The organism is Streptomyces sp. NPDC001108 (genome assembly GCF_053598535.1).
The window spans coordinates 168,418-283,760 of record NZ_JBSFKL010000009.1; the positions used below are offsets into that span (position 1 = coordinate 168,418).

Annotated in this window: 91 protein-coding genes, 4 tRNA genes and 1 pseudogene (2 of these 96 only partly in view); 48 read left to right on the top strand and 48 right to left on the bottom strand. The window is 73.1% G+C overall.

Going from position 1 to position 115,343, the window contains the following annotated elements:
* Positions 1-557, top strand: partial view of a fumarylacetoacetate hydrolase family protein gene (locus tag ACWC97_RS21355; RefSeq protein ID WP_352273776.1) — the 3' portion only. The gene continues 301 nt to the left of window position 1, outside the view; only the last 557 of its 858 coding nucleotides appear in the window; its start codon lies beyond the left edge, outside the window; its stop codon occupies positions 555-557.
* Between the two features lie 30 nt (positions 558-587).
* Here the strand turns inward: ACWC97_RS21355 and ACWC97_RS21360 are convergent, their stop codons facing one another.
* Entirely contained in the window at positions 588-1,769 is a 1,182-nt protein-coding gene (locus tag ACWC97_RS21360) for a Gfo/Idh/MocA family oxidoreductase (RefSeq protein WP_450650892.1), read from the bottom strand.
* Positions 1,770-1,991: 222 nt separating this feature from the next.
* Here ACWC97_RS21360 and ACWC97_RS21365 point away from each other — a divergent pair, with 222 nt between their 5' ends.
* From ACWC97_RS21365 to ACWC97_RS21410, 10 genes are all read left to right on the top strand, one after another.
* Positions 1,992-3,227, top strand: a complete 1,236-nt coding sequence (locus tag ACWC97_RS21365; protein ID WP_450650894.1) for a hypothetical protein — start codon at positions 1,992-1,994, stop codon at positions 3,225-3,227.
* A 100-nt stretch (positions 3,228-3,327) separates the two neighbouring features.
* On the top strand, positions 3,328-4,098 hold the full coding sequence (locus tag ACWC97_RS21370) for a GntR family transcriptional regulator (protein ID WP_352273778.1): 771 nt from the start codon (positions 3,328-3,330) through the stop codon (positions 4,096-4,098).
* 135 nt (positions 4,099-4,233) lie between these two features.
* Positions 4,234-5,358, top strand: a complete 1,125-nt coding sequence (locus tag ACWC97_RS21375) for a TIGR03364 family FAD-dependent oxidoreductase (protein WP_450650896.1) — start codon at positions 4,234-4,236, stop codon at positions 5,356-5,358.
* Positions 5,359-5,362: 4 nt separating this feature from the next.
* On the top strand, positions 5,363-6,106 hold the full coding sequence (locus tag ACWC97_RS21380) for a phosphonatase-like hydrolase (protein ID WP_450650898.1): 744 nt from the start codon (positions 5,363-5,365) through the stop codon (positions 6,104-6,106).
* On the top strand, positions 6,103-7,203 hold the full coding sequence (locus tag ACWC97_RS21385) for an ABC transporter ATP-binding protein (protein ID WP_352273781.1): 1,101 nt from the start codon (positions 6,103-6,105) through the stop codon (positions 7,201-7,203). Before ACWC97_RS21380 ends, ACWC97_RS21385 begins: the two co-directional genes overlap by 4 nt.
* A complete protein-coding gene (locus ACWC97_RS21390) occupies positions 7,196-8,107 on the top strand; it encodes a 2-aminoethylphosphonate ABC transporter permease subunit (protein WP_450650900.1) in 912 nt (303 codons plus the stop codon). The genes ACWC97_RS21385 and ACWC97_RS21390 overlap by 8 nt, the downstream gene beginning before the upstream one ends.
* Positions 8,094-8,891, top strand: coding sequence for an ABC transporter permease (locus ACWC97_RS21395; protein WP_450650902.1), 798 nt, complete (start codon positions 8,094-8,096; stop codon positions 8,889-8,891). The genes ACWC97_RS21390 and ACWC97_RS21395 overlap by 14 nt, the downstream gene beginning before the upstream one ends.
* A 99-nt stretch (positions 8,892-8,990) precedes the next feature.
* The gene (locus ACWC97_RS21400) at positions 8,991-10,052 is read left to right on the top strand and encodes a 2-aminoethylphosphonate ABC transporter substrate-binding protein (RefSeq protein ID WP_450650904.1); all 1,062 of its coding nucleotides are present in this window, start codon (positions 8,991-8,993) and stop codon (positions 10,050-10,052) included.
* 111 nt (positions 10,053-10,163) lie between these two features.
* Entirely contained in the window at positions 10,164-10,952 is a 789-nt protein-coding gene (locus ACWC97_RS21405) for an HAD-IIA family hydrolase (RefSeq protein WP_352273785.1), read from the top strand.
* Between the two features lie 124 nt (positions 10,953-11,076).
* Complete coding sequence (locus tag ACWC97_RS21410) at positions 11,077-11,676, top strand: hypothetical protein (protein WP_450650906.1); 600 nt, start codon at positions 11,077-11,079, stop codon at positions 11,674-11,676.
* Positions 11,677-11,961: 285 nt separating this feature from the next.
* Here the strand turns inward: ACWC97_RS21410 and ACWC97_RS21415 are convergent, their stop codons facing one another.
* Together ACWC97_RS21415 and ACWC97_RS21420 are read right to left on the bottom strand one after the other, a co-directional pair.
* Positions 11,962-12,744: a DUF3800 domain-containing protein gene (locus ACWC97_RS21415; RefSeq protein WP_352273787.1), complete on the bottom strand. Its 783-nt coding sequence runs from the start codon at positions 12,742-12,744 to the stop codon at positions 11,962-11,964.
* Between the two features lie 330 nt (positions 12,745-13,074).
* Positions 13,075-13,148 (bottom strand) — tRNA-Lys (locus tag ACWC97_RS21420).
* A 185-nt stretch (positions 13,149-13,333) separates the two neighbouring features.
* Between ACWC97_RS21420 and ACWC97_RS21425 the strand changes: the two genes are divergently transcribed.
* From ACWC97_RS21425 to ACWC97_RS21440, 4 genes are all read left to right on the top strand, one after another.
* Positions 13,334-14,647: a peptidoglycan-binding protein gene (locus tag ACWC97_RS21425; RefSeq protein WP_450650908.1), complete on the top strand. Its 1,314-nt coding sequence runs from the start codon at positions 13,334-13,336 to the stop codon at positions 14,645-14,647.
* A 97-nt stretch (positions 14,648-14,744) separates the two neighbouring features.
* On the top strand, positions 14,745-16,859 hold the full coding sequence (locus tag ACWC97_RS21430; protein ID WP_450650910.1) for an SPFH domain-containing protein: 2,115 nt from the start codon (positions 14,745-14,747) through the stop codon (positions 16,857-16,859).
* 159 nt (positions 16,860-17,018) lie between these two features.
* A complete protein-coding gene (locus ACWC97_RS21435) occupies positions 17,019-17,609 on the top strand; it encodes a lytic polysaccharide monooxygenase auxiliary activity family 9 protein (RefSeq protein ID WP_352273790.1) in 591 nt (196 codons plus the stop codon).
* A 26-nt stretch (positions 17,610-17,635) separates the two neighbouring features.
* Positions 17,636-19,345, top strand: coding sequence for an AMP-binding protein (locus tag ACWC97_RS21440; protein ID WP_450650912.1), 1,710 nt, complete (start codon positions 17,636-17,638; stop codon positions 19,343-19,345).
* Here the strand turns inward: ACWC97_RS21440 and ACWC97_RS21445 are convergent.
* From ACWC97_RS21445 to ACWC97_RS21455, 3 genes are all read right to left on the bottom strand, one after another.
* Complete coding sequence (locus tag ACWC97_RS21445; RefSeq protein WP_450650914.1) at positions 19,342-20,889, bottom strand: MFS transporter; 1,548 nt, start codon at positions 20,887-20,889, stop codon at positions 19,342-19,344. The genes ACWC97_RS21440 and ACWC97_RS21445 overlap by 4 nt on opposite strands.
* A gap of 177 nt (positions 20,890-21,066) precedes the next feature.
* Positions 21,067-21,140 (bottom strand) — tRNA-Lys (locus ACWC97_RS21450).
* Between the two features lie 69 nt (positions 21,141-21,209).
* Positions 21,210-22,163 (bottom strand): D-2-hydroxyacid dehydrogenase, encoded by a 954-nt coding sequence (locus tag ACWC97_RS21455; RefSeq protein ID WP_450650915.1) that lies wholly within the window; start codon positions 22,161-22,163, stop codon positions 21,210-21,212.
* A 196-nt stretch (positions 22,164-22,359) separates the two neighbouring features.
* On the opposite strand from ACWC97_RS21455, the gene ACWC97_RS21460 reads away from it, so the two are divergent.
* Positions 22,360-23,157 carry a maleate cis-trans isomerase family protein gene (locus ACWC97_RS21460; protein WP_450650917.1) on the top strand — a complete coding sequence of 266 codons (798 nt, stop codon included), beginning with the start codon at positions 22,360-22,362 and terminating at the stop codon, positions 23,155-23,157.
* A gap of 62 nt (positions 23,158-23,219) precedes the next feature.
* A complete protein-coding gene (locus ACWC97_RS21465) occupies positions 23,220-24,392 on the top strand; it encodes an LLM class flavin-dependent oxidoreductase (protein WP_450650918.1) in 1,173 nt (390 codons plus the stop codon).
* Positions 24,393-24,428: 36 nt separating this feature from the next.
* Here the strand turns inward: ACWC97_RS21465 and ACWC97_RS21470 are convergent, their stop codons facing one another.
* On the bottom strand, positions 24,429-26,315 hold the full coding sequence (locus ACWC97_RS21470) for a putative bifunctional diguanylate cyclase/phosphodiesterase (protein ID WP_352273797.1): 1,887 nt from the start codon (positions 26,313-26,315) through the stop codon (positions 24,429-24,431).
* Positions 26,316-26,770: 455 nt separating this feature from the next.
* Between ACWC97_RS21470 and ACWC97_RS21475 the strand changes: the two genes are divergently transcribed.
* Complete coding sequence (locus ACWC97_RS21475; RefSeq protein ID WP_450650921.1) at positions 26,771-27,964, top strand: M6 family metalloprotease domain-containing protein; 1,194 nt, start codon at positions 26,771-26,773, stop codon at positions 27,962-27,964.
* Positions 27,965-28,048: 84 nt separating this feature from the next.
* Here ACWC97_RS21475 and ACWC97_RS21480 read toward each other — a convergent pair.
* The 3 genes from ACWC97_RS21480 to ACWC97_RS21490 all read right to left on the bottom strand — a co-directional run bounded on the left by ACWC97_RS21480 (position 28,049) and on the right by ACWC97_RS21490 (position 29,311).
* A tRNA-Lys gene (locus tag ACWC97_RS21480) sits at positions 28,049-28,122 on the bottom strand.
* Positions 28,113-28,796 (bottom strand): hypothetical protein, encoded by a 684-nt coding sequence (locus ACWC97_RS21485; RefSeq protein WP_352273799.1) that lies wholly within the window; start codon positions 28,794-28,796, stop codon positions 28,113-28,115. Before ACWC97_RS21485 ends, ACWC97_RS21480 begins: the two co-directional genes overlap by 10 nt.
* A 173-nt stretch (positions 28,797-28,969) precedes the next feature.
* Positions 28,970-29,311: a hypothetical protein gene (locus ACWC97_RS21490; RefSeq protein ID WP_352273800.1), complete on the bottom strand. Its 342-nt coding sequence runs from the start codon at positions 29,309-29,311 to the stop codon at positions 28,970-28,972.
* A gap of 233 nt (positions 29,312-29,544) precedes the next feature.
* Here ACWC97_RS21490 and ACWC97_RS21495 point away from each other — a divergent pair, with 233 nt between their 5' ends.
* A complete protein-coding gene (locus ACWC97_RS21495) occupies positions 29,545-30,243 on the top strand; it encodes a DUF6232 family protein (RefSeq protein ID WP_450650923.1) in 699 nt (232 codons plus the stop codon).
* Positions 30,240-30,584: a hypothetical protein gene (locus tag ACWC97_RS21500; protein WP_352273802.1), complete on the top strand. Its 345-nt coding sequence runs from the start codon at positions 30,240-30,242 to the stop codon at positions 30,582-30,584. The genes ACWC97_RS21495 and ACWC97_RS21500 overlap by 4 nt, the downstream gene beginning before the upstream one ends.
* A gap of 24 nt (positions 30,585-30,608) precedes the next feature.
* Here the strand turns inward: ACWC97_RS21500 and ACWC97_RS21505 are convergent, their stop codons facing one another.
* Complete coding sequence (locus tag ACWC97_RS21505; protein WP_450650925.1) at positions 30,609-31,502, bottom strand: NADP-dependent oxidoreductase; 894 nt, start codon at positions 31,500-31,502, stop codon at positions 30,609-30,611.
* A 69-nt stretch (positions 31,503-31,571) separates the two neighbouring features.
* Between ACWC97_RS21505 and ACWC97_RS21510 the strand changes: the two genes are divergently transcribed.
* Positions 31,572-32,177 (top strand): TetR/AcrR family transcriptional regulator, encoded by a 606-nt coding sequence (locus ACWC97_RS21510; protein ID WP_352273804.1) that lies wholly within the window; start codon positions 31,572-31,574, stop codon positions 32,175-32,177.
* A 71-nt stretch (positions 32,178-32,248) separates the two neighbouring features.
* Here ACWC97_RS21510 and ACWC97_RS21515 read toward each other — a convergent pair whose 3' ends face one another.
* The 7 genes and pseudogenes from ACWC97_RS21515 to ACWC97_RS21545 form a co-directional block, all read right to left on the bottom strand.
* Positions 32,249-32,446 carry a hypothetical protein gene (locus ACWC97_RS21515; RefSeq protein ID WP_450650927.1) on the bottom strand — a complete coding sequence of 66 codons (198 nt, stop codon included), beginning with the start codon at positions 32,444-32,446 and terminating at the stop codon, positions 32,249-32,251.
* 111 nt (positions 32,447-32,557) lie between these two features.
* A complete protein-coding gene (locus tag ACWC97_RS21520; RefSeq protein WP_450650929.1) occupies positions 32,558-33,025 on the bottom strand; it encodes a hypothetical protein in 468 nt (155 codons plus the stop codon).
* Positions 33,026-33,106: 81 nt separating this feature from the next.
* A complete protein-coding gene (locus tag ACWC97_RS21525; protein ID WP_392279463.1) occupies positions 33,107-33,340 on the bottom strand; it encodes a DUF397 domain-containing protein in 234 nt (77 codons plus the stop codon).
* 78 nt (positions 33,341-33,418) lie between these two features.
* Complete coding sequence (locus ACWC97_RS21530) at positions 33,419-34,249, bottom strand: helix-turn-helix domain-containing protein (RefSeq protein ID WP_450650931.1); 831 nt, start codon at positions 34,247-34,249, stop codon at positions 33,419-33,421.
* Positions 34,246-34,776, bottom strand: a complete 531-nt coding sequence (locus ACWC97_RS21535) for a DUF6879 family protein (protein WP_450650933.1) — start codon at positions 34,774-34,776, stop codon at positions 34,246-34,248. The genes ACWC97_RS21530 and ACWC97_RS21535 overlap by 4 nt, the downstream gene beginning before the upstream one ends.
* A complete protein-coding gene (locus ACWC97_RS21540; RefSeq protein WP_450650935.1) occupies positions 34,760-34,966 on the bottom strand; it encodes a hypothetical protein in 207 nt (68 codons plus the stop codon). Before ACWC97_RS21540 ends, ACWC97_RS21535 begins: the two co-directional genes overlap by 17 nt.
* Before the next feature lie 150 nt (positions 34,967-35,116).
* A pseudogene (locus ACWC97_RS21545) lies at positions 35,117-35,239 on the bottom strand (DUF6879 family protein); the annotation flags it as partial.
* 390 nt (positions 35,240-35,629) lie between these two features.
* Between ACWC97_RS21545 and ACWC97_RS21550 the strand changes: the two are divergent.
* Entirely contained in the window at positions 35,630-35,959 is a 330-nt protein-coding gene (locus ACWC97_RS21550) for a MarR family winged helix-turn-helix transcriptional regulator (RefSeq protein ID WP_352273806.1), read from the top strand.
* Between the two features lie 156 nt (positions 35,960-36,115).
* Here the strand turns inward: ACWC97_RS21550 and ACWC97_RS21555 are convergent, their stop codons facing one another.
* From ACWC97_RS21555 to ACWC97_RS21590, 8 genes are all read right to left on the bottom strand, one after another.
* Complete coding sequence (locus tag ACWC97_RS21555; protein ID WP_352273807.1) at positions 36,116-37,033, bottom strand: hypothetical protein; 918 nt, start codon at positions 37,031-37,033, stop codon at positions 36,116-36,118.
* A 96-nt stretch (positions 37,034-37,129) separates the two neighbouring features.
* Entirely contained in the window at positions 37,130-37,681 is a 552-nt protein-coding gene (locus ACWC97_RS21560; RefSeq protein ID WP_100454268.1) for a carboxymuconolactone decarboxylase family protein, read from the bottom strand.
* Positions 37,682-37,729: 48 nt separating this feature from the next.
* Complete coding sequence (locus ACWC97_RS21565; RefSeq protein ID WP_450650938.1) at positions 37,730-45,727, bottom strand: hybrid non-ribosomal peptide synthetase/type I polyketide synthase; 7,998 nt, start codon at positions 45,725-45,727, stop codon at positions 37,730-37,732.
* Positions 45,724-48,966 (bottom strand): type I polyketide synthase, encoded by a 3,243-nt coding sequence (locus ACWC97_RS21570; RefSeq protein ID WP_450650940.1) that lies wholly within the window; start codon positions 48,964-48,966, stop codon positions 45,724-45,726. Before ACWC97_RS21570 ends, ACWC97_RS21565 begins: the two co-directional genes overlap by 4 nt.
* Positions 48,963-54,140, bottom strand: a complete 5,178-nt coding sequence (locus ACWC97_RS21575) for an acyltransferase domain-containing protein (protein WP_450650942.1) — start codon at positions 54,138-54,140, stop codon at positions 48,963-48,965. Before ACWC97_RS21575 ends, ACWC97_RS21570 begins: the two co-directional genes overlap by 4 nt.
* Positions 54,141-54,731: 591 nt before the next feature.
* Entirely contained in the window at positions 54,732-56,066 is a 1,335-nt protein-coding gene (locus ACWC97_RS21580) for an AAA domain-containing protein (RefSeq protein ID WP_392279470.1), read from the bottom strand.
* Positions 56,063-57,655, bottom strand: coding sequence for a hypothetical protein (locus ACWC97_RS21585; RefSeq protein ID WP_352273812.1), 1,593 nt, complete (start codon positions 57,653-57,655; stop codon positions 56,063-56,065). Before ACWC97_RS21585 ends, ACWC97_RS21580 begins: the two co-directional genes overlap by 4 nt.
* A 1,062-nt stretch (positions 57,656-58,717) precedes the next feature.
* Complete coding sequence (locus tag ACWC97_RS21590) at positions 58,718-59,707, bottom strand: phosphatase PAP2 family protein (protein ID WP_385210377.1); 990 nt, start codon at positions 59,705-59,707, stop codon at positions 58,718-58,720.
* 348 nt (positions 59,708-60,055) lie between these two features.
* Between ACWC97_RS21590 and ACWC97_RS21595 the strand changes: the two genes are divergently transcribed.
* Positions 60,056-60,652 (top strand): histidine phosphatase family protein, encoded by a 597-nt coding sequence (locus ACWC97_RS21595; RefSeq protein ID WP_450650944.1) that lies wholly within the window; start codon positions 60,056-60,058, stop codon positions 60,650-60,652.
* Positions 60,653-60,702: 50 nt separating this feature from the next.
* Here the strand turns inward: ACWC97_RS21595 and ACWC97_RS21600 are convergent, their stop codons facing one another.
* The gene (locus tag ACWC97_RS21600) at positions 60,703-62,046 is read right to left on the bottom strand and encodes a tetratricopeptide repeat protein (protein WP_352273814.1); all 1,344 of its coding nucleotides are present in this window, start codon (positions 62,044-62,046) and stop codon (positions 60,703-60,705) included.
* A 268-nt stretch (positions 62,047-62,314) separates the two neighbouring features.
* On the opposite strand from ACWC97_RS21600, the gene ACWC97_RS21605 reads away from it, so the two are divergent.
* Positions 62,315-62,776, top strand: a complete 462-nt coding sequence (locus tag ACWC97_RS21605) for a hypothetical protein (RefSeq protein WP_385210380.1) — start codon at positions 62,315-62,317, stop codon at positions 62,774-62,776.
* Positions 62,777-62,885: 109 nt separating this feature from the next.
* Positions 62,886-63,824 carry a spermidine synthase gene (locus tag ACWC97_RS21610; protein ID WP_352273816.1) on the top strand — a complete coding sequence of 313 codons (939 nt, stop codon included), beginning with the start codon at positions 62,886-62,888 and terminating at the stop codon, positions 63,822-63,824.
* Between the two features lie 104 nt (positions 63,825-63,928).
* On the opposite strand, the gene leuA is transcribed toward ACWC97_RS21610, so the two are convergent.
* Positions 63,929-65,695: a 2-isopropylmalate synthase gene (gene leuA, locus ACWC97_RS21615; protein WP_450651067.1), complete on the bottom strand. Its 1,767-nt coding sequence runs from the start codon at positions 65,693-65,695 to the stop codon at positions 63,929-63,931.
* A 256-nt stretch (positions 65,696-65,951) separates the two neighbouring features.
* Here leuA and ACWC97_RS21620 point away from each other — a divergent pair, with 256 nt between their 5' ends.
* The 6 genes from ACWC97_RS21620 to ACWC97_RS21645 all read left to right on the top strand — a co-directional run bounded on the left by ACWC97_RS21620 (position 65,952) and on the right by ACWC97_RS21645 (position 73,573).
* Positions 65,952-66,644: a FadR/GntR family transcriptional regulator gene (locus ACWC97_RS21620; protein WP_352273817.1), complete on the top strand. Its 693-nt coding sequence runs from the start codon at positions 65,952-65,954 to the stop codon at positions 66,642-66,644.
* Between the two features lie 599 nt (positions 66,645-67,243).
* Positions 67,244-68,575, top strand: a complete 1,332-nt coding sequence (locus ACWC97_RS21625; RefSeq protein ID WP_352273818.1) for an ABC transporter substrate-binding protein — start codon at positions 67,244-67,246, stop codon at positions 68,573-68,575.
* A gap of 141 nt (positions 68,576-68,716) precedes the next feature.
* The gene (locus ACWC97_RS21630; protein ID WP_352273819.1) at positions 68,717-69,715 is read left to right on the top strand and encodes a carbohydrate ABC transporter permease; all 999 of its coding nucleotides are present in this window, start codon (positions 68,717-68,719) and stop codon (positions 69,713-69,715) included.
* A 15-nt stretch (positions 69,716-69,730) separates the two neighbouring features.
* Positions 69,731-70,666: a carbohydrate ABC transporter permease gene (locus ACWC97_RS21635; RefSeq protein ID WP_352273820.1), complete on the top strand. Its 936-nt coding sequence runs from the start codon at positions 69,731-69,733 to the stop codon at positions 70,664-70,666.
* Positions 70,667-70,865: 199 nt separating this feature from the next.
* Entirely contained in the window at positions 70,866-72,344 is a 1,479-nt protein-coding gene (locus tag ACWC97_RS21640) for a GH1 family beta-glucosidase (protein WP_352273821.1), read from the top strand.
* Positions 72,345-72,541: 197 nt separating this feature from the next.
* A complete protein-coding gene (locus tag ACWC97_RS21645; protein WP_450650948.1) occupies positions 72,542-73,573 on the top strand; it encodes a LacI family DNA-binding transcriptional regulator in 1,032 nt (343 codons plus the stop codon).
* 159 nt (positions 73,574-73,732) lie between these two features.
* Here ACWC97_RS21645 and ACWC97_RS21650 read toward each other — a convergent pair whose 3' ends face one another.
* The 4 genes from ACWC97_RS21650 to ACWC97_RS21665 form a co-directional block, all read right to left on the bottom strand.
* Positions 73,733-74,266, bottom strand: a complete 534-nt coding sequence (locus ACWC97_RS21650; RefSeq protein WP_450650950.1) for a TerD family protein — start codon at positions 74,264-74,266, stop codon at positions 73,733-73,735.
* A gap of 607 nt (positions 74,267-74,873) precedes the next feature.
* Positions 74,874-74,946 (bottom strand) — tRNA-His (locus ACWC97_RS21655).
* Between the two features lie 214 nt (positions 74,947-75,160).
* Positions 75,161-75,763, bottom strand: coding sequence for an oligoribonuclease (gene orn / locus ACWC97_RS21660; protein WP_352273824.1), 603 nt, complete (start codon positions 75,761-75,763; stop codon positions 75,161-75,163).
* A 9-nt stretch (positions 75,764-75,772) separates the two neighbouring features.
* Complete coding sequence (locus tag ACWC97_RS21665; protein ID WP_352273825.1) at positions 75,773-76,984, bottom strand: helix-turn-helix domain-containing protein; 1,212 nt, start codon at positions 76,982-76,984, stop codon at positions 75,773-75,775.
* A 969-nt stretch (positions 76,985-77,953) separates the two neighbouring features.
* Between ACWC97_RS21665 and ACWC97_RS21670 the strand changes: the two genes are divergently transcribed.
* On the top strand, positions 77,954-78,475 hold the full coding sequence (locus tag ACWC97_RS21670) for a universal stress protein (protein WP_352273826.1): 522 nt from the start codon (positions 77,954-77,956) through the stop codon (positions 78,473-78,475).
* A 169-nt stretch (positions 78,476-78,644) separates the two neighbouring features.
* Here ACWC97_RS21670 and glmS read toward each other — a convergent pair whose 3' ends face one another.
* The 4 genes from glmS to ACWC97_RS21690 form a co-directional block, all read right to left on the bottom strand.
* Positions 78,645-80,474: a glutamine--fructose-6-phosphate transaminase (isomerizing) gene (glmS, locus tag ACWC97_RS21675; RefSeq protein WP_352273827.1), complete on the bottom strand. Its 1,830-nt coding sequence runs from the start codon at positions 80,472-80,474 to the stop codon at positions 78,645-78,647.
* 80 nt (positions 80,475-80,554) lie between these two features.
* The gene (locus tag ACWC97_RS21680) at positions 80,555-80,830 is read right to left on the bottom strand and encodes a hypothetical protein (protein WP_352273828.1); all 276 of its coding nucleotides are present in this window, start codon (positions 80,828-80,830) and stop codon (positions 80,555-80,557) included.
* 108 nt (positions 80,831-80,938) lie between these two features.
* Positions 80,939-81,862: a DUF4429 domain-containing protein gene (locus ACWC97_RS21685; RefSeq protein WP_450650953.1), complete on the bottom strand. Its 924-nt coding sequence runs from the start codon at positions 81,860-81,862 to the stop codon at positions 80,939-80,941.
* Between the two features lie 33 nt (positions 81,863-81,895).
* Positions 81,896-82,237: a winged helix-turn-helix transcriptional regulator gene (locus tag ACWC97_RS21690; protein WP_450650955.1), complete on the bottom strand. Its 342-nt coding sequence runs from the start codon at positions 82,235-82,237 to the stop codon at positions 81,896-81,898.
* A gap of 97 nt (positions 82,238-82,334) precedes the next feature.
* Between ACWC97_RS21690 and ACWC97_RS21695 the strand changes: the two genes are divergently transcribed.
* Positions 82,335-83,252 carry an NAD(P)-dependent oxidoreductase gene (locus ACWC97_RS21695; RefSeq protein ID WP_352273831.1) on the top strand — a complete coding sequence of 306 codons (918 nt, stop codon included), beginning with the start codon at positions 82,335-82,337 and terminating at the stop codon, positions 83,250-83,252.
* Between the two features lie 19 nt (positions 83,253-83,271).
* Here the strand turns inward: ACWC97_RS21695 and ACWC97_RS21700 are convergent, their stop codons facing one another.
* The 3 genes from ACWC97_RS21700 to ACWC97_RS21710 all read right to left on the bottom strand — a co-directional run bounded on the left by ACWC97_RS21700 (position 83,272) and on the right by ACWC97_RS21710 (position 84,791).
* Positions 83,272-83,631 (bottom strand): hypothetical protein, encoded by a 360-nt coding sequence (locus ACWC97_RS21700; RefSeq protein WP_352273832.1) that lies wholly within the window; start codon positions 83,629-83,631, stop codon positions 83,272-83,274.
* The gene (locus ACWC97_RS21705; protein WP_352273833.1) at positions 83,628-84,269 is read right to left on the bottom strand and encodes a GNAT family N-acetyltransferase; all 642 of its coding nucleotides are present in this window, start codon (positions 84,267-84,269) and stop codon (positions 83,628-83,630) included. The genes ACWC97_RS21700 and ACWC97_RS21705 overlap by 4 nt, the downstream gene beginning before the upstream one ends.
* Before the next feature lie 66 nt (positions 84,270-84,335).
* The gene (locus ACWC97_RS21710) at positions 84,336-84,791 is read right to left on the bottom strand and encodes a MarR family winged helix-turn-helix transcriptional regulator (protein ID WP_450650958.1); all 456 of its coding nucleotides are present in this window, start codon (positions 84,789-84,791) and stop codon (positions 84,336-84,338) included.
* A gap of 192 nt (positions 84,792-84,983) precedes the next feature.
* Between ACWC97_RS21710 and ACWC97_RS21715 the strand changes: the two genes are divergently transcribed.
* The 3 genes from ACWC97_RS21715 to ACWC97_RS21725 all read left to right on the top strand — a co-directional run bounded on the left by ACWC97_RS21715 (position 84,984) and on the right by ACWC97_RS21725 (position 88,029).
* Entirely contained in the window at positions 84,984-86,426 is a 1,443-nt protein-coding gene (locus ACWC97_RS21715; RefSeq protein ID WP_352273835.1) for an MFS transporter, read from the top strand.
* A gap of 126 nt (positions 86,427-86,552) precedes the next feature.
* Positions 86,553-87,320, top strand: a complete 768-nt coding sequence (locus ACWC97_RS21720) for a hypothetical protein (protein WP_450650960.1) — start codon at positions 86,553-86,555, stop codon at positions 87,318-87,320.
* A 262-nt stretch (positions 87,321-87,582) separates the two neighbouring features.
* Positions 87,583-88,029 carry an RICIN domain-containing protein gene (locus tag ACWC97_RS21725; protein ID WP_352273838.1) on the top strand — a complete coding sequence of 149 codons (447 nt, stop codon included), beginning with the start codon at positions 87,583-87,585 and terminating at the stop codon, positions 88,027-88,029.
* Between the two features lie 86 nt (positions 88,030-88,115).
* Here ACWC97_RS21725 and ACWC97_RS21730 read toward each other — a convergent pair whose 3' ends face one another.
* The 4 genes from ACWC97_RS21730 to ACWC97_RS21745 are packed head-to-tail and all read right to left on the bottom strand — an operon-like array spanning position 88,116 to position 94,002.
* Positions 88,116-89,282 (bottom strand): acyl-CoA dehydrogenase family protein, encoded by a 1,167-nt coding sequence (locus ACWC97_RS21730; RefSeq protein WP_450650962.1) that lies wholly within the window; start codon positions 89,280-89,282, stop codon positions 88,116-88,118.
* Between the two features lie 37 nt (positions 89,283-89,319).
* Positions 89,320-90,264, bottom strand: a complete 945-nt coding sequence (locus tag ACWC97_RS21735; RefSeq protein WP_450650964.1) for a hydroxymethylglutaryl-CoA lyase — start codon at positions 90,262-90,264, stop codon at positions 89,320-89,322.
* On the bottom strand, positions 90,261-92,387 hold the full coding sequence (locus tag ACWC97_RS21740) for an acetyl/propionyl/methylcrotonyl-CoA carboxylase subunit alpha (RefSeq protein WP_450650966.1): 2,127 nt from the start codon (positions 92,385-92,387) through the stop codon (positions 90,261-90,263). Before ACWC97_RS21740 ends, ACWC97_RS21735 begins: the two co-directional genes overlap by 4 nt.
* Positions 92,388-92,394: 7 nt before the next feature.
* Positions 92,395-94,002 (bottom strand): carboxyl transferase domain-containing protein, encoded by a 1,608-nt coding sequence (locus ACWC97_RS21745; RefSeq protein ID WP_352273841.1) that lies wholly within the window; start codon positions 94,000-94,002, stop codon positions 92,395-92,397.
* Positions 94,003-94,143: 141 nt separating this feature from the next.
* Between ACWC97_RS21745 and ACWC97_RS21750 the strand changes: the two genes are divergently transcribed.
* From ACWC97_RS21750 to ACWC97_RS21770, 5 genes are all read left to right on the top strand, one after another.
* The gene (locus ACWC97_RS21750) at positions 94,144-94,752 is read left to right on the top strand and encodes an SACE_7040 family transcriptional regulator (protein WP_352273842.1); all 609 of its coding nucleotides are present in this window, start codon (positions 94,144-94,146) and stop codon (positions 94,750-94,752) included.
* Between the two features lie 177 nt (positions 94,753-94,929).
* Positions 94,930-96,465 (top strand): glycosyltransferase, encoded by a 1,536-nt coding sequence (locus ACWC97_RS21755; RefSeq protein ID WP_450650969.1) that lies wholly within the window; start codon positions 94,930-94,932, stop codon positions 96,463-96,465.
* Positions 96,462-97,979 carry a DUF6056 family protein gene (locus ACWC97_RS21760; protein ID WP_450650971.1) on the top strand — a complete coding sequence of 506 codons (1,518 nt, stop codon included), beginning with the start codon at positions 96,462-96,464 and terminating at the stop codon, positions 97,977-97,979. The genes ACWC97_RS21755 and ACWC97_RS21760 overlap by 4 nt, the downstream gene beginning before the upstream one ends.
* A gap of 15 nt (positions 97,980-97,994) precedes the next feature.
* Positions 97,995-98,780 carry a phosphatase gene (locus tag ACWC97_RS21765; RefSeq protein WP_352273845.1) on the top strand — a complete coding sequence of 262 codons (786 nt, stop codon included), beginning with the start codon at positions 97,995-97,997 and terminating at the stop codon, positions 98,778-98,780.
* A 273-nt stretch (positions 98,781-99,053) separates the two neighbouring features.
* On the top strand, positions 99,054-100,685 hold the full coding sequence (locus ACWC97_RS21770; protein WP_450650973.1) for an NACHT domain-containing protein: 1,632 nt from the start codon (positions 99,054-99,056) through the stop codon (positions 100,683-100,685).
* 15 nt (positions 100,686-100,700) lie between these two features.
* On the opposite strand, the gene ACWC97_RS21775 is transcribed toward ACWC97_RS21770, so the two are convergent.
* The 4 genes from ACWC97_RS21775 to ACWC97_RS21790 form a co-directional block, all read right to left on the bottom strand.
* The gene (locus tag ACWC97_RS21775) at positions 100,701-101,576 is read right to left on the bottom strand and encodes an acyl-CoA thioesterase (RefSeq protein WP_352273847.1); all 876 of its coding nucleotides are present in this window, start codon (positions 101,574-101,576) and stop codon (positions 100,701-100,703) included.
* A 20-nt stretch (positions 101,577-101,596) separates the two neighbouring features.
* On the bottom strand, positions 101,597-102,754 hold the full coding sequence (locus ACWC97_RS21780; protein ID WP_352273848.1) for an acyl-CoA dehydrogenase family protein: 1,158 nt from the start codon (positions 102,752-102,754) through the stop codon (positions 101,597-101,599).
* Between the two features lie 160 nt (positions 102,755-102,914).
* Positions 102,915-103,331 (bottom strand): peptidase inhibitor family I36 protein, encoded by a 417-nt coding sequence (locus ACWC97_RS21785; RefSeq protein ID WP_450650976.1) that lies wholly within the window; start codon positions 103,329-103,331, stop codon positions 102,915-102,917.
* Between the two features lie 210 nt (positions 103,332-103,541).
* Entirely contained in the window at positions 103,542-103,937 is a 396-nt protein-coding gene (locus ACWC97_RS21790) for an HvfA family oxazolone/thioamide-modified RiPP metallophore (protein WP_450650977.1), read from the bottom strand.
* Here ACWC97_RS21790 and ACWC97_RS21795 point away from each other — a divergent pair.
* The 4 genes from ACWC97_RS21795 to ACWC97_RS21810 all read left to right on the top strand — a co-directional run bounded on the left by ACWC97_RS21795 (position 103,936) and on the right by ACWC97_RS21810 (position 108,958).
* Entirely contained in the window at positions 103,936-104,787 is an 852-nt protein-coding gene (locus ACWC97_RS21795) for a thiopeptide-type bacteriocin biosynthesis protein (RefSeq protein WP_352273850.1), read from the top strand. The genes ACWC97_RS21790 and ACWC97_RS21795 overlap by 2 nt on opposite strands.
* A gap of 1 nt (position 104,788) precedes the next feature.
* On the top strand, positions 104,789-107,512 hold the full coding sequence (locus tag ACWC97_RS21800) for a lantibiotic dehydratase (protein WP_450650979.1): 2,724 nt from the start codon (positions 104,789-104,791) through the stop codon (positions 107,510-107,512).
* On the top strand, positions 107,476-107,640 hold the full coding sequence (locus tag ACWC97_RS21805) for a hypothetical protein (RefSeq protein WP_352273852.1): 165 nt from the start codon (positions 107,476-107,478) through the stop codon (positions 107,638-107,640). The genes ACWC97_RS21800 and ACWC97_RS21805 overlap by 37 nt, the downstream gene beginning before the upstream one ends.
* A gap of 127 nt (positions 107,641-107,767) precedes the next feature.
* The gene (locus ACWC97_RS21810) at positions 107,768-108,958 is read left to right on the top strand and encodes a lanthionine synthetase LanC family protein (RefSeq protein ID WP_352273853.1); all 1,191 of its coding nucleotides are present in this window, start codon (positions 107,768-107,770) and stop codon (positions 108,956-108,958) included.
* A 39-nt stretch (positions 108,959-108,997) separates the two neighbouring features.
* Here ACWC97_RS21810 and ACWC97_RS21815 read toward each other — a convergent pair whose 3' ends face one another.
* Positions 108,998-110,497, bottom strand: a complete 1,500-nt coding sequence (locus tag ACWC97_RS21815; protein WP_450650981.1) for a PucR family transcriptional regulator ligand-binding domain-containing protein — start codon at positions 110,495-110,497, stop codon at positions 108,998-109,000.
* Positions 110,498-110,651: 154 nt separating this feature from the next.
* Between ACWC97_RS21815 and speB the strand changes: the two genes are divergently transcribed.
* The 3 genes from speB to ACWC97_RS21830 form a co-directional block, all read left to right on the top strand.
* Positions 110,652-111,620: an agmatinase gene (gene speB / locus ACWC97_RS21820; protein WP_352273855.1), complete on the top strand. Its 969-nt coding sequence runs from the start codon at positions 110,652-110,654 to the stop codon at positions 111,618-111,620.
* 186 nt (positions 111,621-111,806) lie between these two features.
* Positions 111,807-112,784 (top strand): serine hydrolase, encoded by a 978-nt coding sequence (locus tag ACWC97_RS21825; protein WP_450650983.1) that lies wholly within the window; start codon positions 111,807-111,809, stop codon positions 112,782-112,784.
* Positions 112,785-112,887: 103 nt separating this feature from the next.
* A protein-coding gene (locus ACWC97_RS21830) for an ABC transporter ATP-binding protein (RefSeq protein WP_450650985.1) crosses the window boundary here: on the top strand, positions 112,888-115,343 show its 5' portion. Its footprint extends 1,315 nt past the window's final position; 2,456 of the gene's 3,771 nt are visible here — the first part of the coding sequence; the start codon lies at positions 112,888-112,890; its stop codon lies beyond the right edge, outside the window.

Sequence of the window (115,343 nt, forward strand, 5' to 3'; positions counted from 1 at the left end):
TCTTCAAGGCGCCGGACACCGTCGTCGGACCCGAGGACACGGTGCTGGTGCCGCGCGGCAGCGTGAAGACCGACTGGGAGGTCGAGCTGGCGGTCGTCATCGGGCGCACGGCCCGGTACCTGGACTCCGCCGAGGAGGGGCTCGCGCACGTCGCCGGGTACGCGGTCGCGCACGACGTCTCCGAGCGCGAGTTCCAGATCGAGCGCGGCGGCACCTGGGACAAGGGCAAGAACTGCGAGACGTTCAACCCGCTGGGCCCGTGGCTGGTGACGGCGGACGAGGTCCCCGACCCGCAGGCGCTGTCGCTGAGGCTCTGGGTCAACGGCGAGCTGAAGCAGGACGGCACCACCGCCGACCAGATCTTCCCGGTGGGCGAGGTGGTCCGCTACCTGAGCCACTTCATGACGCTGTACCCGGGCGACGTGATCAACACCGGAACCCCGGCCGGCGTCGCGCTCGGGCAGCCCGAGCCCAAGCCGTACCTGCGGGCCGGGGACGTGGTGGAGCTGGAGATCGCCGGTCTCGGACGCCAGCGCCAGCAGCTCAAGGACGCGTAGGCGCCGGGGGCGCGCCCCCGGCACCCCGACTCAGGCGCCGGAAAGATCGGAGGCGTGCGGGGGCGTGGCGTGCGGCAGACGTACGGCCACGCCCTCGCGGGCCGACCGGCGGGCGGCCTTCAGGACGTCCAGCGCCGCCGCGGCCTGGAGGGCGGTCACCGGGTTCGGGCCCCGGCCGCGGAGCGCGTCGGCGACGGCCGCGTAGTACGCCGGGTAGTCGCCCGGCAGGGTGCGGACCGGGGTGCCGCCGCCGGTGGACGGGGACTCGCCCGAGCCGATCCGGCCCCACCGCTCCTCGGGCTCCTCGCCCCAGGGGCGGCCCGGTGCCGGGCGCAGGCCGGCGCGCAGGTCGGCCTCCTGCGGGTCGAGGCCGTACTTCACGTACCCGGCGCTCCGGCCGAGCACCCGGAAGCGCGGGCCGAGCTGGGCCGTCGTGGCGCTCACGTACAGGTGCGAGCGGACCCCGTTCGCATGGGTGAGCGCGAGAAAGGTGTCGTCGTCGGCGGCGGCCCCGGGGCGGCGCACATCGGCCTCCGCGTACACCAGCACGGCCGGCCCGAACAGGGTGAGCGCCTGGTCGACGACATGGCTGCCCAGGTCGTACAGCAGCCCTCCGATCTCCTCGGGATCGCCCGACTCGCGCCAGCCGCCCTTGGGCCGGGGACGCCACCGCTCGAAACGGGACTCGAAGCGCTGCACCTCGCCCAGCGCCCCGTCCGCGAGCAGCCCGGCGAGGGTGCGGAAGTCGTTGTCCCAGCGGCGGTTCTGGAAGACCGAGAGCAGCAGCCCGCGCTCGTCCGCCAGGGCCGCGAGCCCCCGCGCCCCGGCCGCCGTCCCGGCGATCGGCTTGTCCACCACGACCGGCAGCCCGGCCTCCAGGGCGGCCGTCGCGAGCGGGACGTGGGTCCGGTTCGGCGAGGCGATCACGATCAGATCGGGGGCCTCGGAGGTGCCCGCGCGCTCCCACAGCTCCTGCGGCGAGGCGGCGAACCGCACCCCGGGGTGCTCCGCGCGGGCCGCCGCCCGACGCTCCTCGTTCCGGGTGACGACGGTGTCGAGGACGAGGCCGTCGGTCGCGACGATCAGCGGGGCGTGGAAGACCGACCCCGCCAGGCCGAAGCCGACGAGCCCGACGCGCAGCGGGGCGTCGGACGGTCCGGGGTGCCGGTGGGGGGCGTCGGCGGTCTCGCCGCTACTCGCGTGGGCAGTCATGCCGCCACTCAAGCAACAGGCTCTTCCTTGTACAAGCGGGGTGCGAGCGGCGTACGGGCGGGGCGCGGGCGGCACGCGATCGGCGTACGCGCGGCGGGCAATCGGCGTACGGGCGGCATGTCGGCACCGCCCCTCGCGCGCGCGGGTGGCAGCGTCGGCCGGACCCGGTGAACTCCGGCGCACGGGGTGAGCCGACCGTTCCGCGCCCAGCGAAGGACCCCGATGGCCCCCACCCCGCCCCCCGAGAAACCCGCCGAGAAACCCGTCGGCACACCCGTCGGTACGCCCCCGGACACCCCCACCGCGCCCCCCACCCCGCCGCGCCTCGCGCCGTACGCGACCGCCGCCCCCACCTCCGTACCGGTGACCACGGCCGCGTCCATCCCGGTCATCGCCGCCCCCGCGCACCCCCCCTCGCCCCCGCACCCGGCAGCTCCCGGGCGGACGAGGCACGGTTTCGCGCTCGGGCTGGCCGTGGCGAGCGTCGTCCCGGCGGTCGTCCTCGGCGGCACGTCCGTCGCGCCCGCCTCGGCCGCCCGCTCCACCACCGCCGCACCCACGCCCGGTTCCTCCACCGCCCCGGCCCCGGCCCCCGACCCGGCCCCGGGACCGGGCGCCGTCCCCACCCCCGGGCCCCCGGCGGCCTGCGGGAACCCGGCGGCGAAGGACTTCCCCCTCACCACCCGCATCCACGGCGGCCCGACCACCTACGCCTCCGGCGGCGGGTACGGCACCTGGTTCCTGGACCTGACCAACACCACCACCGAACCCTGCCGGGCCGTCCACCCCGTGCTCGTCCTCACCGACGAGGGCCGCAGGCTCACCTCCGACCAGATCCAGCTCCAGTTCTCCGAGCCGGCCCGCCCCGACACGGAGCACCGCGTCCGCTGGGAGACCACCGACCAGGACGAGCACATCGGGGTCTTCGGCGGCACCGGGGACGACACCTTCGCCGGTTTCACCGTCCCGGCGGGCGGCACCGTCACCGTCCGGGTCCGGATGGCGTTCACCTCCGACACCAGCCCCGGCCGGATCACCGCCAACGCCGCCGTCGTCCAGCGGCAGCGCGTCGCGGGCAAGGACGACGGGGCCTGGATCGGCGAGTCCCACGACTACCCCTTCACCGTCGTCGACGACAGCGGCGACGGGACCGAGCGGGACACCGGGGGAACCGCGGAACCCCCGGCGGCGACGGAGACGACCGGACCCGACGACCCCGCGACCGCCGAATCCGTACCGGACGGCCCCCGCACACCCTCGCCCGCCGCCGACCCCGGCGATCCCGATCCGGGCGACCCCGACGCCGACGACCCCGACGCGGACGACCCCGACCTCCCCCGACTCGCCGAGACCGGCACCGACCCGCTCACGGCCCCCGCCCTGGCCGCCACCGGGCTGCTGATCGCCGGCGGCGCGATGGTGGTCACGGCCCGGCGGCTGCGCCGCGACACGAACTGACGGCCCCGGGGGCGCCCCGGCACCGCTCCCGCAACTCCCCGCTCGCCCGCACGTCCCCGGATGTTCACCGGTGTTCATATGGGTCTGCCACGATCGGCCGGTGGACTACCCGAACGACCAGGCACCTGGCGCACCCATCCGCTCCGGCATCCCGGAGCACGGCCGCATTCCCAAGTACTACGCGGTCAAGGCCCGTATCTCCGCACTCATAGGGGAGTTGGGCGAGGGCGGCATGCTGCCCACCGAGCGCGATCTCGCCGAGCGCCACGAGGTCTCGCGCGAGACGGTGCGTCAGGCGCTGCGCGAACTCCTGCTGGAGGGGCGGCTCGCCCGGCAGGGGCGGGGCACCGTCGTGGCCGGCCCCAAGCTGGAACAGCCTCTCTCGCTGGCGAGTTACACCGAGGGCGTGCGCCGCCAGGGCCGCACCCCGGGCCGTACCCTCATCGGCCTGGAGCGGTTCCCCTGCCCCGAGGCGCTGGCCGGGGACATCGGAGTGGTCCGGGGCGAGCCGGTCTGGCACCTGGAGCGGGTGCTGCTCGCCGACGACGACCGGGTCGGCCTGGAGAGCACCTACGTCCCGGTCGCCCGCATTCCGCACCTGGACACGGAGTTCGACCCCGACTCGTCCTTCTACGCCTACCTCCGCGACCGGCTCGGGATCTCCTTCGGCGACGGCGACGAGCGGATCGAGACCGTGCTCGCGACGCCCCGCGAGGCGCTGCTCATCGGCACCCCGCCCGCGCTGCCCATGCTGCTGCTCCACCGCGTCTCGCGCGACACCGCCGGCCGGCCGCTGGAGCGCGTACGGACCCTCTACCGGGGCGACCGCTTCTCCTTCACCGCCCACCTGGGCCCGCAGGACGGCCGCTGACCGACCGCTCCCCGGTGCGCCCACCCGGGTTGATAACGGAAAGGTAACGGGTCTAGGCCAAGCTTGGGGCCCAGTTCACCGTCCCGTTGCCGTACGGATCCGAACGGGTCACCCGCCCCGAGGAGCGTAACCGCCGTGAGAGTCATCGTCGTAGGAGCCGGCGTGGTGGGAACCATGCACGCCTGGCACGCAGTGAACCGCGGCCACGAGGTCGTACAGATCGAGCGCGAGAGCGAGGCACGCGGGGCATCGCTCCGCAATTTCGGACAGATATGGGTCAGCGGCCGGGCCGGTGGCGAGGAGCTGGAGACCGCGCTGCGCGCCCGTGAGCTCTGGGAGTCCATCGGGGAGCGGGTCCCCGGGCTCGGCTTCCGGGCCTGCGGTTCGCTCACCCCGGTCCGCACCGGGCTGGAGACCGCCGTCGCCGAGGCGGCCGTCGCCCGGCCCGACGCGGAGGCCCGCGGCTACAAGCTGCTGACCGCCGACGAGGCCCGCGCGATCAACCCCGCGCTGCGCGGCGAGTTCGCCGCCGCCCTGTGGTGCGGGCGGGACGCCGCGGTCGAGCCGCGCACCGCCCAGCGGGTCCTGAAGCAGGAGCTGCTGAAGTCGGGCCGGTACACCTTCCTCGGCGGCCGCGAGGTCCGCGAGGTGGTCGGTACCGCCTCCGTCCGCGACGACCACGGCGACGTCCACACCGGCGACGCGGTGATCCTGGCCACCGGTGCCTGGCTCGGCGGGCTCGTCCGCGAACTGGCCGGCCCCGACCTGCCGGTGCGCCGCGTCCGCCTCCAGATGATGCAGACCGACCCGCTGGGCGAGCCGCTCACCACCTCCGTCGCCGACCCCGACAGCTTCCGCTACTACCCGGCGTACCGGGGTGAGGCGCTCGACGCGCTCAACGCCGGCCAGGCCCAGGCGCCCACCGCCGCCGAGCACCGGATGCAGCTGCTGATGGTGCAGCGGAGCGACGGCGGGCTGACCATCGGCGACACCCACGAGTACGAGCACCCCTTCGCCTTCGACACCGTCGAGGAGCCGTACGAGCACCTCACCGCGGTCGTCGAGTCCTTCCTCGGCCGCCCGCTGCCGAGGATCCGCCACCGGTGGGCCGGGGTCTACGCCCAGTGCACCGACACCAGCCGGGTCGTCCACCGCCAGCAGGTGCGGGACGGCGTCTGGCTGGTCACCGGGCCGGGCGGCCGGGGCATGACCTGCTCGCCCGCCATCGCCGAAACGACCGCCGACGAACTGGGCTGGTGACGACATGACCCCGCAGAACCCCACGACCCCGCAGAAACCCGTGGCCCCGCGGCGGACCGCGACCCCCCTCGACCTGATCGTGCTCGACATGGCCGGCACCACCGTCGCCGACGGCGGGCTCGTCGAGCAGGCGTTCTCGGTGGCCGCCGAGCGCCTCGGCGTCGAACCCGGCTCCGCCGACCACGCCGGGAAGCTGGACTACGTACGCGCCACCATGGGCGAGTCAAAGATCTCCGTCTTCCGCCACCTCTTCGGCGACGAACAGCGCGCCCAGCAGGCCAACACCGCCTTCGAGGCGGCCTACGGCGAGCTGGTCGACGGGGGCAGGATCGCCCCGGTCCCCGGCGCCCGCGACGCCATCGAGCGGCTCAAGGACGAGGGCCGCACCGTGGTCCTGTCCACCGGCTTCGCCCGGGTCACCCAGGACGCCATCCTGGCCGCGCTCGGCTGGCAGGACCTGGTCGACCTGACCCTCTGCCCGGCCGACGCGGGCGGCCGCGGCCGCCCCTACCCGGACATGGTGCTCGCCGCCTTCCTGCGCACCGGTGCCGTCGACGGCGTCCAGCAGGTCGTGGTCGCCGGCGACACCTCGTACGACATGCTCAGCGGGGTCCGCTCCGGTGCCGGGATCGTCGCCGGGGTGCTCACCGGCGCCCACGACAAGGACCAGCTGAGCCGCAACGGCGCCACGCACGTCCTCGGTTCCGTCGCCGAGCTGCCCGACCTGATCGCGCGGGCCGAGGCATGACCGGCGGAGAGCGGTCCGTCCGCAGCGGAATCAGGTTCGACCGGGTCAGCGTCGTGTACGGCGGCAACACCGTCCTCGACCGGCTCGACCTGACCGTCGAACCCGGCGAGGTCATGGCCCTGCTCGGCCCGTCCGGCTCGGGCAAGACCACCGCCCTGCGCGCCGTCGCCGGATTCGTCCGGCCCGCCTCGGGCCGGGTCTACCTCGGCGACCGCGACGTCACCGCCCTGCCGCCGCACAAACGCGGCATCGGCATGGTCGTCCAGCAGTACGCCCTCTTCCCGCACATGCGGGTCCAGGACAACGTCGCCTTCGGACTCAAGGCACGCAAGGCCGCCGCGTCCGAGATCCCCGAGCGGGTCGCCGAGGCCCTCGACATGGTCGGCATGGCCGCCTACGCCACGCGCTTCCCGCGCGAGCTCTCCGGCGGCCAGCAGCAGCGCGTCGCCATCGCCCGCGCGCTCGCCATCCGGCCCGGGGTGCTGCTGCTCGACGAACCGCTCTCCGCCCTCGACGCCCAGCTCCGCTCCGGAATGCTCGCCGAACTGGCGCGACTGCACCGGGAGTTGCCGGACGTCTCCATCCTGTACGTCACCCACGACCAGGTCGAGGCGCTCACCCTCGCCGACCGGATCGCGGTCATGGACAAGGCGCGGCTCCAGGACTGCGGCACCCCGCAGGACCTCTACCGCCGCCCGCGCACCGAGTTCACCGCCTCCTTCGTCGGCAACGCCAACCTGCTGCCGGTCACCGTCGCCGAGGCGGCCGACACCGTCGGCTTCGCCGGGCGTGCCCTCTCCGTGCCGACCGGCGAGGCCGCCCGGGGAGCCACCGCCACCCTCTGCGTCCGCCCCCACCTGGTCGGGCTCGGCGAGGGGCCCAACGCGCTCGCCGGAACGATCGCCGAGGTCCAGTGGCGCGGCTCCACCCACCGCCTCTACGTCGACGTCGACGGCCACCGCGTCAAGGCCGACGTCAAGGAGCTCCGCGAGACCCCGGCCCTCGGCGACCGGGTCACCCTGCACTTCGCGGCCGAGGACGCGGTGCTGCTGCCCGCCGGCACGGCCCCGGGAACCGGGGGAGGAGCCGATGGCTAGCGCGGCCCCCGCCCTCGTGGCGGACACGGCCACGACCGGGACGGAGCCGTCCGGCCACCCGCGGGCCCCGGCCCGCGAGCCCCGCCGCGTACCGAGCTTCGTCTGGGCGCTGCCGCCCGTCGCGGTCCTCGCCGTGGTCTTCCTCTACCCGCTGGCCCTGGTCGTCCAGCAGTCCGTCCGCCCCGACGAGGGCGGCACCTCGCTCGCCCCGTACGGCGAGGTCTTCGCCTCCGAGTCGTTCCGTTCGGCGCTGACCACCACGGTCTGGCTGGCGGTCGGCGCCACGGTCGGCTGCCTGGTGCTGGGCTTCGTCCTGGCCATGATCATCTCGTTCGTGCCGTTCCCCGGCGGCCGGGCCGTCGCCAAGTTCATCGACGTCTTCCTCTCCTTCCCGTCCTTCCTGATCACGCTCGCCCTGCTGTTCATCTACGGCAGCGTCGGCATGGCCAACGGGCTGTGGACGGACGTCACCGGGGCGGCCGGCGGCCCCTTCGACTTCCTCACCACCCCGTGGGGCGTCCTGCTCGCCGAGATCACCTACTTCACGCCCTTCGTGATGCGCCCGCTGCTCGCCGCGTTCTCCCAACTCGACACCGCGCAGCTGGAAGTGGCCTCCTCGCTGGGGGCCGGGCCCGGCCGGACCGTGCGGCGGGTGATCCTCCCCGAGGCGCTGCCCGCGCTCGCCGCCGGCGGCAGCCTGGTCCTGGTGATGTGCCTCAACGAGTTCGGCATCGTGCTCTTCACCGGCGCCAAGGGCGTCACGACCCTGCCGATGCTCGTCTACGGCAAGGCGATCCTGGAGTCCGACTACCCGGCGGCCTGCGTCGTCGCCGTCGTCAACATCGCGATCTCCGTCGGCCTCTACAGCCTGTATCGGATGGTGAGCCGCCGTGTTGGTGCATAGCCGTACCGGGAAGTGGGCCACCTGGGCCGTCTTCTTCCTCCTCTTCGTGCCGCTGTTCGCGGTGCCGCTGCTGGTCATCCTCGCCGCGTCCTTCACCACCAACTGGTCCGGCGCCTTCCCCTCCGGGCCGACCACCAAGCACTACGCGGCGGCCACCGGGGGCGACTCCCTCCAGGCCCTGACCACCAGCCTGATCACCGCCGTCAGCGCCAGCCTGCTGGCCCTGACCGTGGGTTCCTGGGCCGCGCTGGCCGCCGCCTCGCTGCGCAGGCGCGGCAAGCGGTTCCTCGACGCGCTGTTCATGCTGCCGGTCGCGGTGCCGTCGGTGGTCGTCGGCCTTGCCGTGCTCGTCGCGTTCAGCCGGCCGCCGATGCTCCTCAACGGCACGCGCTGGATCGTGATCCTGGCGCACACCATTCTTGTCACGGCGTTCGCCTATTCGTCGGTTTCGGCGGCAATAGTGCGTCTCGACCCGATGTACGAACAGGCGGCGGCCAGCCTCGGCGCCCGCCCCGGTTACGTCCTGTGGCGCATCAGGCTGCCGCTCCTGCTGCCGTCGCTCACGGCGGCGGCGGGGCTCTGCTTCGCGCTGTCCATGGGCGAGCTGAGCGCCACGATGATGCTCTACCCGCCGGACTGGACACCGCTCCCGGTGCAGATCTTCGCGGCCACCGACCGTGGCTCGCTGTTCACCGGAGCGGCCGTCGCCGTGGTCCTGATGGGCACGACGCTGCTGGTGCTGCTCGGAGTCTCCCGCATCCGCACCAGGGCCTCGTACCGCTGATCCGCTTCCGCCGGTCCTCCGGCGTCCCCCGCAACGACCTCGGACCCCCGTAACGACTCCGGCCGGCTTCCGGCCGACATCCAGGAGATACGACCCGCCATGCGCAAGAACCACCTCAAGCCCATCGCCGCCGTCACCGGTGCCCTCGCCCTGGCCGCCACCCTCTCCGCCTGCGGCGGCTCCTCCGCCGCCTCCGACGAGAAGGTCGTCACCGTCTACAGCGCCGACGGCCTCAAGGGCGAGAACGGCGACGGCTGGTACGACAAGGTCTTCAAGGACTTCGAGAAGAAGACCGGCATCAAGGTCAAGTACGTGGAGGGCGGCTCCGGCGAGATGGTGCAGCGTGCCGTCCGCGAGAAGTCCAACACCCAGGCGGACGTCCTGGTCACCCTGCCGCCGTTCATCCAGCAGGCCGACGCCAAGGGGCTGCTGGCCGCGTACGCGCCGAAGGGCGCCGACCAGGTCGACGGCGCCGACAAGGCGTCCGACGCCAAGTGGACATCGGTCGTCAACAACTACTTCGGCTTCATCTACAACAAGAAGGAACTGAAGAAGGCGCCGGGCACTTGGGAGGCGCTCCTCGACGGCACGTTCAAGAACAAGATCCAGTACTCCACCCCCGGGGTCGCCGGCGACGGCACGGCCGTCCTCATCAAGGCCATGCACGACTTCGGCGGCAAGGAGCCGGCGATGGAGTACCTGAAGAAGCTCCAGACCAACAACGTCGGCCCGTCCGCCTCCACCGGCAAGCTGGCCCCCAAGGTCGACAAGGGCGAGCTGTTCGCCGCCAACGGCGACGTCCAGATGAACTTCGCGCAGTCCAAGGACATGCCCAACCTCGGCCTCTGGTTCCCCGCGAAGCAGGGCGGCAGGCCCACCACCTTCGCCCTGCCCTACGCGGCCGGCCTGGTGAACAAGGCCCCGCACACCGAGAACGGCAAGAAGCTCCTCGACTTCATGCTCTCCGAGCAGGCCCAGAAGGACGTCAGCGCGGTCGGCGGCGGCTTCTCCGCCCGCAAGGACGTCGAGGCCACCGACGCCAACGCCATCGAGCTGGCCAAGCTGATGGACGGCGTCGAGATCTTCGAGCCCGACTGGTCGGACATCGGCACCAACCTGGACGACTACGTCGGCGCCTGGAAGTCCGCCACCGGAAGCTGACCGGCCGACCCGGGGCCCGACGGGCCCACGCTCTAAAATCGGGGGCGTCGGCGCTGCACAACGCGGTGCCGCCGGCGTCCCCGCACACGGCGTACGGCAGGAGTCCCGCACATGGCAGAGCGCAAGCCGATCTCATCCTGGCTCACCGACATGGACGGAGTCCTGATCCACGAAGGCACCCCGATTCCCGGGGCGGACGCCTTCATCAAGCGGCTGCGCGAATCGGGCCTCCCCTTCCTCGTCCTCACCAACAACTCCATCTACACCGCCCGCGACCTGCACGCCCGCCTCAAGCGCATGGGCCTGGACGTGCCGGTGGAGAACATCTGGACCTCCGCGCTGGCCACCGCCAAGTTCCTGGACGACCAGCGCCCCGGCGGCACGGCGTACGTCATCGGCGAGGCCGGGCTCACCACCGCCCTGCACGACATCGGGTACGTCCTCACCGACCACGAACCCGACTACGTGGTCCTCGGCGAGACCCGCACGTACAGCTTCGAGGCGCTCACCAAGGCGATCCGGCTGATCAACGGCGGGGCCAGGTTCATCTGCACCAACCCCGACGAGACCGGCCCGTCCGCCGAGGGCCCGCTGCCCGCCACCGGCTCCGTCGCCGCCCTCATCACCAAGGCCACCGGCAAGGAGCCGTACTTCGCGGGCAAGCCCAACCCGCTGATGATGCGGACCGGGCTCAACGCGATCGGCGCCCACTCCGAGACCAGCGCCATGATCGGCGACCGGATGGACACCGACGTGCTGGCCGGTCTGGAGGCGGGGATGCAGACCTTCCTCGTCCTGACCGGGCTCACCACGGTCGCCGACATCGACAAGTACCCGTTCCGGCCGTCCAAGGTCGTCGACTCGATCGCCGACCTCGTCGACCTGGTCGAAACGCCCTGACCGAAACGCCCTGACCGAGACGGCCTGACCGAGACGGCCCGAGGCGCCCCCGGCACCCCGGCGCCGCGTTCCTGCGGATGCGGAACGCGCCGGGACGCGTGAACCTGCTCGAAGGAGGTTCACGATGCGCTTCACGCTCCTCACGTTCTGTGCCGCCGCGGTGGTCACGGCGACCCTGGCGCCCGCCGCCACCGCACTGGCCGAATCCGGGCCCGCCCCGGGGATCTCGCTCACGGCGAGTCCGCGCTCCGTCGGGGCGGGCGGTGAGGTGGAGCTGAGGCTGACGGGCTGCGCGGGCCGCACGGCCACCGGCCGGTCCGACGCCTTCGTCGCCCCGGCGGGCTTCGCCCCCGGCCCGGACGGGGGGCTGGTCGCCCGGACCCGGATCAGCTCGGACGCCCGGCCCGGCGACCACCCTGTCCGGGTCACCTGCGCGGCCGGTACGGACGGCAAAGGCAGCCAGGACACCACGGGCACCATGGGCAGCGCCGGACCCATGGGCACCACCGGTACCGGCACGGTCGCCGTGATCGACCGGGGCCGGGCCACCCCGCTCGCCCCGGTCGCCGCGGGCGGCGGTGTGGCCCTGTTCGCCACCGGGGACGGCCGCCAGGAGGGCCCCGGCACCGCGCAGGCGGTCACCGGGCTGGTCCTGGCCGCCGTCACGGCCGTCGCCGTGATGCTCCGCGGCACCCGCCGCCGGGGCCGCCGCTCCCCGGACTGACCCGAGCGCGTCCCGCCCCGGCGCCGAGGACGAACTCACCCGAACGGACGGCACCGGCCGAGAAGACCGCAGGTCACCGCGACGGCCGATGATCCCCGAACCTGTCGCCGTCCCTTTCGGCCGCTGTTTCTTCCTTCTTTTCGGCTGTTTCGCCGGTTTCTTCCGTTGCTTTCGCGGGCTGCTCCTGGCATTCTTGAATCTCGCAAGGTCCCATGCGTTCGATTGAGGATGCTCAAGGGATCTTGCTCTCGTGGGCCCCCGGTTTTCGCCGGGGGTTTCTGCGTTCTAGGGCGTGTTCCGAAAGCTCCGTGTGTCGTTCCCCGCCCAGACGATGCCATCGGTTCCGTGACCGGGAAGCCAGTGGTCGGCCAGGCGCCGGTACGCCTTCGACATGGCGCCCACCGGATCTATCCGCGGCCAGATCTCGGGCCTCCGGAGAGCCAGGTGGTGGAAGGCCGCGTATCCGACCAGGTCGGCGGCCTGGATGAACTGGCTGTACTTGCTGTCCTGCATGATCGGGTCCTCCAGCACCCGGCGGGAGGCCAGCGGGAGCCCGCGATGGGCGTCGCGGTAGGGCTTGGCGTTGCGGATGGCCTGTTCCCACGAGGCCCGGGCGTCCTCGGGGGTCAGTGCGGTCGTGTCGGGAGGGCCGGACAGGCCGTCGAACATGATCATGACTCTGGTGTCCTGGCCGAGGGCCCATGCCTCCAGGTGGTTCACGAAGGACTGGTACACCTCCGCCACCTGCGTGGTGCGGCCGACCACGGTGAGCACGCGAAGACTCGCGCAGCGCGTGAGCTGCTTGATCATGAGGTCGTGGGCGGCGATACGCGCGGAACGGCCGAATCTCTTGTTCTGCTCCGGGGTCGCGCAGGGTCGGCCGCGCCCCTTCACCAGCCGGTTGGCATGGAGTTCGGTGTTCTTCGGGACGCCCCACTCCTCCTCCAGCTTGCGCCGCCCCTCCAGCCAGTGGTGCAGCAGGTCGTTCCATCCCTCTTCCGGGACGAGGAGGCCGGTCAGGGTGCGGCCTTGGTCGGCCCCGGAGTCGTCGGCGTAGCAGAAGTACACGAGCGGAATATATGGCTGTGGGATCGGCCGGGGGAAGCCGCTTCCACCCGGCTGTCCGGCCGGTCGGGGAGCGCCGGGCGGGGCGCGTGACGGTCGGGCGTGAGTGCGATTCGCACCCCTCTTGCGGAGGGCGCGCAGGGCGGCGTATGAAAATCCGCTTCGCGCCTCTGGGTAACCGTTCGGTGACTGTGCGCCGTCCATCCGGGTAATGATTCAGGAGGGCGTCATCGAGGGCGCCCCCCGGGGTGGGAGGCCGGCGAGGGGCTGGGGTGCGGGCGCATGGATGCGCGAAAGCCCCCTCATGCTCGATGAGGGGGCTTCGGCTCTGCGTGCGCCGCCAGGGACTCGAACCCCGGACCCGCTGATTAAGAGTCAGCTGCTCTAACCAACTGAGCTAGCGGCGCCTGCTGACCTGGAGAACTCTACCCGAAGCCGGAGGGTGCTCCGGACCACCCGGCGTCCGTTCGCGGCCTGTCGGATGGTCGTTTTTTCTCTTCCGTCCGTCAAAATGTCCTATGTCAGGAGAGTTGAGGAACCGGCGCCCGAGCGGGCGTTCCCGGAAGATCTTGACCAGTGCGGAGGGGATCGCATGACTGTGCCGGCATTCGAGGAGTACGAGCCCGCCGCCGACTGCGCCTGCCCGGGGTGCGCCGCACGGCGGCGGGCCGCCGCCCGCGCCCTGCCCGTGCGGTACGGGGGTCATCCGGCCGCCCACGGCGCCCGCCGCGCCCTGGTGCTGGCCGCCGCGGCCGGGGTGGTGCTGAGCAGCGGTGTCGCCGAGGCGGCGGGTCTCACGGGCCCGGTGGCCGGCGCGGCCGGGTCCGCCCGCGCCGAGCAGGGCGGGGACAGCCCGCAGGGCGGGCCCGGACCGCTGCGGGGCGCCGGGGCGGCCGGACCGCCCTCCACCACGACCACCACGCCCAAGCTGCGCCCCACCACCCGCGAGGCCATCATCCAGCGGGCGCGGCGGTGGGTCACCGCCCAGGTCCCGTACAGCCTCTCCGGGTACTGGACCGACGGCTACCGGCGGGACTGCTCGGGCTATGTGTCGATGGCCTGGGACCTGCCCGGCAACGAGTGGACCGGCAGTCTCGCCGCGTTCGGCACCCGGATCCCCCGGGCGCAGCTCCAGCCCGGCGACATCCTGCTCTTCCACAATCCGGCCGACCCCACGAAGGGCTCGCACGTCACGATCTTCGGCGGCTGGACCGACTCCTCGCACCGCCACTACACGGCGTACGAGCAGACGAAGCCGCACACCCGCCGGGTGACGGCGCCGATGGCGTACTGGTCCCACTCCGGCAGCTACGTCGCGTACCGCTACCGGGGGCTGACCGGGGGCAGTGCGGCCGGTGCGGTGTCGAGGGCCTATCCCGGCACCGGGAGGTTCGGGCCCGGCGCCCGCAACGCCCATGTCACCGAGCTCGGCCGGATGCTGATCGCGCGGGGCGGCAAGCGCTTCTACCGGGTGGGGGCCGGCCCGTCCTGGGGCGAGTCGGACCGGCGCGCGACGCAGGCGTTCCAGCGGGCCCAGGGGTGGAAGGGGCGGGACGCGGACGGCATCCCCGGACCGGGCACCTGGCGGCTGCTGGTGAACGGCACGGGCCGCGACATCCCCGCCGCGGGAGGCGGTTCCGGCGGCGGAGACCACACGTCGAACCAGGATTCGAAGTACCCCGGGCGGGGCTATTTCCGGTCCGGACAGAGCAACAGCCATGTCGAGCGGCTCGGCAAACAGTTGGTGAAGAAGGGATTCGGTAAGTACTACACGTCAGGTCCCGGTCCCCGGTGGACCGAGGCCGACCGGCGCAATGTCGAGGCCTTCCAGCGCGCACAGGGCTGGCGGGGTGCGGCGGCCGACGGCTACCCCGGGCCGGAGACCTGGCGGCGGCTCTTCGGCTGAACACGGTTCCTCGGCCGGGCGCCGCTCTTCGGCCGGGCGCGACCCCTCGGCCGAACACGACTCTTCGGGTGACACGACGGACATGACGGAGGCGGGTATGCGATCCACGGTGTCGGGCAGCTCCGGAACCCCGGAGGACGGAAGGCCGGGCGAGGGCGACCGGGCGCCGGTCCCACCGCCCTCCCCGGACCGGGCGGCGCCGCCCGGCTGGGAGCCGCCGGGGTGGGAGCCGTACGACCGGGAGGGGCCCGGCCGGGAAGCTCCCGAGTGGGAGGTGACGGGGCGGACGCTGTCCGGTCGGGAGGTGTCCGAGTGGGAGGTGCCCGGTCGGGACGTGCCCGAGTGGGAGGTGACGGGGCAGGCGGTGTCGGGCGGCCGGGAGGTGCCCGAGTGGGAGGAGCCCGGCCGGGCGGTGTCCGGGCGGGGCGTTCCCCAGCGGGATGAGCCCGGCCGGGACGCGCCGGTGTGGGACGCGCCCGGGTGGGAGCCGTCCGGGCGCGGGGCCCCCCGGTGGGAGCCGCCCGGCCGCGGGGCCTTCGGGCGGGAGGCCGCCGAGTGGGAGCCCGCCGGGTGGGAGAGCACCACGTCGTCCGGGGGCGCCGCATCCGGGGGCGCCTCGTCCGGGGTCGCTTCGGACCGGCCCGCCTCGTTCGGGGCCGCTCCGAACGATGCCGTTCCGGACGCGGTTGTTCCGGACCGGGCCGCCACTGCCCCGGCTGCCCCTGATCCGGCCGTCCCCGATCCGCTTCCGCTTCCGCTTTCGGAACCGGCTCCGGAGCCGTTCCGGGGCGCCGACCCGGAACGGGTCGTCGACCTCGTACTGGACCTGGACCAGGGCGACACCCCGGAGGCCGGGTTCGGTACGACCTCGGCCTCCGTCTCGGTTCCGGCGCTCCCGGCCGCCGAGTGCCGGCCGCTGGTGCCGCTCCCCGCCGACCCCACGGACCAGGAGGTCGGCACCCCGCCCGGGCCCCGGCACAGCCCGGCCCGGGAGGCGGTCTTCGACTCCCTGCCGGTGTCCGGCGGCGAGGCGCCCGCGCCCGTGGCCGCCGCCGAGCCGCTCCGGGCGGCCGGGCGGCACCAGGCGGTCATCGCCTCCGGGCGCACCTCGACCATCCCGGTCCACCTGCTCTTCCGCGAGGACGCCGCCGACGCGGCCCGCGCCGGATCCCGTACCGCCCCGTCCGAGGGCCCGTCCGCCGACGGCCCCTGGTGGGGCGGCGGCGAGCCGCCCCGGCCGGACGCACACAGACCGCCTCTGCCGAGAGGTCCGCAGGTCAGGCCCTCCACCCGGCCCGCCCCGGCCGGTGATCCCTGCCTCGCCGAACGGCCGGGGCCCGCGATCCCCGGCTGGCTGGCCCTGTTCACCGCCCTGACCGGGGCGACCGGTGCCGGCGCGGTGCTCTGGTGGAACGGCACCCTGCCCGCCGGGGCGCTCGTCCGGTTCGGACTCGCACCGCGCCCCGACCACGGCGTCGGCCTCGGCGCCTGGGCGGCGCTCGCCGCGCTGGCCTCGCTGGTGCTCTTCGCGCTCGGCGGTCTGAGCCGGGGCCGGGTGGGCCACGCCTGGGTGCTGACCCTGTTCGGCGACTACCGGGGGAGCGTACGGCGGACCGGGCTGATGTGGATCAGCCCGCTGCTGCTGCGCCGCCGCATCGACGTACGGCTGCGGCACTGGCGCAGCGAACCGCTCCCCGCCGTCGACGCCAACGGCACCGCGCTGCGCGTCGTCGTCCTCGTGGTGTGGCGGATCGACGACACCGCGCGGGCGGCGCTCGGGGTCGCCGACCACGAGGCGTACCTGCGCGAGCAGGTCGAGGCGGCGATGGCCCGGGTCCTCTCCCAGCTGCCCGCCGACGCCTTCCACGAGGACACCCACACCCTGCGCAACGCGGAGGCGGTCGGCGACGCGCTGACCCGGCTGCTGAAGGCGGACTGCGAGCCGGTCGGCATCGAGGTCTACTCCGCGCAGCCGACCGGGATCGAGTACGCGCCCGAGGTCGCCGCCGCGATGCAGCGCCGCCGGATCGCCGCCCTCGACGCCAAGCACCGCGACAGTGTCCTGACCTCGGTGGTGGACGCGGTCGACGACACCGTCAACCGGCTCACCGCACGCGGCATCGTGGAGCTGGACGACTACGAACGGAAGTCCCTCGTCAAGGACTTGACGGTGGCCTTCTACACCGGCCGCAACGGCCGGGAGGGGACCTGAGGCGCGTCGGACCGTATCCGGACCGGTAACCGGAATCCACCGTCGATTGGTCTGGACATGTTCATGTCCCGTCCATAACCTAAGACTTGGTCTAGACCGCAGGAAACGCGCGCAGCACGGCTCATGGAACCTCCCCCCGTTCTGAAGGAGCGACAGCACATGCGTAAAAAGGCGAGTGTGGCCCTGGTGGGCCTGGCCGTCGCGGGCGTTTCGATGTTCGCGACCAGCAGCGCCAGCAGTCACGGTTACACCGACAACCCCATCAGCCGCCAGAAGCTCTGTGCCAACGGCACAGTGACCGGTTGCGGCAACATCCAGTGGGAGCCGCAGAGCGTCGAGGGCCCCAAGGGGTTCCCGGCGGCGGGTCCGGCCGACGGGAAGATCTGTTCCGGCGGTCACGGCGAGTTCGCCCAGCTCGACGACCCGCGCGGCGGCAACTGGCCCGCCACCCAGGTCAGCGGCGGCCAGGGCTTCCAGTTCCGCTGGCAGTTCACGGCGCGCCACGCCACCACGGACTTCCGTTACTACATCACCAAGGACGGCTGGGACCCCACCAAGCCGCTCACCAGGGCCTCCCTGGAGCCCCAGCCCTTCATGACGGTGCCGTACGGCGGCAAGCAGCCCCCGGCGACCCTCACCCAGCAGGGCACCATCCCCACCCAGAAGTCCGGGAAGCACATCATCCTGAGCGTCTGGAACATCGCCGACACGGCCAACGCGTTCTACGCCTGCTCCGATGTTCAGTTCTGACGCATAGTCAGTTACCGTGCGGCGCCATGGGGAGCGCAGGCACCGTGGCGGAGCTCGTACAGCGCCAATGGGGCGACCACCGGCCCGGACTGAGGTACGAGGACACCGTCCTCACCCATCACCAGGTCGCCTCGGGCGCTGCCGCTCGGGCCGCGCTCCTGGCGGATCTGCTGCCGGCGGGCGGCGAACCGCACGTGGGGGTGCTGCTGGACAACAACCCCGAGTTTCCTCTCTGGTTGAGCGCGGCGGCCCTGGCCGGGGCCGCCGTCGCCGGGATCAACCCCACCCGGCGCGGCGCCGAACTGGCCCGCGACATCCTGCACACCGACTGCCGGATCCTGATCACCGAGCGCACCCATCTGCCGCTCCTCGCCGGGCTGGACCTCCCGGGCGTCCGCGTCCTGGTGACCGGCACCGAGGCGTACGCCGAACTCCTCGCCCCGTACGCCGGAGCCGAACCCGCCGCCGTCACCCGGCCGGGCACCGGTCCGGGGACCCGGATGCTGCTCTACTTCACCTCCGGCTCCACCGGCGCGCCCAAGGCCGCGATCTGCACCCAGGGGCGGCTGGCGGCCGCCGGTGCCTCGCTGGCCGGCCACTTCCGGGTCCGGCGCGAGGACGTCCACTACGTCTGCATGCCGATGTTCCACGGCAACGCGGTGATCGCCGACTGGGCCCCCGCGCTGGCCGGCGGGGCCGCCGTCGCGCTGCGCCGCCGCTTCTCCGCCTCCGGCTTCCTCGACGACGTACGCGCCCACGGGGCCACGTACTTCACCTATGTCGGCCGTGCCGTGCAGTACCTGCTCGCCACCCCCGAGCGGCCGGACGACCGGGAGCACCGGCTCCGGCTCGGCTTCGGCACGGAGGCCGGGGCGGTGGACGCGGCCCGGTTCCGGGAGCGGTTCGGGGTGCGGCTGGTCGAGGGGTACGGCTCCTCCGAGGGCGGGGCGGCGATCCAGCGGACCCCGGACACCCCGCCACGGGCGGTCGGGAGGGCGGCCGCGCGCGACGACCTCGCCGTGGTCGATCCGGAGACGGGCCGGGAGCGGGCCGCCGCCGTCTTCGACGGGGCTGGCCGGCTGGTCAACGGGGCTGAGGCGATAGGGGAGTTGGTCAACCGGGGCCGCACCCCCTTCGAGGGCTACTGGCGCAACCCGGCGGCCGACGCGGAACGGGTGCGCGGCGGCTGGTACTGGACCGGGGACCTCTTCTTCCGGGACGCCGAGGGCTTCTACTACTTCGCGGGCCGCACCGACGACCGGCTCCGGGTGGACAGCGAGAACCTGGCCGCCGCGATGATCGAGAACATCCTGGCCCGGTGGCCGGACGCGGTGGCGGCGGCGGTGTACGCGGTGCCGGACCCGGCCGCCGGGGACCAGGTGATGGCAGCGCTGGCGCTGCGGGCGGGGACCGGTTTCGACCCGGCCGCCTTCGCCCGGTTCCTGGCGGACCAGCCGGACCTGGGGACGAAGATGGCCCCCGCCTTCGTACGGATCGTGCCCGCGATGCCGGTGACGGCGACCAACAAGGTGCACCGGGCGGCCCTGCGCCAGGAGGGGTTCTGGTGCGGTGACCCGGTCTGGCACCGGGGCCCGGACGGGGCGTACGCCCCGCTCACCGGGGAGGGGCTGTCGGCGCTGGCGGCCGCGTACACCGCGCACGGCACGCCGGTGCCGGCCGGACTCGACCAGCGAGCCCGACCGGCACTGGAGCACGGCCCGGACGACAGGTCCTAACCCACCGGCGCGGCCTCCGGAGCGCCTTCCCGCCCCGCCTCCCGCTCGCCGGACCGCGCCGCCCGGCGCAGTACCGTCGCGGCCAGCACCGCGCCCGCCAGCAGCAGCACGGAACCGGCCACCGAGGCGCTGTGCATGCTGTGGACGAAGGCTTCCCGTCCGGCCGCGATCAGCGAACCGTCGCCCGTGGCCACCGCCCCCGCCAGGGTTTTGCGGGCGATCTCCGGGGCCGAGCCCGGCATGTCCGCCGTGTAGATCGCGGTGGACACCGCCCCCAGCAGGGCCATCCCCATCGCGCCGCCGAACTCCTGCCCGGTCTCCAGCAGCGAGGCCGCCGAACTCGCCTTCTCCGGCGGGGCGGTGGACAGCGCGAGGTCCGAGACCAGCGCCATCACGGTGACGATGCCACTGCTCATCACGGCGCAGCCCACCAGCAGCAGCCACAGCGTGTCCGTACCGGTCAGGGCGAGGAGGGCGAAGCCCGCGGCGGCGACGACGAAGCCGGCGCAGACCACCCGGGCCCGCCCGGCCCGCTGGGAGACCGCGGTGGCGGTGGGTGCCGCGGCACCCACCGCCAGCGACGGCGCCAGGCTCCACAGCGCCGCCTCCAACGTGCCCATGCCGAGCACCGACTGGAGGTACTGCGTGGTGAAGAACGAGGAACCCATCATCGCGAACGCGGCCATCGCGTTCAGCCCGATCCCGGCCGAGAAGTTGCGGTCGCGGAAGAGTTCCCGGCTGATCATCGCGTCGCGCCGGACCCGCTGGCGGCGGACGAAGAACCAGCCGACGACCAGCCCGGCGGCGGCGATCAGGGTGTTGCGCGGGTCGAAGCCGTGGGCGGCCGTCTCCTTGACGCCGTAGATGACCGGCAGCACCGAGCCCAGCGACAGCGGCACGCTCAGCAGGTCGAAGCGGCCGGGGTTCGGGTCCTTGAACTCCGGGACCAGCAACGGCACCAGGACGAGCAGCAGCAGCATCGCCGGCACATTGATCAGGAATACCGAGCCCCACCAGAAGTGCTGGAGCATCACCCCGCTGAGCACCGAGCCGAGCGCGACCCCGCCCGCCATCGCCCCCGACCAGATCCCCACGGCGCGGGTGCGCTGCTGCTCGTCGCGGAACATGTTGCGGACCAGTCCCATGGTCGACGGCATCAGCGTCGCCCCGCCGATCCCGAGCAGCGCGCGGGCGGCGATCAGCATCTCCGGACTGTCGGCGTAGGCGGCACCGGCCGACGCGGTCCCGAACGCCACCGCCCCCAGGAGCAGCAGCTTGCGGCGGCCGATCCGGTCGCCGAGCGAGCCCATCGTGATGAGCAGCCCGGCCAGGGCGAAGGCGTACACATCGAAGATCCAGAGCTGCTGGGTGGCGCTGGGGGCGAGGTCCCGGTCGATGGACGGGATCGCGAAGAAGAGGACGGAGATGTCCATCGAGACGAGGAGGAGGGGAAGCATGAGGACCACGAAAGCGGTCCATTCCCGACGTCCCGCGAGGGGACCCTGTGCGGCGGTGGTGCGCGTCGTGCTCGTGGCGTTCGGCATGACCAGCAATGTACGAGCGTATAAAACGCTTGTCTAGTACGGCTGTTTAAAACGCTTGTACATTTTCTCGGGCAGGGGTGTGCGGCGGGGTGCGCGACGGGCTGGGAGGGGGGGTGGGCAGCGCACAACGCACTGGGCGGTTCACGTGTGTACGTGAACCGCCCAGTGCGTTGTCTGTGCGCCGCCAGGGACTCGAACCCCGGACCCGCTGATTAAGAGTCAGCTGCTCTAACCAACTGAGCTAGCGGCGCCTGCTGACTTGAAAATCATACCTGGTCCGGAAGGGTGCCGATGCCACCCGGGCAAAGAGGTGCTTACCGTCATGTTTCGGGCGTCGGGATGTAGCCGCGCCGCTTGTCCACCACGTTCGGCAGGGGGCGCCCGCCCGCCCAGAGGTCGAACATCGTCACGAACTGCTCGCTCAGCCGGTCCTGCCGGCCCGCCGTGTCCCCGCTCATGTGCGGGGACACGATCAGATCCGGTACGTCCCACAGCGGGTTCCCGGGCTCCAGCGGCTCCCGCTCGAACACGTCGAGCGCCGCACCGGCGATCCACCGCCTGCGCAGCGCCTCGGCCAGATCCTCCTCGACGACCAGCGGGCCGCGCCCCACGTTCACGAAGCGGGCCGAGGGCTGCATCAGCCCGAAGAAGCGGGCGTCGAACATGCCGCGGGTCGCGTCGGTGAGCGGGGCGGCGGCGATCACCCAGTCGGACAGCGAGGTCAGCCGGTCCAGATCCCCGATGCCGTGCACGGTGCGCCGCGCGGTCCGCCCCACCAGTGCCACCTTCACACCCAGCCCCATCAGCAGCCGGGTGATCTCCCGCCCGATCGGGCCCGCGCCGACGACGACCGCCCGGCTGCCGGCGAGCCGGACGGTGTCGCGATGGCGCCACTGCCGCCGCCGCTGGAGGTCCAGGGTGCCGGGCAGGTCCTTGGCGAACGCCAGCAGCAGCCCGGTGACGTACTCGGCGACCGGCCGTTCGAAGATGCCGCGGGCGTTGGTCAGCACGGTGTCGGAGGCGGCCAGCTCCGGGCAGAGCAGCCGGTCCACCCCCGCGCTCGCGGTGTGCACCCAGGCCGGGCGCTTCCCGTCGCCGGGCCAGGCGTCCCGTACCGCGTCGGAGGTGACGTCCCACACCAGCAGCACGTCGGCGGTGGGGAGCAGGGCGGGGAGCCCGGCCCCGTCCGTGTGCCGGACACGGGCCCGGCCGGTCAGCCGGCCCAGGCGCGGCGAGGGGGCGGTGTCCAGGACGAGCACGGTGGGCTCCGGCATGAGAGTCGCTCGCTCCGCTGCGTCCGGGGGTGCGGGACGCCCACGCTCGCAGCCGTCCCGCCGCCCGTCAACAGGGCATCGGAGGATTCACCGCATATGGGGGAATACTGGGAAGGAACGGGCGGCGACAGAGCGCCCGGCCGCAGGAAGGCCAGACGTACGCGGGAGAGCCGTACGCGCGTAGGAGGGCGGACAGGTGGACACGACGACCATCGGAATCCTCTACCCGAACCACTTCGCCCAGGACGACTACCCCAGGATGGAGATCCTGCTCGACGCCGTCCGGCTGGTGGTGCACCACACCGAGGTGGCGGACGACTCCTACCGCGCCGAGGCGCTGCTGCGGACCGGTGAGCCCGACCGGCTGGCCGCCGGGGTGACGGACCTCCAGCGCGCCGGTGCCGAGTGCGTCGTGTGGGCGAGCGGCGCCGGGAGCTTCCTGTACGGGTGGGAGGGCGCCCACGAACAGGCCGCCGCCCTGGCCCGCGCGGTCGGCGTCTCCGCCTCCAGCACGCCTCTCGGCCTGGTCCACGCGGTACGGGAGCTGGGCGCCGAGCGGGTCGCCGTCGCCTCCACCTACTCCGAGGAGGTCACCGCCGCGTTCGTCGAATTCCTGCGCGCCGCGGACATCGGGACGGCCGGGACCACCGCCGCCGCCCTCGGCTCCGCCGCCGAGGCCGCCGCCTGGGACCTCGACCGGGTGAAGGAGCTGGCCGCCGCGGCGGACCGGCCCGAGGCGGACGTGGTGCTGCTGCCCGACACCGCGCTGCACACCGCCGGACACGAGGAAGAGCTGGAGACCCTCCTCGGCAAGCCCGTCCTCACCGGCAACCAGGTCACCGTCCGCGAAGGGCTGCGCCTGGCCGACCGCCGCGCCTGGTCCCCCCGGCTGGGCAGGCTCTTCGGCCGCCGGGAGGCGCCGCCCGCCCCGGTGGCCGTCTGGGGCGAGGGCCGGGCCCGCGCGCACAGCGGACGGGGCGCCCACCGGGAATAACCGGAGACAACCTCCCGTTATGTCCCTCCGGAAGTCGAAGCACCACCGGAGAGGGCCAGGAAGTGGACGAGATTCGAGGCGACGGGCACCGGGGCGACGAGCGCCGCGACACGGGCACCCACGACACGGGCACCCATGGCGCGCGCATCCACGACACGGGCATCCACGGCACGGCGGAGGGAACGGCCCCCGTACCGCTCTCCGTGCTGGACCTGGTGACCGTCGGCAAGGGCCGCACCGCCACCCAGGCCCTGCGCACCGGCGTGGAGCTGGCCCGGCTCGCCGAGCGCCGCGGCTTCCACCGCTACTGGGTCGCCGAGCACCACTCGATGCCCGGTGTCGCGTCCTCCTCGCCGGCCGTCATCCTGGCCCACCTCGCCGCGCACACCGAGCGCATCAGGCTCGGCTCCGGCGGCGTGATGCTGCCCAACCACGCCCCGCTCGTCATCGCCGAGCAGTTCGGCACGCTGGAGGCCATGGCCCCCGGCCGCGTCGACCTCGGCCTCGGCCGGGCCCCCGGCACCGACGGCGCAACGGCCGCCGCCCTGCGCCGCAGCGACCGGCTCAACGAGGGGGCCGACGACTTCCCGCAGCAACTCGTCGAGCTGACCCGGTTCCTGGACGACGACTTCCCCGACGGGCACCCGTACGCGCGGATCCACGCCGTCCCCGGCCCGGTCCAGGCCACGTCCGACGGCGGCGTCCAGTCCCCGGGCCGCCCGCCGCTCTGGCTGCTCGGCTCGTCCGGGTTCAGTGCCCGGCTGGCCGGGATGCTGGGGCTGCCGTTCGCGTTCGCGCACCACTTCTCGGCGCAGAACACGATTCCGGCGCTCGACCTGTACCGGGAGTCCTTCCGGCCCTCCGCGGTGCTCGACGCCCCGTACGCGCTGATCGGCGTCGCCGCCCTGGCCGCCGACGACGAGCGCGAGGCCCGCCGCCAGGTCCTCTCGGGCGCCCTGTCCATGGTCCGGCTGCGCACCGGCCGCCCCGGCCTGGTCCCCACGCCCGACGAGGCGGAGGCGTACGACTACACGCCGATGGAGCGCGAGTTCGTCGACGGCTGGCTCACCAACATCGTGCACGGCACCGCCGACCAGGTCCGCACCGGTCTGGACGACCTGGCCAAGCGGACCGGCGCCGACGAGCTGATGATCACCGCCAACGCCCACGGCGGCGAGGCCCGGCTGCGCAGCTACGAGCTGATCGCCGACGCGTACGGCCTCCCGACGGCCTGACCCCGCCGGTCGCGTCCGAGCCGCCCGCCCGCGCCCTCAGCCCCGTAACGGGCCCGCGCCGATCAGTTCGGCGATCCGTTCCGGGGCCACCGCGCGCGAGTAGAGCCACCCCTGCCCGGTGTCGCAGCCGATCCGGCGCAGCCGCTCGGCCTGCCCCGCCGTCTCCACGCACTCGGCGGTGACGGTCAGGCCCAGCCGGTGGGCCAGCTGCACCATCGCCTCGACGATCGTCTCGTCGGCCGGGCTCGGGTGCGCGCCGTCGTCGTAGCGGAATCCGCGGACGAAGGAGCCGTCCAGCTTCAGCACCGAGACCGGCAGCCGGCTCAGATAGGCGAGGTTGGAGTAGCCGGTGCCGAAGTCGTCGATGGCGATCCGCACCCCCATGTCGCTGAGCGCCTGGAGCGCCTGGATCGGGCGGCCCGCCGAGCCCATCACCGCGGACTCGGTCAGCTCCAGCTGGAGCAGCGAGGGGTCGAGCCCGGTCTCGGCGAGGATCTCCGCGACATCGGTGACCAGGTCGGAGTCCCAGACCTGGCGCACGGCCACGTTGACGCTGATGAAGAGCGGCGGATCGGTGGGGTGCTCCAGCTGCCAGCGCCGCGCCTGACGGCAGGCGGACTGGAGCACCCACCGTCCGAGCTGGACGATCGAGCCGTCCTCCTCGGCGATCGCGACGAACCGATTCGGCGAGAGCAGCCCGAACTGCGGATGGTTCCAGCGCACCAGCGCCTCCACCCCCCGCAGCACCCCGTCCGCCATGCCGACCAGTGGCTGGTACTCGATGGTGAACTCGCCGCGCTCCACCGCCGGCCGCAGCGTGGAGGCGAGCGTCTGGCGGGTCATCCGGTGGGCGTTGCGCTCCGGGTCGAAGACCGTCCAGCGGGACCTGCCGTCCGCCTTCGCCCAGTACAGCGTGGTGTCGGCGGCCTGCATCAGACCGGTGGCCGAGGTACCCGCGACCGGCCGTTCCACCACCCCGATCGAGGCGGAGACCGAGATCCGCTGCCCGGCCAGGTCGAAGGGGCGCTGGAGGGCGGCCAGCACCGCGCGGGCCAGGTCGGTGAGCTGCCGCGTACCGGTGGAGTCCTCGACCAGGATCGCGAACTCGTCGCCGCCGAGCCGTGCGACGAGACGGGCGCCGCCGCCCCGGCGCGGGCCGGCCTGGGCGGCGCACTCGGTGAGCCGGGCGGCGACGGCGGCCAGCAGCCGGTCGCCGGTGCGGTGGCCCATCGTGTCGTTGACGGCCTTGAACCCGTCCAGGTCCAGATAGCAGAGCCCGATCCGGGGCTCCCCGGAGCCGTCGCCCGCCGGGGCCCCGTCCGCCGTGGTCTCCAGGGCGGCCGAGAGCCGTTCGAAGAAGAGCGTCCGGTTGGGCAGCCGGGTCACCGGGTCGTGCATCTGGAGGTGGCGCAGCCGCTTCTGGAGCTCGCGCCGGTCGCTGACGTCCGCGACGGAGAGCAGCACCCGCCCCGCCCCTTCGCACCCGTCCCGCCCCGCCCGGCCGTCGCACTCGGGCATCGGTACGACGGTGACCTCGGCCCACAGCGCGCGCCCGTCGGGGTGCCTGAGCCGGTGCGTACGCCGGAAGCGCGTCCGCCGCCCGTGCAGCACCTCGCGGTACGCGTGCCAGGTGCGGCCGTCCGCCGCGAGGTCGAGGAGGTCGGCGGCGGACTGGCTGGTCAGCGCGGCGGCGGGCAGGCCGAGGAGGTCGCCGAGGGCCTCGTTGGCGGTGACGACCAGGCCCTCGTGGTCGACGACGGCCATCGGGAGCGTGGCGGCCAGGAAGGCGGCCCGGTAGCCGTGCGGCTCGGAACCCCTGGCCGCGGAGGGCGGCCACGGAACGTGACGATCCGAGACCGTCCGTCCTGCGGAGCACCGAGGTGTGCCCGCCGCGGACCCGGCCCCTTCGGAGGTTCCGCTCACCGTTCGCTCCCGCCGTGCAGTTCTGTTCTGAACAGGTGTGGCCGGACTGGCCCGCCGCGCGGGGTGCCTGGTTCGGAGGCGGTGTCCACGCGGGAAAGCCTGGTGAAGCATAGAGCTTGGTGCGTCGGCCGTTCCAGCGTCCGACCTTTGCACGCCCCGCGTACGCCCCGCACGCGCCCTTCACGCAAGGTTCCGTTTTGCCCGTAACCGATCACTTGGGAACGTTCACCTTCTCCCACGATGCGTCATTGATCGAATGTGACGTTCTGTGAGGGTCAGGGGCGCGGTCGGTCCCTGACTCGACTGGTGCAGCCCAACAGGCCGAAACGCCGCCCCCGCCCCAGGGTGGGTGGGGTCACCGCGTTTTGTACCCGGAGGTACCGGAGGTAGCCGTGCCGCGTCCGCAGGGATCCGCGGGAGGGGAGCGGTCCCGGCTGCGCGCGACGGGAGCCGCCGTGACCTCCCTGCTGGCGCTCGCCGCCACCTCCCTCGTCGCCGGGCCCGCCGTCGCCGCCACCGCCGGTCCCGGACCCTGTGCCCTGCCCCGCACCGGGGCACACCACTCGCTCGGCGTCGACGGCTGGAACAGTGCCTATCCCCGCCCCGACCGCCCGCTCGACGCGGTCATGATCTTCCTGTCCTTCCCGGACCACCGACCGGCCATCGCGCCCGACCGGCTCGCCGCCGACCACTTCCCCGCCACCACCCGGTTCTTCCAGCGCGCCTCGTACGGGAAGTTCACGCTGCGCGCGCACCCGCTGCGGCAGTGGATCAGGATGCCCAGGGCCTCCGACCAGTACGGCATACACCGGGACTGGGACGACGAGGGGCGCGGAACCTACCTGCGCGACGCCGTGGCCGCCGCCGATCCGGTGGTCGACTTCTCCCGGTACGACATCGTCTACCTGGTCGCCGACCCGGACGCCCCCGGCGTCGACTCCGACGCCACCAAGGTCGTCAACTTCGACCGGCCGCTGCGCGCCGACGGCACCGACATCCGCCGCGTCGTCACCGTCTTCGAGCAGCACCCGCCGGACCACAACGTGCTGGCCCACGAGACCGGACACGTCTTCGACCTGCCGGACCTCTACCACCGGCCGTCCGACGGCAAGGGCGACTGGGACACCCACGTCGGCGACTGGGACGTCATGGGCAGCCAGTTCGGACTCGCGCCGGACCTCTTCGGCTGGCACAAGTGGAAGCTCGGCTGGTTGGACCGCCGCCAGGTGGCCTGCGTCCAGAGCGACCGCGACCTCACCCTGGTGCCGATGGCCGCCGAGCCCGGCCCCGGCACCTCCCTCGGCACCCGGCTCGCGGTGATCAGGACCGGCGAGAACACCGCCGTCGCCATCGAGGCCCGCGGCGCCACCGGCAACGACACCACCACCTGCACCGAGGGCGTCCTGCTCTACCGGGTGCGCAACGAGACCCCGTCCGGCGGCGGCCCGGTCCAGGTCATCGACACCCACCCCCGCACCGACGCCTGCTGGGACCGCTCGGTCTACGCCCCGCTCGCCGACGCCCCGCTGCGCGCCGGCGAGACGTACACCCTCCCCGAGGGGCACGCCCGGATCGAGGTCGCGGGCCGGACCGCGTCCGGCGCCTGGACGATCCACATCACCACCGGCATCCCCACCACGAACCCCTGAGGCCCCGGGGCCGGGAAGAGCGCCCTGGACACGGACCCCAAAACGAAGAAGCCCCCCGCTTCCGCGAGGGGCTTCTTCCGTCTGTGCGCCGCCAGGGACTCGAACCCCGGACCCGCTGATTAAGAGTCAGCTGCTCTAACCAACTGAGCTAGCGGCGCCTGCTGACGTCGTAGACATTAGCATCCGGATCCGCAGGAGGAAAAATCGAATCCCGGACCGCCGACGGGGGCGCTGACCTGGCCACCCGTACACAGGCCCACAGCAGCACGTCGGGGCCGGGCAGCCACGGGGTACGGGTGTCCGGCGCGACCACCCAGCGCGGGCCGGACGCGGTCGGGGAGCAGGCCAGGGGAGGGACGGTCACCGCGTCCCCGGTGCCGTGGCAGAGCAGCGGAGGCACCCGCCCCTCACCGCCGCCCTCCGCACCGGCACAACCGCCCCACTCCTCCCAGTCGAGCAGCGAGGGCAGCCGCTGGGCGGTACCGGGCGAGGCGAAGAGCAGCATCCGCCCCCGGTGCGTGGCCACCGGCCCGGAACCGGGGCCGTCCGACCACAGGTGCTCCAGCATCCGGCGCCCGAAGAGCGTGGGCACGTTCACCACGTCGAAGGCCGAGCCGCACGGCAGCACCCCGGGCAGGGCCGGGTGCTGCTCCCACTGCGCCAGCGTGCTGCGCGGATACGCGGAGGCGCCGGCGAGCCAGGCGGCACCGGCCGCCGTGACGTGCTCCGTCCGGGCCGCCGTCTGGTCGCGCGGAACGGCGAAGAGCTCGGTGCGGTGGTGGTGGGCGTCGCTGGGGTGCAGGGGCGTGTGTTCCGGGAGCCATGCGGTCATGCCGACATATCTACCGGGGGTGATCGGACGCGTTCCGAGAGTTGCGGGAAACCGGGACAGTTCGGGGGAGGAGGGAGTATCTTGCGCTCGGGCATATGCCAGAGGGGCTGCCCGACGTCAGAACCGGCCGGTGCGCGACGGGCCCGTGCGCGGCCCCCGAGCTGCTGCGACGGTCAGGGCGTGGTGCCGCGCAGCAGGCTCCTGCCGAACTCGACCATCTTCTTGGCATAGTCCTCGGTCCACTGCGCGCGCTCCGCGATGTCCCCGGTCGTGAGCCGGTCGAACCGGCGCGGATCGGCGAGCTGCGCGGCGGCGATCGCCTGGAACTCGACCGCGCGGTCGGTCGCGGCCCGGAACGCCAGGGTCAGCTCGGTGGCGCGGGACAGCAGCTCCCGGGGGTCCTCCATGGACTCCAGGTCGAAGAAGTGCTCGGGGTCGGCGACCGCCTCCGACGGCTCGAAGAGCAGGGGCGCGGGGCGCATCCGCTGCTGCCCGTTCCGCTCGGCTTCTGACATGTGAGGCTGCCTCCTTGGATCGCCGGACCGTCCCGATGCCACCCTCCATTGTCCAACGCCCCGCAAGCCCCCTTCCGTCGTACCGCGCCGGTCGCCGGACCGTGCCGATCGCCGGGGCGCGCTCCGCCGGGCTCGCTAAATGGCCGGAAAGGGCCGGTACTGCGGAGACGCGCGCCGCTACCCTTCAGCTCCCGGTGAGGGACGTCACATGCTTTGGGGGGTCGGCAAACGTCATGGAAGAGCCCGAGAAACCGGCGGCGGAGCCGCCGCTGCGCCCACCGCCGATGCCGTCCCGGCAGCCGGACGGGCAACCCCGGCACACCGGCGACGCCGACCGGCCCTGGCACAACCGGATGCCTCCCCTTCCCCCGCCGACGGTCCCCCCGCACCTGGGCGGCAGCGTCGAGCTGCGGGTCGGCAAGCGGCTGCTGTGGGTCGGTGGCGCGGCCTACCCGCTGCGGAACATCACCCGCGTCTACACCTTCCTGCTCACCCCGAAGCGGGCCGAGGCGACCGTGCGCTTCTTCAAGCGGCTCGCGCTCATCCTCGCCGTGGCGTTCGGTCTGCTCATCGTCAGCGGGATCTCCCGCTTCGGTTCCGACGAGGCGTCGGACGGGATCGCCGGCCTCGTCCCGATCGGCGGCCTCATCGCGTTCGTCTTCGCCGCCTCCGAGCTGGTGATGGTCCTCACGGCCCGCGCCCACTGGGTCATGGCCATCGAGACGTCCGGTCTGTCGACCGCGTTGGTGACCAGCCGGGACATCCCCCACCTCAACGAACTCGTCGGCCATGTCGTGAAGGCGATCGAGGACCCCGCCATCGAGTTCCAGGTGAAGGTCGACACTCTGATGATCAACCCGAAGAACTACCAGTTCGGCGACAACGTCAACATGTACGGCGGCTCGGGCAACAGCGGAATGGTGAAACAGTGAGCGGCGATACCTTCCACATCGCGGGCGACAACGTCAACGTGCACGGAACCGGCAACATCGGCATCGTGAAGAACGCCGCCCCGGCCCCCGCCGCACCGGAACTCCAGGCAGCGCTGGCCGACTTGACCATCATGCTCCGAGAGCTGCGCGAGACGGTTCCGCCCGAGGACGCACGGACGCTCGACGGTTCCCTCGGGGACCTGGCCCCCGACGCCGCGGTCCAGCCGCAGACCCGCGTCAACGCCCTCACGGCGATCGCGGGCATCGTCGCGACCGCCGGGGCGCTGCGCGAGCCGATCGAGAACGCGATCAACGGAATCCGCCAGCTCCTCGGCGTGTAGCGGAGATACGAGCGCGGCTGGTCTTCAGACAACCAGGACCCGCCGTCCGCGTGTGTGACCGGCCTGGCTGTCGATGTGCGCCGCCGCGGCCTCGGCGAGTGTGTAGGACTTCTCGACCGGGATGTGGAGCCTTCCCCGCGAGATGAGGCCGACGGCTTCGGCGAGCGCTTCCGGCACGCTCCCGGCCACGCCGGAGAATCGGACACCGAGCTCCGGCGCACCGAGATCGGCGATGGAGACCACCTTCCGCGGGTCCCCGGTCAGTTCGACGAGCTCGCGGATCACGCCCGAGCCGGCCAGGTCGAGGGCGGTGTCGACGGGGCCGAGCCGCCGCACCCGCTCGACCCAGCCCTCGCCGTATGTCGTGGCGAGGGCGCCCAGGCTGCGCAGATAGTCCTGGTTCGCCGACCCGGCGGTCCCGATCGTCGTGATGCCGCGGTCGCGGGCGATCTGCAGCACCGCTGATCCGACTCCGCCGGACGCGCCGCTGACCAGCAGCGTCTGCCCGGACCGCACACCGACCTCGCGGATGACGCGCAGCGCGGTCTCCACCACGGAGGGGTAGCCGGCCGCCTCTTCGAACGTCAGGCCCTCGGGCATACGGGCCCAGGCCGACAGCACGGCGAACTCGGCATACGTGCTCGCGCCTTCGCCGAACACGCGGTCACCGACGTCGACCCCTTCGACGCCTTCACCGACCTCGTCCACCACCCCGGCGGCGTCCAGCCCGACCCCGGCGGGCAACTCGATCGGATGGGCCCCCAGGACCTGGCCCTCACGGAGCCTCCAGTCGACGGGGTTCACGCCTGCCGCCCGTACGGCGATGCGTATCCGGCCGGGGCCCGCGTGGGGCTCCTCGGCATCCATGAGTTGCAGAACGTCCGGACCGCCGAACTCGGCGAAGCTCACCTTCTTCATGGGCCGAACATAACACTAACCGTTAGGGTTTTGAACCTGTTATGGATTTGCACCTGATAGCGTGAGGGTATGACCGTGCCGACCGGACGCCGTGAGCGCAAGAAGGCCGCGACCCGCCAGAAGATCGCTGACGCAGCCCTGCGGCTCTTCCTGGAGCACGGGTACGACGCGGTGGGCATCCGTGACGTGGCCGCCGAGGCCGACGTGGCCGTCACCACGCTCTTCTCCCACTTCGCCTCGAAAGAGGCCCTGGTCTTCGAGCAGGACGAAGACTTCGAGCAGCGCCTCACGCGGGCGGTCACCGACCGGGCGCCGCACGAGCCGCTCGTCCCCGCGCTGCGCCGCGAGATCCAGGCCCTGGTGCGACACTGCACGGCGGACGGCGCCGCCCCGATCTGGCGCATGATCGACGCATCACCCACCCTGCGGGAGTACGAAGAGTCGATGCGGCTGCGCCACGCGGAGTCGCTGGCGACGGCCATCGCCGCCGATCCCGACCTGTCGGGGACCCCAACGGCCTGCCGGGCGATCGCGAGGTTCGTGATCGACGCCTATGCGCTGGCCCGTGAGGCGGCCGATCCGCAGGCCGCGGTGGGCGAGATCTTTCAGATGATCGAGGCGGCCTGGGCCGTCACCTGTCCCTCCGGAACCTCCACCGGCACGGCCGGACCGTAGTCAGGACTCGACCGTGCCCCGCGCCGTTTCGCCGAACCCTTTCGGCGGTGGGAGGTGTCACGCGGGCGGCGTCACCCCCAACAGGCCGACGCGGTGTAGCCCGCGTAGTTGTCGTTGTAGACGTAGAACCAACCGTTGCCGTTCGATGTCCCGCAGGCGGTGTACCGGCTGCCCAGGATGATGCTGTTCTGGCCACAGGCCCACGTCTGCCCCTTCAGGGCGGTGGTCACCAGAGCGGCGGTGGGGCTGGTGCTGGTGCGGATGGCCACGTTCTCCGCCGCTGTCGCCTTGCCGTCGTTGCAGGCCGTGTTGGACCGGACCCGGGTCGAGCCGTCCGTCGCACCGGCGACTCCCGGAAGGGCGAGGCCGACGATGCTCGGCTACGGGGTGGGGCAGGTCAGCTCAGCGTTCGCCCCGTTCGGAGTGCAGGTGACCACGGCCAGGGACAGGAACGCGGGGCGTTCCAGGTAGAAGCCGTGCGACACATCGGCGCCCGAGCGGAGCTGTTCGGCGGCGGCGCATACCAGCCGGGCCAGTCTCGCGGTGTCCCGGTCCGTCTCCGCCGCGAAGCGGAAGGCGTACGCGGCCAGCCGCTCGCCGAGCCAGGATGCGGCCTCCTTTGCTTCGTCCCAGGTGCCGCGCACCAGGGAAGGTGGCTTGACCAGCCAGTACGCGGTCTCCAACGGCGGCAGATCGGACGCCGGGAATTCCGTGGCCACCTCGCGGTACCGGTGGGCCAGTTCCGGTCTGCTCCCGGCGGGGGGTGGTTCGGGGTGGGGCGGCCGCCGTAATGCTTCCTGGTCGAAGCGTTCTTTCGGGCCGGTCCACAGGTATCCGTGGTGGTGCATGAGTCGTTCCGTTCCAGGTGGCGCCGGCCGAGCGTGGACCCGGCCGACGCGGGGAGCGGTGGAGAGTCGGGGACTCGGAGATCAGGCGCCCAGGCCGAAGCGCGCCGGGTCAATACCTGCCGCGTCCAACTCCTCCGTGGTGAACCGTAACGGCTGCACGCCGGGTCGTTTGCTGTCGCCGAGTGCCCAGGCACCACTGCCGATACGGGCCAGAGTCACGCACGACTCACCATCCGGGTGCGTGCTGCCTCCGCATGCCCGGGCGAACGAGGCCCCACTGATGTCGAGCGCGTACAGGTCACTTCCATCCAGCATTGCTGCACCTTCCCGCGCGATTGGCAGCGGCCACGACTGGCCGCTGCCGCCCATTTTCCGCAGGGGGCGGGGGTGCTTCTAGCCGGTTTCCTGTTGCCTCAAGAACTCGTCGCGGATACCCGACACGAATGCTCGCATTTCTTCACCCACGAGGGCCACGCGCGCGAACCCGTCGAACCTTTTTTCGTACAGCTCAACGTCTCTGGCTTCACTGGTCGTTACCTCGGCATGTGGAATCTCGACAATGGCAAGGCTGCTGTCGAAGAGGACGAAAGAGGAGCTGGGGAGGTCGGTCATCGGTGCCGACAGGGGGATGACTCCGATGCTCACATGGGGAATTCTCGACATGGTGACGAGTTTGTCGAGTTGCGTCGCCATCATGGCGGGTGGGACGATCTGCCACCTGATTACGGACTCGGTGACCAAGAATCGGAAGACGCGACTGGTGTCGTAGAGCAATTCCTGGCGGAGGAGACGGGCTCCCATCATTTTCTCCAGGGCGCCATCCGTGTAGCAGTGTCTTCCGAGTACTGCACGGGCGTACTCCGGAGTCTGGAGCAGGCCGGGAATGCAGGCGGGTTGGAAGATTCGCATGAGGTGTGTCTGGGCCTCTACGGCTCCGATTTCGTCCTGATGCTTGTGAAGCCCCGTACGACGGTATACCCGCCATGCTGTGGCTTCGGTGGCCGCTCTGCGTGCCGCTTCGGTCAGCCTGGCCTTGACCTCGTCGGAGACTTCCAAGGCCGTGAGAATGCGTTCCACATCGATGAGGCTCGGTGAGAGCGCCTCGTTCTCGATCTTACTGAGCTTGCTCGGAGACATGACGGCGCTGCGGGCGACTGCTTTGGCCTGCTTTCCGCTGGCTTCTCGCAGTTCCCGCAGTGCCCGACCGATACTGATGTTGTTCACGCCGGGTCGTGCCGCTCCCACCAGTCGCGGAAGGGGATGGCGGCGGCGAGGGCCGTGTCCCGACGCGTCAGCCACTCCTGCGCTTGATGCTCCGGAACCGAATCCGCCCCGAGGAAGCCTCCGGCGTTGTCGTACCGCATGGTGATGACTGTGCGTTCATCGAAGGCCCAGAAATCTGGCACGCCCTCCAAGGGGTTCGGGCGATCGGTGGTGTCGAGGATGAAGAACTCTTCCCCGACTTCTTGGTTCCGGACGTAGCCCCAGCCGAGTTCGAATCGCAGATACTCGGTCAATGGGCGGCTCAGGACATGAACCCGATACATGCGCTTGCCGGCTTGCGTGGCGTCTCGCACCGTTGTGACCCAGCCAGAGGTCTTGAAACTCTCCGGCTGTGACTTTCCGGCCAGGAATGCTTCATAGGCATCCACGCCGCCCGATTTGCCGTAGTCGTCCAGGGTTTCGAGTCGAAATGCTTCCCGCTGAAACTCCTTGAAGAGCCTTTCGAATTCCTCAGGTGAGATGTTCACGGGCCACCCTCAACAGCAAGGGCATAGGGACACGGACAGCGGTTTCGTTGTTCGGTAACCGCATGGTGGCGAGTGCTTCCGCATCGTCCACCTTGAAGCCCTGCACCAAGACGTTCTCCGTGTCCTCCACGGCCCACACCGTCGGACACGGCCCCTCGTCGCGCTCGCTCGCAAGCTGATTGAGCTTCATCGGCAATCTTCCTTCGCGCGGGGTGGTGACTCACTCGATCCTCGTGGCGCCGCGACGGCCAGGTCAAGGTGCTCTGGATGAGGGAACGGGAAACCGCGTGACCCGCCCTCGCCCGTGCGTTCGGGCCCGGACCACCCCAGCCGCTCGGGTTCAAAGGCCAAGTGCCTTCACGTACTCCTCGAAGGGAACGGACTGCGAAACCGCGATCTGCTGGTACTCGATGAACGGAGAGACATCGTCCTCGAATGCCTCGCGACTGATCTGCCGCCCATCCGGCCTCGGGCCGTCCCGAGCCGACGTTGTCGGTCCCAGGGGGGCGTCGGCCAGGGGCGGGGTGGCAGGGCAGCGGCTCATTTGTTCGGGCGGAGGCGAAATGTTACGTAGTGGATACAAGTTCGATATTGGTCGGCCGGATGGAACCCTGGGGGCAAGATTCTGTGATCGTTCCGGGTGGGGTTGCGTATCGGGCTTCCAGGAGCTGATACAGTTTTACTTTAAATAAAGTGATCGCACGTATATGCGGGTCCTCTTATGTCTTCGCACCGCCCCGGGAATGCGCTTCCCTTTCTTCTTCTCCAGGCTTTCCGCACGCTGATCGACGAGCTGCATGTACGCCTCGCCGAGGCCGGGCACCCCGATCTGCGGCCGGCCCATGGGTTCGCCATGCAAATGATCAGGCAGGGCGGGAGCATCTCCGACCTCGGGCGGCGGCTGGGGGTGTCCAAGCAGGCTGCTCACAAGACGGTCGGCGGGCTGGAGCAGCTGGGGTATGTCCGGCGGACCCCGAGCGCCAGGGACCAGCGCCAGGTCGACGTCGTCCTCACGGAACGCGGGATGGAGGCGCTCATGCTGTCCGGCGAGATCCTCAACGAGTTGCGCGAGGAGTGGGCCGAGACCGTGGGCGGGCCCGAGATGACCCTGGTCGAGGACACGTTGGCCCGGGTCGCCCGGCCCGGCGGGATCGAGCGGGTCATGGGCTGGCTGGGGGCCTGACCGTCGCGGCCCCGCGACGGCCGGGCCCGCGGGAAGCGGTGGGAAAGCGTGGTGCCCGTGCGGCTCACGGTCGGTGAGCCGCACGGGCACGGTGGGACGGGCCCGGCGTCAGGGTGCTGGCGCGCGGGCCGGGGTCCGATGGGGACACATCGGAGGTCAGGACCCGCTGGGGGCCGTGCGCTGCACGAAGTTCTCCATGGTGAACGTGACGTCACCGGCGGAGTTGTAGCGGGTGCACATCTGGGTCGGGTAGTAGCCGGACAGCTCCACCTCCGGCGCCTGGGTGATCGGCTGGCACACCTTGGTGGGCTTGGTCGCGACGACCCAGTCCTTGTTGACGACCGGCTCCCAGTAGGTGACGTGGCCGTCGTAGACGCCGTAGGCGAACGCCTGGGTGAACGGATCCCCGTTGGCCGGAGCCGCGTTGGGGTTCACGATGTGGTTGCCCATGCGGCCGGCGGCGCCCGGCATGCCCCAGCCCGCGGGCATGAACTGCGCCGGGACCGGCTTCATCGCGGTGGCCTCGTCATCGCAGTTGATGACGAGGTTGCACGGCCCGGTCCGGATCTTGTTCCGCTCCGTGAAATCCTGGATGAAGAAGTGGAAGTCGAAGTGCGGCTTGTCGAAGACATGGGTCGGGCCGTGGCCGTTGCGCTGCCAGTTGAACATCAGCCACTTGAACGGAAGCCCCGGGAGCTTGGGGAACCACAGGTTCCGCTCGTGGCCGCTCGCGCAGTCCGTCTCCAGGTTGATGCCGTCGCCGTCCTTGTCGAAACAGGTCTGGCCGTCATGGGTCGGCGTCGTCGGCAGTGTGTTCACGGCCGCCGCGTCGATCTTGACCGCCAGGACCTTCGGACGGTTCGAGGCGTCGGTGGCGTACAGGGTCTGGACGAAACCGTCGCCCAGGGAGACCTGGTTGAACAGCTTGAGCGCCGGAAGGTCGGCCTCCGCCGCTACCACCGCGGAGTCCGAGGCGTTCATCGCCGAGACCACCGGCGCGAGCCCGATCATCGTGGTGACACCGAACGCGAGGCCCACCAGCGACCAGCGCACACGGCTTGCGGATATCTTCATCGGTTGATTTCTCCCCCCTTGGTTCCTACCTGTGGTCGGTGCGCGCGGGTCACGCCGCGCGCACCTCAGTGCCTCAGTGCCTCAGAGCCCGGAGACTCAGTGCTCCGAGTGCCACTCGAAGGCCTTGAAGGGCTCGTCGAGCGGGGCCTCGGTCATACGGTTCGCGTACGTCGAGATGGTGTAGACGCCCAGGCCGAGGACGACCTCCAGCGCGTTGCGGCGGGTGTAGCCGGCGGAGAGGAACGCCTCCATCGTCTCCGGCTCCACGTACCCGTGGCCCTCCATGACGGCGAGGGTGAAGACGCGCATCGCCTCCAGCTTCGCGTCGTCCAGGGGCTTGCGGGCGCGCAGCGCCTCGATGAGGGCCGGCTCCGCCTTCGAGCGGGTCAGCATGGAGGAGTGCATGGCCACGCAGTAGTGGCACTCCACCTTGGTGGCCATGGTGAGGATGAAGACCTCACGCTCCATCTGGCTCAGGCTCGTCTTGTTGAACAGCCCGTTGCCGGTCATGAAGGCTTCCAGCAGCTCCGGCGACTCGGCCATCAGCGCCACCGGCGCGGGCAGGAACCCGAAACCCTTGGCGGTGTTCTCGACGATCGGGCGGGACTGCTCGGGGGCCGAGGCGGCGTCGTGACGGGTGAAAGACATGGTGACTTCCTTTTCTGAGGGGTGTGAAGCGAGCGACGGGGTTGTCGCTCAGTGGTCTTCTGCGTCCCAGCTCGCACGCACCACCGAGGCGAACCTCTCGATACGGTCGGGCTGGAGCACGGAGTAGTGGTCTCCGCCGAGGGTGTGGACGGCGACCAGGTCCTTGAGGTGGCCGGCCCACGCCGACGTCACGTCCTGGGACGCCCCGTCGGCGGCGCGGACCAGTACCGCGGGAACACGGTAGGTGCCGGGCCGATGGGCCGACAGGGCGCGGGAGTTGGCGGTGAAGCGGGCCAGCAGCGCGCCGATCGTCTCGTCGTCGGTGTCCGGCCCGAGCAGCCCGCCGAGGCGCAGCCGCTCGGTCAGTACGGCGGCCGGGTCCTCCTCCGCCGCCAGGTCGTGCCCGGCCAGCGGGTCGGGGGCACCGGCGATGTGCGCGACGTCCCGGGCGAACCAGGCCAGCAGCTCGGCGTGGGACACCTCGCCGTGGTCCTCGTCGGGATGCTCCATCAGGTCGAGCGCGACGACCGGTGCCACGGCGAAGCCGCGTTCCGCCAGCCGCTCGGCGACCTCCAGCGCGAGGACCCCGCCCATCGACCAGCCGGCGATCCGTACCTCCGGGCCCGTGGCGTCGTCGGCGATCGCGTCGGCGTACAGATCCGCGAGCTCACCGAGACCGAACGAGGAGGCCAGGCCGTCGGGGACCTGGACGCCGGTCACCGGCATGCCGAGGAGCTGCGCCAGGCCGCGGTAGCAGACGACGTCGCCGCCCACCGGGTGGATCCAGTACGAGGTGGGGCCGGTCCCTTCGGAGCGGATCGGCACCAGCGTCGTGCGCCGCGCCCGCCCGTCGCGGACCGCCCCGGCCATGGCGGCGACCGTGGAGTGGGTGAACAGCACCGACAGCGGGAGCGTCGTTCCCAGGGCGGCCCTGATCCGGGACACCAGCTGCACACCGAGCAGGGAGTTCCCGCCGAGCGCGAAGAAGTCGTCGTCCCGGCCGGCGGGGGCGTTCGGGAGGAGCTGGGCCCACAGCTCGGCCACCGCCCGCTCGGTCCCGTCCCGCGGCGGCTCGGCCGAGGCACGGGGCGCCGACGCCCGGCAGACCTCCTCCAGGACACGGCGGTCCACCTTGCCGTTGGCGGTGATCGGCACGGCGTCCAGCTCCACCAGCCGGCTGGGAACCATGTACGCGGGCAGCTGCGCGCGCAACGCCGCGGTGAGCGCGTCGAGATCCGCCCCCGGGGTCTCCGGGACGACGGCGGCCACCAGGGTCCTGGACTCCATGGACCCGCCGATCGCCGCGGCGACCGCCGCGCGGACGCCGGGCATCGCGCCCAGCGCGCTCTCGATCTCGCCCAGCTCGATCCGGTACCCCTGGATCTTGACCTGGCCGTCCTGGCGGCCGAGGAACTCCAGGTTGCCGTCGGGCAGGTACCGGCTCAGGTCCCCGGTGCGGTAGAGCCGCCCGTGCGGGGTGTCCACGAAGCTCGCCGCGGTCCGGTCGGGATCGGCCAGATAGCCGCGGGCCAGACCGTCACCGGCGATGTACAGGTCTCCCGGAACCCAGGTGGGCCGGTGCCGCAACTGCTCGTCCAGCACCAGGAAGGACTGGTTCCGCAGCGGCTTCCCGTACGGGATCGACGACCACGACGGGTCCACGGCTTCGACCGGGTACGCGATCGACCAGATGCTGGCCTCGGTGGCGCCGCCCAGCGAGTGGACCCGTGCGCCGGGGGCGCACCGGCGCGCCCGGTCGGGCAGCCGGGTGGGTATCCAGTCACCGCTGAGCATGATCGTGCGCAGCGAGCCGACCGTGGCGTCCCGGCCCTCCAGGTGGTCGACCAGCATCTGGAGCAGGGCGGGCACCGAGTTCCAGACCGTGATGCCGTGCTCGTCCACCAGCTCCGCCCACGCCTGCGGGTCGCGCTGCTGATCCGGTGTGGGCAGCACCAGCGTGCCGCCCGCCGCCAGGATGCCGAAGACGTCGAAGACCGACAGGTCGAAGTTGAGCGCCGAGAGCCCCAACGCCCGGTCCGCGGGCCCGATCCCGTACCGCTCGCCGACGTCCTGGAGCGTTCCCAGGGCGGCGCGGTGCTCGATCACCACGCCCTTGGGCTGACCGGTGGAGCCGGAGGTGAAGATGACGTAGGCGATGTCGTCCGGTTCGGCCGTCACCAGGGGGAGTCCACCGTCGGCCGTACCGTCCGGGGCCGTCTCCGTGACGTCCAGCACCGGGCCCTCGTCGAGCCACGGGTGCGCCGCGCGGACCCCGGGGTCCGTGACGGTCAGCACCGCGCCCGACAGCTCCAGCGTCCGGCGGGCCCGCTCGGGCGGCAGGTCCGCGGCGACGGGCACATACGCCTTGCCGGCCTTCAGCACCGCGAGGACGGCCACGACCTGGTCGATCCCCTTGGGCAGCATGACCGCCACCAGCTCCTCGGAACCGGAACCGGTACGGGCCGCGATACGGCGGGCCAGCTCATGGGCGCGCCGGTCGAGCCCGGCGTAGTCGAGAGACTCCTCGCCGCACACCACGGCGACCGCGTCCGGACATCGCTCGGCGGCCCGTTCGAAGCCGTGGTGGAGCAGCCCGGTGGGGCGCTCCCCGGCGGTGGCGTTGGCCTCGCGGCGCGGTGCGAGCTCCTGCTCGCCCAGCTCGATCTCCGGCGCGTCGGCCCACGCCCGCTCGTCGTCGCAGAGCCGCTCGATGAGGCCGCGGTAGCTCGCGAACATGGACGCGACCATGGGCTCGGGGAGCAGTTGGCGTACGTAGTCCCAGTTCAGGCGCAGCCCGCTGGCGTCCTCGATCACCTGGTGGTCCAGCCACACCTGGGGCGTCCGGATGAACGAGGACACCTCGTGGCCGTCGCCGGTCAGGGCGATCAGGTGGTCGGTCAGCGCACTGGACGCGTGGCCCTCGTCCGAGGAGAAGTTGAGCGTGCTGGCGTAGACCACGGGTGCGCGGCCCGCCTTGGCGGAACCGTGCAGCGTGGACAGCTCGCGCAGGACCTGCACCCCGCTGAACGCGCTGTGCTCCAGGTCGCGCCAGAGCTGGCCCTGCAACTGCTTGGCACGGGCCGCGAAGTCGGCCGTGCCCCGGGTGTCCACCTCCAGCAGGGTGGTGGTGGAGAAGTTGCCCAGCACCGAACGCACCTCGGGGTGGACCGGCCTGCGGTTGAAGAACAGCAGCGTCAGCGTGAAGTGCGGGTTCGCCGACCAGCGGGCGATGGTCTCGGCGTACGCGGCGGCGACGGCCGCCGAGGGGGTGACCCCCGCGGCGCTCGCGCGGGCCTTGAACCGCTCCCAGCGCTCCGGCGGGATCGTCCCGCTGAGATGGGCGAACTCCGGCCGCCCGATCGCGGCCGGGTCGGCGGTCAGCGGCAGTTCCGGCGCCGGGGGCAGGGCGGCGATCCGGTCCGTCCAGTACGCCCGTGCCTCGGCGTACGCCGGCTCGGACTCCAGGGCCCGGATGTGCCCGACGTAGTCCCGGAAGGTCAGTTCGAGCGGGGCGAGCTCCTGCCCGTGGTACGACTGCGCCAGCTCGGCGAAGAGGAGCGCCGTGCTCCAGGCGTCGATGATGAGGGCGTCGATGCCGACGTGGAGGCGGCTCACCCCGCCGGGCAGCTCCGTGACGGCCAGGTGGAACAGCGGCCACACGGTCGGGTCGAAGACCTGCGAGGACAACGTCCCCGACCGTTCGGCCAGTTCGTCCGCCAGCCGCTGCTCCGGCACCGAGGTGAGGTCCAGGCGGTCGACGCGGTAGCGCCCTACCTCCGCCTCCGGGAGGATCCGCTGCCGGCCGTCGTCGGTCATCACCGCGCGCAGCATGTCGTGCCGGGCCACGGCCGCGTCGACGGCCGCCTCGAACCGGGCGACGTCCAGCCCGCGCAGATCGGTCTCGATGAAGAAGAAGGTCGAGACACCGCCGAGCTCGATCCCCTCCGACCGGCCGACGAGATACGCCTGCTGAAGGTCGGTCAGTTCGAACGGCTCGTACCGGGCGGCGGGGTCGACGGCCAGCTCACGGCCGGGCGCACCGGCCGGGGCCGTCTCGTCGGCCCGGGGCACCGGTACCGGCCGGTGGGCGGCGGGGGAGTGCTCCCCGACGTAGGCGGCCAGCTCGGTGAGGCTCGCCCCGTCCAGGAACACGGCGAGCGGGATCGACACGTCGCCGAGGGCCGCGACGGCGTCCTTGATCTCCAGCGCCATCAGCGAGTCCAGCCCGAGGTTCTGCAACGGCTCGTCCCGGGGGATGCTGTCCGGGTCGGTGCGCAGCGACCGGGCGCACGCCCGGGTCACCACCGTCAGCGGGTCCAGCGCCTCCTCCCGCGCGGCCGGACGCGCGGACGGCTCGGGAGCCGTCACCGGCTGCCACGCCTGCGCGTCCACGGCCCCGGCGTCCGCCCCGGCGCCGGTCCGCCCGTGGGACGGGGCCTGGGCGAGCGTCACGCCGGACACCGACACCCAGCAGGCACCGGCCTCGTCGAGCAGGTGGACATCGGCCACCAGGGTGCGCGCGTCGGCCGCGCCCTCGCGCAGCCGCAGCCGTACCTGGAGCGGACCGGAGGGCAGCCCGGGGCGTACCGCGAACGCGTCGATCCCCACCACCATGAAGGCGGTGTCCGACGCGCCACGGGCGGTCAGGGGCGCGAAGAGCGCCTGGAACATCGCGTCGGTCAGACCGGGCGGCACCACGTACCGGCCGGCCTCCTCCGGGGTGGCGGGCCGGATCCGGGCCCAGGCGTGGTCGCGGTCGAAGGCGACCTCCTCCAGCCACTTGGCGCCGTCGCCCAGGTACAGGCCGCGGGACCACATCTGCCGGTAGAACTCGCCGCCGGTCATCCGGTGCGGAAGGGCAGTGGCCGGATCGGCGGGGGCCGCCGGGGCCGCCCCGCCACCGGAGACGCGGCCTCGGCAGTGCAGGTGCCAGGCCAGGGCCGGGTCGCCCGGGTCGGACCGGTAGGCGAAGCCCAGCGTCCCGTCCGGCGCGGGCTCCAGGGTGAGCGACACCGTGGGGCGGTGCTCCCTGTCGTACCCGAGGCGCCGCAGCACCGTGACGTTCTCCAGCCGGACGGTGTCCCGCCGCCCGACCGCGCGGGCCGCCTGCACGGCGGCCTCCAGGAAGAAGCCCACGTTGACGATGGGCTCGCCGTCGATCACGCAGTCGGCGAGGGCGGGGTCGTCGGCGCTGTCCAGCGTCGTCAGGAAGGCCGCGCCGGAACCGGGGGCCGGTACGCGCGTCCCGAGCAGGGAGCCGGAGCCGCCCGGCAGGACGGCGGCGGGCTCCCGCCGGGCCACGCCGACATGGGCCCCGCGGCTCGGCTCGTACCAGTGCCGGGACCGCTGGAACGGGTATGTCGGGGCGTCGGCCGGCGCGGCGGACCGGCCGGACCACAGCTGGAGCCAGTCGATGTCGAGCCCGGCGGTGTACGCCTCGGCCACCGCGGTGGCGACGGTCTCGTGGTCGGCGCGGCCCGGCCGCAGGGACGCGCCCCACAGCCCCGCGCGCTGCTCCTCGGGGACGAACCTGCGGGCCGCCGCGACGAGCGTCGGGGCCGGTCCCAGCTCCAGGACGTGGTCGACCCCGCTCTCCATGAGCGTCGTCATCGCACCGTGGAAGTCGACCTGCTGGAGCGCGTGCTCCCGCAGATAGGCCGCGTTCCACTCCCCGGGGCCCACCGGCCGCGCCGTCAGCGTCGACACCAGCGGAACGGCGGGGGCGGCGAAGGAGAGGGCGGACAGTTCGCGCTCGAAGGCGTCGAGCATCGGCCGCATGAGTGGCGAGTGGAAGGCCCGGCCGCTCGGCAGCGACTTGCCGCGCAGCCCGCGCGCGGCGGCCCGGTCCAGTACGCCGCGCACGTCCTCGGGGTGGCCCGAGACCACCACGTGCTCCGGCCCGTTGACGGCGGCCACCCCGACGCGGTCCGGGTCCTCGATCAGCTCGCGCACGGCCGCCACGGGCGCGAAGACCGCCGCCATCGCACCCGGCCCGGTCAGCTCCGCCATCAGTCGGCCACGGGCGGCGGCCACGGCGAGCGCGTCCCCGATGTCCAGGATTCCGGCGACGGCGGCCGCGGCGATCTCACCGACGCTGTGCCCGACGACGACATCGGGCTCGATGCCCAGCGAGCGCCACATCCGCGCCAGCGACCACTCCAGCGCCACCAGCGCCGGCTGGGTGTAGCGGGTGTCGTGCACCGCCGGGTCGTCGGCGGCGAACATGACGTCCAGCAGCGGACGGTCCAGCAGACCGTCGACCAGGTCGGCGCAGTGCTGGAGGCTGCTGCGGAAGACGGGCGAGGACGCGAAGAGACCGGCCCCCATGCGGGGGTACTGCGACCCCTGCCCGGTGAACAGGAACGCGGTCCGGCCGCGCGACCGGGACACCGTGCCGAGCGGCCCGGACTCCCCGTCGACCAGCCGCCGCAGCTCGGCGCGCATCTCCGGCGCGGTCCCGGCGACGGCGGCGTACCGGACGGGCCAGTGGTCCCGGGCCGCGCCGGCCGTGTAGGCCAGGTCCGCCAGCGCCGTGCCCGCCGCCGGGGTCCCGTCGTCCTCGCCGAGCCGCGCCAGGTACTTCCGGCCCAGTTCGAGGACACCGTCCGCGGTACGGGCCGAGAGCGGCAGCACGCAGGTGCCGGGGGCGTCCCGCGGGGCGTCGTCCGCCTCCCGGGGCGGGGCCTCCTCGACGATGACGTGTGCGTTGGTGCCGCTGGCGCCGAACGAGCTGACGCCCGCGCGCCGGACCCGTTCGCCCGCGGGCCAGGGCCGGCCCTCGACCGGTACGGCGAGCTTGAGCCGGTCCAGGTCGATCTCGGGGTTGACCTGCGACAGCCCGGGATGGGGCGGGATCCGGCCGTGGCCCAGGCTGAGCAGGACCTTGATGAGACCGGTGACACCGGCCGCCGGTTCGAGGTGGCCGAGGTTGGTCTTCACCGACCCCACGAGCAGCGGGGTGGTACGGGACGGCGGGCACAGCACGTCCGCCAGCGCACCCGCCTCGATCGGGTCGCCGAGCGCCGTGCCGGTGCCGTGCGCCTCGACGTAGTCGATGTCCTCGGCGGCCAGCCCGGCCGCGGACAGGGCGGTGCGTATGACGTCCCGCTGCGCCTTGGCGTTGGGCACGGTGATGCCGCTGGCCCGGCCGTCCTGGCCCACCGCGCTGCCGCGGACGACCCCGAGGATCCGGTCCCCGTCGACCCGCGCGTCCGACAGTCGCTTGAGGACGACGACACCGCACCCCTCGGACCGCACATAGCCGTTGGCGGCGGCGTCGAAGGTCTTGCACCGGGCGTCCGGCGAGAGCATGTTCGCCTTGTTGAGCACGGTGTACCACTCCGGCGAGAGCAGCACGTTGACGCCACCGGCCAGCGCCATGTCGGCGTCCCGGCTCCGCAGCGCCTGCACGGCGAGGTGGACGGCGACCAGCGACGAGGAGCACGCGGTGTCCACGGACAGACTGGGGCCGTGCACGCCGAGCCAGTAGGCGATCCGGCCGGCCGCGAACGTCGACGCGTTGCCGGTGAGCGCGTACGCCTCCAGCTCCTCGGGCGCCACATGGGTGAGCAGCGACTGCATGTAGTCGTTGTTGGTCACGCCGACATAGACGCCGACCTTGTCGCCCTTGAGGGAGGCGGGCCTGGCACCGGCGTTCTCCAGCGCCTCCCAGGCGACCTCCAGCAGCAGCCGCTGCTGCGGGTCGATGTAGCGCGCCTCGCGCGGGGAGATCCCGAAGAACCCGGCGTCGAAGCTGTCCACCGACTCCAGGAAGCCGCCCGAGGGCACCCCTTCCGGGAACCCGCCGGGCACGTCGTCCAGCCGGGCGGGCGGGTACGGTCCCACCGCGTTCCGGCCCTCGGCCAGCAGTTCCCACAGCGCGGCGGTGTCGTCGGCCCCGCCCGGCATCCGCGCGCCCATGCCGACGACGGCGATCGGTTCGGTGGTCTCGGCCCGCAGCGCGTCCCGTTCGCTGGTCAGGGACTTGATGCGGTCCAGCGCCGAGCTCAGCAGCTCACGCGCGTGTTCGGGTATCTGGGTGGTCATGCGTGTCCCCCGGGCGTCGGCTGGTACGACCGCTCGATCTCGGCTTCGAGCGCGTTGATGAGTTCGTCGTCGGCGAGCGCGGCCGGTGCCGAGGGCGGCGGCTCGACGGGGCCGGGCCCGGCCGGTGCGGTGCCGGGGGCCTCGCCGGACGGTTCTTCCGGGCAGACCGAGGCCACGAGGAACGCGGCCAGCTCCGACGTCGTCGGGTACTCGAACATCACCCGGGTGGGCAGGGGGAGTCCGAAGGTCCGGGCCAGGTCGTTCTTGACCCGGGTGGCGAGCATGGAGTCCATGCCGAGGGCGAAGAACCCGGCGTCCAGGTCGAGTTGGTCCGGATCCAGTCCCAAGGTGCCCGCGACGGCGGCGATGACGGCCGAGACCGCCTCCCGCCGGGTCCACTCCGTGGCCGTCGGCGCCGGGGCGGCAGCGGCGGTGGAGGTGGTGGCGGTGGGGGCGTCGGCGGCGGATGCCGGACCGGCCGCCCAGGGGTTGCCCCACCGGTCCTCGGTGAACCAGGAGCGCGTCCGGGCGAAGGGGTGCGACGGCAGCGGCACCATGGGCACCACCGGGTCCGCCGGGCCGTCGCCCCGGTGCGGCCAGGGGCCGCGCCGCCGGTGGGTGTACATGAACCCGAAGTTCCGCTGCACGGCGATGTCGTCGGCGAGGTCGCGGTGGAGCGTCCAGGTCGCCGCGGCTGGACCGTCGGCCTCCGCGCACAGCCCTTCGAGCGCGTCGACGAGCGTCGGATGGGGAGACATCTCGATGAAGGTGTCGTGTCCCTCGGCGAGCAGCGCCTCGACCCCCTGGGTGAAACGGACGGTCTCGCGCATGTTGGCGTACCAGTAGTCCGGCGCGGGGGCCGAGGTGAGGGGCGCGCCCGTCACCGTGGACACCATCGTCACCTGCGGGGCCGAGGACCGGATCCCGTCGAGCGCTTCCAGCAGCCCGGTGCGCAGCCCGTCGATCTGGGGGCTGTGCGAGGCGACGTCCACGGCGACGAACTTGCTGAACACGTTCTCGGCCGCGAGCCCGGCGGCGACCCGCTCCAACGACGCACCCGCCCCGGACAGCACGGTGGAGTGCGGCGAGTTGATCACCGCCACGCAGATGTCGTCGTACCCCTCGCACAGCCGGCGGGCCCGCTCGTGGCCGACGCCCACGACGAGCATCCGGCCCTGCCCGGCGATACGGGCCAGCAGTCGCGAGCGCTCGCAGATCACCCGCACGGCGTCCGGCAGCGGCAGGGCACCGGCGACGTACGCCGCCGCGACCTCGCCCATGCTGTGCCCGATGACCGCGTCCGGGACCACCCCGGCCGCGCGCCACATCGCGGCCAGCCCGACCGCGATCGTGAACAGCGCGGGCTGGACGAACTCGGTGGGCAGCCGCCCCTGGTCGCCCTCGGCGATCAGTTCGAGCACGCTGCGGCCCAGCACCGGGCGCATGGCCAGGTCGACCTCGCGGGTGGCCCCGGCGAACGCGGGGTCGGTGGCCTGGAGCCGGGCCGTCATGCCGATCCAGTGCGGCCCCTGGCCCGGGAAGACGAAGACCGTACGGCCTGTCGCCCTGGCCGGTCCGGTCACCCCGGCCGGACCGGGGCCGCCCGCGGCCGCCTCGCGCAGCAGCGCGACGAGCTCCGCCGGTGAGGCTCCGGAGACCGACAGCCGGCTGGTCAGCACGGTCCTGCGGTGGTCGGCCGCCCGGACGACGTCCCGGACGTACGCCGGGTCGGCGCCGTCCAGCAGATCGGCGTACCGGCCCGCGAGCCGGGCCAGGGCGGTCGGCGTGGCGGCCGAGATCCGCAGGGTCAGCGGTACCTCGCCGGCCCCGGCCGATTCGGGCCCGGCGTCCGGAAGGTGCCCGTCGACCGGCCCCAGGATCACGTGCGCGTTGGTCCCGCCCGCTCCGAACGCGGAGACGGCGGCGAGCCGCCGCCCGTCCTCCGCCTCCCAGGCGCGGGCCCGGTCGTGCGGCAGCTCCAGCCGTACGCCGTCCAGTTGGAGGTGCGGGTTGACCTTCTTCAGGTGCAGCGACGGGTAGACGGTCCGGTGGTGCACGGAGAGGGCCGCCTTCACCAGCCCGGCGATCCCCGCCGCGGCCTCCAGATGACCCATGTTGGTCTTCAAGGACCCCAGGTGGCAGGCCGGGCCGGAGGCCGTGCCGTAGACCTGGGCGAGCGCCTCGACCTCGATCGGGTCGCCGAGGCTGGTGCCCGTGCCGTGCGCCTCCACGAGGCTCACCTGCGAGGGTTCGGCCCCGGCGTTCCTCAGCGCGGACGTGATGCACTCCCGCTGGGCGCGCCCGCTGGGGGCGGTGAGCCCGTTGGTCCGGCCGTCCTGGTTGACCGCCGAGCCGCGAATGGTCGCGTAGATCCGGTCGCGGTCGCCGATCGCGTCGGAGAGCCGCTTCAGGACGACGGCGACCACGCCCTCGCCGCGCACATAGCCGTCGGCGGCGGCGTCGAAGGTCTTGCACCGACCGTCCGGGGAGAGCGGCAGCCCCTTGGAGTGGGCGACCGTACTGGCCGGGGACAGCAGGAGGTTCACCCCGGCCGCGACCGCCGAGTCGCACTCGCCGGAGCGCAGCGCCTGGACGGCCAGGTGCACCGCGACCAGGGAGGACGAACAGGCCGTGTCGACGGAGAGGCTGGGGCCGCGCAGGTCGAGCTGGTAGCTCAGCCGGTTGGCGATGATGCAGTTGGTGCCGCCGACCACGGTGTACAGGTCGACGGTCTCCGGCCGGGCCAGCTGCATGGTGAGGTAGTCGGTGGAGTTGGCGCCGACGTAGACACCGGTCCCCGAACCGGCCAGCCGGCCGGCGGGCATCCCGGCGTCCTCGAACGCTTCCCAGGCGACCTCCAGCAGAAGGCGCTGCTGGGGATCGACATGGGCGGCCTCGCGCGGCGAGATCCCGAAGAACGCCGCGTCGAAGGTGTCCACGTCGTCGATGAGCCCGGCGTGCCGCATGTGGGTGCGTCCGACCGCCTCGGGGTCGGGGTCGTAGAAGGCGCCGTGGTCCCAGCGGTCCGACCCGATCTCGCGGATCGCGTCGACCCCGGCGGCCAGCGACTCGTGCAGGGCGCCGGGCGTGGTGATGCCGCCGGGCAGCCGGACGCCGAGGCCGACGATCGCGATGGGTTCCCGCCGCGCCCGGGTCAGCTCCTCGACCCGGGCCCGGAGGCCCCTGACGGCCGTCAGGGCGGTGCTCAGTGCTATGTCGGACTCGCCCTGCTCCGTCATATCTCCCCCATGAGTTCTTCCAGTTCCGCCAGTTCCCGGCGGAGGGCGTCGAGATCGTTCCCGTCGGGGGACGCTTCCCCGGCGGCGGGCTCCCGGCCCGCGGTAACCGGCCGCTCGGCGGCGCCCGGCCGGTGCGCCGTACGGTCCGCCCCGGCCTCCACGGCCTCCTCCAGCCGGGCGGTGAGCTCGGCGGCGAGGGCGTCGACGGTGGGGTAGTTCCACACCACGGTCGAGGACAGCACCGTCCCGAGCAGGCGCTCCAGGCGGTTGCGGAGCTCCAGCCCCATGATCGAGTTGAGCCCGAGGCTGTGGAACGGCTCGGCCGGGTCCACCTCGGCGGTCGTGAGGCCCGCGATCTCGCCCACGGCCTCCTGCACCACCCGGGCCGTCCGCGCGAGCCGCTCCGCGGGTGACAGCGCCGCCAGTTCGTCCCGCAGCGCCGGCGCGGCCCCGTCGGCCGGGCCGGACCGCGCGATCGGGATCAGGCGGATCTCGACCCCCCGGATGCGTACGGCCACCCGGTCACCGCTGATCAGGTCGACGTCCGCGAGTCGGGTGTCCGGGCCCGGGCCGGTGGTGATGGTCGCCACCGCCCGCGGATCGGCACCCACCCCGGACAGCACGGACACCTCGCGGACCACGGTGGTGAGCAGGGACCGGTCGGCCCCCACGGCACCCGGACCGGTCAGCAGGGGCGCCGCGGCGACCTGGAGGGCCGCGTCCAGCAGCCGGGGGTCGACCGGGAGCCGGGCGTCGGCGTGGCGCGGGTTCCACTCGATCCCGGCGCTCGCGCCGTCCTCCCCGGCGTCGAGAAGGCGTATGCGGCGGTACTGCGGGCCGAAGTCCAGCCCCCGCGCGCCGAACTCCGCGTACAGCTCGTCGGCCGGGGTCCCGTCACCGGCGGGCCGGGCGGGGAGCGGTTCGCCGGTGGTGGCCCGTTCGACCGTGGCGGTCCCGACGCGCACCCACGTCCCGCCCTCCCCGCCGAAGAACTCGACCCGGGACGTCCCGGCGTCGGTCCACACGGTGGTCTGGAGCGCCGTGTCCTCGCCGGGCACCTCCAGGGACGCCGTCAGCACGAGGTCGCGCACGGAGACCGGACCGTCCGCCGGCCCGGGACCGGCGACCTGGAGCGCGGCGGCCGCGAAGGCGGCGGCGGGCACCATGGCCCGGCCGCCGACGACATGGTCCTCCAGCGACCACGTCGACGGGCTCAGCCGGCCGGCGTACACGGACAGCGCGGGATCGTGCGGAACCTGCGTACGGACCCCGAGCGGATCGCCGCTCGCGCGGCCGACGGTGCCGGTCAGGACCGGTGAGGAGACCCGCTGCCACGGATAGGGCAGGGGCAGCGGCGCGGGGTGGCCCGCGGGGTTCAGCGCGGCCCGGTCGACCGGCACACCGGCGTCGTGGAGCCGGCCGAGCGCGGCCAGCAGCGTCGGCCACTCCGGCTGCTCCTTGCGGAGCACCGGGACGACGAGCGGGTCCCGGCCCGCGCCCGTCTCCTCGACGGCCGGGCTGAGCACCGCGTGCGGGCTGATCTCGACGAAGCAGGAGAACCCGTCGTCCAGCAACAGGCCCACGGCGTCCGCGAACAGCACGGGGTCGCGGAGGTTCCGGGCCCAGTAGCCGGCGTCCATCTCCGCCCCGTCGGCGACCCGGCCCAGGACGGTCGAGTACAGCGGCAGTGTCGAGGAGACCGGGGAGACGTCCGCGACGGCCTCGATCAGCGCGGGGAGGATCGGGTCCATCTGCGGGCTGTGCGAGGCGACCTGGACCCGGACGGGCCGGTTGAAGACCCCCCGTCCGGTGAGTTCGCCCGCCGTCCGCTCGATGTCGGCGGCGGCCCCGGACAGCACGGTCGACCGGGCCGAGTTGCTGACCGCCACCGATATGGAGGGCGTGCCGGCGCAGACGGCCTCGGCCTCGGCGAGCGTCAGCTCGGTGGCCAGCATCGCCCCCGTCCCGCTGAGGCCGTCCATCAGCCGGGACCGGCGGCCGATGACCGCCGCCGCGTCGTGCAGCGACAGGGCACCGGCGATGTGCGCGGCCGCCGCCTCGCCCATGCTGTGGCCGACCACCGCGTGCGGGGCGACACCGTAGTGCTCCAACGTCCGGGCCAGCGCCACCTGCACGGCGAACAGCAGCGGCTGGGCGGTCGCGACGTTGGTGAACGCCTCGTCGTCGCCGCCGTCGAGCAGCAGCGGCAGGACCCGCGCGCCGCACGCCTCGCGCACCGCCGCGTCGCACCGCCGCAACTCCCGGGCGAACACCGCGTCGCGGGCGTACAGATCGCGGCCCATGCCCAGCCACTGCCCGCCCTGGCCCGGGAAGACGAAGACGACGCGGGGGGCCGTACCGGCGGCGGCCGACGCGCCCGCACCGTCGAGGGCGTCCGCGTGCTCGGCCAGCCGGGCCACCGCCCCGTCCCGGTCGCCCGCGACGAAACTCGCCCGGTACGGAAGGGTTGCCAGGCCCTCCAGCACGGGGGCGACGGCGGCGGGCGTGCCCTCCGCGGGCCACCACCGCGCGACCTCCCGGCAACGCTGCGCCAACGCCGCCGGGGTGTGCGCGCTCAGGGTCAGCAGCGCCTCCCGGGGCGGCGGCGCGGCCGCCGCGCACACGGCGGCGACCCCCTCCGGGCCGTGGCCGGAGCGCGAGTACGCCGGAACGACCGGCACCCGTTCGCCGTACGTCTCGTGCAGGGCGCTGCCCAGGATGGGGTGGGCGTTGATCTCGACCAGGGCGTCCGGGGCGCTCAGCAGCGGGTGCGCCAGCGCGCCGGCGAAGTCCACCGGTTCGCGCAGGGCCTTCGCGAAGTACCCGGCGGTGAAGTCCCCGGCGGCCATGATCCGGCCGTCCAGCGCCGACACCATCGGGAGCGCGGGCGGGTACTGGTCGATCTCCCCGAGTGCCTCGACCAGATCGTCGCGGACCTCGTCGATGTCCGGGCCGTGCGCGGCGAGCCCCACGTTGATCCGGCTGGCCCGGTGGCCCTCCTCGGAGAGGACCGAGACCAGCTCGTCCAGCTCGTGGACCCGGCCCGACAGGTTGGTCGAACGCGCCGAGCTGAGCCCGGCGACCGCGATCCCCGGCCGGCTCGCGAGGTACGGGGCCAGCTCCTCGCGGGAGAGCGCCACCACGGCCATACCGCCGCCCCGGCCGGTCAGCCGCTGCTGCGCCGCCGCGTAGTGGGCCACGATCCGGCCGCCCTCGTACGCGGTGAGCGCCTCGACCACGACCGCCCCGGCGATCTCGCCGAGCGAATGGCCGACGACCACGGCGGGCCGGATGCCGCGGGCCGCCAGGCTCCGGGCCAGGCCGACCTGGACCGCGTAGACCGCGGGCTGCGCCACGGCCACGCCGTACGGTTCGAGGTCGGTACCGGAGGCGATGAGCTCCAGGAGCGAGAGGCCGAGCACCGTCTCCGCGCCGAGCGAGCACGCGGTGACCGCGGCCCGGAACTCCGGATCGGAGCGCAGGAGTTCGCGTCCCATCCCAGCCCACTGCCCGCCGAACGGCGAGAAGACGAAGGCCGGTCCACGGCCGGTGCCGTCGGCCGCACCGGCCGCCGCACCGGCTTCACCGGCCGCACCGGCCGTTTCGACGGGGGCTTCCCGGTCCGGTGTGCCCGGGCGGTGGTACGGCCCGACCACGACGTGCGCGTTGGTCCCGCCCCAGCCGAAGCTGCTGACCCCGCCGAGGAAGGGCTCGTCGGACGGCAGCCGCACGGGCGCGAGGGGCAGGGCGAGGTTGAGCGCGTCCAGGTCGATGTGCGGGTTGGTCCCGCCGGACAGGACGCACGGCGGGACGACACCGTGACGCATGACCAGGGCGGCCTTGACCAGCCCCGCCACCCCCGCGGCGCCTTCGAGATGGCCGATGTTGGCCTTGAGCGTGCCGAGGTGGACCGGGGCGGTGGCACCCCGGACCGCGGCGGCCAGCGCCGATGCCTCGATCGGATCGCCCAGCGCGGTCCCGGTGCCGTGCGTCTCGACGAACCGCACCTCGGCGGGGTCGGTCCCGCCCCGGGCGTGCGCGTCCCTGATGACGGCCTGCTGCGCGACGGGACTGGGCGCGGTCAGCCCGTTGGTGTGCCCGTCGTTGTTGACCGCCGTCCCACGGAGCAGGCACCAGATGTGGTCGCCGTCCCGCTCCGCGTCGGAGAGGCGCTTGAGGACCAGGGCCGCGGCACCCTCGCCACGGCCGAAGCCGTCCGCCAGGTCGCCGAACGCCTTGCTGCGCCCGTCGGGGGCCAGTCCCCCGAAGGCGGTGAGGTCGTCCATGGTGGCCGCCGACTGGAGGAGGTTGACCCCGCCGACGACGGCGGCGTCGATCTCGCCCAGCCGCAGCGCCTGGGCGGCCATGTGCACGGCCACCAGGGAGGACGAGCAGGCGGAGTCCAGCGTGACCGACGGCCCGCGCAGGTCGTACAGGTAGGAGATCCGGTTCGCGACCATCGACAGGCTCGAACCCGTCGCCGTGTGCATCGTGTGCCGCCCCGGCCTCGACGCCGCGCCGTGCTCGTTCCAGATGCTTCCGACGTACACCCCGGTCGCACTGCCCCGCAGCCCCGTCCGGGGCAGCGACGACGCCTCGACTGCCTCCCAGCACACCTCCAGGAAGAGCCGCTGCACCGGATCGAGCGCCGCGGCCTCCCGGGGCGAGAGGTGGAAGAACCGGTGGTCGAACTCGTCGAGCCGCTGGCTGAGATAGCCCGCGTCCGGCATCGCCTCCCGGGCGTCCGGGAACCGCCCCTCCGGGGGCGGGCCGATCGCGTCCTTGCCGGCGAGGACCAGCTCCCACAGCTGCGCGACGGAGTCGGCACCCGGCAGCCGTGCCGCCATCGACACGATCGCCAGGGGCTCAGCCGGTCGCGCCTCGGCGGTCCGTCGGCCCTCCGGCGCGTCGGCGCCGTCCTCCGCGGCGACCACCGCGGCGGCGAACCCGTTCACCGTCGGGGAGGCCCACAGCGTGGCGACGGGGACGTCACGGCCGAGGCGCACCGCCAGACGGCTGACCATCGCCACGGCGGCCTGCGAGGTGAGGCCGAGCGAGAAGAAGGTCGCTTCCCGGTCCAACTGCTCGACGGGGAGGGACAGTTCGGCGCAGAGATGCGCGGCGAGCCAGTCGGCGACGGCCGCCGTGTCCCGTTCGGCCGGAGTGCCGGTCATGCGCACCGCCCGGTGCGAGGCCGGATTGTTTCGATGCCGGAAGTGGGTAGATCCGCAAGCGGATCGGCGGTACATCGGTACGGCAGCCCGGAAGACATGCTGGAGAACCCCCCGAATCCCCTAATGATCGTCAACGAGGTTGACGATATCAAAGGGGTCGGCGTCCGGGAGAGGAAAATGTTCGTACCAACCGGTATTTAAGGGGGAGTTGGCGTGCTGTTATCGGTGACGGAGTCCCGCATTCCGTACGGTGCGGGGCTGTGACCTGGAGAGATGGTGCCCGCACCGAGCGTCGGGCCACCGGGGCCGCGCCCCGGAACGAGTTCTTCAAGAGCCGGGCGGTGGCGCGATGACGCCCGGCGGTATCCGGTCATCCGCCGCCCCGCGCCGCCGCCCGCTTCCCTCGCCCCGGGGCCGGACGGGCTCACCGGGTCCGAGCGCCGCTCCGGCCACTCCGGTGGGGCCTGGGCCCGACGACGCTACGGAGAACGTCACCCCTCGCCCACCGGGAACCCGCATCCTTCCGAACCGGCACGAACGGCCCCGGGGACTTCTGAACGGCCTGGCGTCATCGAGGAATTGATCCCCGGATCACGGCCGCCAGGACACCCGGTGCTCCGCGAGCCGGGCCAGGACCGCGTGGTTGGCCTCCCAGCCGTCCGGGAACTTGACCGTGACGCCCAGCTGGACCGGCTCGGTGGAGGGGTGCTCGTCCAGCAGCTCCGCGACGCCCGCGCGGCAGACCACGACGCAGGCGTGGCGGTGGCGGGAGGCCAGGACACAGAGGCGGCCCGTCTCCAGGTGGAAGGCCGTCGCGTCCGGGCGGCCGGACAGGGGGTGCAGCACCACCGTCACGTCGAACTCGCGGCCCTGGAGCCGGTTGGCCGTGTCGACCGCGACGCCGCTCACCCCCAGCTCCGCCAGGGCCGCCCGCACCGCCGCCGCCTGGTCGCGGTGGGCGGTGCCGACGGCGATCCGGTCCGCCGTCACCGGCACCGGGTCCGGGGCGCGCTCGCTCGTCGCCAGCCCGCCCCGGTCCAGGAGTCGGCGGACCACCAGGGCGACCGCCCGGACCGCCTCCGGGTCCGTGCGCGGGGTGTGCCGGGCCGGCAGCTCCAGCAGGCCCCAGCCCGACTCCGCCGCCTCGTCCAGCACCCGGTCCGGGGCCGAGCCGTCCGACGCCGAGGCGAACGACAGCCGCCGGTCGCCGTGGTCCGTCCCGCTGCGGAACGGGGTGTACGGGTAGAACGCGTCCGACACCAGCGGTGCCGCCGAGGCGGGCAGCCGCCAGGACACCGGCAGCCGGTGCTGCGGCAGCCGGGGGTTGTGCGCCAGCAGCGTGGAGACCGCGCTCGCCGACGGGTCGTACGACAGCCCCGCCCACTGGTCCGCGCCCACGATCGAGAACGGGTCCAGCTGCCCCGGGTCGCCGACGAACAGCGCCCGCTCGAAGAGCCCCGCGACGGCCAGCAACGCGTCCGACCGCATCTGGTACGCCTCGTCGACGATCGCGTGGCCCCACGGCTCGACGTTCTTCACATGGGCCCACTTGGCGGCCGTGGAGATCACCACGTCGAGCCCGGCGAGATCGGCCGCCTTCGCCGACTTCCGTACGTTGTCCAGCCCGTCCAGCACCTTGTCGTACGGGTCGGAGTCGCTGCTGTGCAGCCGGCCCACCGGCAGCTCCGGCTCCTTCTCCGCCAGCCGCACCACCAGGTCGTCCACCTGGGCGTTGGTCTGCGCGACCACCATCAGCTGCCGCCCGGCCGCCGCCAGCTCCAGCGCGGCCCGCACCACCAGCGTCGACTTGCCCGCGCCCGGCGGGGAGTCCACCACGATGCCGCGCTCCCTCCCGCCCAGGGTGTCGGCGAGGATCGCCTCCGTCGCCCGCGCGGCCCGGGTCCCCGGGTCGAGAACGTCCGTCACAGCAGGTCCTCCGTGGTCACCGGGTCGGGAAGCTCGCTCTGCCCGGGGGCGCCCGGCGGACCGCCGTGCGTCCAGGGCGTGTCCTCCGGGTCGGGCAGCTTCGGGCCGCCGCGCTGCTCGTGCTCGAAGAGCGTCCAGGCGATCCGGTCACCCGGCCCCGGCACCGAACCGGGGGCCGGCTCCTTGCCCCGGCCCATCCGGTCCAGCACCCGCAGCACCAGGCCGCCGTCGTCGTCGTACGCCACGAACTCGGCGGTCTGCGCCCGGCCGTCCAGCGAGCGGTACACCCGGGTGCGCTCACCCAGATGCGGCTGCTCGTCCGTACGGACCGTGAGCAGCGGGCGCGGGGCGGGGCGCTTGGACTCGCTGTACGCCATCACCACCTCCGTCACCTCCGCCACGAACGCCTCACCGGCCAGCCGCCGCCCGGCCAGCACCAGCGGATCGTCCAGCGCCTCCTGGGCCTCCAACTGGGCCTGCGCCGTCTCCCGCGCGGCCAGCTTCTGCGCCGCCGTCACCGCGTCGTCCCGGCGGGGCTGCGGCGGCTCGCCCGAGCGCACCCGGTCCCGGTGCCCGGTGAACGACCAGCGGTCCCGCGTCCACCGCTCCTCGGCCCGGGGCCCCTCGGGCAGCTCCCGCAGCACGTCCAGCGCCCGCCACACCGCGTCCCAGGTCGGCCGCGTCACGTGGTCGAGCAGCGCCCGGATCTCCCGCTCGGCGGTGGTCAGCCCACCCAGCAGGGCATCGGCCGCCAGGCCGTCCTCGGCCGCGGCGAGCGACGTACGCGCCCGGTCGTACCGCTCGATGGCGGGCGCCAGCAGCCGGTTGTCGAACGCCGGGTCCGTGGCCGGACCGGCCGGCGGGCACAACAGCTGCCCCTCGCCGTCCCGCCCCAGCTCCGCCCGGTACGCCGCCGCCGCGCCCGACTCGCCCGCCGGCGGGTCGATCCAGGCCAGCAGCGCGCCCAGGTGCTGGTCCTCCAGGCTGCTCTGCCCGGTCGCCCAGTGCCGGTTCAGCAGATCCGTCGCGGCCAGCAGCAACGAGGAGCCGGGCACCCGGGCCCGCTCCCCGTAGTGCGTCAGCCAGCGGCCCAGCAACGGCACCCGGGCGGGCGCCGGGTACGGCGCGTCCGGATCGTCCTCCGCGGTACGCCGGAACCGCATCGAACGGCCCAGCAGCCGGACGTACTCGATGCCCGCCCGGCTCGGCACGATGAGCTGCGGCGCGTCCACGCACAGCTCGACCTCGACCTTGGCCCGCTTCCCCGTCTCCGGGTCGGTCTCGTTCCGCTCGGCGGGCTCGACCACGTCCTCGTACGAGCCGATGTGCGGCAGCACCGCCTCGGCCAGCTCGGCGAGGAAGGCGAACCGCAGATCCCGGTCGCGCGGCTGCGCCACCGTGAGCAGCCGGGGCGCCTCCCGGTCCGTGCCGACGAGAGCCCCCAGCGGGGCGCCCGCCTCGCCCGCCGTGGTCAACGGGACCAGGACCAGCGGCCGGTCGGTGAGGTGGCGGTGGCGGACCGTGGCCAGCGGCCGCGCCCGGCCGCTCTCCACCGCCTCCAGCCGGGCGAGGGTGCCGATCAGCGACATGCCGCACCGCCCGCCAGCGCCTCGGCCCGCAACGCCGCCGCCCGGCGCAGCGCGGCGACCGTCGGGTCCGCCGGATCGCCCTCCTTGCCGGAGGCGGCCGCCAGCACCTCGCCCACCGTGGTCAGCCCGCCCAGCTCCCCGCGCACGCTCCGCCCCAGCGCCTCCACCGCACCGGCCGCCCGCGCCTTCGCCCGGCAGTGGAAGGCCAGCTCGCAGGCGGCCAGGCACTCCGGGGCGTAGGCCGCGTCGACCGATTCCACCGCCGCGTCCAACCGCTCCCGGGGGCACGCCGGATCGAAGGTGGTGCCCTCGGGCAGGGCCGCCGCGATGTCCTCGATCCGGGCCAGCCGGCCGAGCTGGCGGCGGGTGACCGCGCGCTGCTTGCGCACGTCCACCACCGAGGCGGTCGGCAGGTTGGAGAAGTCCTTCGGGCAGACCAGCAGCACCCGGTGGTCCACCTCGGCGCCCTCGATCCGCTCCGCGACCCGCTCCAGCGCCAGCACGTAGACGGCGGACTGCCGGGCCGCCGCACCGACCTTCGCCGCGTCGGCCGAGCCGTCGATCATCGGGAACGACTTGATCTCGACGACCGTCCACGTCCCGTCCGGGCGCACCGCCACCGCGTCCGGCTCCAGATAGGCGGGGGAGCCCGCCACCTCCAGCGCCAGCATCGGATGGTCCAGCAGCGCCCAGCCGCCCGCCTCCGTCGCCTCCCGCAGCGCCAGCGCGGTACGGGCCGCGCGGCCCTCGGGGCCCGCCGCCGACAGGTCCGGCACCGCGACCTCGCGCGGCGGCTCGCCGCCGGGGCCGAGCCGCTCGTGCAGCAGCCGGATCAGCTCCGCGCCGCCGTCTGCCTTGACCTTGGCCTCGAAGGCGTTGCCCCGGACGAAGGCGAACTGCGACTGGCCGAACGGCGCCGGTGAGCCGAGCGCCGCCGCCAGCGCGGCCTTGTCGACCCCGGCCCCGTCCAGCAGGGCGCGGCGGCGGCAGCCGGGGTTGGCGGCGAGGGCGGCCAGCGCGCGGGCGTCCAGCGGACGCGGCGGGACGGCCGGTCCGCGCAGCTCAGCGAGTTGCCGCCGGAGCGCCGTCGCCGGACGCTCCTGTCCCCGCCGGGGTGGTGGAACCGGGCCGGGAGGTGCCGCCGGTCGCGGCGACGACGGCGTCTGCGGAGGTGGTTCGCTGGCCAGGGATGCGCTCACCCGCCGAAGTCTCGCACCCGGCACTGACATTCGCGGATTCCGCACCGGCGGCCGGGGCCTCCGTCTTCGGGGCGAGCCCCGGGAACCGTACGGAGAACCGCTCCGCGATCCGGTCCGCGAGCCGCATCAGCGGCCGGGCCAGCAGCGCCCCGACCCCCATCACGGCGGCGCCCGCCACCGCGTCGAGGAAGTAGTGGTTGGCCGTGCCCATCACCACGAGCACGGTGATCACGGGGTAGGCGACGCCCGCGGCCCGGACGTAGGGGTTCCTGCTGTGGCGCCAGAGCAGGATGCCGCACCAGATCGCCCAGCCGACGTGCAGGCTCGGCATCGCCGCGTACTGGTTGGTCATGCCGCCCATGCCGCGCGGGGCGCTGGCCTCGTTGCCCCACCAGCCGTACGAGCTGTACTGGGCCATGGTGTCGACGAAGCCGTGCCGGGCCTCCAGCAGCCGGGGCGGGCAGGTCGGCAGCAGCGTGAAGCCGATCAGGCCGAGCATCGTGGAGGTCATCAGCCAGGCGCGGGCCCTGCGGTAGATCTCCTGGCGGCGGCGGAAGAGCCAGACCAGCACGACGGGTGTGACGAGGTAGTGCAGGGACGCGTACGCGAAGTCGGCGGGTATGCCTATGGAGGGGCGGGCGGTGAACAGCCGGTTCAGCGGATGCTCGAAGTTGATGTGGAGCGTCTGCTCCAGCCGCAGGATCGCCAGGCCGTGGTCGACGGCGGTCGACACGTCGCCACGCGCCACCAGACGACCCGCCGAGTAGGCTCCGTACACCAGGGCCAGCAGCGGCAGCTCGGTCCACCAACGGGGCCGCGGGCGCGGCGCGGGCGCGGTGCTGGCATCCTGCATCCGGTAGCTCTCCATCATGATTTCATGCGACCGACGACGGGCGTTCAACCGTACGGTGCGGTGCGTCAGCGGTTCCCCCGGGGTCCGTATGGGCCCGGTGCGTGCGGATTCCTCCGCGCAGTGGGACGTCGCACCGGCCCGTGAGGTTGCCTCCCGATCATGTGCGGGATGATGGTACGACCGGATGATCCGTGTCGTCCCGGTTCCGGACCACCGGCTTTCCGGTTCGGCCAGTTCCAGCAGGTCGGGCAGATCCGGTCGGCCCCGGACCTCGGCGCGGTCGGCACGGATCCCGGGACAGACCTCATCAGTACAGACTTCGGCACAGTCAGCACAGGGAGAGCCGTCATGGCACCGCGTATCCTGCTCGCCCGGCACGGCCAGACGGAATGGTCCGTCAACGGCAACCACACCGGCAGGACGGACATCCCGCTGCTCGACTCCGGCCGGGCGGGCGCGAAGCTCCTCGGCGAGCGGCTGCGGCGGGCGCCGTGGAACGGGCTGCCGGACGTGGAGGTGCGCACCAGCCCGCTGCTGCGGGCCAGCGAGACCTGCGAGATCGCCGGCTTCGGCGACCGGGCCGAGCCGTGGGACGCGCTCCTGGAGTGGGACTACGGCGCCTACGAGGGGATGACCCCGGCCGAGATCAAGGCGATCCGGCCGGACTGGTTCATCTGGCGCGACGGGGTGCCGGACGGGGAGACCAGGGCCGAGCTCTCCGCCCGCGCCGACGAGATCGTGGCATGGGCCCGCTCGGCCGACCGCGACGTACTGGTATTCGCCCACGGCCACATCCTGCGGGCCCTGGGCGCGCGCTGGCTCGGCGAGGACCTGTCGTTCGGGGCGCGCGTCCGGCTCGACCCGACCTCGCTCTCCGTACTGGGCTGGGCCTACGGCGCCCCGGCGATCCACCGCTGGAACGACACCGGACACCTGGAGGGCTGAACGCCACCCTGCCGGGAATCCGGGCCGGGCGCCGCTCCCGGGGGCGGCCCCTACGCCGGGGCCACCGCCTCGTACCGGTCCAGGAACTCCCGCACCTCGGCCGTGGCCCGCTGCGGCCGGAGCGCCTCCACCGCCGCCGCGAGCATCCCCCGGATCCGGGTGGACCGGACGTTCTCCAGCAGGTCGAGCACCTGGTGGCCGGTGGCCGCCGCCTCCTCGGCCCGGCCCGCGCGGGCCAGGTCCCAGGTCAGTTCGGTGCGGTACAGGGCCAGGTTCCGGGTGAAGTGCGGGTCCTGGAGCCGGGTGGCGCGCCGGGCGTGCCGGGCCGCCCGCGACCAGTCGCCCAGCGCCGACCAGCACTGCGCCTCCAGCATCTCCAGCTCCGCCTCCCGGAAGAAGCTCATCCACTCCGGGTCGGAGTCGCCCGGCCCCCGGCCGAAGGCGGTCAGCGCCCGGCCGATGGCCCGCTCGCACCCCGTACGGTCACCGAGCCCGGCCCGGCCGCCCGCCTCCCGCAGCGCCAGCAGCGCCTGGAGCCGGTGCGAGCCCAGCGGCTGCGCCACCCGCTGCCCGGCCTCCGCCGCGCGCACCGCCTCGCGGTGCCGCCCGATGTCCCGGGCCAGGAAGGACGTGTTGCAGAACGCGTGCGCCTCCAGCGCCGGATCACCGGAGACCCGCGCCGTGGCCAGCGCCTCCGCGTAGTGCGAGCGGGCGTCCTCCCACCGGCCCGAGTCGTGGGCCAGCCAGCCCACCGAGATGGCCAGCTCGCCCGCTCCGGCGTGCAGCCGGTCGGCGGTGGAGCGCCGGGCGCTGGGCCCGGCGTCCAGCAGGGCGTACGCCATCCGCAGGGGGCGGGAGGCCTTGCGGTACAGGCCGTCGGCGCCGTGCCGGTCGTCGAGCAGCCGGATCTGCCGCACCGCCTTCTCGACGGCGCTCACCTCTCTCTCGCCGACCCGGCGGGGGTGGGGGAGCGAGGCCTCGGCGGCGGACGCGCCGTTGAGACTCAGGCCCAGGGTTGCGGCCAAGGTGGTGCCGCTCGTCATGAATACGCGACGCAGCACGTCGCTCTCCTCGTCGGGGTTGCTGGGGGGAGTGGGGGGTGGTGGGGAGGGGGCGGTGGACCGCGCCGCCCGGCCGCGCACGGATTCGCGCGGTGAGAAGCCCAGATCCACCAGGGTCGTGCCGGGGAACATGTGCAGGAAGACCCGTTCGTACGCGTAGTTGGGGCAGCGGATCTCGCCGGACTCCACGCGACCGATGTACCGGGCGTCGCACGCGACCTGCTCGCCGATCTCACGAGCCGACCTGCGTACGGCGGCAGCGAACTCCCCGGCGGAACGCTGTCCGCGCAGCCGCCGGAAGGCGAGGTTGGGCACTGCCCCTGACGACACCATGCGCGGGACCTCTCTTCTGCAGCACCTCTGCAGCCGGGCCCAAAGCGTCCGGTGTCCCGGCGGATGACCCGACGGAGCTAGAACGTACCGGGAGTTGTGGATCTCCACACACGACGTTTCTTGACAAAGAGGGCATTACGGGCGGGATCCGCCATGAACTGCCACCCTTTGCGGCGGCGTGCCACCGTAGCCCTTGACGCGGTCGGCGCGTTGGTCCATGTGACCACGGCATCCGGCTCCGCCCGGCGATGAGAGGAGAGGTCCCTTGTTGCATCTCGGCACGGAGACCGAACCACCGACCACTGCGACGACCCCGGCCGCCGCCGACCCCCCGGCGTCCGCCGCGCTCCCCGAGGAGTACGGCGCCATGCCCGACGAGTACGGCGCGGTCCCCTGCGATCTGGTGACCGTCCCGGCCCGGCAGGGGCTGGAGGCCGTGGACATCCTGCGCCGCGAGGCCGAGCAGCGGGTCGGCCCCGTCCTGCACGACGGCGCCTGCGACACCCTCGGGTTCCTGGTGCCGCCGGGCACCGCCGACGCGTGGGACGTACCCGGCAGCGCCTGCACCCGGACCGCCGGACGGGGGCTGCGGATCCCGGCCGAGCCGCCCGTCCTCGGCAGCGGCTGGCTGCTGCCCGAGGCCGACGCCCCGGTCACCGACCCGGCGGACCTGCGGGTCGCGCTCGACCGGGCGGCCCGGCTCATCGAGGCCGCCGACAGCTGTCGCTGACCGCCCGCCCCGCCCATGCGCCCATAATTGAGCGGGTGGGCGGGTCCTTCCGCCACGGCCGGTCCCGTACCGGCCCGGAACGAAGAGCAGTGAGCGGGCACGAGCAGCGGTGGCACGTCGAGGTACGTCGTCGGACGGGGGCGCGGGCGCCCGCAAGCGGTCCGACCGGAAGACCGGGAAGGCCGGCGGCGCGGCCGGTGGCCGGGGCGGGCGCGGGACGGAGCCCGTCGCCGAACCGGTGGACGGCGGCCTCGCCGAACTCGTACCCGACCGGGAGCGGCCCCGGGCCTGGACGCTGACGCTGGACGGGGCCCCGCAGTCCCATGTGGACCTCGACGACCCGACGTTCCTGTCCTTCGAGTACCAGCGCAGGATCGGCCATGTCGTCGACCTCCTCGCCCCGCCCGGACAGCCGCTGCACGTCGTCCACCTGGGCGGCGGGGCCTTCACGCTCGCCCGCTACATCGCCGCGACCCGGCCCCGCTCCACCCAGCAGATCGTCGAGGTGGACGCCGCCCTCGTCCAGTTGGTGCGCCGGGAACTCCCGCTGGACCCGCAGGCCAGGATCCGGGTCCGGGCCACCGACGCCCGCGCCGGCCTCGGGAAGATCCAGGACGGCTGGGCGGACCTGGTCATCGCCGACGTCTTCAGCGGGGCCCGCACCCCCGCCCATCTCACCAGCACCGAATTCCTCGCCGAGGTCCGCCGCGTCCTGAAGCCCGGCGGGAGCTACGTCGCCAACCTCGCCGACGGGCCCCCGCTGGCCCATCTGCGCGGCCAGATCGCCACCGCCGCCACGGTCTTCCCGGAACTCGCGCTCGCCGCCGACCCGGCCGTGTGGCGCGGCAAGCGCTTCGGCAACGCCGTACTGCTCGCCTCCGACCTGCCGCCGAGGCTCGCGGAGCTGACCCGCAAGGTGGCCACCGACCCGCACCCCGGCCGCGTCGAACACGGGCGGGCCCTGGCCGATTTCACCGGCGGCGCCGCACCCGTCCACGACGCCGCCGCCCGCCCCTCCCCGGCGCCGCCGCCCACCGCCTTCGGCTGAGCGCGGAGCCGGAGCCGGAGCCAGGGGTCGGGGGCCGGGGGCCGGGGGCCGGGTCCGGGGCGGCTGTGCCCGGCGTCGGGTCACGCCCTACGCCGGGTGACGCCCTACGCCGGGCGGTCGAACGCCCCCTCCGCCCGGTTCACCGCCGACAGCACCGCCAGGATCGAGGCGGTGAGGACCGAGGTGTCCCGCCCCGCACCCCAGCACCGCCGGCCGCCCACCCGGCACTCCGCGTACGCCATCGCCGGGCTGCCCCGGCCGGCGCCCGTCGCGTGCTCCGTGAAGTCGAGGACGTCCACTTCGATGCCGGCGGCGGCCAGCGCGCGGGTGAACGCGGAGACCGGGCCGTTGCCCGTGCCCTCGTAGTCGCCCTCCCGGTCGTCCACCCGCAGGGTGCAGACGAACCGGTGCTCGCCCGCCGGATTCCGGTCCGTCGACCAGGAGGTCAGCGCCACCTGCCCGTCCCGCCCCGGCCGCAGGTACGCCGCCTCGAACAGCTCCCACAGATCCTTAGCGGTGGCCTCCCGGCCGCTGTCGTCGGTCGCGTTCTGCACCGTACGGGAGAAGTCCGCGCGCAGCCGGGGCGGCAGGTCCACCCCGTGGACGCTGCGCAGCAGATGGGCGATACCGCCCTTCCCCGACTGGCTGTTGACCCGGATGACCGCCTCGTACGTGCGCCCCACGTCCGCCGGGTCGATCGGCAGGTACGGCACCGACCACGGCTCGTCGGACCCGTCCGCCAGCCGGGCGAGCCCCTTGCTGATGGCGTCCTGGTGGGTGCCGGAGAAGGCGGTGTACACCAGGTCGCCGCCGTAGGGGTGGCGCGGCGGCACCGGCAGCCGGTTGCAGTACTCCACCGTGCGGCGGATCTCGTCGATGTCGGAGAAGTCGATCATCGGATCGACGCCCTGGGCGTGCAGGTTGAGGGCCAGGTTGACCAGGTCCACGTTGCCGGTGCGCTCCCCGTTGCCGAACAGACAGCCCTCCACCCGCTGCGCCCCCGCCAGAACGGCGAGTTCGGCGCACGCGGTGCCGGTGCCCCGGTCGTTGTGCGGGTGGACGGAGAGGATCACCGAGTCCCGCCGGTCCAGATGGCGGTGCATGTACTCGATCTGGTCGGCGTACACGTTCGGCGTCGCGATCTCCACCGTGGCGGGCAGGTTGTGGATCACCGGCCGGTCCGGTGAGGCGTCCCACAGCGCGGTGAGGCCGTTGCAGATCTCCAGGACGAAGTCCGGCTCGGTGAGTACGAAGACCTCGGGGGAGAACTCGAACCGGATGTCCGTGCCGGGCCGCGCCCGCGCCAGCCGTTCCATCAGCCGGGCGGACTCCATGACCACGGAGAGCAGTTCGGCCCGGTCGCGGCCGAGCACCACCTCGCGCCAGACCGGCGCGGTCGGGATGTACAGATGGACGACCGCCCGCGCCAGCCCCGCGACGGACTCGAAGGTCCGCTCGATCAGCTCCGCCCTGGCCGGGGTGAAGACGACCACGGTCACGTCGTCCGGTACCGCGCCGGTGTCGGCCAGGTGGCGGACGAAGTCGAAGTCGGTGCGGCTCGCGGACGGGTAGCCGACCTCGATCTCCTTGAACCCCATCGCCACCAGCAGGTCGAACATCAGGCGCTTGCGCGGGGTGTCCATCGGCTCGGCCAGTGCCTGGTTGCCGTCGCGCAGGTCCACCGGCACCCAGAGCGGGGCGCGTTCGATGCGGGCCTGCGGCCAGGTGCGGCCGGTCAGCGGGACCGCCACCCGCTCGAAGGCGGAGCGGTAGCGGTGGGAGGGCATGGAGCCGGCGCGCTGCGGGTTCCAGCGCGGGGCGTCGGCGGGCACGGGCCCGCGCGGGGTGCAGATCGTGGGGAAGCCGTGCATCGGTGACGGTCGGTCGGACGCGGTGCCGGGTACGGGGCCGGGCGTGGTGTCGGACGCGGAGCCGGGCATGGGGTCGGACATGAGGACGGTCTCTTCTCGCATCGCCGGAGGCGACCGGCACAGCACGGCGACCCGCGGCGGGGTGCCGGTCGCTTCAGGCCCCGCCGCGGCAGCCGAGAAGAAGGAGACCGCTGAGCGTCATGCCGGTACAGTAGCCACGAACCAAGTCCTCAGACAACCTGACAGGTGAACCCCGGTGTCCTCCCTCGGTCCGCTCCGCCCCAGCCCCCTGGTCGAACAGGCCACGCACCATCTGCGCGAACAGATCACCGAGGGGCACTGGCCGGTCGGCACCCGTATCCCCGGGGAGACCACCCTGGCCAGGACGCTCGGTGTGGGCCGCTCCACGGTCCGCGAGGCGGTGCGCACCCTGGCCACGCTCGGGCTGCTCCAGTCCCGGCAGGGCGCGGGCGTCTTCGTCATCGCCGACCGGCCGACGGAGGACTGGCCGACCCGGCTGCGCCGCGCCGCGGTCACGGACGTCTACGAGGTCCGCATGCTGATCGAGGTCCAGGCGGCCCGGCTCGCCGCCCGCCGCCGCACGGACGAGGACCTGACCGCCCTGGACGAGGCGCTGGCCGCGCGCCGGGCGGCGGGGGCCGCGGGGGACGCGGAGTTCGTCGACGCGGACATCGCGCTGCACCGGGCGGTGGTGGCCGCCGCGCACAACCCCGTACTGACCGACGTCTTCGGCGAGTTCGCACCCGCGCTGCGCCAGGGGCTGATCGACCTCGTGGAGCTCTTCGGCCTCCGCCGCGAGGACCCGGGCCACGGCGACGCCACCCATGACGCGCTGGTACGGGCGGTCGTCGCCGGGGACGCGGAGGCGGCGGGCCGTGCCGCGCAGACCGAACTCGAATCCACCCTGGCCCGGCTGCGGGAGGCGTAGGCGGAGGGCGGACGGCTTCGAGGCGTCCCGGGCGCGCGCGACTCCGGGGCTTCGGGTCCGCGGTGCTTCGGGGCCCGCAATCCCCTTCGGGCCGGCTCCCCGCGTCGGAGCCGCCGGCTCCACGCCGCCTTCGAAGCCTCGAACGGGGAAGGCGGGCGAGCCGCCCCCGTCCGCCCCGCCAGGCCGTACCCCGTTCACCTTCCGGCGGGCGGCCCCTCCGGGCGGGCCGGCCGGCGCCCGCTCCGGCCCGGACGCGCCCCGTCGCGGCGCCCATCCCCGTACCGTCCCCCGGCAACCCGTCCTGACCTGCGTGTTCCCGTCGAGGGGGCGAAGTCGCCCGGCCTGTATACGGATCGCGGCAAGACCCGGGCGGGACACGGTCCCATGACTTACCGGACACACTCGGGCAACGGAAGCGTCTTCAACTCTTGACACCCACCCCTTCAAGGCAGGAACCTTCCGACATCGACGCGTGGGAGCGCTCCCACGTCGGACGGGTCCCCCACCGCCCGCTCCCGTTCCCGCCGCCGGCCGTGCCGCGCGACCGGAACACCGAGCCCCACCCCCGGCACGTCCCACCCGGAACAAGGAGTAGTGGAATGCGCATCACCCGCACCGTCGCCGGTCCGAGCCGCAGAGCCGCGGTTCTGGCCACCACGGGCCTGACGGTCTCGGCCCTGCTGCTGACGGGCTGCAGCAGCGACTCGGACACGTCGGGCAGCAAGGGGCCCGACAAGGACGGGAACGTCACGCTGACGATCGCCGACTTCGGACAGTTCGGCTACAAGGAGGCCGGGCTCTTCGCCAAGTACCACGAACTCCACCCGAACGTCACGATCAAGGAAGACGTCACCGCCGACGAGAAGGTCTACTACCCCAAGCTGCTCCAGCAGCTGAACTCGGGCAGCGGGCTCGCCGACATCCAGGGCATCGAGGTCGGCCGGATCAAGGAGATCGTCGACACCAAGGCGGACTCCTTCGCCGACCTGAGCAAGGTCATCGACGTCAACGAGTGGGTCTCGTGGAAGGCGAAGCAGGCCACCGCCGCCAACGGCGCGGTGATCGGCGCCGGGACCGACATCGGTCCGATGTCGCTCTGCTACAACGCCGACCTGTTCAAGAAGGCCGGGCTGCCGACCGACCGCGAGGAGGTCGCCAAGCGGATCGCGGGCGGCTGGGAGGACTACCTCAAGCTGGGCGAGGAGTACAAGAAGAAGGCGCCCGCGGGCACGTACTTCATGGACTCCGCCAGCGCCATGTTCAACGCGGTGGTCAGCTCCAACGCCGAGCAGTACTACGACAAGAGCGGCAAGCCGGTCTACAAGGAGAGCCCCAGCGTCCAGCAGGGCTGGAAGCTCGCCTCCGAGGTCGCCGCGAAGAAGCTCTCCCAGGGGCTCGCCCAGTTCGACACCAACACCTGGGTCCCCGCCCTGCGCAAGGGCACCGTCGCCACCGTGACCTGCCCCGCGTGGATGGCCGGACAGATCTCCGTCAACGCCGGTGAGGGCAACAAGGGCAAGTGGGACATCACCACCGCGCCCGGCGCCACCGCCGCCAACTGGGGCGGCTCCTTCCTCGCCGTGCCCAAGTCGGGCAAGAACGTCGAGGAGGCCGGCAAGCTCGTGAAGTGGCTGACCGCCCCCGAGCAGCAGGCCGCCGTCTTCAAGGCGATCGGGGTCTTCCCGTCCAACAAGGGCGCCTACGAACTGCCCGACGTGAAGAACGCGAAGCTCCCGTACTTCAACGACGCCCCGATCGGGCAGATCTACGCCGACGAGGCCAAGACCATCCCCGAGGCGGTGCTCGGCCCGAAGGACGCCACCATCAAGGACACCATCTCCACCCAGATCACCAACATGGAGCAGCGGGGCACCGACCCCGACAAGGCGTGGAAGGCCGCGACCGACGCGATCGACAAGGCGATCGGCTGACCGTCACCGGTGCGGGCGCCGCCCCTTCCGGGCGCGCCCGCACCGGCCCGTGCTCCCTCACCCCGCAGCCCGTCCGTCGCCCGCGCACCGGTACGCCCGTCCGTCGGTACGCACCCGCATCCCAGGGAAGGACTCCCGCCCGTGGCCCCCTCGACTCCCACCCGGGACGCACACGTCCCGCCACCCGGCGGATCTCCGCACGCCCCGGCAGCCGCCTCCCGGCGGGCCTGGCGGAGCCGGCTGTGGCGCTTCGACGACAAGGCATCGCCGTACGCCTACATCGCCCCGTTCTTCCTGGTCTTCGGCGCGTTCGGGCTCTACCCGCTGATCTACACCGGTTGGATAGCCCTGCACCGGGTGGAGATGACCGGGCTCGACCGGATGGAGTGGGTCGGCTGGGGCAACTTCGACGCGATCCTGCACGACTCCGAGTTCTGGACGGCCGTCGCCAACACCTTCCTGATCGGCGTCATGTCGACGGTCCCGCAGCTGCTGGTCGCCCTGGGCCTGGCCCATCTGCTCAACTACCGGCTCCGCGCCAGCACCTTCTGGCGGACCGTCGTCCTCACCCCGTACGCCACCTCGGTGGCCTCCGCCGCGCTCGTCTTCGCCCTGGTCTTCCGGGCCGACGGCGGCCTGCTCAACTGGGTGCTGCAATTCGTCGGCCTCGGCGACACCAACTGGGCCAACGGGCACTGGACTTCGAAGATCGCCATCTCCGTCATCGTGATCTGGCGCTGGACCGGCTACAACGCCCTGATCTACCTGGCCGCCATGCAGGCCGTACCGACCGATCTGTACGAGGCGGCCTCGCTGGACGGCGCCTCGCGCTGGCAGCAGTTCCGCAAGGTGACCATCCCTTCGCTGCGGCCCACGATCCTCTTCACGATCGTCATCTCCACCATCGGTTCCATGCAGCTCTTCGGTGAACCGCTGCTGCTGGAGGGCGGCCGCCTCGGCGCCATCGGCGGCAACGAGAATCAGTACGAGACGCTCAGCGTCTACCTCTACAACTACGGCTGGAACCTCGGGCACCTCGGCCCGGCCGCCGCCGTCGCCTGGGCGATGCTCGCCCTGCTGCTGATCATCGCCGCGGCCAACTGGCTCGTCGGCCGCTTCGTACGCACATCCGCGGTCTGACCGGGAGCGACTCTCATGACCACGACCAGCCCCACGAAGACCCCGGACCCCACCGCCGGGGCCGCCGCCCCGACCGCCCCGGCCGCCCGCCGGGAGGCCCGGCGCCCGATCCGCTTCCGGCCCGGCGCGGGACAGCAGCTGAAGGGCGGACCGTTCGCGTACATCGCCCTGGCCGTCGTCGGCATCGGCTCGCTGCTGCCGCTCTACTGGACGCTGGTGGCCGCGTCCCACACCCAGGACGAAGTCCTCGCCACCACCCCGCCGTTCCTGCCCGGCGGGCGGCTCCTGCACAACCTCGACGCGGCCTGGAACGACGCCAACCTCGGCAAGGCCATCGTCAACAGCGTCATCGTCTCCAGCTGCATCACCGCCGCGACGCTCTTCTTCTGCACCCTGGCCGGCTACGCCTTCGCCAAGATGCGCTTCCGGGGCCGGGGCGCGCTGATGACCGGCGTCATCGCCACGCTCACCATCCCGCCGCAGCTCAGCGTCGTACCGCTGTTCATGATGATGTCCGACATCGGCTGGGGCGGCCGGCTGGAGTCGGTGATCTTCCCGACCCTGGTCAGCGCGTTCGGCGTGTTCTTCATGCGGCAGTACCTGAGCGAGGCGCTGCCCTACGAACTCGTCGAGGCCGCCAAGATCGACGGCGCGAACAACTTCCGCATCGTGCTCAGCGTCGTCCTGCCGGTCGCCCGCCCCGCGATGATGGTGCTGGGCATGCTCACCTTCGTCCAGGCGTGGAACGACTTCTTCTGGCCCTACCTCGCGCTCAACCAGCAGAACCCCACGCTCCAGGTGGCCCTCGGCCAGCTGAGCGCCTCCTACACCCCCGATCAGAGCATCGTCATGGCCGGTGCCCTGATCAGCACGCTGCCGCTGCTCGTGGTGTTCGTGATCTTCGGCAAGCGGATCGTCGGCGGCATCATGTCCGGCGCCGTCAAGGGGTGACACCGGGCCCGCCCCGGCCACCCCGCCGTCATCAGGAGTGACCCCGGGCCCGCCCCGGCCCACTTCTCCGCCAGAGGTGACACCGGCCCGTCCGGCCACCCCGCCGTCAAGGGGTGGCCGGGCCTCTCCCCGGCCGGCCACCCCTCCGCCTGCCCGTCCTGCCCCCCATCCCCTCCGCACACCCTGGGAGCGCTCCCGCATGACTGCCGTACGACCCGAAACCGCCCCGAAGTCCGCCACCGCCCCGCAGCCCGCCGCCGGCCAGGCGGCGCAGTTCCCGCCCGGCTTCGTCTGGGGGGCGGCCACCGCCGCCTACCAGATCGAGGGCGCCGCCGCCGAGGACGGCCGCACCCCCTCCATCTGGGACACCTTCAGCCGCACCCCGGGCAAGGTCCGCAACGGCGACACCGGGGACATCGCCGCCGACCACTACCACCGCTACCGCGACGACGTGGCCCTGATGAAGCGGCTCGGCCTCACCGCCTACCGCTTCTCGATCTCCTGGCCCCGGGTGCAGCCCACCGGCCGCGGCCCGGCCGTCGAACGCGGCCTGGACTTCTACCGCCGGCTCGTCGACGAGCTCCTCGAAGCGGGCATCGCCCCCGTCGCCACCCTCTACCACTGGGACCTGCCCCAGGACCTGGAGGACGCGGGCGGCTGGCCCCAGCGGATCACCGCCGACCGCTTCGCCGACTACGCCGACATCATGGGCCGCGCGCTCGGCGACCGCGTCACCACCTGGACCACCCTGAACGAGCCCTGGTGCTCGGCCTTCCTCGGATACGGCTCCGGCGTGCACGCCCCGGGCCGCACCGAGCCCGCCGCCGCCCTGAGCGCCGCCCACCACCTCAACCTCGCCCACGGCCGGGCGACCGGGATCCTGCGCGACCACCTCCCCGCTGCCGCGCAGATCTCGGTCACCCTCAACCTCCACCACGTCCGCCCGCTGACCGGCAGCGCCGCCGACGCGGACGCCGCCCGCCGGATCGACGCGGTCGGCAACCGGATCTTCACCGGCCCGATGCTGCGCGGCGCGTACCCGGAGGACCTGCTCGCCGACACCGGCCACCTGGTCGACTGGCCGGAGCTGATCCAGGACGGCGACCTGGCCGCCATCTCCACCCCGGTCGACATCCTGGGCGTCAACTACTACACCCCCACCGTGGTCTCCACCCCCGCCGACGGCGCAGGCGACTCCCGCGACGACGGGCACGGCAACAGCGACCACTCCCCGTGGCCCGGCTCCGAGCATGTCGCCTTCCACCTCGCCGAGGGCCGCGAGCGCACCGCGATGAACTGGGCGATCGACCCGGACGGCCTGCACGACCTGCTGCTCGACGTGGCCCGCGAGAACCCCGAACTGCCGCTGATGGTCACCGAGAACGGCGCCGCCTTCGACGACTACATCGCACCCGAGGGCCATGTCGCCGACCCCGAACGCATCGCCTACCTCCACGGCCACCTCGACGCCGTCCGCCGCGCGGTCGCCGACGGAGCCGACGTCCGCGGCTACTTCCTCTGGTCCCTGATGGACAACTTCGAGTGGGCGTACGGCTACTCCAAGCGCTTCGGCACGGTGTACGTCGACTACTCCACCCAGCGCCGCATCCCCAAGGCAAGCGCCCACTGGTACACCGACGTCATCCGCCGCAACGCCCTCCCGCCCACGACCCCCTGATCCCGCCCCCTCGCCTCCAGGAGACCCGGCCACCCCGGTCCGGGTCTCCGCCACTCTCCCGCGCCTAGAATTGGGAGCGCTCCCAGAAAGGCGGTGCGGAGCTGCCGCCCGACCCGTACGGGTGCTGCGGGGCCCGATGCCCGGACTTTGGTCCGGGCGTCCGGCTATGAGAAATTGACCGCGAACGGGAGGCAGCCATGGCGGCAGCGCGAGTACGGAGCGGTGGCCGGCCCACGCTCGAAGAGGTCGCGGCACGGGCGGGGGTGGGGCGAGGCACGGCCTCGCGCGTCATCAACGGCTCGCCCCGGGTCAGCGCACGGACCCGCGAGGCGGTGGAGGCGGCCGTCGCCGAACTGGGCTACGTACCCAACCGAGCGGCCCGCGCCCTCGCCGGGAACCGCACGGACGCCATCGCCCTGGTGGTGCCCGAGCCGGAGACCCGCTTCTTCGCCGAGCCGTTCTTCTCCGACATCGTCCGAGGGGTCGGCGCGGCCCTCGCCGACACCGACATGCAGCTGCTGCTCACCCTCGTCGGCAACGACCGCGAGCGCCGCCGCCTGGTCCAGTACCTGACCGCGCACCGCGTGGACGGAGTGCTGCTGGTGTCCGTACACGCCGACGACCCCCTGCCCGACCTGCTGGAACAGCTCGGCATGCCGGCCGTGATGAGCGGCCGCAGGTCGGCCTCCGAGAAGCTCGCCTCCGTCGACTCCGACAACTTCGCCGGCGCCCGCGCCGCCGTGGACCACCTGCACGCCCGCGGCCGCCGCGCCATCGCCACGATCACCGGCCCCCTGGACGTGTACGGCGCCCGCCGCCGCCTCGACGGCTACCGGGACGCGATCACGGCCACCGGCCTCGCCCCCGACGAACAACTCATCGCCCCCGCCGACTTCACCGAGGAGGGCGGCGCCCACGCCATGCGCGAACTCCTCGCCCGCCGCCCCGACGTCGACGCGGTCTTCGCCGCCTCCGACGTCATGGCCGCGGGCGCCCGCCAGGTCCTCCGCGAGTCCGGCCGCCGCGTCCCGGACGACGTGGCCCTCATCGGCTTCGACGACTCGGCAGTGGCCCGCCACATGGACCCACCCCTCACCAGCGTCCGCCAGCCGATCGAGGAAATGGGCCGCACCATGGCCCGGGTCCTCCTCGAAGAAATCGACCGCGACCCCCAGCAACGCCCCCAGATCGTCCTCCCCACCGAACTGATGATCCGCGACTCGTCCTGAGCCCCTCGTGCACACGCGGGGCCCAGCAGTACCAGGTGGATACGGTGACGGGACCGCCCCTCCCCATGCCGTGGCGCGGGAAGGGGCGGAGGTGTTTCCGGGCACGGGATCGAGGAGGCCGGGAACGGGAGTTGCCGGGTCGGGCGGTGCCGGCCTCGGTCACTGCTCGACGGGGTTGCCCATGATCCTCATGAAGGTGTCCGGCTCCTCGTCGTATCCGCGGATCCCGGGGTTGAAGTTCCACCGCCCGGAGTCCTCGCGCACGAACTCGCCGACCGTCGCCGCCGTCGCCTCCAGGATGCCACCGAAGTCGTCCTCGGCCAGGACGGTGTAGCCCTCGCGCAGGCGCAGGCCGCGGTCGAGTACGCCGTCGAACGTCCTGCGGCGGGCCTTCTGGTGGATGACGACGCCGACGACCACACGCCCGTACCGGGCGTCGAGGCGGTCGAGTTCCAGCGTCATGACCTCGTCCCAGCCGAAACCCTTGCCGTCCTTGCTGTCCCGGTTCAGGTAGATGGTGCCGTCCGGGGAGCGGCTGTCCCAGTGCACTATGTACGAGGGGTCTCCGTGCGGGGCAGCCGTCAGGTAGGTCGCAGCGACGATGTCCAGGTGGCTGGCAGGCTCACCGGCGGGGCTCGGTTGCCATTTCAGCGACACCTCTATCTTGCGAACGTCCTTTCTGGTGCCGTTCACCAACCCTCCTCCTCTTTTGTGCGGTTAATGAGCCAACATCGCTGATAGCAAAGGGCGTTCGCTCATCATGGCACGTCAGAGGGGTTCCCACACCAGTGCCGCCGGTCAAGGGGAGGTGAAGAGAAGACCAGGGGAATCAGCGATACCGCCGCGCGTTTTTCGGTGCCCGCAGATAGTCGCGGTACTCCGTAACGCATTCGAAGAATGTCTTCTCGGGAAGCCCGTTCGGGACGCCGAGGGCGATGGCGGCCCGGTCCCGAATGTGCCGCGCCGCACCTCCTGCTCCTGCTGTACGCCGGACGGTGTCGCGCTCGCGCGGCAGGGGCAGCCCCACGCCTCCACGTCCAGGACATGCGGGCTCGTCCGGTGGTCCGGTCCCAGGTCAGCTCCTCCGGGGTGGGGAGCGTGCGACCGGTCGGGGCTGTTCGTCCGCCGGTCGGAGTCCGCGCATCTGCCTGAATGGCGCGCACGCGCGCCCGGGGCGAGGACTTTGGGGATGTGATGCGGACGACACCGGTCGATCGGCCGGTGGGGGCGCCCCTGGGGCGCAGGCGCACCAGAGGAAACGCGAAGGGCCCCGGTCCGAAGACCGGGGCCCTTCCCTCAGGGTGAGTAACGGGACTCGAACCCGCGACATCCTGGACCACAACCAGGTGCTCTACCAGCTGAGCTATACCCACCGTGTCCGGTCTTTCCGACCGGCCGAGAAAAAGTGTACAGGGTCCGAGAGGGTGCTCGCTCCCAAGTTGTTCGGCCGCTGGGCCATGTCCTCGAAATGCTCGCGGAAAGGCCATGACCAGCGGCTTCGCAGAGGGCTACGACACGCGCCCGCGACACGGGCCCGCCGCACGGGCCCACGGCGCGGACGCCACAGAACTAAGGCTGGCGGGGGCGCTACGACGCGGGGCGCGAGACGTGGGCCGCGACGGCCTTCGCGCGCTCCGAGTCCGGGCCCGGCTGCGGCACGAAGACCGCCTCGCGGTAGTAGCGCAGCTCCGTGATGGAGTCGCGGATGTCCGCGAGCGCCCGGTGGTTGCCGTTCTTCTCCGGACTGTTGAAGTACGCCCTCGGGTACCAGCGCCGGGCCAGTTCCTTGATCGAGGAGACGTCGACGATCCGGTAGTGGAGGTAGCCCTCCAGGGCGGACATGTCCCGGGCCAGGAATCCGCGGTCGGTGGCGACCGAGTTCCCGCAGAGGGGAGCCTTGCCGGGCTCCTTCACATGCTCGCGGACATAGTTCAGTACCTGGGCCTCGGCGTCGGCCAGGGTGGTACCCCCGGCCAGCTCGTCGAGGAGGCCCGAGGCGGTATGCATCTGCCGTACCACCTCGGGCATCGTCTCCAGGGCCGCGTCCGGCGGGCGGATCACGATGTCCACCCCTTCGCCGAGCACGTTCAGCTCCGAGTCGGTGACCAGTGCGGCCACCTCGATGAGTGCGTCGTCCGTCAGCGAGAGCCCGGTCATCTCGCAGTCGATCCACACCATGCGATCGTTCATGGCCCCACCCTACGGGGCGCTGCGCTGCCCCGGCAGGGTCGGGCGTCCGGTCGTGTACGCGTCGGGTCCGGGCTTCCCCGGCTCGGGCGGGACCGGGCCGGGCTGTGGCGGCGTGATCACCTGCGGGCCCGCGGCCCGCCGGAGCATCGCGCCGCCCTGGACGGGCACCACCGTCTCCGGCACCGGAGGCACCGGATCCCCGCCCTGCGGGCGACGGGCCCGGTAGGCGGCCCGGTACGCCGCGGGGGAGGAGCCCAGCTGACGCCGGAAATGCCCGCGCAGCGCGACCGGCGAGCGGAAGCCGCAGCGGCCCGCCACCTCGTCGACCGAGTACTCGGACGTCTCCAGCAGCCGCTGCGCCTGCAGCACCCGCTGGGTGATCAGCCACTGGAGCGGTGCGCTGCCGGTGAGCGAACGGAACCTCCGGTCGAAGGTCCGCCTGCTCATGTAGGCGCGCGCCGCCAGCGTCTCCACGTCGAACTGCTCGTGCAGATGCTCCAGGGCCCAGGCCACGACCTCGGCGAGCGGGTCGGAGCCGATCTCTTCAGGTAAAGACCTGTCGAGGTAGCGCTCCTGACCGCCACTGCGCCGGGGCGGCACGACGAGCCGGCGGGCCAGTGCCCCGGCGGCCTCCGTGCCGTGGTCCGTACGGACGATGTGCAGACAGAGGTCGATCCCGGCCGCCGTTCCGGCGGAGGTGAGCACGTCGCCGTCGTCGACGAAGAGCTCGCGCGGGTCGACGTGCACCGACGGGTAGCGCTTGGCCAGCGTCGGTGCGTACATCCAGTGGGTGGTCGCGGGGCGGCCGTCGAGCAGGCCCGCGGCGGCGAGCACGAACGCGCCCGTGCACAGCCCGACGATGCGGGCGCCTTCCTCATGGGCGCGGCGGAGCGCGTCCAGTGCCTCTGCGGGCGGCGGCGAAGTGATCGAGCGCCAGGCGGGCACCACGACGGTGCCGGCCCTGCTGATCGCCTCCAGCCCGTACGGCGCGGTCAGTTCGAGCCCGCCGGTGGTACGAAGCGGTCCTTCCTCGCCACCGCACACGAGCAGGCGGTAGCGCGGAACTCCCGCGTCCTGACGGTCGATTCCGAACACGGAGAGCGGGATCGAGCTCTCGAAGATGGGGCCGCCGCTGAACAGCAGCACGGCGACGACTTCACGTCGCCGACGGCCGCTGAGCTTCCGTACAGCCTCCGTTGCGGTGGCGGAGTCCTGGCTCATGACGCTAAGCCCCCCTCGGTGTTCGCGTCTCCCTGGTCCTTACGGGCCTGTCGCTGCTGCACTTTTCCCCTCGGTCCTGCGCGGGTTCCCCAGACTTCGAAACCCAAGATCGAATCTACTGCGTCCCGTGGTGCCGAGGTGACAAGTTCGCCCACCGGCGTTATGTCGACAAGGTCACTTGGCGGGAAGCGTTCGATCACGAAGCGTTGCATCTGGAGGACGCAGAGGGAAGTGCGCTGCGCATTGATGGCCCGTCCCCGTTGGGCAGAAGCGTACCGCGCGGTCTCTTCCTGCCTGGTGCAAGGGGGTTCGTCGGCCATTTCGGCAAGGAACGGGCAGGGAGGTGAAGTTGGCTTGAAATAGATGGTTGTGCATACGTGATTCGGTCAATGAACCGGCGCACAACCCGGCTGAACAACCGCTTCTGCGCGCCCCCGGAGCAGGCAGGACGGTCGATTACGGGCAAGACGGCACCGGCGACACGCGGCGACTGGATTCCGCCCACGCGCCAGGTGTGTGTCTCCGGCCATGTGGCTGCCGGAACGGGGTGCGCCGGGGGCCGGAGCGGGGCGGGCGGGCCGCGGCGGGCGCGGTGGGGCCTCTGGGGTGATCCACCGTCCCGGGAGGGCCGACGGCCGTGTCGCGGGGCGCTTCGGGGCGTACGGGGGCCGGTGGCCGAACTCCGTGTGGGCGGGGTGACGCATTCGGCTGCGCGCGATCACCGAGAGGGACCGCCGGGGGGCTCGCGGCGTCGGTGTACGACACAGGCGCCATTGCCATCCGGGACCGCCTCGGGCATGCTCCGTGACACGTCGAGCGCGCTTTGCGCGGATCTGGGCGGTGGAGGAGTGGCGCCGTACCCTTGGGGGTAAGGGGTTGGGAAGATGATTCCCGGACACCGCAACACCGCCTGCTGGCGCACCTTCCCCAGTCGCTCTCCTCACGAGGACTCTCTTCGCCGAGACACCGATGGCCGGTCACGAAATCCCTGAACCCGCCGACCGCAAGCAGGTAGCCGACCACCTGTCGGACCCGCTGGCGGTCGAAGAAGCACGTCATTCCTGCGATCCGGCCTTCCGCCACGGAGTGGTGGTCGGTTTCGACGGCTCGACCTCCAGTGAGCGGGCCCTCGCCTATGCCATCGGAATGGCCCGAAGATCGGGTTCCGGCCTGATCATCGTCCATGTCGCCAACCGGTTGCCCACCACGGTCTGGGCGGGCTGCGAACCACCCGTCTTCGTCGATGTGCCCGATCACCGCACCGAGGTCCTCGGGCTGGAGCTCGCCTGCGCGGACTACCTCTCCGAGGTGCCCTGGGTGCTGGTCGAGCGCGGCGGGGACATCTGCCACGAGCTGGAGGAGGTCGGGCGGGAGTACTCGGCGGACGCCATCGTCGTGGGCTCCACGCACGGCGTCGTCGGCCGCATCTTCGGCTCGGTGGCCGGCCGCCTCGCACGGCGTGCGCAGCGCCCGGTCGTCGTCATCCCCTGACCGGTTTCCCGATCTGTTTTCCCGACCCGTTTCCCCGATCCTTTTCCCAAGCCGTTCCCCGAACGGGCGTCGCCCCGCCGGTCATGAGTCAACTCGTCCGTGGAAGCACGGTGTTGACGGACCGGCGGGGCGACGGCGTACGGGACGTACGGGCGCGGGGCGGGTGGACCTACTCGACCGTGACGGACTTCGCCAGGTTGCGCGGCTTGTCGATGTCACGGCCCATGGCCAGCGCCGTGTGGTACGCGAAGAGCTGGAGCGGGATGCCCATCAGGATCGGGTCCAGCTCGTTCTCGTTCTTCGGGACGACGATGGTGTGGTCGGCCTTCTCCTGCACCTGGTGGGCGACGGCGAGGATGCGGCCGTCCCGGGCCTTGATCTCCTCCAGCGCGGCCCGGTTCTTCTCCAGCAGGTCGTCGTCGGGCACGATCGCGACCGTCGGCATCGCGGGCTCGATCAGGGCCAGCGGCCCGTGCTTCAGCTCGGAGGCCGGGTACGCCTCGGCGTGGATGTACGAGACCTCCTTGAGCTTCAGCGACGCCTCGCGGGCGACCGGGTAACCGCGCACCCGGCCGATGAACATCATCGACTTGGCGTCCGCGTACTCGGCGGCCATCCTCTTGATCTCGTCCTCGTTGGCGAGGATCTCGCTGATCTGGGCGGGGAGCTTGCGCAGCCCCTCGATGATCCGCTTGCCGTCGGCGACCGACAGGTCACGGATGCGGCCCAGGTGCAGGGCGAGCAGCGCGAAGGCGACCACCGTGTTGGTGAAGCACTTGGTGGAGACCACGCAGACCTCGGGGCCGGCGTGGACGTACGTACCGCCGTCGGCCTCGCGGGCGATGGCCGAGCCCACCACGTTGACGACGCCGAGCACCCGGGCGCCCTTGCGCTTGAGCTCCTGGACGGCGGCCAGCACGTCGTACGTCTCGCCGGACTGGGAGACCGCGACGTACAGCGTGTCCGGGTCGACGACCGGGTTGCGGTAGCGGAACTCGGAGGCCGGCTCGGCGTCCGCGGGGATGCGGGCCAGCTCCTCGATCAGCTGGGCGCCGATCTGGCCCGCGTGGTACGAGGTGCCGCAGCCCAGGATCTTGATCCGGCGGACCCCGCGGGCCTCGCGGGCGTCCAGGTTGAGGCCGCCCAGGTGCACGGTGGCGAACCGGTCGTCGATCCGGCCGCGCAGCACCCGGTCCACGGCGTCGGCCTGCTCGGAGATCTCCTTGTGCATGTACGTGTCGTGGCCGCCCATGTCGTACGACTCGGCCTCCCACTCCACGGTGGTCGGCGTGGCCGTCGTGGACGAGCCCTCCGTGGTGTACGTACGGAAGTCGTCGGCCTTGAGGGTGGCCATCTCGCCGTCGTCCAGGGTCACGACCTGGCGGGTGTGGGCGACCAGCGCGGCGACGTCCGAGGCGACGAACATCTCCTTCTCGCCGATGCCGAGGACGACCGGGGAGCCGTTGCGGGCGACCACGATGCGGTCGTTGAAGTCGGCGTGCATGACGGCGATGCCGTACGTGCCCTCGACCGAGCGCAGCGCCTCGCGGACCTTCTCCTCCAGGGTGTCCGCCGGGGAGCGGGCGATCAGGTGGACCAGCACCTCGGTGTCGGTCTCGGAGAGGAAGACGACGCCGTCGGCGACGAGCCGGGTGCGCAGCTCGGAGGCGTTGTCGATGATCCCGTTGTGGACGACGGCGACCTTGTTGTCGGCGTCCAGGTGCGGGTGCGCGTTCTCGTCGCTCGGGGCGCCGTGGGTGGCCCAGCGGGTGTGGGCGATACCGGTGGTGCCGGTGAAGCGCTTGGGGACGCGGGCCTCCAGCTCGCGGACCCGGCCCTTCGCCTTCACCATCCGCAGCGCGGCGGGCTTGCCGGCCGTCGCCTTGCCGGTGATGACGATGCCCGCGGAGTCGTAACCCCGGTACTCCAGCCGCTGCAGCCCCTCCAGCAGCAGGGGAGCCACGTCGCGCTTCCCGATGTATCCGACGATTCCGCACATAGAGTCTCTGCCCCTCCGACGATGTGTTCCTGGTGCTCGTGCGCCTGCCCGTCCGCCCGCCCGTGGGCGGTGCGGCCGCTTCAGCCGTAGACGATGCGGCGCAGCTGGCGGAGCGAGAGCTCCGGCGGTGCGACCGCGCGGTGCGGCAGCTCGGCCGCGATCCGTTCGAAGATCTCCGCGTTGACCAGGCCGCCGGACTGCAGTTCGCGGTGGCGGCGGCGGACGAAGTCCTCGGTGGTCTCGTCGAAGTACGCCAGCACGTCGAGGACCACCCGGGCGGCCTCACCGCGCTGGAGCGCGGTGCTGCGCACCAGGTGGTCGATGAGGTCGTCGTGCGACGGGCGGCGTTCGAGCACTCGTTGATACTGCGGTCGATGAGACGCTTATGCAACAATCCTGCCCGATATCGGGCAGGGATGGGTGTGATTGCGGTCTCGGGGCGGGGTGGGCCGCCCGGTCACGCCCTACAGGCGCTTCAGCACGGCCTGCTTGGCGGCGGTGAACTCGTCGTCCGTGAGAACCCCGGCCCGGTGCAGGTCGCCGAGCTCGCGGAGTCTGCGCAGAAGTACGTCGTGGTCGTCGCTCCCGGCCGGGGGCGCGATCGCCGCGGGCTCGGCACCGGTGCCGGCACCGGGTTCGGCCTGGGGCAGGGCGTCCGGGCCGGTACAGGCACCGGTGTCGGCCGGGGTGCCGGGCAGCCGCACCAGGACCGCCGCCGCGACCAGCGCCGCCGTGTGCTCCTTCTTCGACAGCCCCCACAGGTCCAGCGAGTACGGGTCCTTCTCGGGCGGGAGCGGCGACGCCGGAACCCCGGCCCGGACGAAGCGGAGGTGTCCGTTCTCCAGGCCGATGGCGGGCATCCAGCGCACGTCCGCCACCTCCGCCACCGGGAACGCCACCGGGCCGTGCGCGGACTTGGCCTCGGCGGCCTTCCAGTTCCAGGTGAGCCGGACCGTCTCCCCGTCGAAGGAGGCCGTGCCGTCCCCGCCGCCACCGGCGACCGGCAGCGAGGGCCCCGGCAGCAGGAAGCCGTCGACCGGGCCGGTGGGCACCTGCTCGACCAGCAGGGCGTTGCGGACCGCGTCGACGAAGTACTCCGCCACCCCCTCGCGGTCCTTCTCCACGGCCAGTTGGTACGGGTCCGCCGCGCCGGTCAGCCGGCCGTCGGCGGCGCGCAGCACCGGGCACGCCCCGTCGCGCAGCCGCAACCGCAGCCGGCCGCCCTTGCGGTCCGGCTCGAAGGAGATGCCCGCCAGGGCGTTCAGCGGGACGACCCGTTCCCCGAGCGCCTCCCGGATCGGATGGATGCCCTTGCCCCGGCCGGGCACGATCCGTACCGCCTCGCCGTCGAAGGTCCAGGTCCCGTCGCGCTGGATGATGTCCGCCATGCCGTCGATTCTGTCAGCCCGCGCGGAAGGGGCTCAGGGGGCGGCCGCCCGCTCCCGGCCCCAGACGGCCAGCGGGCGGAGCGCTTCGTTGAGGCGGGTGCCGTCCTCGGTCAGCGAGTACTCGACGCGGGGCGGGACCTCCTCGTAGGAGACGCGGCGCACCACACCGTCCGCCTCCATCTCCCGCAGGTGGGAGGCGAGCACCTTCTCGGTGACCCCGGGCAGCTTCCGGCGCAGCTCGCCGAAGCGGAGGCGGGGGTGCTCGTGGAGCGCCCACAGGACGAGCACCTTCCACTTGCCGCCGATCACTTCCATCGCGGTGTCGATCCCGCAGACATGCCCTTCCGGCGTGCCCGGCCGGTTCAGCGTCGCCATGCCCCCACCCCTTCGACGTGCTTGCTCACCCGAGGGTAACCACCCACTCCGAAGTGCGTACTTGATCGTTTCCGCGGCGGCCAGCAGCCTCGACCCCATGACACAGCACCTGGTCGGAACGACCGAGAAGAAGACCGTGGAGACCTCCGGCGTGAAGGCTCCTCTGACCCTGCTGGGCCTCGGCGCCATGGGGACGGCCCTGGCCCGGGCCTGGCTCGCCGAGGGCCATCCGCTCACCGTCTGGAACCGCACCCCCGCCCGCGCGGCCGCGCTCGTCGGCGAGGGCGCGCGGGCCGCGGACGATGCCGCCGCGGCGGTCGCGGCGAACCGGCTGGTCGTCGTCTGCCTGCTGGACGGCGCCTCCGTCGCCACCGTGCTGGACGGCGTCGACCTGGCCGGCAAGGACCTGGTCGACCTGACCACCGGCACCCCGGCCGAGGCCCGCGCCCGCGCCCGGTGGGCCCAGGAGCGCGGCGCCCGCTACCTGGACGGCGGGATCATGGCCGTACCCCCGATGATCGGCGTCCCGGGCGCGGGCGGCTACATCCTCCACAGCGGCTCCCGGGAGCTGTTCGAGGAGCACCGGGAGACCCTGGGCGTTCCGGCCGGGGCCACCTGGGTCGGTACGGACCCGGGGTTCGCGGCCCTGTACGACATGGCCCTGCTCGGTGCCATGTACGGGATGTTCGCCGGGGCCGCGCACGCCTTCGCCCTGATCCGGAAGGAGGACGTCGACCCCGTGGCGTTCGCCCCGCTGCTGGCCGACTGGCTCGTCGCGATGGCCCCGTCGGTGCACCGGACGGCCGCGAACCTGCGCAGCGGCGACTACACCGAGGGCGTGGTGTCCAACCTCGCCATGCAGGTGGCCGGTACGCCCGCCTTCCTGCGCGCCGCCGAGGAGCAGGGGGTGAGCGCGGAACTGCTCCGCCCCTACTTCGACCTGATGCGCCGCCGCCTGGCCGGGGGCGGCGGCGACGAGGACCTGACGGGGGTGGTCGACCTGCTGGTGCGCTGAGCCCGTCGCCGGTCCGGGCTCACCAGACCAGGACCCCGCCGCCGACCGACCGGGCGCGCAGGGCGGCGCGGTGGATGTGGGAGAGCCGGACGGCCACGTAGTCCTCCCGGTAGCCGCTGTGCTCGGCGAGCTCGGCCGTGTGCCGGCCCAGCAGCGCGCACTCGGCGAGGAAGTCCTCGATGTCCTCCGGCTGTACGTAGAGGTCGGCGTCGGCCAGCTCCGGGAGGAACCGGGCGCCGAGGGCCCGTGCGCACTCCGAACCCCAGAGCGCGGTCCGGGTCCGTTCGAACCCGGCCATGTCGCTGCCGTCCTCGGGGTCGTCGAGAAGCCGCTGCCGGCCGTCCTCGTCGTAGACGAAGGTGTGGACGAGCAGGCTCATGCCCCGAACTCCGCCCGGCAGTCGTCGAGCCCCTCGACGGTGACCTCGATGCTCCGGCACTCCTCCCAGCGGGCGCGGTCGATCCGCAGCCGTTGCAGGGTGCAGGGCGCGTCGCCGACGGCGGTGACCGTGAGGCCGTCCGGCAGATAGCCCAGCCGGCGCGACACGCCCAGCGAGCGGGCGTTGTCGGTCATCGCGGCCGACACGGCGCTCCGGGCCCCGAGGCCCGCGAAGGCCAGATGCAGGACGGCGGCGCGCATCTCGGTACCGAGGCCCCGGCCCTGGTGGGCGAGGCCCAGCCACGACCCGGAGGCGACCTCGCCGGTGATCGCGAAGTCCTTCGCCGTCAGGTCCTGCCGCCCGATCGCCCTGCCCTCGTGCAGCACGGCGAGGCCGAGCGTCCAGTTCCGGGGCGACCAGTCGGCGACGGTGTGCAGCACGTGCTGGAAGGTGGCCCGGGCGCGACCGGCGGGCGGCGCGTCCGTCCAGGGCATCGTGAACGGCGTCTCGCCCGGGGCGTGCACCCCGTCGGCCGCGACCGAGGCGAGGTCGTCGAGCAGTTCCAGGTCCGGGAGGCGCAGCTCCAGGCGGGGCGTGCGGAGGCGGAGCCCGTACAGGGGCCAGTGCTGTGGCGTCATGTCCGGACTCTGCCGGGGGCGGGGCCGCGCTGTCGAACGGATTCCGGCGGGCGGCCCCGGGGGGCGTCAGGGACGCGGCCAGGGCCGGCCGGCCAGCCGCTCGATGTCGGTGTTGAAACGGCGCAGGTAGGCGGCGAAACCGGAGATGTCCTCGTCCGACCAGTCGGTCATGACCCGCTCCAGGGAGTCGACGATGCCCTCGCGCTCCGCGTCGAGCGTGCGGGCGCCCTCCTCGGTGATCCGGAACTTGCGGGCCATGCCGCCCGAGGGGTCCGGTATGCGCTCCACGAGCCCGGCGCGCATGGCCGCCGCGGTCTGCCGGTTGAGGGTGGACGCGTCGAGCCCGAAGGCGTCGCTGAGCTCGCCGATCGACATCGGCCCCTGGACGCGGATGCGGCTGAGCAGGACGTAGGCGCTGTGGTCCATCAGGCCGCCCTTGCGCCGCCCGCCCCTGTTCCGCAGCAGGCTGTGGCGGCTGAGGAGCATCTGCTCGTACTCGACCTCATGGGTGGGCCTGGTCATGGGTGCCTGCCGTCTTCCCTCGTCGTCGCGGTGTCCGGATGCCCGGGGCCCCGCTCTTCGCCGGCGCCCGATGGGTCACGGGGGCCGGCTCCCATTCTCCCACAGGCTATGTAGCGTACATATAACATGCAAGCTGCATGGAGTGTGTACGATACATAGCCTTCTTCCCGATACACACCCGAGGAGTCCCGGATGGGCGCACCCCAGCCATCAACCCGCACTGGCGGCATCGTCGCCACCCTGGCCATCGCCGGGGTCACGGCGGCGATCATGCAGACCCTGGTCACCCCGCTCATCGCCGAGCTGCCGCAGATCCTGAACACCACCCCCTCGAACGCGGCCTGGGTGATCACCGTCACCCTGCTGGTCTCCGCCGTCTGCGTGCCCGTCTCCGGCCGGCTCGGCGACATGGTCGGCAAGCGGCGCATGCTCCTCGTCTGCTCCGTGCCGCTGATAGCCGGTTCGGTGGTGTGCGCGCTCTCGTCGTCCGTCGTCCCGATGATCGTCGGCCGTGGCCTCCAGGGCATGGGCATGGGTGTCCTGCCGCTGGGCATCGCGCTGCTGCGCGACGTGGTCCCGGCGGAGAAGCTCAGCTCCTCCATCGCGCTGGTCAGCGCCTCCATGGGCATCGGCGGTGCGCTCGGCCTGCCGATCGCCGCGGCGGTCGCCCAGTACACCAACTGGCGGGTGCTCTTCTGGGGCTCGGCCGGCCTGGCCGCCGTCGTCGCGGCGCTGATCTGGTTCCTGATCCCCGACGTGCCGGCCGGGGCCAAGGGGCAGCGGTTCGACGTGCTCGGCGCGCTCGGCCTCGGGGCGGGGCTGGTCTGCCTGCTGCTCGCGGTGTCCAAGGGTGCGGACTGGGGCTGGGGCTCGGCCACCACGCTCGGCCTGTTCGTCGCCGCGGTGGTCGTGCTGCTCGCCTGGGGCCTGTGGGAGCTGCGCACCCGTGACCCGCTGGTCGACCTGCGCACCACCGCCCGTCCCCGGGTGCTGATGACCAACCTCGCCTCGGTCTTCGTCGGCTTCGGCATGTACGCCACCATGCTGATCTCGCCGCAGCTCCTCCAGTTCCCCTCGGAGACCGGCTACGGGCTCGGCCAGTCGATGCTCGCGGCGGGTCTGTGGATGGCGCCCGGCGGCATCATGATGATGATCGTCTCCCCGCTCGGCGGAAAGCTCATCGACGCCCGCGGCCCCAAGTTCACCCTGGTCTGCGGCATCCTCGTCATCGCGGTCGGCTACGGCCTGGCGCTGGTGCTGATGGGCTCCGCGTGGGGCCTGATGGTGGTCGGCATGGTGACCAGCAGCGGCGTCGGCCTGGCGTACGGCTCGATGCCCGCGCTGATCATGGGCTCGGTCCCGCTGTCGGAGACCGCCGCCGCCAACGGCTTCAACACGCTGATGCGCTCGCTCGGCACGTCGATCGGCGCCGCGGTGGTCGGCGTCGTCCTCTCCCAGATGACCGTCACCATGGGCGGCTACACCCTCACCTCGGAGAACGGCTTCCGTACCGGGCTCATGGTCGGCTGCGGCGTCGCCCTGGTCGCGGCCGCCGTCGCCGCCCTCATCCCGGCCATGCGCCGCACCGGTGAGGACGCCGACGCCACGCCCGAGCCGGCCCCGGCCAAGGTCTGACCCGCGATTCGCGTACTGCCGCCGCCCGTTCCCCGCACACGTGGGGGACGGGCGGCGGCCGTTCCCGGTAACGTGGCGATCTTCGGACGGCGGAGGCCCCCGGAGTCCCGAAGGCGAATCGCGCCCATGACCCCCTCGCCCTCCTCCGCCGCGCGGTCCGCCCACCGCCTTGGCGCCGCGCTGGACGGACTCGCGGTCGCCTTCCGCGGCATGACCGCCCGCCCCGACGAGCACAACTGCGAGTGCCACTGGGGCAGCCCCGAGGAGCTGGCCCTGCTCAAGGTCCCGGACGTGGACCTCGACGACGACCTCCTGCGACGCACCTGGCAGGCCTCCGACTGGAGCGACCATCCGGCGGTGTTGCGCCGGATACTCCCGCAGTTCGCCCGGAGTCTCGTCACGGGCCGCGCCGAACACTTCCTCGGCCCGGAGGAGGTCGGCCGGTCGTTCGACCGCGGCGGCTGGCAGCGGTGGCCCGAGGAGCAGGCCTCGGCTGTACGGGAGTTCCTCCACGCCTGGTGGTCGCACACGCTCACCGAACCGGCCCCGACGATCCCGGCCCACGAGCTCCTCGTCCTGGTCACCGAGGCGTCCGGCACGCTCACCCCGTGGCTCGCCCACTGGGAGACACGGACCGGAGCCGTCGCCACCCGCCACCTCGCCGAGGCCGCCGACGACTGGGAGTACCACCTCCTCGGCGACGAACTCCCCTGGCGCGCCTGGGACGACGAGGACGACAAACGCGCCACCCTGACGGCCTGGCTGCTCGACCACGCCCGGCCCCGCCTCGCCGCCCACGGCGCGCCCGACGAACTGCTCCACCGTCTGCGCCTGCTCGGCCTCACCGGCCCCGCCCGCTGGGAGGACCCGCACTGGCCCGGCCACCGCTACTGAGGCCGGGGCCGCGCCGCCGACGGCGGGTGACGGCGGTTTCCGGCGGGATACGTCCCGGTGGTGCGGTACAAAGGGACGGAATCCATGGCGCCGCCCTCGATGCGACGAGGTGACAGCAGTGGCGAGCATGGGCCGCGTCCCGGTCTCCCGGGTGCGGTCGCGCTGTACGAGGGGGCGGGCGCCCCCTTCGCGGGGACCGGTACGGGCCCGTCGCGAGCAGCCCACGAGCCTCGATCCGTCGATTCAAGCAGGAGGTTCGGTCATGCGGTCACGCGTCACCCTGGTGGCCATCGTCGGCCTGGGATGCGCCCTGGTGGGGGCGGTGTCCGTCCCGGCGTCCGCCGGTCCGCAGGTGCAGTTCAAGAACGTGGCCACGGGCAGGTGCCTGGACAGCAACGACGCGGGCAGGGTCTACACGCTCGGCTGCAACGGCGGCGGCAACCAGCACTGGACGGTGCGGCTCGACGACACCGGCGGTGGCGAGCTCAAGGACGTGGCGACGGGCAAGTGCCTGGACAGCAACGGCGCCGGTGACGTCTACGCGCTCGGCTGCAACGGCGGCGGCAACCAGCGCTGGACGCCGCGGGAATCGGGCGCCGGCGTCGTGGTGTGGAAGAACGTCGCCACCGGCAAGTGCCTGGACAGCAACGGTTCGGGCAGGGTCTACACGCTGGGCTGCAACGACGGCGGCAACCAGCGCTGGAGGTAGCGGACGGCCCCGGGAGCCGTACGCGGACGACGGGGCGGGCCTCCGCAGAGGCCCGCCCCGTCCCGTTCCGTCGCGCCTACCCGGACTCAGGCCGGGAGGCCCAGCTCCCGGGCGATCAGCATGCGCTGGACCTCGCTCGTGCCCTCGCCGATCTCCAGGATCTTGGAGTCGCGCCACATGCGGGCCACCGGGTACTCGTTCATGAACCCGTAGCCGCCGTGGACCTGGGTGGCCTCGCGGGCGTTGTCCACGGCCACCGTGGAGGAGTACAGCTTGGCGATGGCCGCCTCCTTCTTGAACGGCTCGCCCGCCAGCATCCGCGAGGCGGCGTCGCGCCAGCCGATACGGGCCATGTGGGCGCGCATCTCCATGTCGGCGATCTTGAACTGGATGGCCTGGTTGGTGCCGATCGGCTTGCCGAACGCGTGGCGCTCGGCCGCGTACTTCACCGACTCGTCCACACAGCCCTGCGCCAGCCCCGTGGAGAGCGCGGCGATGGCGATCCGGCCCTCGTCCAGGATGCGCAGGAACTGCGCGTAGCCCCGGCCCTCCTCGCCCAGCAGGTTCTCCAGCGGCACGCGGACGTCGGAGAAGGACAGCTCGCGGGTGTCCGAGGAGTTCCAGCCGACCTTGGAGTACGGGGCGGCGACGGTGAAGCCGGGGGTGCCGGACGGCACGATGATCGAGGAGATCAGCGGCCGCCCGTCGGGCTTGCGGCCGGTCACCGCCGTGACCGTGACCAGCTCCGTGATGTCCGTGCCGGAGTTGGTGATGAAGCACTTCGAGCCGTTGATCACCCACTCGCCGGCCGCCTCGTCGCGCACGGCCGTCGTGCGGGTGCCGCCCGCGTCCGAGCCGCCGTCCGGCTCGGTCAGGCCGAAGGCGCCCAGCGCCTCGCCCGAGCAGAGCCTCGGCAGCCAGCGCCGCTTCTGCTCCTCCGTACCGAAGCGGTACACCGGCATCGCGCCGAGCGAGACCCCGGCCTCCAGGGTGATCGCCACCGACGAGTCGACCCGGGCCAGCTCCTCCAGGGCGATCCCGAGGGCGAGGTAGTCGCCGCCCATGCCGCCGTACTCCTCCGGGAACGGCAGCCCGAACAGGCCCATCCGCCCCATCTCCCGCACGATCTCGTACGGGAACTCGTGCCGTTCGTAGAGGTTGCCGATCTTCGGCGCGACGACGTCGTGCGCGAACTCCTCGACGGTGCGCCGCAGTTCCTCGTGTTCGGCGGTCAGCCGGTGGTCCAGGGACATGGCAGGGTCACTCCTTGTGGGACTGGGGACGGGGTGCCTATCGCACCGAGAGCGCGCGGACGGTACGGGACGGGCTGGGGCGGCCCAGGCGGTCGGCGAGCCACACGCTGGTGGCGGTGAGCGTGTCGAGATCGACCCCGGTCTCGATGCCGAGGCCCTGGAGCATCCACACCAGGTCCTCGGTGGCGAGGTTCCCGGTGGCGCTCTTCGCGTACGGGCAGCCGCCGAGGCCGCCCGCGGAGGCGTCCACGGTGGTCACGCCGTGCTGGAGGGCGGCGAGGGTGTTGGACAGGGCCTGGCCGTACGTGTCGTGGAAGTGCACCCCGATGACGTCGGTGCCCACCCCCTCCTCGTTCAGCCCGGCGAGCAGGGCCCGCACATGGCCGGGGGTGGCGACCCCGATGGTGTCGCCGAGGGACAGCTCGTCGCAGCCGAGGTCCATCAGCGCCTTGGCGACCCGCACCACCTGGTGGACCGGGACGGGCCCCTCCCAGGGGTCGCCGAAACACATCGACAGGTAGCCGCGCACATGGACGTCGTCGGCCTTGGCGCGGGCGACGACCGGCTCGAACATCGCCAGCGACTCGTCGACCGTGCGGTTCAGGTTGCGGGAGGCGAACGTCTCCGTCGCCGAACCGAACACGGCGATCCGGCGCGCCCCCAGCGCCAGCGCCCGCTCCAGCCCCCGCTCGTTGGGGACCAGGACCGGCAGGGCGACCCCGTCGAGATCCGCGAGACGGGGGAACAGGTCCTCCGCGTCGGCCAGTTGGGGTACCCACTTGGGGTGCACGAAGCTGGTGGCCTCGACGGTGGTGAGCCCGGCGGCGGCCAGCCGGTGGATGAACTCCGCCTTCACCTCGGTCGGTACGACGGACTTCTCGTTCTGCAGCCCGTCGCGGGCGCCGACCTCGTGGATCCGGACCCGGGCGGGCAGGTCCCGCGCCGGTACGGCCATGGGCAGGGTGCGCGCGTCGCTCGTCATGCCTCCTCCCCGGAAGGCCCGGCGGGGGCTTCGGCGGGGGCTTCGGCGGGGGTGACCACGGCCAGGACCTGGTCCATGGCGACGGTGGCGCCGGGGACGACGTCCAGTTCCGTCACCGTCCCGGCGTGCGGGGCGGAGATGACGTGCTCCATCTTCATCGCCTCCACCACCAACAGGCTCTGCCCGGCCGCGACCGGGTCCCCGACCGCCACCTTCACCACCGTGACCGTGCCGGGCATGGGCGCGGCGAGGGTGTCCGCCCCGGAGCGGCCCGCCCCGGACAGGGACGCCTCCACCGGGTCGTGGTCCTGGACGTACCAGCTGTCGCCGTCCCGGCCGAGCCACACCCCTTCGGGGGTGGCGGCATGGGTGAACGCGTGGGTGGCACCGGCGAGTTCGAAGGCGATCCCGCCCCCGGAGATCCGGACCGCGCGGGCCGTCTCCCGGCCGCCGGGCAGCGGGGCGAGCGGTCCGCAGCACCCGGTGTCCGGCCGCGGCGGCTCCGCGTCCTCGCCGACATGGCCGAAGCACAGCACCGTGGCGCCCGCCTCGTCGGGCCGGGAACGCAGCGACACCTGCACCGGGTCGTGGCCCGGGAGCCGGAAGTCGAGCACCGTACGGGCCGGGGTGCCGCCGAGGCGCCAGCCGCTCGCCACCGAGAACGGGTCGACCCAGCCGGCGGCCTCGGCCGACCCGTCGGCACCGGAGCGGGCGGTACGCAGCAGCGCCGCCGCCGCGTACACCTCCTCGGGCACCCCGTCCGGGACCAGCCCGGCCGCCTCGCGCTCCACCAGGCCGGTGTCCAGCTCGCCCGCCGCGACCGCCGGGTGGGCGAGCAGCCGGCGCAGGAACCCGGCGTTGGTCGGCACGCCTAGCACCGCCGTCCCCGCGAGCGCCGCCCGCAGCCGGCGCAGGGCGGTGGCCCGGTCGGGCCCGTACGCGATGACCTTCGACAGCATCGGGTCGTAGAGGCTGCCGACCTCGCCGCCCTCGGCGAGCCCGGAGTCCGTGCGCACCCCGTGGCCCTGCGGTTCGTGCAGGGCGAGGACCGTGCCGCCGGAGGGCAGGAAGCCGCGCGCCGGGTCCTCGGCGCAGATCCGGGCCTCGACCGCGTGGCCGGTGAGCGTGATGTCGGCCTGGGCGAGGGGGAGCGGTTCGCCGGCCGCGACGCGTAGCTGCCACTCGACCAGGTCCAGGCCGGTGACCAGTTCGGTGACCGGGTGCTCGACCTGGAGGCGGGTGTTCATCTCCATGAAGAAGTACGCGCCCGGGTCGTCGCCCGGGACGATGAACTCGACCGTGCCCGCGCCGACGTAGCCGCAGGAGCGGGCCGCCTGCACGGCCGCCTCGCCCATCGCCGCCCGGGTCGCCTCGTCGAGCAGGACCGACGGCGCCTCCTCGATGATCTTCTGGTGGCGGCGCTGGAGCGAGCACTCCCGCTCGCCGAGGTGGACCACCTGGCCGTGGGCGTCGGCCAGCACCTGGATCTCGATGTGCCGGGGCCGGTCGATCCACCGCTCCACCAGCAGGGTGTCGTCGCCGAACGAGGCCCGTGCCTCGCGCCGGGCCGCCGCGATCTCGTCGCCGAGCAGCGCCTCGTCGCGCACCAGCCGCATGCCCTTGCCGCCGCCGCCCGCCGAGGGCTTCAGCAGCACAGGCGTGCCGATCTCCCGCGCCGCGTCGACCAGTTGGGCGTCGGTCAGGCCGCTGCCCGAGGAGCCGGGCACCACCGGGACCCCGGCCGCCGAGACCGTCTCCTTGGCCCGGATCTTGTCGCCCATCAGCGTGATCGCGGCGGCGGGCGGGCCGATGAAGACCAGCCCCGCCTCGGCGCACGCCCGCGCGAACGCGGCGTTCTCGGCGAGGAACCCGTAGCCGGGGTGGACGGCCTGCGCGCCGGAGCGGCGGGCCGCGTCCAGCAGCGCGGGGACGTGCAGATAGCTCTGCGCGGCCGGGGCGGGCCCGATCCGTACGGCGGTGTCGGCCTCCCGGACGTGCCGGGCGTCGGCGTCCGCGTCGCTGAAGACGGCCACCGAGCGGATGCCCAGCTCCCGCAGCGTGCGGATGACCCGTACCGCGATCTCGCCCCGGTTGGCGACCAGGACCGTGTCGAACATCGTCATCTGTTCCTCACATCCGGAAGACGCCGAAGCCGGCGTCGCCCAGGGGGGCGTTGGCGCAGGCGGTCAGGGCGAGACCCAGCACCTGCCGGGTCTCCATCGGGTCGATCACACCGTCGTCCCAGAGCCGGGCCGTGGCGTAGTAGGCGTTGCCCTGGGTCTCGTACTGCTCGCGGATCGGCGCCTTGAACGCCTCCTCGTCGGCCGCGCTCCAGTCGTCACCGAGCTGGTCGCGCTTGACCGTCGCGAGGACGGAGGCGGCCTGCTCGCCGCCCATGACGGAGATCTTCGCGTTGGGCCACATCCACAGGAAGCGGGGGGAGTAGGCCCGGCCGCACATGGAGTAGTTGCCCGCCCCGTACGAACCGCCGACGACGACGGTCAGCTTGGGGACGCGGGTGCAGGCGACCGCCGTGACCATCTTGGCGCCGTGCTTGGCGATGCCGCCGGCCTCGTAGTCGCGCCCCACCATGAACCCGGAGATGTTCTGCAGGAAGACCAGCGGGATGCCGCGCTGGTCGCACAGCTCGATGAAGTGGGCGCCCTTCTGGGCGGACTCGGAGAACAGGATGCCGTTGTTGGCGACGATCCCGACCGGGTGGCCGTGGATGTGGGCGAAGCCGGTGACCAGCGTCGTGCCGTACTCGGCCTTGAACTCGGCGAACCGCGAACCGTCCACCACCCGGGCGATCACCTCCCGCACGTCGTACGGGGTCCGGGAGTCGACCGGGACGGCGCCGTACAGACCCGCCGGGTCGGCCTTCGGCTCCTCGACGGGGCGCACGGACCACGGCAGCGCGCCCCGGTCCGGCAGGGTGCCCACGATGTTCCGCACGATCCGCAGCGCGTGCGCGTCGTCCTCGGCGAGGTGGTCGGTCACCCCGGAGGTGCGGGAGTGGACCTCGCCGCCGCCGAGCTCCTCGGCCGTCACGACCTCGCCGGTCGCGGCCTTCACCAGCGGCGGGCCGCCCAGGAAGATCGTGCCCTGGTCGCGGACGATCACGGCCTCGTCGCTCATCGCGGGGACGTACGCCCCGCCGGCCGTGCACGAGCCCATGACCGCGGCGATCTGCGGGATGCCGGCCCCGGACATCCGGGCCTGGTTGTAGAAGATCCGCCCGAAGTGCTCCCGGTCGGGGAAGACCTCGTCCTGCATCGGCAGGAAGGCCCCGCCGGAGTCGACGAGGTAGAGGCAGGGGAGACGGTTCTCCAGCGCCACCTCCTGGGCGCGCAGGTGCTTCTTCACCGTCATCGGGTAGTACGTGCCGCCCTTGACCGTGGCGTCGTTGGCGACGATCACGCACTCGCGGCCGCTCACCCGGCCGATCCCGGAGATCACCCCGGCCGCCGGGGCGGCGCCCCCGTACAGCCCCTCGGCCGCCAGCGGGGCCAGCTCCAGGAACGGGGAGCCCGGATCGAGCAGGGTGTCGACCCGGTCCCTGGGCAGGAGCTTGCCGCGCGCCACATGCCGGGCGCGGGCCCGCTCACCTCCGCCGAGCCTGGCCCTGGCGAGCCGCTCGCGCAGCTCGTCGACGAGTGCGTGATGCGCCGCCTCGTTGGCCTTCCAGGCCTCGGAGGCGGGATCGGCCGCGCTCGCCAGCACCGGTGCCTGCTGCATCGTGTCGAGCCCCCTTGCCCGTACCGCAGTGGTTGACGGCTGTCCGTCGCCCCCTGGCGGGCGACCGGACGGCCGTTAGTGAACGTTAACGTCCGTTCCTCAGGTTAACGTTCGCTAACGCGACTGTCTAGAATCGAATCCATGACCACCAGGACGGACGCCCCCACCCGCCGCGAGCAGATCCTCAGGGAGGCCGCCCGCCTCTTCGCCGAGCGCGGCTTCCACGGCGTCGGTGTCGACGAGATAGGCGCCGCCGTCGGCATCAGCGGTCCCGGCCTCTACCGCCACTTCCCCGGCAAGGACGCGATGCTCGCCGAGCTGCTGGTCGGCATCAGCGAGCGGCTGCTGGCGGGCGGGCGGCTGCGCGTCGCGGAGGACGCGGCGGCCGGGGCGGGCTCCCCGCGGGCGCTGCTCGACGCGCTCATCGAGGGGCACATCGACTTCGCCCTCGACGACCGCCCCCTGATCACCCTCCACGACCGTGAGCTGGACCGGCTGCGCGAGGCCGACCGCAAGCGGGTCCGCCAGCTCCAGCGGCAGTACGTCGAGGTGTGGGTGGAGGTGGTCCGCGCCATCTACCCGGACCTGCCCGAGTACGAGGCCCGCGCCGCCGTCCACGCCGTCTTCGGCCTGCTCAACTCCACCCCGCACCTGGGCCGCCCCGGCGTGCGGCCGGACCGTGCGGAGACCGCGGCGCTGCTGCACCGGCTGGCGCGCGGGGCGTTCGAGGCGGCGGCGGTCCGCCCCTGAGCGGCGTATCACCCGCCCGTCGTGGAATGGTGAACATATGAATTGATGTGTGAACGGTGCGGGATTCCTTGAATCCTTCTCCTTTTCCCCCTTTCTTCGCCCATTTCCTCGGAGTGTCGCGGCGATCCCCGGGCTTATGGTTTGAGGCGTCTCGCCCGCGCCTGCTGGGGAAATGAAATGAAAACATGCCAGGTCTCGGTCGTCGTTCCCTGTTTCAATGAGGACGAGGTGATCGAGTCCTTTCACCGAGAGCTGATCGCCGCCCTCGAACCGACTCGGCAGACGTTCGAGATCGTGTACGTCGACGACGGCAGCGGCGACGGGACCCGCGCCCGCGTCCGCGCCTTCGCCACCGCCGACCGCCGCGTCCGCTACACCTCCTTCAGCCGCAACTTCGGCAAGGAGGCCGCCATGCTCGCCGGGCTGGGCATGTCCCGCGGCGACGCCGTCGTCCTCATGGACGCCGACCTCCAGCACCCGCCGGAACTCCTGCCCCGCATGCTGGAGCTGCGCCGGCACGGCTACGACCAGGTCGTGGCCCGCCGCGACCGCAGCGGCGAGGGTGCCCTGCGCACCCTCCTCTCCACCGCCTACTACCGCGCCATGGGCCGCTGCATGGACGTGGCCGTCGTCGACGGCGAGGGCGACTTCCGGCTGCTCTCGCGGCGGGCCGTGGACGCCGTACTCGCCCTGCCCGAGACCAACCGGTTCTCCAAGGGGATCTTCTCCTGGATCGGCTTCGACACCGTGGCCTTCACCTACCGCAACGTCCGGCGCGCGGCCGGCAGCTCGAAATGGGGCGGCAGACGGCTGCTGAACTACGGGATCGACGGACTGATCTCCTTCAACAGCCGCCCCCTGCGCCTCGCCATCCACGCCGGACTCGCCCTCGCCCTGGCGGCCCTCGGATACGCCCTGTGGATCATCGCCGGCGTCGCGCTGCACGGGGTCGGCGTACCCGGCTACACCACGCTGCTCACCGCCGTCGTGGCGCTCGGCGGAATCCAGCTCGCCACCCTGGGCGTGATCGGCGAATACGTGGGCCGTATCTACTGCGAGTCGAAACGGAGACCGCATTACCTGGTGCGGGAGACGAGCGAATCCCTGGAAACCGCCCTGATGCGCGGCATTCCGGCGGAGCTGGTCACGGTGAATTCGGCACCGGTGCATTCGGCCCCTTCTCCTTGTTCTCCCTCCTCTTTCTCCTCCCCGTCCGGCTCCGTACCGTCCGCCCCGGGCGACCGGGTCGAGGTGGCACGGGTACGGGAGGAATCGGCGCACGGCGACGCCGGAGCCCGCACCACCGGCTCCCGGACCGGGAGGCAGTTCCTGACGTTCGCCGCGATCGGCGTCGTCAACACGGCGGTGTACCTCGCCGTGTACGCCTCCCTGAACGACTGGATGCCCTATCTGGCCGCCCATGCCATCGGATACGCGGTCAGCGTCGTGGGCTCCTTCCTGCTCAACTCGTACCTGACCTGCCGTACCCGGCCGACCTGGCAGGCGTTCGCCCGCTACCCCCTGTCGAGCGCGGTCAACCTCGTGCTCAGCGGCGCACTGCTCACCCTCGGGGTGAGCGGGCTGGACATGGACAAGACCCTCGCCGGCCTGACCGCGGGGCTGCTGGCCACCCCGTTCTCCTTCCTGCTCGCCCGCTGGGCGATCGACTCCGGAACCCCCCGGGCCCCGTACGAAGGAGAGACCCGCGCATGACCACGGACACCCTCGAAACCCCGCGGGCACCGGAGCGGGAACGGGAACGGCGGGACGCACGCCGCCGGGCCACCGGCTGGACGGCGGCGCTCGGCCTCTTCCCGTTCACCCTGCTCGCCGCGGTCTTCTGGATCGGCCGCCTGGTCCGCCCCGGGGCGGACGACTGGTGCTTCCTCCCCGTCGTCCGCGACGAGGGCGCCTCCGGGATGATCGCGAAGTTCTACTACGAGGACAACGGGCGCGTCGCCAACGCCCTGATGGTCGTCGCGTACGGAGTCTTCGGCACCTCCGGACACCGCTGGTACGCGCTGGTCAGCGGGGTGGCCATGGTCGGCATCCTGTGGGCGCTGACCGTCACCGTCCTTGGCCGCACGGGGCTGACCGCGCCGCGCGGGACGCCGCTGATCGCGGCCGCGATGGCCGCGGTGGTCTTCTTCCTCGCGACGCCCGAGACGTACAAGGTGTTCTACTGGCCCGCCAACTCCGTCTCGCACACCCTCGCCCCGGTGCTGGTCTGCGCCGCCGTGATCCCGCTGCTGCGGGCCCGGACCCGGCGGGGCAGGGGGGCCGCCCTCGGCGTCGCGCTCCTGGGCGGGTTCTTCTTCGGAACGCTCTCCGAGGAGACCGCGGTCGTGGCCTGCGTCCTCCTCGCCACGGTGCTGCTGCTCGGCCCGCTCGCCCACCCCGGGCCCGGCCGGACCCTGGTCCGCCGCTGGTGCCTGCTGGCCCTGGCCGGGATCCTCGCCGGGGTGGCCGTGCTCTACACCTCGCCCGGCGCGCACGCCCGGCGCTCGCGCTTCGGCGCCGACGCCGGTTCCATGCTCGACGCGGGACGGCTCGCCACCGCCCTGCGGGCCTTCGGCGAGATCCTCGGCACCGTCCTGACCACCTGGCAGTACCTGGGGGCGCTCGCCGCCGGGCTGCTCCTCGGACTGCTGGCCCGGGACGCCGGGCGGACGGCCGGCACGGGCGGGCCGGACGGGGGCGCGGCGCCCGGACCGCTCCGGAGCAGGCCGCTGCTCCTGGCCGCCGCCGGGGCCCTCGCCTTCCTGGTCTCCGGCTTCCTCTGCACCGTCATCACATACCCGGCCTTCGGCGCGACGGTGGCGATCGCGGCCCGCGTCTGGGGCGACTTCCTGCTGGTGTACGTCCTGCTGCTGGCCGCTCTCGGCGCCCTGCTGGGGCGCGCGGTGCGGGCCGGGCGGGGGGCGCGCACGGCGGTGGCCGCCGTCGCCGCCGCCGTCTGCGCGCTGAGCTGCGTCGGACTCGCCGCGCCCCTGTTCCGGCTCGGCACGCAGATGGAGGTCCGGGCCGAGCGCTGGGACCGCCAGGACCAAACACTGCGGGAAGGGGCGGCGCGCGGCGCCCGGGTGCTCCCGTACACCCCGGTGTCGGTCGGCCGAATGGTCGAACCGTTCGGCAGGCACGGGCAACGGCCCTGGCCCGCGCAGTGCGTCGCCCAGTACTACGGTCTGGACAAGGTCACGTACTCCCGGCACGGAGCGCACCCCTGACGGCACAATGGGTTCATGCCGATACCGAGCCGTGCCGCCCTCGTCGAACACCTCGTCCGTACGCGTATCGCCGGGGATGTCGCCACACCGCGCGACAACAACCTCTCCCACTACCGGCAGCTCGCCAACGGCGACCGCCACTACTGGCTGGGCCTGGAGCTCGGGGACCGGTGGCGCGACGAGCAGGACGTGCTGGCGGTGATGGCCGAGCGCTGCGGCGTCAGCGACGACCCGGAGCACCGGTACGGCCAGGACACCATCGACCCGGAGCTGACGGTCGACGCGCTGGAGCGGATGGCGGCCCGGCTGCGGAAGGCGGCGGCGGGCGCGGAACGGGTGCTGTTCGCGACCGGCCACCCGGGCGGGCTGCTGGACGTCCACCGGCAGACCGCGCAGGCGCTGCGGGCGGCCGGCTGCGAGATCGTCCGGATCCCCTCGGGGCTGGTCGCCGACGAGGGCATGGTCTTCCAGTTCGCGGACGTCGCCGTGCAGGAGCGGGGCGCGACGCTCTGGCACACCCACTCGCCCGCCCCGATGGCCGCCATCCTGGACGGCCTCGAGCGCGAGGGCCGCCCGCTCCCGGACCTGGTCGTCGCCGACCACGGCTGGGCCGGCTGCGCCGCGCAGCGCGGCCTGGACGCGGTCGGGTACGCGGACTGCAACGACCCGGCGCTCTTCCTCGGCGAGGCGGAAGGCACCCTCCAGGTCGCCGTCCCGCTGGACGACCATGTGATCGACCCGCGCTTCTACGACCCGATGACGGCCTACCTGCTGAACGCGGCGGGGCTGGACGCCGACTGATCCCGGCCGGGATCAGCCGTGTCCGGGCCGGGAGCGGCGGGCGCCGGTGACCGCCGGATGCCCTTCCGCGCCCGGTCCGGCGGGCGGGCGGGGGTCGGGGGCGCCGGACGTCCCTTCGGCGGTCGGCCCGGCGGGCGCCCGTGATCGCCCGTGATCGCCGGATGCCCCTTCCGTAACGGGTCCGTACCTGTCCCGTGGCGCGTGCCGCAACTCCGCCGCGCACGCGCGCCGTTGCTACTCTGTGCCGCGAATGTCCAGTGCCGTGGGGGGCCCATGTTCACATCGGGGCGTCGATCGCGCGGGCGCGGGCAGAAGCCGGTTCTCACCGGGCTGCTCGTCCTGCTCGCCCTGTTCCTTCTCCAGGAGCTCGCCGCCGGGCTGCTGCCCGACATCTACAAGGGCTTCGCGGGCGAGAGCCGGAAGACGCTCGTCATCGGCGCGGTCGTCGCCTTCGCCGTGGTGGGCCTGCTCCTCTACATCGTGCACCTGCGCGGCCTCGTCCCGCCGGAGCCGGACTTCGCGCTCGGTGCCGAGGAGCGGGCCAGGGTCCGCGCGGCCCTGCTGCACGCGGTGCGCCGCAGCTGGACGGAGGGCGCGGACCGGGCCCGGGAGCGCGCCGTACGGATCGAGCTGGGCCTCGCCGAGCACCGGACGGCCGTGCACGACCCCTGGGGCGCCCCCCGGCTCGCGGCCGGGGGCCCGGAGGGAGGCGTGCCGCTGCCCGCGGGAACCCGGATCGGCGAGGTCTTCGACCGTCACCAGGCGCAGCTCCTCGTCCTGGGCGACCCCGGCGCGGGCAAGACCTCGCGGATGCTCGAACTGACCGAGTACCTGGCCGCGGCGGCCGAGCGGGACGACGCCGCTCCCGTTCCGGTGGTCCTGCTGCTGACGGACTGGCACGGCGGACCGATGGTCCCCTGGGTCCTCGACGAGTTGCACAGCCGCTACCGGGTCCCCCGGGAAACCGGGCTCGCCCTCCTCCGGGACAACGGCCTCGCCCTCGTCCTGGACGGGCTCGACGAGGTCGCTCCGGGCCTGCGCGCCGACTGCGTCCGCGCGGTCAACGCACTGATCGGCGCCGAGGGACACCCGCACTGCCCGATCGCCGTCTCGTGCCGCTCGGCCGACTACGAGGAGCTGGGGGAACGGCTCACGGTCAACGGCGCGGTCCGCGTGCGGCCCATGGACGTCGCGGCCGTGCACGCGCTGCTCGACAGCGCGGGCGAAGGGCTGCGCGGCCTGGCCGTCGCCGCTGCCGCCGATCCGGTACTGGCCCGGCTGCTGACCACACCGCTGATGCTGGGCGTCGCCGCGCTCGCCTACGAGGGCGTGGACGAGGAGGAGGTCACCGCCCTCGGCGACACGGAGGAGCGCAGGGGCCGCATCTTCGACGCCTACATCGAGCGCATGATCCACCGGGACCGGACGCTGCAGGGGCGGCCGGTCACACCGCAGCGCCCCGCCGCCCAGGTGCGGGCCGGTCTGCTGCGGCTCGCCCGGGTCCTCGGGGAGTCGCACGCGACGGTGTACTACGCCAACGACTTCACGCGCGTCATCCTCCAGGCCCCGGACGACGTGGTCCGGCAGCAGGTGCCGGCCGGGCTGTACCCGGTGTTCCGGGCCATGCGCCGGCTGAGCGGATACGAGGCCGGAAACCCCGCCAGCCGGCCGAACCCGGTCTACCGGCTCTTCGTCGGCTTCTACCAGGTGCCCCTCCCGCTGCTGGGGTCGCCGTTGGCGGACTACCTCCAGCGGGGCTTCCTCGACTACGCGACCGACCGGGCGATCATGCGCCGCGTGGGCGACGGCCACGCCTTCCTGCACAAGACCGTCCAGGACCATCTCGCGGCGCGGGCGGCCCGCATGACCCCGGAGGAGATGCGGGCGCTGGAACGGTCGGCCTGAGCGGGCGGCCCAGGATCAGGTCCGGGGCACCCGGACCACGCCCTCCTGGATGACGGTGATCGCCAACCGGCCGTCCTGGGTGTGGATCCGGGCCTGGCCCAGGCCCCGCCCGCCGGACGCGGAAGGTGACTCCTGGTCGTACAGCAGCCATTCGTCGGCCCGGAACGGCCGGTGGAACCACATCGCGTGGTCCAGGCTCGCCCCGACCACGTCGCCGACCGTCCAGCCGCCGCGCCCGTGGGCGAGGAGCACCGAGTCGAGCAGCGTCATGTCGGAGACGTACGTCGCCAGGCAGACGTGGAGCAGCGGGTCGTCCGCCAGCTTGCCGTTGGTGCGGAACCACACCTGGGAGCGGGGCTCGCGGGGCTCGCCGACGGTGGCGAAGGGCGGTTCGTCCACGTACCGCAGATCGACCGCGGCCCGCGCCTCGATCAGCCGGTCCACCACGCCCGGGTCGCGGAAGCGGTCCGCGTGGCGGGGCAGCATCTGCGCGGCGGTGGGCAGGGTCTCCGGGTCCGGCGCGGGCGGCATCGGCGCCTGGTGCTCCAGGCCCTCCTCGTACGTCTGGAAGGACGCCGAGAGGTGGAAGACCGGCTGGCCGTGCTGGACGGCGACGACCCGGCGGGTGGTGAAGGAGCGGCCGTCGCGGATGCGGTCGACGCTGTAGACGATCGGCGCGCCCGGATCGCCCGCCCGCAGGAAGTACGCGTGCAGGGAGTGGGCACCCCGCTCGGCGGGGACGGTGCGGCCCGCGGCGACCAGCGCCTGGGCCGCGACCTGGCCGCCGAAGACGCGGGGGACGAGCGAGGAACGGCTCGTACCCCGGAAGATGTCCTGCTCGATCTGCTCCAGGTCGAGCAGATCGAGCAGGGAATCGAGTGCGGTGCTCATGGGACGGACGGAGTCGTTCCTCAGAGGCCCATGGACTTGGCGATGATCGACTTCATGACCTCGCTGGTGCCGCCGTAGATGCGGTTGACCCGGTTGTCCGCGTACAGGCGGGCGATCGGGTACTCGTTCATGTAGCCGTAGCCGCCGTGCAGCTGGAGGCAGCGGTCGATGACGCGGTGCGCGACCTCGGTGCAGAACAGCTTCGCGGAGGCGGCCTCGGCGGGGCTCAGCTCACCGGCGTCCAGCGCCTCCAGGGCGCGGTCGGCGACGGCCTCGGCGGCGTCCACCTCGGCCTGGCAGGCGGCCAGTTCGAACTTGGTGTTCTGGAAGGACGCCACCGTCTTGCCGAAGACCGTGCGCTCCTGGACGTAGCTCTTGGCGAACTCCACGGCGGCCTTGGCCTGCGCGTACGCGCCGTGGGCGATGCCCCAGCGTTCGGACGGCAGGTTCTGGCCGAGGTAGTGGAAGCCCTTGTTCTCCTCGCCGAGCAGGTCGGCGACGGGCACCTTCACGTCGACGAACGCCAGCTCGGCGGTGTCGGACGTGCGCAGGCCGAGCTTGTCGAGCTTGCGGCCGATCGAGTAGCCCTCGGACTTGGTGTCGACGGCGAACAGCGAGATGCCGAAGCGGCGGTCCTCGGCGGTCGGCGCGGAGGTGCGGGCGCAGACGATCACCCGGTCGGCGTGGACGCCGCCGGTGATGAAGGTCTTGGAGCCGTTGAGCACGTAGTGGGTGCCGTCGTCCGAGAGCTTGGCGGTGGTCTTCATCCCCGCGAGGTCGGAGCCGGTGCCCGGCTCGGTCATCGCGAGCGCCCACATCTCCTCGGCGGAGACGAACTTCGGCAGGTAGCGCTTCTTCTGGTCGTCCGTGGCGAGCATCTTGATGTACGGGAGGGCGAGCAGCACATGCACGTTGGACCCGCCGAAGTTGACGCCCGCGCGGGCCGTCTCCTCGTACTGGACGGCCTCGAACTTGTGCGTCTCCAGCCCGGCGCCGCCGAACTCCTCGGGCACGTTGATGCCGAACAGGCCCAGGTCGGCGAGCTTGCCGTAGAACTCGCGCGGCACGATGCCCTGCTGGAACCACTCGTCGTAGTGCGGGACGACCTCGGCCTCGATGAAGGCGCGGATGGTCTCCCGGAACGCCTCGTGGTCCTCGTTGTATACCGTACGGCGCACGGGATGCCTCCTTGGTCGGCTGCGGTCGGGCTTCGGCCGGACTGGCTAAGCGCTTGCTCAGACCGTTAGAAGTTACCCAAGGGTCACCGGCACTGTCCAGGTGATGCGCAGCACGCCGCGCCGGGCCGGACCCGGGGGCCCGACCCGGCACCCGGCCGGACTACTGGGGCTTGAACGAGCGGATCTGGTAGCTGCCCTGGAGGTTGCCGCCGCTGCCGGCGGCGGTGGAGCCGACCCGGTCGTTGTAGTTGGTCTTGGTGTAGTACTGCACGCGGTGGCCGGTGCCGTTCCACACCGAGAGGACGTTCTTGCCCTTCTGGATGAAGGAGCAGTCGTCGGCGGTGTTGGCCCGCTGACTGTCGGACCACTGACAGCGCGTGCCGCCCCCGTTCCAGTCGCTGTAGATGCAGAAGTATCCGGGGCTGCAGCTGTAGGCGGCCCGGGCGGTCGTGGCGTGCCCGGTGGCGGCGGTGTGCGAAGGGGGCGCGGCGGTGGCGGTGGTGGCCGCCACCGGGCCGGTGCCGAGTCCGAGGGCCAAGGCGAGCGAGGCGACGGTGAGCGCGCTGATGCGGTGCATGGCGGAAACCTCTTCTCCTGACGGCTGCTTCTCCTGACGGCGGCTGCTGCTCCAGCCGGGGCCGGCGCACGGGGGTGCCCGGCCCGCCCAGCAGCGTGGCACGGCCGCGACCTGCGCGGACAGGCGGACGCGGGGGCGCTCGGAGCCCGCTCCGGGACCGGGGCGTCCCGGGGTGCACCGGCGCGGCCGCTCGCGCTCGCGTCCCGTCGGTCACGCCAAGCGCACACCCATCCAAGATATGACTAATGCCCCCATCTCTTTCAGCCGGTGCTTCCCCGGGAAAAGTGAGTGACGAAGGGCCTGAACCAGGCCGACACAGGCGAGAAGGACGGTCCCGCATCCGTCCGGCGCAGCCGGTCCCCACCGCGAAGCCCCGCGGACACCGTGCGCACCCGGGCCGGCCCCACGGCCCCGCGGACTCACCGGGCGGCCCCGAACCGCCCCCGCCCCCGCGCCCCGCACCGTTACGGCCCACGCACCGGTGGCCGCGTACGGCCCACGCACCACGACGCACCGCCCTGCACCGCACCGCATCGCAGCCCTGTGCCGCGTCGCGCCGCATCGCCCTGCACCGCACCGCACCCGTACGACACACGGAGGTCCCATGCTGGGGGTGAACCACCCGGAAGCGAGCTGGGTCCAGGTCAACCTGACCCCGAGGCCGACGGCCTGGCCGCGGCTGTACGCATGGCTCGCCGGCACCGCACGCGACCTCCTTGCCGCCGACACCGCGCGCGCCTTCTTCTTCATGCACAAGCCACCGGGGATGCGGCTGCGCTTCCAGGCGTACGGGGCGGGCGGAACCGTACCGCTCCGGACCGAACTCCTCGGCAGGCTGGGGGAGTTCGACGGGCTGGCCGGGCCCCCGGTGTGCGCGGTATACGAACCGGAGTCCTATCTCTTCGGCGGCCCCGCCTCCATGCCCTGGGTGCACGAACTGTTCACCGCCGACTCCCTGGCCTGGCTCGACCACCACACCCGCTGCCCGGCCACCGGCACCGCCACCGACGCCGGGGTCGTGGCCGCCGCGGACTGGCGGCTCTCCCTCTTCCTGCTCCGCGACATGTTCGACGGACTCCGGATCGTCGGCTGGGAGCACCGGGGCGTCTGGGACGCGGTCCGCACCGACACCGGGCGCGGCCTGCCCGACGGTCTGCGCGACGCCACGCTCCGCCGCGCCGCCGAGGGCATCCGCGCCCACTGGCGGCAGCCCCGCGACCGACTGCTCGCCGCCCTGCCCGAGGAGTGCCGGGCGGTGGCCGAGGGTCACGGCGACGCGGTGCGCCGGGCCGCCGACCACTGGCGCACCGGCTACTTCGAGTCCGGGGACGCGGTGCGCGGGCCGCGCCGTGCCGCCGCCTACGCCGTGATCTTCCACTGGAACCGGGGCCGGTTCTCGTTCGCCCGGCAGAGCCTGCTCACCGAGGCGCTGGCCGACGACGGGGCGGTGGACTGACATGACCGGATTCCGCACCGCCGCCCCCGTCCCGGAGCCCGCCCGCTCCGACGCGGCCCGGGGACCGCTGCTCGGCGCCACCGCGCTGGTACGGGCGGCCGGCGTCCCCTGTTCGACGTGGACGGCCGCGGGCGGCTCCGGGCTGTTCGGCCGGGTCCTCGCGTACGCCGACGACGCCGGGCGGCGGGCCGCGCGCGCCCGAAGACTGGCCGAGGAGCTGGGCGGCCTCGTCCCCGACCCGCGTCTGACGGCCGCCGAGCGCCGCCGGGTGCTCGCCCTGCGCCGGCGGCTCCACGCGGGAGCGGCGCCCACCGGGGCGGACCACGACTTCCTCCTGGGGCTGCCCGGGGCCGCCGGGCCGGCCCGGGAGGCGGCCGGGCTGTCCGGGGCGGCCGACCGGGCCCGCCGGGAGCGGGCGGCCCTGGAACGGGAGACCGCGGCGGAGCGCGAGCGGGTGGCGGGGCTCGGCTGGACGCTGGTCCGCGCCGACCCGGTGCTGCGGGAGTTCCTGGACGCGGCGCATCCCGGGCTGGTGGCGGAGGTGGCCGCCCGGCTGGCCGCGGGGGAGCGGTGGACCGGGAAGCGGCTGCGCAAACGATCCGCCCATCTGTGGCGGGTGCTGGGCCGGTCGGCGGTGAAGACCACGCCGCGCGGCTGGGTGGGGCAGGTGGCCCCGGTCCCGGTCGGCGGTCCGGCGGCGGGCGGGCGGCTCCTCACCCCCGGCGCCGAACTCGCCGCGCTGGCCGCCGAGGTGGTGGAGAACGTCCACACGGTACGGATCCGGGCCGCCGCCCAGGACCTGCGCACCGCCGACCCGGCGACCGCGCTGGCCCTCGCCCCGCTGCACCTCACCGAGGACGGCGCCGACGGCACCGGGACGGGCGGCACCCTGCGCGTCTACGCGGTCGACCCGGCCGACCCCGGACGGCTGCGGCAGACCGCCCTGCGGCGCACCGCCCTCCTCGACCGCGTCCTCGTTGTGCTCGCCGAAGGGCCGCTCACCCTCGCGGAGTTGGAGCACGCGCTGCCGGTCTCCCACCCCGCCGTCCTGCGCGGCTTCCTCGCCCACCTCGTCGGTCTGGGCGTGCTCCAGCCCTGTGCGGCCCCCCGCCGCCACCACACCCCCTGGTTCCCGGCCGCCCGGGTCACCGCCGCCGGCACGCTGCCCCGCCCCGAGGACCGGGGCGCGGAGCCCGGGACGGACGACGACCGCTTCCTCGACTCGTACCGCGCCGTGGGCGCCCGCGTCCCCGGACCGGCCGCCGCCCGAGTCCAGCGCGCCCTCGGCACCGCCCACCGGATCGCCGCCCTGCGCCGCGCCGACCGGGCCGCCGGCACCGGCGCGCCGCCCCCCGTCCCCGGCACCGAGGGGCTCGACGAGCACCCCCGCCCGCTCGGCGCGGTCCTCGCCGCGCTCCTGGCGCCGGACGCGCCCGCGCCCCCCGCCCGGGGCCCGAACCGCCACCACGGCTGGCACCCGGCGCACGACCCCGCGTCCGGATACGCCCGGCTCCTCGCCCACCTCGCCGACCGCGCGGCCGAGCCGTGCGTGGACGTGGACGACGCCCTGCTGGACGCCCTCGGCGCGCCGCCGGCCGACGACGTCGTACCGCCCTGGCCGCTGGACTGCCTGCTGCGCCCGCTGGCCGGGCCGGGAGCGCTCGCGGTCCTGGAGACGGCCTCGCCCGCCGGGATCATCGACGCCCGGTTCACCGAGGCGCTCCGGGAACTCCACGGCGGCTACGACACCGCCGACGCCTACCGGGAGTTCCTGGCCGCCGTGGAACGGCGCGCGGGGGTGCGGTTCGTGGAACTGCTGGTGCCCCCGGTCGACGGCCACGCCGCCAACACCGTCCGGCGCCCCGTCCTCACCCGCTGGTGGACGGGCGACCCCAACCCGGCCGCGTACTTCGCGCCCGGCGGCCCCGAACAGCGCTACCTGCCGCTGGACCGCATCACCCTGCGCCGGTCGGGCCGCCGGATCGTCGCCGAGGCGGACGGGGTGCGCCTCCTGCCCGTCCACCACGCCACCCGCAACCCGATGCCGCCCTACGACCGCCTGGTCCGGCTGCTGCTCGCCGCCGGGCATCCCTGGTCGGGCACCGTGACCGGCCTGGACGGCCTCGCCGAAGCCCTGCCCCGGGGCCCCGTCGACCCCGCGGCCCCCGCCGTCACCCGCGCGCCCCGGGTGACGGCCGGCCGCGACCTGGTGGTCTGCCCGGCCACCTGGCGGGTGGAGCGCGCCCTGCTGTGGCGGCGGGAGGACGACGACCTCGACCGGGTCCGGATCCTCGGCACGCTCCGGCGCACCGCGGGGCTGCCGCGCTTCGTCTTCGTACGGCCGGCGTTCGGGGCGAAGCCGGTACCGGCCGACCTCGACGCGCTGACCGCCCTCGACGTCATCGACCGGGTCCGTGCCGCCCCCGGTGACGAACTGGTCCTGGAGGAGATGCTGCCCGGCCCGCAGGCCGGGGAGCGGGGACCGGTGCTGCGCGACGCGCTGCACCGGGGCGAACCGGTGGCCGCCGGTCTGCTGCTCAGGCTCCCCTTCGACCGGACCCCCCAGGAGGCGGCGGCCGGGGCCGCCGCACTCCTCCCCGACGTCCCCGGCCCGCCCGCACCCGATGCGAGCGGCCCGGGGCGGCCAACACCCACAGGAAACACCGGAGAGAACCAAGGAGAAACGCCATGCCCATCATGGAGCTCACCGACCTCGACCACCTGATCGACGAACTGGACGAGCGGATCACCAGCGCCGACCTGCCCGCCGTGGAGGCCAGCGACAGCCTCATCTGTGCCACGGTCGTCATCTGTGGCAACTCGACCATCTGCGGATCCGCCATCAACTGCTGACCGTCCCCCGACGGCTACCGGCCCGCGCCACCGCCGGCAGCCGGTTCCCCCGCGGACCCCGTGTCCGTCGTTGAGCCGAACGGAGCCACCCGGACCGGTACGGGTGGCTCCCCGACGAGGAGCTCCGATGCACCCAGGTAACCAGGCCCCGCCCCGCCGGGCCGCCCTCGACCTCGCCGTCCGGTTCCTCGACGACTTCGCCCGGGGCCCCCACGTCGCCCCCGACCCCGGCGTCCCCGTGCTGGCCGCCCTCGTCGCGGAGACCCACGGGACGGGCGCGGCCGACACCGTCCGGCGCGCGGTGTCGGCCTGGGCGCGGACGGTCGGCCGGGGCCCCTCCCACGACGGCCTGTACGACGGCGGCCTGGCCGGCACGTTCACCGGGCTGCGCATGGCCGCCCGTATCCACCCGCCGCTGCACCGCGCCGCCGACCGGCTCCGCGACCACCTCCTCGACCGGGCCGCCGCGCACCCCTGGCGCACGACCGACGTCGGCCTGCCCGACTACGACCTCATCGGCGGCCCCTCCGGCACCCTGCTCGCCCTCTGCGCCGGTGAACCCGAACCGACGAGCCGTCAACTCCTGCCGTACGCAGCCCACTTGGCGCTGCTCTGCGACGACGGGGAGCTGCGCCGACTGCGCATCGGCCAGTACGCCGGCCACCCGCATCTGGGCTGGCTCCACGGCCGGGTCAACACCGGAATGGGCCACGGCGTGGCCGGGCTCGCCGCCGCGCTCACCGCCGCCGTCCGCCGCACCGGCCCGCGCCCCCGGCTGACCAACGCCCTGCGCCGCGCCGTCCGCTGGCTGATCCGGCAGTCCTTCGACGACGCCCGCTCGGTCCGGAGCTGGGACGGGGCCGGGCTCGACGGCCCGCCGCCCACCGGCCCGCTGTCCCGGCAGGCCTGGTGCTACGGAACCCCGGGCATCACCTGGGCGCTCTGGGACGCGGCCGACGCGCTGGGCGACCGGGAGGCCGCCGACTGGGCGGCGCACGCCTTCACCACCGTCGCCGACCAGTACGACATGGCCTTCCACCTCTACGGGGCCCCGCTGACCGACCGGCTCGGGCTCTGCCACGGCGCGGCGGGCGTCCTCGTCGTGGCGGACGCCTTCCACCGCTGGGCCCGGGTGCCCGCCGCCGCCCCGCTCGCCGCCCGCCTCACCGAGCACCTGGGCAGCCGCCTCCCGGACGCCCTCGTCGCCGCCCGCCCGTCCGCCGCCCTCCTCGACGGCGCCCCCGGCGCCCTCGCGGCGCTGCTCACCGTCACCCACCCCGCCTCGCGCGACTGGCTGCCCTGTCTCGGGCTGCGCTGACGGATCCGCAGAGCCGGCCGGAGGTCACCCGGCAGACCCTCAGCGCAGGTTCCGCAGGGCGAACCACAGCTCCGTCCGTACGTCCATGTCGTCCAGGTCCGCGTCCAGCAGGGCCGCGCAGCGGGTGATGCGCTGGCGGACCGTGTTGCGGTGGATCCGCAGGGCGGCGGCCGTCCGGTCCCAGCCGCCGTGCAGGCTCAGCCAGCAGCGCAGCGTCTCGGCCAGCGGTTCGGTGAGCGGGGCGAGCAGGGCGCGGGCGTGCGCCTCGGCCCGGTCGGCGGGGATCAGCGCGGCCAGGCCGGTGCCGGCGGGGTCGCGGTGGTGCGCCAGCGGGGTACGGGTGGCGACGGCGCGGCCCAGGGCGCGGGCGGCCTGCCGGTCGGCGTCGGCGAGGGCGGGGAGGGCGGCGGGGGCGGAGGCGCCCAGGATCCAGCCCGGCTGCGGGGTGATCCGGCCGCCGCCGGGGAGGGCGGGGACCAGCACCCGCACCGCGTCGCCGCCCCGGCCCGCGTCGACCAGGGCCGAACCGAGCGCCGCCCCCAGCGCCCCCGTGGTCAGCGGGTCCACCGGCCCGTCCCCGCTGCGCCGCGCGTGCACCACCGTCCACTCCTCGGCGCCCCCGAGCAGCGGCGCCACGTCCTGCGGGCCCGCGCCCAGCAGCAGCCGCACCAGGGCCGCCGACCGGCCCCCCGCGTCCGCGCCCTGGTGCGGGGCGGCCAGCAGGGAGAGCAGCACGACCGCGACCCCGGCGATCGTGTGGTCGCCCGCCTCCCGCCGGTCCGTCGCCAGCGCCAGGACGAGCCCCTGCCCGCCGCCCAGCGCGTACGCCGACAGCCGGGTCTCCCGCAGCGTGTCCCCGGCCGACGCCGGCCCCGGGCGTTCCCCGGCCGCGACCACCCGGACCAGCCGGGCCAGCGCCGCCCGGACGTCCGGCGCCGGAAGGCGGCCCGAGGCGTGCAGCTCCTCGCCCTGGGCGGTGAGCAGGACGGCCCGGCCGCCCAGCTGGACCGCCAGCTGGCGCAGGACCGCCGGGACCGGGTCCGGGCGGGCCGCCGCCGAGGCCAGCGCCTGCTGGGCCCGCGTCACCCGGCGCAGCTCGCGCAGGCGGGCCTCGGCCATCAGCCGCCACACCGCGCGGGCGATCGCCGTGAACGGCGTACCCGGCCCCACCTCCACCAGCGGGAGCCCGTGCCGCTCGCACGCCTCGACCAGCCCCCGGGGCACCGTGTCGAACACCGGCGTCACCCCGAACCCCAGCGCCGCCGCCCCCGCCTCCACCAGCCGGGCCACGAAGGTGTCCGGGTCCGTCAGCTGCACCCCGGCCGTCAGCAGCAGCTCACCGCCGAGCAGATACGGGTACGGGTCGGCCATCTCCGAGGTGTGCACCCACAGCAGCTCCGCGTCGGCCGGCCCCGCGATCAGCCGCAGCCCCAGCTCCGCACGGGCGAGCAGCTCCGCCAGCGGCACCGGGGGAGTGGGCGGCGGGGCCGGGGGCAGGGGGGAGCCGGGCGGGAGCTGGGACATGGACGATCCATCCATACGGAACGGCGATGATGGATGAAACGTACTCTTCAGCGCGGTGCGGGGGCCACCTACCGTTCTTCCTGTCGGAACATCGGACACGTACGCCGCCTGCCCCCCGGCGGCACACCACCCGCGTACGTGATCGAGAAGCGAAGGAAAGGCACCCCACATGAGCAGCAACGAAACGCCGCGCGGCCCCGTCGACTCCTCCCGCGTCCCCCGGTACGCAGGCCCCGCCACCTTCGCCCGGCTGCCCCGCCTCGACGAGGTCGGCACCACCGACGTCGCCGTCGTCGGCGTGCCCTTCGACACCGGTGTCTCCTACCGCCCCGGCGCCCGCTTCGGCGGCAACGCCATCCGCGAGGCCTCGCGCCTGCTGCGCCCGTACAACCCGGCCCAGGACGCCTCCCCGTTCGCGCTCGCCCAGGTCGCCGACGCCGGGGACATCGCGGCCAACCCGTTCAACATCAACGAGGCCGTCGAGACGATCGAGGCCGCCGCCGACGACCTGCTCGGCACCGGCGCCCGGCTGATGACGCTCGGCGGCGACCACACCATCGCCCTGCCACTGCTGCGCTCCGTCGCGAAGAAGCACGGCCCGGTCGCCCTGCTCCACTTCGACGCCCACCTCGACACCTGGGACACCTACTTCGGCGCCGAGTACACCCACGGCACCCCGTTCCGCCGCGCCGTCGAGGAGGGCATCCTCGACACCTCCGCCCTCTCCCACGTCGGCACCCGCGGCCCGCTCTACGGCAAGCAGGACCTCACCGACGACGAGAAGATGGGCTTCGGCATCGTCACCTCCGCCGACGTCATGCGGCGCGGCGTCGACGAGATCGCCGACCAGCTCCGCCAGCGGATCGGCGACCGCCCGCTGTACATCTCCATCGACATCGACGTCCTGGACCCGGCGCACGCCCCCGGCACCGGCACCCCCGAGGCCGGCGGCCTGACCTCGCGCGAGCTCCTGGAGATCCTCCGCGGCCTCGCCTCCTGCCACCTGGTCTCCGCCGACCTCGTCGAGGTCGCCCCGGCGTACGACCACGCCGAGATCACCTCCGTCGCCGCCTCGCACACCGCCTACGAGCTGACCACGATCATGTCCCGACAGATCGCCGCCGCCCGGACGAAGTGAGCCCGCACGGCACCCGCCGACGGCCGGTGCCGGACTGCGCCGCCCGCATGACACCGGCACACCTCGCCGGGTGATGTGAGCCGCACAACGCGTGTCTCGTACAACTTTTCCGTTCCCCAGGAGTCATGTGTTTCGGGCGTGCCGGGCGCGCGCCCGAAACGATGACTCGGGGAACGGGGAAGCCTCATGACCGCTGGATCCCACATATCCCGCCGCACGCGGGGCGCGCTGTCCGTCGCGCTCGCGGCCGGCGTACTCGCACCGGTGGCGCTCGGTGCCGCACCCGCCGCCGCGGCGACGACACCGACGGTGAGCTGCACCTCCGGCAAGGCGGGACTCGCCGCCAAGCTGTCGAAGGACATCACCGCCGCGCTCAAGAACCGTAAGTCCACCACCGCCGTGGCGCTCTACGACCGCACCACCAAGACCAACTGCACCCTGCGCGCCACCAGCGCGTACGACTCCGCCAGCGTGGTGAAGGCGACCGTGCTGGCCACCCTGCTCTGGGACAACAAGAAGCAGAACCGGTACCTCACCCAGCGCGAGATCAACCTGGCCACGGCCATGATCACCAAGTCCGACAACGACGCGACCACCAGCCTGTGGAAGCAGCTCGGCGTCACCAAGATCAAGGGCTTCCTCAAGGCCGCCGGGATGACGCACACCGTGCCCGGCTCCGGCGGCTACTGGGGACTCACCCGGATCACCGCCCAGGACGAGCTGCGGCTCCTGCACCTGCTCACCGTGAAGAACAGCGTGCTCAGCGACAACTCCCGCGCCTACGAGCTCGGCCTGATGAAGAAGGTCGTCTCCGCCCAGCGCTGGGGCACCCCGGCCGGAGCCCCCGCCGGGGTGACCGTCCAGGTCAAGAACGGCTGGCTGCCGCGCGCCACCCACGGCTGGCGCGTCCACAGCATCGGCGCCTTCACCGGCAAGGGCCACGACTACGCCATCACCGTGCTCACCCACGACAACAAGACGATGAACGACGGCATCAACACCATCCAGGCCGTCGCCCGCGCCGTCCACAAGGACCTCAACCCGGCGGTCGCCGCGAGCACCACCACGACCGTCGCCCCGCCCACCGCCCCGCAGGAGGCCGTCCCCGCGGTCCCGGAGGCCCCCGCCGTCCGCATGCTCACCGCGACACCGCAGCGGTCGTAGACCGACGGCTCACGCCAAAGGCCCGTCTTTGTAACGGCGGGATGAAATCCGAGGCCGGCCGCGTTGGTGCCTTCCGGTAGACCAGGTCTGACGGGAGGCACCGGTGACGGACGCAGAGGCAGAGGACGCGCAGCGCGCGGCACGGACCCCGGGCTGGGCCCGGCGGCTGTGCGGCTACGCATGGCGCTACCGGCGCAATGTGCTGCTGGCGCTCGGCTCTTCGCTCGCGGGCATGGCGGTGATGGCCCTCGTCCCGCTGATCACCAAGGTGATCATCGACGACGTCGTGGTCGGCCACACCAGGTCCCTCGCCTTCTGGACCGGGCTCCTCATAGCCGCCGCCGTGCTCGTCTACGTAGCCACCTACATCCGCCGCTACTACGGCGGCCGGCTCGCCCTCGACGTACAGCACGACCTCCGCACCGAGATGTACGGGACGATCACCCGGCTCGACGGGAAGCGGCAGGACGAACTCTCCACCGGCCAGGTCGTCGGCCGCGCCACCAGCGACCTCCAGCTGATCCAGAGCCTGCTGTTCATGCTCCCGATGACCATCGGGAACATCCTCCTCTTCCTCATCTCCCTCGTGATCATGGCGTGGCTGTCGCCGCTGCTCACCCTGATCGCCGTCGCCGTCGCCCCCGCGCTCTGGTACATCGCCCGCCGCTCCCGCGCCCGCCTCTTCCCCGCCACCTGGTACGCCCAGGGGCAGGCCGCCGCCGTCGCCGGAGTCGTCGACGGGGCCGTCTCCGGCGTCCGCGTCGTCAAGGGCTTCGGGCAGGAGGAGCAGGAGACCGGCAAGCTCCGCGAGGTCGGCCGCCGCCTCTTCGCCGGGCGGCTCCGCACCATCCGGCTGAACGCCCGCTACACCCCCGCCCTCCAGGCCGTCCCCGCCCTCGGCCAGGTCGCCATGCTGGCCCTCGGCGGCTGGCTCGCCACCCGGGGACAGATCACCCTCGGCACCTTCGTCGCGTTCTCCACCTACCTGGCCCAGCTCGTCGGCCCGGTCCGGATGCTCGCCATGGTCCTCACCGTCGGCCAGCAGGCCCGCGCCGGCGTCGAACGCGTCCTGGAGCTCATCGACACCGAACCGACCATGAAGGACGGCACCAAGGACCTCCCGGCCGACGCCCCCGCCGGCGTCGAGTTCGACGACGTCCGCTTCGGCTACACCGAGGACCACCCCGTCCTCGACGGCTTCTCGCTGACCATCGAACCCGGCGAGACCGTCGCCGTGGTCGGCGCCTCCGGCAGCGGCAAGTCCACCGTCTCCCTCCTGGTCCCCCGCTTCTACGACGTGACCCACGGCGCCGTCCTCGTCGGCGGCCACGACGTCCGCGAACTCACCCAGTCCTCGCTGCGCGCCGCCATCGGCCTCGTACCGGAGGACAGCTTCCTCTTCTCCGACACCGTCCGCGCCAACATCGCCTACGGCGTCCCCGACGCCACCCAGGAACAGATCGACCAGGCGGCCCGCGCCGCCCGCGCCGACCGCTTCATCGCCGACCTGCCCGAGGGCTACGACACCAAGGTCGGCGAGCACGGACTCACCCTCTCCGGCGGCCAGCGCCAGCGCGTCGCCCTCGCCCGTGCCATCCTCACCGACCCCCGGCTCCTCCTCCTCGACGACGCCACGTCCGCCGTCGACGCCCGCGTCGAGCACGAGATCCACGAGGCACTGCGCCAGGTGATGGCCGGGCGCACCACCCTGCTCATCGCCCACCGCCGCTCCACCCTGAACCTCGCCGACCGGATCGCCGTCCTGGAGAACGGCCGCCTCGCCGACATCGGCACCCACGAGGAGCTGGAACGCCGCTCCCCGCTCTACCGGCGGCTGCTCACCGACCCCGACGAACTGGGCGGCACCTCGCCCGGCCACCGGCCGACCACCCCCGCCGCCCCCGGCATCGAGGACGACCGCGCCCTCCAGGAGGAGCTGGACGCCGAGTTCGACGCCGAGCGCGGCATCAGCCCCCACCTGTGGGTCCGCAAGGAGGAGCCGGGCGACTCCACGACCGCCGGGATGCCCGCCACCCCCGAACTCCTCGCCCAGGTCGAGGCGCTGCCGCCCGCCACCGACACCCCCGACATCGACGAGGCCCGCGCCGTCCGCGCCGAGGACTCCTACGGGCTGCGCCGGCTGCTGCGCGGCTTCGGACTCCCGCTGCTGGTCAGCCTGGCGCTGGTCGCGGTCGACGCGGGCGCCGGGCTGCTGCTGCCGGTGCTGATCCGGCACGGCATCGACCAGGGCGTCACCCAGCTGGCGCTCGGCGCGGTCTGGGCGGCGTCCGCACTGGCCCTGCTGGTCGTCCTCGTCCAGTGGGCCGCCCAGACCGGCGAGACCCGGATGACCGGCCGCACCGGCGAACGGGTGCTCTACTCGCTGCGGCTGAAGATCTTCGCCCAGCTCCAGCGGCTCGGCCTGGACTACTACGAGCGCGAGCTGACCGGCCGCATCATGACCCGGATGACCACGGACGTGGACGCGCTGTCCACGTTCCTCCAGACCGGACTGGTCACCGCCTTCGTCTCGGTCGTCACCTTCCTCGGCATCATGGT

Excerpts from the sequence above, each read along its gene's own strand:
- ACWC97_RS21360 (WP_450650892.1), bottom strand. The coding sequence starts at position 1,769 with ATGACTGCCCACGCGAGTAGCGGCGAGACCGCCGACGCCCCCCACCGG.
- ACWC97_RS21365 (WP_450650894.1), top strand. The coding sequence starts at position 1,992 with ATGGCCCCCACCCCGCCCCCCGAGAAACCCGCCGAGAAACCCGTCGGC.
- ACWC97_RS21380 (WP_450650898.1), top strand. The coding sequence starts at position 5,363 with ATGACCCCGCAGAACCCCACGACCCCGCAGAAACCCGTGGCCCCGCGG.
- ACWC97_RS21385 (WP_352273781.1), top strand. The coding sequence starts at position 6,103 with ATGACCGGCGGAGAGCGGTCCGTCCGCAGCGGAATCAGGTTCGACCGG.
- ACWC97_RS21390 (WP_450650900.1), top strand. The coding sequence starts at position 7,196 with ATGGCTAGCGCGGCCCCCGCCCTCGTGGCGGACACGGCCACGACCGGG.
- ACWC97_RS21400 (WP_450650904.1), top strand. The coding sequence starts at position 8,991 with ATGCGCAAGAACCACCTCAAGCCCATCGCCGCCGTCACCGGTGCCCTC.
- ACWC97_RS21405 (WP_352273785.1), top strand. The coding sequence starts at position 10,164 with ATGGCAGAGCGCAAGCCGATCTCATCCTGGCTCACCGACATGGACGGA.
- ACWC97_RS21410 (WP_450650906.1), top strand. The coding sequence starts at position 11,077 with ATGCGCTTCACGCTCCTCACGTTCTGTGCCGCCGCGGTGGTCACGGCG.
- ACWC97_RS21425 (WP_450650908.1), top strand. The coding sequence starts at position 13,334 with ATGACTGTGCCGGCATTCGAGGAGTACGAGCCCGCCGCCGACTGCGCC.
- ACWC97_RS21430 (WP_450650910.1), top strand. The coding sequence starts at position 14,745 with ATGCGATCCACGGTGTCGGGCAGCTCCGGAACCCCGGAGGACGGAAGG.
- ACWC97_RS21435 (WP_352273790.1), top strand. The coding sequence starts at position 17,019 with ATGCGTAAAAAGGCGAGTGTGGCCCTGGTGGGCCTGGCCGTCGCGGGC.
- ACWC97_RS21440 (WP_450650912.1), top strand. The coding sequence starts at position 17,636 with ATGGGGAGCGCAGGCACCGTGGCGGAGCTCGTACAGCGCCAATGGGGC.
- ACWC97_RS21445 (WP_450650914.1), bottom strand. The coding sequence starts at position 20,889 with ATGCCGAACGCCACGAGCACGACGCGCACCACCGCCGCACAGGGTCCC.
- ACWC97_RS21455 (WP_450650915.1), bottom strand. The coding sequence starts at position 22,163 with ATGCCGGAGCCCACCGTGCTCGTCCTGGACACCGCCCCCTCGCCGCGC.
- ACWC97_RS21485 (WP_352273799.1), bottom strand. The coding sequence starts at position 28,796 with ATGACCGCATGGCTCCCGGAACACACGCCCCTGCACCCCAGCGACGCC.
- ACWC97_RS21490 (WP_352273800.1), bottom strand. The coding sequence starts at position 29,311 with ATGTCAGAAGCCGAGCGGAACGGGCAGCAGCGGATGCGCCCCGCGCCC.
- ACWC97_RS21495 (WP_450650923.1), top strand. The coding sequence starts at position 29,545 with ATGGAAGAGCCCGAGAAACCGGCGGCGGAGCCGCCGCTGCGCCCACCG.
- ACWC97_RS21505 (WP_450650925.1), bottom strand. The coding sequence starts at position 31,502 with ATGAAGAAGGTGAGCTTCGCCGAGTTCGGCGGTCCGGACGTTCTGCAA.
- ACWC97_RS21510 (WP_352273804.1), top strand. The coding sequence starts at position 31,572 with ATGACCGTGCCGACCGGACGCCGTGAGCGCAAGAAGGCCGCGACCCGC.
- ACWC97_RS21520 (WP_450650929.1), bottom strand. The coding sequence starts at position 33,025 with ATGCACCACCACGGATACCTGTGGACCGGCCCGAAAGAACGCTTCGAC.
- ACWC97_RS21525 (WP_392279463.1), bottom strand. The coding sequence starts at position 33,340 with ATGCTGGATGGAAGTGACCTGTACGCGCTCGACATCAGTGGGGCCTCG.
- ACWC97_RS21540 (WP_450650935.1), bottom strand. The coding sequence starts at position 34,966 with ATGAAGCTCAATCAGCTTGCGAGCGAGCGCGACGAGGGGCCGTGTCCG.
- ACWC97_RS21550 (WP_352273806.1), top strand. The coding sequence starts at position 35,630 with ATGCAAATGATCAGGCAGGGCGGGAGCATCTCCGACCTCGGGCGGCGG.
- ACWC97_RS21555 (WP_352273807.1), bottom strand. The coding sequence starts at position 37,033 with ATGAAGATATCCGCAAGCCGTGTGCGCTGGTCGCTGGTGGGCCTCGCG.
- ACWC97_RS21560 (WP_100454268.1), bottom strand. The coding sequence starts at position 37,681 with ATGTCTTTCACCCGTCACGACGCCGCCTCGGCCCCCGAGCAGTCCCGC.
- ACWC97_RS21565 (WP_450650938.1), bottom strand. The coding sequence starts at position 45,727 with ATGACCACCCAGATACCCGAACACGCGCGTGAGCTGCTGAGCTCGGCG.
- ACWC97_RS21570 (WP_450650940.1), bottom strand. The coding sequence starts at position 48,966 with ATGACGGAGCAGGGCGAGTCCGACATAGCACTGAGCACCGCCCTGACG.
- ACWC97_RS21575 (WP_450650942.1), bottom strand. The coding sequence starts at position 54,140 with ATGACCGGCACTCCGGCCGAACGGGACACGGCGGCCGTCGCCGACTGG.
- ACWC97_RS21585 (WP_352273812.1), bottom strand. The coding sequence starts at position 57,655 with ATGTCGCTGATCGGCACCCTCGCCCGGCTGGAGGCGGTGGAGAGCGGC.
- ACWC97_RS21590 (WP_385210377.1), bottom strand. The coding sequence starts at position 59,707 with ATGCAGGATGCCAGCACCGCGCCCGCGCCGCGCCCGCGGCCCCGTTGG.
- ACWC97_RS21595 (WP_450650944.1), top strand. The coding sequence starts at position 60,056 with ATGGCACCGCGTATCCTGCTCGCCCGGCACGGCCAGACGGAATGGTCC.
- ACWC97_RS21600 (WP_352273814.1), bottom strand. The coding sequence starts at position 62,046 with ATGGTGTCGTCAGGGGCAGTGCCCAACCTCGCCTTCCGGCGGCTGCGC.
- leuA (WP_450651067.1), bottom strand. The coding sequence starts at position 65,695 with ATGCACGGCTTCCCCACGATCTGCACCCCGCGCGGGCCCGTGCCCGCC.
- ACWC97_RS21625 (WP_352273818.1), top strand. The coding sequence starts at position 67,244 with ATGCGCATCACCCGCACCGTCGCCGGTCCGAGCCGCAGAGCCGCGGTT.
- ACWC97_RS21635 (WP_352273820.1), top strand. The coding sequence starts at position 69,731 with ATGACCACGACCAGCCCCACGAAGACCCCGGACCCCACCGCCGGGGCC.
- ACWC97_RS21640 (WP_352273821.1), top strand. The coding sequence starts at position 70,866 with ATGACTGCCGTACGACCCGAAACCGCCCCGAAGTCCGCCACCGCCCCG.
- ACWC97_RS21645 (WP_450650948.1), top strand. The coding sequence starts at position 72,542 with ATGGCGGCAGCGCGAGTACGGAGCGGTGGCCGGCCCACGCTCGAAGAG.
- orn (WP_352273824.1), bottom strand. The coding sequence starts at position 75,763 with ATGAACGATCGCATGGTGTGGATCGACTGCGAGATGACCGGGCTCTCG.
- ACWC97_RS21665 (WP_352273825.1), bottom strand. The coding sequence starts at position 76,984 with ATGAGCCAGGACTCCGCCACCGCAACGGAGGCTGTACGGAAGCTCAGC.
- ACWC97_RS21670 (WP_352273826.1), top strand. The coding sequence starts at position 77,954 with ATGGCCGGTCACGAAATCCCTGAACCCGCCGACCGCAAGCAGGTAGCC.
- glmS (WP_352273827.1), bottom strand. The coding sequence starts at position 80,474 with ATGTGCGGAATCGTCGGATACATCGGGAAGCGCGACGTGGCTCCCCTG.
- ACWC97_RS21685 (WP_450650953.1), bottom strand. The coding sequence starts at position 81,862 with ATGGCGGACATCATCCAGCGCGACGGGACCTGGACCTTCGACGGCGAG.
- ACWC97_RS21690 (WP_450650955.1), bottom strand. The coding sequence starts at position 82,237 with ATGGCGACGCTGAACCGGCCGGGCACGCCGGAAGGGCATGTCTGCGGG.
- ACWC97_RS21695 (WP_352273831.1), top strand. The coding sequence starts at position 82,335 with ATGACACAGCACCTGGTCGGAACGACCGAGAAGAAGACCGTGGAGACC.
- ACWC97_RS21700 (WP_352273832.1), bottom strand. The coding sequence starts at position 83,631 with ATGAGCCTGCTCGTCCACACCTTCGTCTACGACGAGGACGGCCGGCAG.
- ACWC97_RS21705 (WP_352273833.1), bottom strand. The coding sequence starts at position 84,269 with ATGACGCCACAGCACTGGCCCCTGTACGGGCTCCGCCTCCGCACGCCC.
- ACWC97_RS21710 (WP_450650958.1), bottom strand. The coding sequence starts at position 84,791 with ATGACCAGGCCCACCCATGAGGTCGAGTACGAGCAGATGCTCCTCAGC.
- ACWC97_RS21715 (WP_352273835.1), top strand. The coding sequence starts at position 84,984 with ATGGGCGCACCCCAGCCATCAACCCGCACTGGCGGCATCGTCGCCACC.
- ACWC97_RS21720 (WP_450650960.1), top strand. The coding sequence starts at position 86,553 with ATGACCCCCTCGCCCTCCTCCGCCGCGCGGTCCGCCCACCGCCTTGGC.
- ACWC97_RS21725 (WP_352273838.1), top strand. The coding sequence starts at position 87,583 with ATGCGGTCACGCGTCACCCTGGTGGCCATCGTCGGCCTGGGATGCGCC.
- ACWC97_RS21730 (WP_450650962.1), bottom strand. The coding sequence starts at position 89,282 with ATGTCCCTGGACCACCGGCTGACCGCCGAACACGAGGAACTGCGGCGC.
- ACWC97_RS21735 (WP_450650964.1), bottom strand. The coding sequence starts at position 90,264 with ATGACGAGCGACGCGCGCACCCTGCCCATGGCCGTACCGGCGCGGGAC.
- ACWC97_RS21740 (WP_450650966.1), bottom strand. The coding sequence starts at position 92,387 with ATGACGATGTTCGACACGGTCCTGGTCGCCAACCGGGGCGAGATCGCG.
- ACWC97_RS21745 (WP_352273841.1), bottom strand. The coding sequence starts at position 94,002 with ATGCAGCAGGCACCGGTGCTGGCGAGCGCGGCCGATCCCGCCTCCGAG.
- ACWC97_RS21750 (WP_352273842.1), top strand. The coding sequence starts at position 94,144 with ATGACCACCAGGACGGACGCCCCCACCCGCCGCGAGCAGATCCTCAGG.
- ACWC97_RS21755 (WP_450650969.1), top strand. The coding sequence starts at position 94,930 with ATGAAAACATGCCAGGTCTCGGTCGTCGTTCCCTGTTTCAATGAGGAC.
- ACWC97_RS21760 (WP_450650971.1), top strand. The coding sequence starts at position 96,462 with ATGACCACGGACACCCTCGAAACCCCGCGGGCACCGGAGCGGGAACGG.
- ACWC97_RS21765 (WP_352273845.1), top strand. The coding sequence starts at position 97,995 with ATGCCGATACCGAGCCGTGCCGCCCTCGTCGAACACCTCGTCCGTACG.
- ACWC97_RS21770 (WP_450650973.1), top strand. The coding sequence starts at position 99,054 with ATGTTCACATCGGGGCGTCGATCGCGCGGGCGCGGGCAGAAGCCGGTT.
- ACWC97_RS21775 (WP_352273847.1), bottom strand. The coding sequence starts at position 101,576 with ATGAGCACCGCACTCGATTCCCTGCTCGATCTGCTCGACCTGGAGCAG.
- ACWC97_RS21785 (WP_450650976.1), bottom strand. The coding sequence starts at position 103,331 with ATGCACCGCATCAGCGCGCTCACCGTCGCCTCGCTCGCCTTGGCCCTC.
- ACWC97_RS21795 (WP_352273850.1), top strand. The coding sequence starts at position 103,936 with ATGCTGGGGGTGAACCACCCGGAAGCGAGCTGGGTCCAGGTCAACCTG.
- ACWC97_RS21790 (WP_450650977.1), bottom strand. The coding sequence starts at position 103,937 with ATGGGACCTCCGTGTGTCGTACGGGTGCGGTGCGGTGCAGGGCGATGC.
- ACWC97_RS21800 (WP_450650979.1), top strand. The coding sequence starts at position 104,789 with ATGACCGGATTCCGCACCGCCGCCCCCGTCCCGGAGCCCGCCCGCTCC.
- ACWC97_RS21805 (WP_352273852.1), top strand. The coding sequence starts at position 107,476 with ATGCCCATCATGGAGCTCACCGACCTCGACCACCTGATCGACGAACTG.
- ACWC97_RS21810 (WP_352273853.1), top strand. The coding sequence starts at position 107,768 with ATGCACCCAGGTAACCAGGCCCCGCCCCGCCGGGCCGCCCTCGACCTC.
- ACWC97_RS21815 (WP_450650981.1), bottom strand. The coding sequence starts at position 110,497 with ATGGATGGATCGTCCATGTCCCAGCTCCCGCCCGGCTCCCCCCTGCCC.
- speB (WP_352273855.1), top strand. The coding sequence starts at position 110,652 with ATGAGCAGCAACGAAACGCCGCGCGGCCCCGTCGACTCCTCCCGCGTC.
- ACWC97_RS21825 (WP_450650983.1), top strand. The coding sequence starts at position 111,807 with ATGACCGCTGGATCCCACATATCCCGCCGCACGCGGGGCGCGCTGTCC.